At 37.9% G+C, this 86973-nt stretch carries 82 protein-coding genes, 9 tRNA genes, 1 pseudogene and 1 other annotated feature; of the genes and pseudogenes, 18 read left to right on the plus strand and 74 right to left on the minus strand.

Going from position 1 to position 86973, the window contains the following annotated elements:
- The 23 genes and pseudogenes from BM137_RS09690 to BM137_RS09800 form a co-directional block, all read right to left on the minus strand.
- Positions 1-280, minus strand: a pseudogene (locus tag BM137_RS09690) (hypothetical protein); the annotation flags it as partial.
- 95 nt (positions 281-375) lie between these two features.
- A complete protein-coding gene (clpX, locus tag BM137_RS09695; protein ID WP_092480976.1) occupies positions 376-1623 on the minus strand; it encodes an ATP-dependent protease ATP-binding subunit ClpX in 1248 nt (415 codons plus the stop codon).
- A gap of 263 nt (positions 1624-1886) precedes the next feature.
- The gene (tig, locus tag BM137_RS09700) at positions 1887-3167 is read right to left on the minus strand and encodes a trigger factor (protein ID WP_092480977.1); all 1281 of its coding nucleotides are present in this window, start codon (positions 3165-3167) and stop codon (positions 1887-1889) included.
- A gap of 156 nt (positions 3168-3323) precedes the next feature.
- Complete coding sequence (locus BM137_RS09705) at positions 3324-4286, minus strand: tetratricopeptide repeat protein (protein ID WP_092480978.1); 963 nt, start codon at positions 4284-4286, stop codon at positions 3324-3326.
- Positions 4287-4472: 186 nt separating this feature from the next.
- Positions 4473-5255: an acetyl-CoA carboxylase carboxyltransferase subunit alpha gene (locus BM137_RS09710; protein ID WP_092480979.1), complete on the minus strand. Its 783-nt coding sequence runs from the start codon at positions 5253-5255 to the stop codon at positions 4473-4475.
- A 40-nt stretch (positions 5256-5295) separates the two neighbouring features.
- Entirely contained in the window at positions 5296-6150 is an 855-nt protein-coding gene (gene accD / locus BM137_RS09715) for an acetyl-CoA carboxylase, carboxyltransferase subunit beta (protein ID WP_092480980.1), read from the minus strand.
- 43 nt (positions 6151-6193) lie between these two features.
- Positions 6194-7561 carry an acetyl-CoA carboxylase biotin carboxylase subunit gene (locus BM137_RS09720; RefSeq protein WP_092480981.1) on the minus strand — a complete coding sequence of 456 codons (1368 nt, stop codon included), beginning with the start codon at positions 7559-7561 and terminating at the stop codon, positions 6194-6196.
- A gap of 4 nt (positions 7562-7565) precedes the next feature.
- Positions 7566-7988, minus strand: coding sequence for a 3-hydroxyacyl-ACP dehydratase FabZ (gene fabZ, locus BM137_RS09725; protein WP_177192556.1), 423 nt, complete (start codon positions 7986-7988; stop codon positions 7566-7568).
- A gap of 50 nt (positions 7989-8038) precedes the next feature.
- Entirely contained in the window at positions 8039-8527 is a 489-nt protein-coding gene (accB, locus tag BM137_RS09730) for an acetyl-CoA carboxylase biotin carboxyl carrier protein (protein ID WP_092480983.1), read from the minus strand.
- Positions 8528-9766, minus strand: a complete 1239-nt coding sequence (gene fabF, locus BM137_RS09735) for a beta-ketoacyl-ACP synthase II (protein WP_092480984.1) — start codon at positions 9764-9766, stop codon at positions 8528-8530.
- A gap of 21 nt (positions 9767-9787) precedes the next feature.
- Entirely contained in the window at positions 9788-10525 is a 738-nt protein-coding gene (gene fabG / locus BM137_RS09740) for a 3-oxoacyl-[acyl-carrier-protein] reductase (protein ID WP_092480985.1), read from the minus strand.
- A gap of 29 nt (positions 10526-10554) precedes the next feature.
- Positions 10555-11484: an ACP S-malonyltransferase gene (gene fabD / locus BM137_RS09745; RefSeq protein WP_092480986.1), complete on the minus strand. Its 930-nt coding sequence runs from the start codon at positions 11482-11484 to the stop codon at positions 10555-10557.
- A 104-nt stretch (positions 11485-11588) separates the two neighbouring features.
- Entirely contained in the window at positions 11589-12548 is a 960-nt protein-coding gene (fabK, locus tag BM137_RS09750) for an enoyl-[acyl-carrier-protein] reductase FabK (RefSeq protein ID WP_092480987.1), read from the minus strand.
- A 31-nt stretch (positions 12549-12579) separates the two neighbouring features.
- Positions 12580-12810 (minus strand): acyl carrier protein, encoded by a 231-nt coding sequence (locus BM137_RS09755; protein WP_092480988.1) that lies wholly within the window; start codon positions 12808-12810, stop codon positions 12580-12582.
- 38 nt (positions 12811-12848) lie between these two features.
- Entirely contained in the window at positions 12849-13826 is a 978-nt protein-coding gene (locus BM137_RS09760) for a beta-ketoacyl-ACP synthase III (protein WP_092481050.1), read from the minus strand.
- A 17-nt stretch (positions 13827-13843) separates the two neighbouring features.
- Positions 13844-14293, minus strand: coding sequence for a fatty acid biosynthesis transcriptional regulator FabT (fabT, locus tag BM137_RS09765; protein WP_092480989.1), 450 nt, complete (start codon positions 14291-14293; stop codon positions 13844-13846).
- A gap of 252 nt (positions 14294-14545) precedes the next feature.
- Positions 14546-14878 (minus strand): DUF2187 family protein, encoded by a 333-nt coding sequence (locus BM137_RS09770; protein WP_092480990.1) that lies wholly within the window; start codon positions 14876-14878, stop codon positions 14546-14548.
- 260 nt (positions 14879-15138) lie between these two features.
- Positions 15139-15744, minus strand: a complete 606-nt coding sequence (locus BM137_RS09775; protein WP_092480991.1) for an alpha/beta hydrolase — start codon at positions 15742-15744, stop codon at positions 15139-15141.
- 20 nt (positions 15745-15764) lie between these two features.
- Positions 15765-16709 (minus strand): ring-cleaving dioxygenase, encoded by a 945-nt coding sequence (locus BM137_RS09780; protein WP_092480992.1) that lies wholly within the window; start codon positions 16707-16709, stop codon positions 15765-15767.
- 34 nt (positions 16710-16743) lie between these two features.
- Positions 16744-17193, minus strand: coding sequence for a MarR family winged helix-turn-helix transcriptional regulator (locus BM137_RS09785; RefSeq protein ID WP_092480993.1), 450 nt, complete (start codon positions 17191-17193; stop codon positions 16744-16746).
- 180 nt (positions 17194-17373) lie between these two features.
- Positions 17374-17934, minus strand: coding sequence for an NADPH-dependent FMN reductase (locus BM137_RS09790; protein WP_092480994.1), 561 nt, complete (start codon positions 17932-17934; stop codon positions 17374-17376).
- Positions 17935-18064: 130 nt separating this feature from the next.
- Positions 18065-18742 (minus strand): CBS domain-containing protein, encoded by a 678-nt coding sequence (locus BM137_RS09795; protein ID WP_092480995.1) that lies wholly within the window; start codon positions 18740-18742, stop codon positions 18065-18067.
- A gap of 27 nt (positions 18743-18769) precedes the next feature.
- Positions 18770-19366 carry a TVP38/TMEM64 family protein gene (locus BM137_RS09800; RefSeq protein ID WP_092480996.1) on the minus strand — a complete coding sequence of 199 codons (597 nt, stop codon included), beginning with the start codon at positions 19364-19366 and terminating at the stop codon, positions 18770-18772.
- A gap of 219 nt (positions 19367-19585) precedes the next feature.
- Here BM137_RS09800 and BM137_RS09805 point away from each other — a divergent pair, with 219 nt between their 5' ends.
- Positions 19586-20221, plus strand: coding sequence for a PepSY domain-containing protein (locus BM137_RS09805; protein WP_177192550.1), 636 nt, complete (start codon positions 19586-19588; stop codon positions 20219-20221).
- A gap of 77 nt (positions 20222-20298) precedes the next feature.
- Here BM137_RS09805 and BM137_RS09810 read toward each other — a convergent pair whose 3' ends face one another.
- Positions 20299-20865 carry a CDP-alcohol phosphatidyltransferase family protein gene (locus BM137_RS09810; RefSeq protein ID WP_092480998.1) on the minus strand — a complete coding sequence of 189 codons (567 nt, stop codon included), beginning with the start codon at positions 20863-20865 and terminating at the stop codon, positions 20299-20301.
- A 171-nt stretch (positions 20866-21036) separates the two neighbouring features.
- On the minus strand, positions 21037-21705 hold the full coding sequence (locus tag BM137_RS09815) for a hypothetical protein (protein WP_092480999.1): 669 nt from the start codon (positions 21703-21705) through the stop codon (positions 21037-21039).
- Between the two features lie 184 nt (positions 21706-21889).
- On the opposite strand from BM137_RS09815, the gene BM137_RS09820 reads away from it, so the two are divergent.
- Positions 21890-21979: transfer RNA gene (locus BM137_RS09820), tRNA-Ser, on the plus strand.
- Between the two features lie 90 nt (positions 21980-22069).
- Here BM137_RS09820 and BM137_RS09825 read toward each other — a convergent pair.
- From BM137_RS09825 to BM137_RS09835, 3 genes are all read right to left on the minus strand, one after another.
- Complete coding sequence (locus BM137_RS09825; protein ID WP_092481000.1) at positions 22070-23008, minus strand: DUF975 family protein; 939 nt, start codon at positions 23006-23008, stop codon at positions 22070-22072.
- Positions 23009-23276: 268 nt separating this feature from the next.
- Positions 23277-24068 (minus strand): general stress protein, encoded by a 792-nt coding sequence (locus BM137_RS09830; protein ID WP_092481001.1) that lies wholly within the window; start codon positions 24066-24068, stop codon positions 23277-23279.
- A gap of 250 nt (positions 24069-24318) precedes the next feature.
- A tRNA-Arg gene (locus BM137_RS09835) sits at positions 24319-24392 on the minus strand.
- 232 nt (positions 24393-24624) lie between these two features.
- On the opposite strand from BM137_RS09835, the gene BM137_RS09840 reads away from it, so the two are divergent.
- The 3 genes from BM137_RS09840 (at position 24625) to BM137_RS09850 (ending at position 26119) form a co-directional block, all read left to right on the plus strand.
- Entirely contained in the window at positions 24625-24936 is a 312-nt protein-coding gene (locus BM137_RS09840; RefSeq protein WP_092481002.1) for a single stranded DNA-binding domain-containing protein, read from the plus strand.
- Positions 24937-25003: 67 nt separating this feature from the next.
- On the plus strand, positions 25004-25231 hold the full coding sequence (locus tag BM137_RS09845) for a glycine zipper domain-containing protein (protein ID WP_092481003.1): 228 nt from the start codon (positions 25004-25006) through the stop codon (positions 25229-25231).
- Positions 25232-25735: 504 nt separating this feature from the next.
- On the plus strand, positions 25736-26119 hold the full coding sequence (locus BM137_RS09850; RefSeq protein WP_092481004.1) for a PH domain-containing protein: 384 nt from the start codon (positions 25736-25738) through the stop codon (positions 26117-26119).
- A gap of 51 nt (positions 26120-26170) precedes the next feature.
- On the opposite strand, the gene glnA (BM137_RS09855) is transcribed toward BM137_RS09850, so the two are convergent.
- From glnA (BM137_RS09855) to miaA, 6 genes are all read right to left on the minus strand, one after another.
- Positions 26171-27511, minus strand: coding sequence for a type I glutamate--ammonia ligase (gene glnA / locus BM137_RS09855; protein WP_092481005.1), 1341 nt, complete (start codon positions 27509-27511; stop codon positions 26171-26173).
- A 30-nt stretch (positions 27512-27541) separates the two neighbouring features.
- On the minus strand, positions 27542-27940 hold the full coding sequence (locus tag BM137_RS09860) for a MerR family transcriptional regulator (RefSeq protein WP_092481006.1): 399 nt from the start codon (positions 27938-27940) through the stop codon (positions 27542-27544).
- 316 nt (positions 27941-28256) lie between these two features.
- Positions 28257-29588, minus strand: coding sequence for a type I glutamate--ammonia ligase (gene glnA, locus BM137_RS09865; RefSeq protein ID WP_092481007.1), 1332 nt, complete (start codon positions 29586-29588; stop codon positions 28257-28259).
- 158 nt (positions 29589-29746) lie between these two features.
- Positions 29747-31003: a methionine gamma-lyase family protein gene (locus tag BM137_RS09870; protein ID WP_092481008.1), complete on the minus strand. Its 1257-nt coding sequence runs from the start codon at positions 31001-31003 to the stop codon at positions 29747-29749.
- 8 nt (positions 31004-31011) lie between these two features.
- On the minus strand, positions 31012-32247 hold the full coding sequence (hflX, locus tag BM137_RS09875; RefSeq protein WP_092481009.1) for a GTPase HflX: 1236 nt from the start codon (positions 32245-32247) through the stop codon (positions 31012-31014).
- Between the two features lie 34 nt (positions 32248-32281).
- A complete protein-coding gene (miaA, locus tag BM137_RS09880) occupies positions 32282-33220 on the minus strand; it encodes a tRNA (adenosine(37)-N6)-dimethylallyltransferase MiaA (protein WP_092481051.1) in 939 nt (312 codons plus the stop codon).
- Between the two features lie 408 nt (positions 33221-33628).
- Between miaA and BM137_RS09885 the strand changes: the two genes are divergently transcribed.
- A complete protein-coding gene (locus tag BM137_RS09885; protein ID WP_092481010.1) occupies positions 33629-34912 on the plus strand; it encodes a Y-family DNA polymerase in 1284 nt (427 codons plus the stop codon).
- A 63-nt stretch (positions 34913-34975) separates the two neighbouring features.
- Here BM137_RS09885 and BM137_RS09890 read toward each other — a convergent pair whose 3' ends face one another.
- From BM137_RS09890 to BM137_RS09925, 8 genes are all read right to left on the minus strand, one after another.
- Entirely contained in the window at positions 34976-35374 is a 399-nt protein-coding gene (locus BM137_RS09890; RefSeq protein ID WP_092481011.1) for a rhodanese-like domain-containing protein, read from the minus strand.
- Positions 35375-35479: 105 nt separating this feature from the next.
- On the minus strand, positions 35480-36580 hold the full coding sequence (locus BM137_RS09895; protein WP_092481012.1) for a YqgU-like beta propeller domain-containing protein: 1101 nt from the start codon (positions 36578-36580) through the stop codon (positions 35480-35482).
- Between the two features lie 231 nt (positions 36581-36811).
- Positions 36812-37780 (minus strand): ROK family glucokinase, encoded by a 969-nt coding sequence (locus tag BM137_RS09900; RefSeq protein WP_092481013.1) that lies wholly within the window; start codon positions 37778-37780, stop codon positions 36812-36814.
- Between the two features lie 14 nt (positions 37781-37794).
- A complete protein-coding gene (locus BM137_RS09905; protein WP_092481014.1) occupies positions 37795-38019 on the minus strand; it encodes a YqgQ family protein in 225 nt (74 codons plus the stop codon).
- A gap of 1 nt (position 38020) precedes the next feature.
- A complete protein-coding gene (locus BM137_RS09910) occupies positions 38021-38722 on the minus strand; it encodes a rhomboid family intramembrane serine protease (protein WP_092481015.1) in 702 nt (233 codons plus the stop codon).
- A gap of 96 nt (positions 38723-38818) precedes the next feature.
- Complete coding sequence (locus BM137_RS09915; protein ID WP_244887688.1) at positions 38819-39400, minus strand: 5-formyltetrahydrofolate cyclo-ligase; 582 nt, start codon at positions 39398-39400, stop codon at positions 38819-38821.
- 133 nt (positions 39401-39533) lie between these two features.
- A complete protein-coding gene (rpmG, locus tag BM137_RS09920) occupies positions 39534-39683 on the minus strand; it encodes a 50S ribosomal protein L33 (RefSeq protein ID WP_092481016.1) in 150 nt (49 codons plus the stop codon).
- A gap of 127 nt (positions 39684-39810) precedes the next feature.
- Positions 39811-41451 (minus strand): glycoside hydrolase family 13 protein, encoded by a 1641-nt coding sequence (locus BM137_RS09925; protein ID WP_092481017.1) that lies wholly within the window; start codon positions 41449-41451, stop codon positions 39811-39813.
- Positions 41452-41651: 200 nt separating this feature from the next.
- Here BM137_RS09925 and BM137_RS09930 point away from each other — a divergent pair, with 200 nt between their 5' ends.
- Positions 41652-42002: a hypothetical protein gene (locus BM137_RS09930; RefSeq protein WP_092481018.1), complete on the plus strand. Its 351-nt coding sequence runs from the start codon at positions 41652-41654 to the stop codon at positions 42000-42002.
- An 18-nt stretch (positions 42003-42020) separates the two neighbouring features.
- Positions 42021-42551, plus strand: coding sequence for a hypothetical protein (locus BM137_RS09935; RefSeq protein ID WP_092481019.1), 531 nt, complete (start codon positions 42021-42023; stop codon positions 42549-42551).
- 64 nt (positions 42552-42615) lie between these two features.
- On the opposite strand, the gene BM137_RS09940 is transcribed toward BM137_RS09935, so the two are convergent.
- The gene (locus BM137_RS09940) at positions 42616-44721 is read right to left on the minus strand and encodes a peptidoglycan D,D-transpeptidase FtsI family protein (RefSeq protein ID WP_177192551.1); all 2106 of its coding nucleotides are present in this window, start codon (positions 44719-44721) and stop codon (positions 42616-42618) included.
- Positions 44722-44916: 195 nt separating this feature from the next.
- On the opposite strand from BM137_RS09940, the gene BM137_RS09945 reads away from it, so the two are divergent.
- A complete protein-coding gene (locus BM137_RS09945; RefSeq protein WP_092481020.1) occupies positions 44917-47679 on the plus strand; it encodes a YfhO family protein in 2763 nt (920 codons plus the stop codon).
- 58 nt (positions 47680-47737) lie between these two features.
- On the opposite strand, the gene BM137_RS09950 is transcribed toward BM137_RS09945, so the two are convergent.
- Positions 47738-48346 (minus strand): superoxide dismutase, encoded by a 609-nt coding sequence (locus tag BM137_RS09950; protein ID WP_092481021.1) that lies wholly within the window; start codon positions 48344-48346, stop codon positions 47738-47740.
- A gap of 256 nt (positions 48347-48602) precedes the next feature.
- On the opposite strand from BM137_RS09950, the gene BM137_RS09955 reads away from it, so the two are divergent.
- On the plus strand, positions 48603-49367 hold the full coding sequence (locus tag BM137_RS09955) for a DUF1189 domain-containing protein (RefSeq protein WP_280521801.1): 765 nt from the start codon (positions 48603-48605) through the stop codon (positions 49365-49367).
- A gap of 807 nt (positions 49368-50174) precedes the next feature.
- Positions 50175-52817, plus strand: a complete 2643-nt coding sequence (locus tag BM137_RS09960; protein ID WP_092481023.1) for a cation-translocating P-type ATPase — start codon at positions 50175-50177, stop codon at positions 52815-52817.
- Between the two features lie 130 nt (positions 52818-52947).
- On the opposite strand, the gene BM137_RS09965 is transcribed toward BM137_RS09960, so the two are convergent.
- Together BM137_RS09965 and BM137_RS09970 are read right to left on the minus strand one after the other, a co-directional pair.
- Positions 52948-54282, minus strand: coding sequence for a DEAD/DEAH box helicase (locus tag BM137_RS09965; RefSeq protein WP_092481024.1), 1335 nt, complete (start codon positions 54280-54282; stop codon positions 52948-52950).
- 226 nt (positions 54283-54508) lie between these two features.
- Positions 54509-54811 (minus strand): hypothetical protein, encoded by a 303-nt coding sequence (locus BM137_RS09970; protein ID WP_092481025.1) that lies wholly within the window; start codon positions 54809-54811, stop codon positions 54509-54511.
- Positions 54812-55173: 362 nt separating this feature from the next.
- Between BM137_RS09970 and zwf the strand changes: the two genes are divergently transcribed.
- Positions 55174-56682, plus strand: coding sequence for a glucose-6-phosphate dehydrogenase (zwf, locus tag BM137_RS09975; RefSeq protein WP_092481026.1), 1509 nt, complete (start codon positions 55174-55176; stop codon positions 56680-56682).
- 422 nt (positions 56683-57104) lie between these two features.
- On the opposite strand, the gene proS is transcribed toward zwf, so the two are convergent.
- From proS to argR, 4 genes are all read right to left on the minus strand, one after another.
- Complete coding sequence (proS, locus tag BM137_RS09980) at positions 57105-58544, minus strand: proline--tRNA ligase (protein WP_092481027.1); 1440 nt, start codon at positions 58542-58544, stop codon at positions 57105-57107.
- Positions 58545-58972: 428 nt separating this feature from the next.
- Positions 58973-59836 (minus strand): aldo/keto reductase, encoded by an 864-nt coding sequence (locus BM137_RS09985; protein WP_092481028.1) that lies wholly within the window; start codon positions 59834-59836, stop codon positions 58973-58975.
- Positions 59837-59868: 32 nt separating this feature from the next.
- On the minus strand, positions 59869-61404 hold the full coding sequence (locus tag BM137_RS09990) for a phosphohexomutase domain-containing protein (protein ID WP_092481029.1): 1536 nt from the start codon (positions 61402-61404) through the stop codon (positions 59869-59871).
- A gap of 44 nt (positions 61405-61448) precedes the next feature.
- Entirely contained in the window at positions 61449-61907 is a 459-nt protein-coding gene (gene argR / locus BM137_RS09995) for an arginine repressor (RefSeq protein ID WP_092481030.1), read from the minus strand.
- 173 nt (positions 61908-62080) lie between these two features.
- Positions 62081-62308: a binding site (T-box leader), on the plus strand.
- Between the two features lie 213 nt (positions 62309-62521).
- On the opposite strand from argR, the gene argS reads away from it, so the two are divergent.
- A complete protein-coding gene (gene argS, locus BM137_RS10005) occupies positions 62522-64216 on the plus strand; it encodes an arginine--tRNA ligase (RefSeq protein ID WP_092481032.1) in 1695 nt (564 codons plus the stop codon).
- 88 nt (positions 64217-64304) lie between these two features.
- On the opposite strand, the gene yidD is transcribed toward argS, so the two are convergent.
- The 7 genes from yidD to BM137_RS10040 form a co-directional block, all read right to left on the minus strand.
- Complete coding sequence (gene yidD, locus BM137_RS10010; protein WP_092481033.1) at positions 64305-64562, minus strand: membrane protein insertion efficiency factor YidD; 258 nt, start codon at positions 64560-64562, stop codon at positions 64305-64307.
- A 109-nt stretch (positions 64563-64671) separates the two neighbouring features.
- The gene (locus BM137_RS10015; RefSeq protein WP_092481034.1) at positions 64672-66417 is read right to left on the minus strand and encodes an ABC transporter ATP-binding protein; all 1746 of its coding nucleotides are present in this window, start codon (positions 66415-66417) and stop codon (positions 64672-64674) included.
- Positions 66401-68080 carry an ABC transporter ATP-binding protein gene (locus BM137_RS10020; RefSeq protein WP_244887689.1) on the minus strand — a complete coding sequence of 560 codons (1680 nt, stop codon included), beginning with the start codon at positions 68078-68080 and terminating at the stop codon, positions 66401-66403. The genes BM137_RS10015 and BM137_RS10020 overlap by 17 nt, the downstream gene beginning before the upstream one ends.
- A gap of 408 nt (positions 68081-68488) precedes the next feature.
- Complete coding sequence (trmL, locus tag BM137_RS10025) at positions 68489-68998, minus strand: tRNA (uridine(34)/cytosine(34)/5-carboxymethylaminomethyluridine(34)-2'-O)-methyltransferase TrmL (protein WP_092481036.1); 510 nt, start codon at positions 68996-68998, stop codon at positions 68489-68491.
- Between the two features lie 33 nt (positions 68999-69031).
- Complete coding sequence (queG, locus tag BM137_RS10030; protein WP_244887690.1) at positions 69032-70222, minus strand: tRNA epoxyqueuosine(34) reductase QueG; 1191 nt, start codon at positions 70220-70222, stop codon at positions 69032-69034.
- 273 nt (positions 70223-70495) lie between these two features.
- A complete protein-coding gene (locus tag BM137_RS10035; protein ID WP_092481038.1) occupies positions 70496-71350 on the minus strand; it encodes a methyltransferase domain-containing protein in 855 nt (284 codons plus the stop codon).
- Between the two features lie 32 nt (positions 71351-71382).
- Positions 71383-72279, minus strand: a complete 897-nt coding sequence (locus BM137_RS10040) for an NAD-dependent epimerase/dehydratase family protein (RefSeq protein WP_092481039.1) — start codon at positions 72277-72279, stop codon at positions 71383-71385.
- A gap of 202 nt (positions 72280-72481) precedes the next feature.
- Here BM137_RS10040 and BM137_RS10045 point away from each other — a divergent pair, with 202 nt between their 5' ends.
- Positions 72482-72919, plus strand: a complete 438-nt coding sequence (locus BM137_RS10045) for a DUF2188 domain-containing protein (protein WP_092481040.1) — start codon at positions 72482-72484, stop codon at positions 72917-72919.
- Between the two features lie 50 nt (positions 72920-72969).
- On the opposite strand, the gene BM137_RS10050 is transcribed toward BM137_RS10045, so the two are convergent.
- Both BM137_RS10050 and BM137_RS10055 read right to left on the minus strand, forming a co-directional pair.
- On the minus strand, positions 72970-73542 hold the full coding sequence (locus BM137_RS10050) for a YtxH domain-containing protein (protein WP_143084255.1): 573 nt from the start codon (positions 73540-73542) through the stop codon (positions 72970-72972).
- A gap of 82 nt (positions 73543-73624) precedes the next feature.
- Entirely contained in the window at positions 73625-74899 is a 1275-nt protein-coding gene (locus BM137_RS10055; RefSeq protein WP_092481041.1) for an aspartate aminotransferase type Ic, read from the minus strand.
- 351 nt (positions 74900-75250) lie between these two features.
- Here BM137_RS10055 and BM137_RS10060 point away from each other — a divergent pair, with 351 nt between their 5' ends.
- From BM137_RS10060 to BM137_RS10075, 4 genes are all read left to right on the plus strand, one after another.
- A complete protein-coding gene (locus BM137_RS10060; RefSeq protein ID WP_177192552.1) occupies positions 75251-76585 on the plus strand; it encodes an ABC transporter substrate-binding protein in 1335 nt (444 codons plus the stop codon).
- Positions 76586-76782: 197 nt separating this feature from the next.
- A complete protein-coding gene (locus BM137_RS10065) occupies positions 76783-77607 on the plus strand; it encodes a carbohydrate ABC transporter permease (RefSeq protein ID WP_177192557.1) in 825 nt (274 codons plus the stop codon).
- Between the two features lie 149 nt (positions 77608-77756).
- A complete protein-coding gene (locus BM137_RS10070; RefSeq protein ID WP_425248183.1) occupies positions 77757-78503 on the plus strand; it encodes a carbohydrate ABC transporter permease in 747 nt (248 codons plus the stop codon).
- 30 nt (positions 78504-78533) lie between these two features.
- Positions 78534-79172, plus strand: coding sequence for a YesL family protein (locus BM137_RS10075; protein WP_092481044.1), 639 nt, complete (start codon positions 78534-78536; stop codon positions 79170-79172).
- Between the two features lie 53 nt (positions 79173-79225).
- Here the strand turns inward: BM137_RS10075 and BM137_RS11295 are convergent, their stop codons facing one another.
- From BM137_RS11295 to BM137_RS10145, 15 genes are all read right to left on the minus strand, one after another.
- Positions 79226-79378, minus strand: coding sequence for an OadG-related small transporter subunit (locus BM137_RS11295; RefSeq protein WP_177192553.1), 153 nt, complete (start codon positions 79376-79378; stop codon positions 79226-79228).
- Between the two features lie 27 nt (positions 79379-79405).
- Complete coding sequence (locus BM137_RS10080) at positions 79406-80482, minus strand: sodium ion-translocating decarboxylase subunit beta (RefSeq protein ID WP_425248184.1); 1077 nt, start codon at positions 80480-80482, stop codon at positions 79406-79408.
- Positions 80483-80555: 73 nt separating this feature from the next.
- Entirely contained in the window at positions 80556-81689 is a 1134-nt protein-coding gene (locus BM137_RS10085; protein WP_218147517.1) for a sodium ion-translocating decarboxylase subunit beta, read from the minus strand.
- A gap of 18 nt (positions 81690-81707) precedes the next feature.
- Positions 81708-82067, minus strand: a complete 360-nt coding sequence (locus tag BM137_RS10090) for a biotin/lipoyl-containing protein (RefSeq protein WP_092481046.1) — start codon at positions 82065-82067, stop codon at positions 81708-81710.
- A gap of 15 nt (positions 82068-82082) precedes the next feature.
- Positions 82083-82382, minus strand: coding sequence for an OadG family transporter subunit (locus BM137_RS10095; RefSeq protein WP_177192554.1), 300 nt, complete (start codon positions 82380-82382; stop codon positions 82083-82085).
- Positions 82383-82414: 32 nt separating this feature from the next.
- On the minus strand, positions 82415-83824 hold the full coding sequence (locus BM137_RS10100; protein ID WP_244887691.1) for an oxaloacetate decarboxylase subunit alpha: 1410 nt from the start codon (positions 83822-83824) through the stop codon (positions 82415-82417).
- 132 nt (positions 83825-83956) lie between these two features.
- Positions 83957-85603, minus strand: a complete 1647-nt coding sequence (locus tag BM137_RS10105; RefSeq protein WP_425248182.1) for a phosphoenolpyruvate carboxykinase (ATP) — start codon at positions 85601-85603, stop codon at positions 83957-83959.
- A 446-nt stretch (positions 85604-86049) separates the two neighbouring features.
- Positions 86050-86235, minus strand: a complete 186-nt coding sequence (locus tag BM137_RS10110) for a hypothetical protein (RefSeq protein ID WP_092481049.1) — start codon at positions 86233-86235, stop codon at positions 86050-86052.
- A gap of 125 nt (positions 86236-86360) precedes the next feature.
- Positions 86361-86445, minus strand: a tRNA-Leu gene (locus BM137_RS10115).
- Between the two features lie 33 nt (positions 86446-86478).
- A tRNA-Cys gene (locus BM137_RS10120) sits at positions 86479-86549 on the minus strand.
- Positions 86550-86563: 14 nt separating this feature from the next.
- Positions 86564-86635: transfer RNA gene (locus tag BM137_RS10125), tRNA-Gln, on the minus strand.
- 8 nt (positions 86636-86643) lie between these two features.
- A tRNA-His gene (locus tag BM137_RS10130) sits at positions 86644-86716 on the minus strand.
- A gap of 19 nt (positions 86717-86735) precedes the next feature.
- Positions 86736-86806: transfer RNA gene (locus BM137_RS10135), tRNA-Trp, on the minus strand.
- 4 nt (positions 86807-86810) lie between these two features.
- Positions 86811-86894 (minus strand) — tRNA-Tyr (locus BM137_RS10140).
- 5 nt (positions 86895-86899) lie between these two features.
- A tRNA-Phe gene (locus tag BM137_RS10145) sits at positions 86900-86972 on the minus strand.
- Position 86973: the final 1 nt, after the last annotated feature.

An 86973-nucleotide genomic window follows, 5' to 3' on the forward strand; every position in this document is an offset into this window, starting at 1 on the left:
TGTTATACTTGCGAGCTAATTGTTTGATAGGCGTGCCTGCATTGAAGTATTCTCGAACAATTGTCTCTTTAATTTCTTTACTGTACTGATTGTTTCGAGCTGTGGTTTGTATTCCCGAAAGGCCATGCTCTTGATATCTAAGGACTTTTTGACCGAAGGCCGAATCCGTTAACGATAATCCATGCTCTTTACTTAACTCTTTAAAACTTACACCTTCTTCAAGATATAACAGAATATATCTCTCAAGCTCATCAATAGTATGTTTGCGGTTAGAACGCATAAAAAATCCCCCTAGAGTAGTTTACTTTTTTAAGTGTCTACTTTAGGGGGAGCATATCATTCGGCCGAGTCTCTTTTCATGCACTTAGTTCATTTTTAAACGACTTTTTTTCCTTCGACATCATAAAAAACAGCGTTTGAAGTGTCTTCAACTGCGCCCTTAGTGATGACACATTTAGATACTTCTGGACGACTTGGTAAGTCAAACATGATCTCTAACATAAGTGTTTCGATAATTGAACGTAAACCACGAGCACCTGTGTTGCGTTCAATAGCTAATTTAGCGATCTCACGTAAAGCTTCAGGCTCGAATTCAAGCTCAACATCATCCAACTCTAGTAATTTCTTGTATTGTTTTACCAAAGCGTTTTTAGGTTCTGTTAGAATGTGGATCAAATCATCTTCTGTCAACTTCTCAAGTGCTGCCATGATAGGCAAACGACCAATAAATTCAGGAATCAACCCAAATTTCAATAAGTCTTCAGGAATGATTTGCTGCATCACAGATTTAGATTCATCAAATTTTTTCTTAGAAGAACCAAAACCGATTACTTTTTCGCCTAAACGATTTTTAACGATTGATTCAATTCCATCAAACGCTCCACCAACGATGAATAAAATGTTTGTAGTATCTAATTGGATGAATTCTTGTTGAGGGTGTTTTCTTCCACCTTGAGGAGGAATACTTGCTACCGTACCTTCCAAGATTTTCAGCAAGGCTTGTTGTACACCTTCACCTGACACATCACGCGTAATAGACACGTTTTCACTCTTACGAGCTATTTTATCGATTTCATCGATATAAATGATTCCTTTTTCAGCACGTTCTACATCAAAGTCTGCAGACTGTAAAAGTTTCAGTAGAATATTTTCCACATCTTCTCCAACATATCCTGCTTCAGTTAGACTAGTTGCGTCCGCGATAGCAAATGGAACATTTAAAATACGAGCCAGTGTTTGAGCAAGGAATGTTTTCCCTGATCCAGTAGGACCAATCAAGCTGATATTGCTCTTTTGAAGCTCAACTCCGCCTTCTTCGCTTTCGCCCATATGATTGACACGTTTATAGTGATTGTATACTGCAACAGACAACGATTTTTTCGCTTGTTCCTGTCCAATCACATATTCGTTTAAAATTTGTTGAATTTCTTGAGGTTTTGGAACTTCTAAAAATTCCCCATAACCTGTTTCACTAAATTCTTCGTCTATGATTTCTTTACATAAGTCAATACATTCATTACAGATGTATACTCCAGGTCCTGCAACGATTTTCTTCACTTGATCTTGAGTTTTCCCACAGAATGAACAACTAACTACACCACTTGTTTCTTCATCATTAAACATGTTACCATACACCTCTATTCTGTTTCCTGTTACTATTTTCTTCATAATATAACATTCAAACTTGTTAAATGATAGCATATATATCAAAATATTGCTACCTAATGGACTCTTTTAAGTAAGAAAGGGACCAGACCACAATACTTATGGTCTAGCCCCTTAACCTACCAAGTTTACTTTACTTAGATCGTTGCTAAAGTCGGACTTGTTCAACAAAATGTTATTTTTTACAATTCATTTTTGTTGAGCCTGGCTGAATAAAGCAATTATTTTTCTACTGCTGTAGAAGTGATCAAGTCGATCGCTTTTTTCAATGAAATGTCGTGTTTTAACATGTCAGGAGTCAAAGCATTTCTTACAGCATCTGCTTCCATACCATATTCTTCAGCTAAGTTCTTGATTTCTTCTTCAACTTCTTCTTCTGAAGGATCAAAGTTTTCTTTTTCAACGATAGCTTCTAAAACTAAGTTTGTTTTAGTTCTGAATTCTGCATCAACTTCCATTTGTTTGTGTAGATCTTGTTCTGTAGTACCAGTAATTTGGTAGTACATTTCAGGAGATACACCTTGTTGTTGCATGTTGTTCAAGAATGATTCCATTTGACGGTGAACTTCGTCATGAACCATTGCATGAGGGATTTCTTCGATAGTTGCGTTTTCTACAGCTTTACGGATAGCTGCATCTTCTACAGCTTCGTCTGCTGAAGCACTTTTAGCTTCTGTTAATTGTTTTTTCACTTTTTCTTTTAATTCATCAAGTGATTCAACTTCGTCGTCGATATCTTTAGCAAATTCATCATCTAATTCTGGAAGTTCTTTTGCTTTAACTTCGTGAACTTTAACTTTGAATACAGCGTCTTGACCTTTTAAGTCTTCAGCTTGGTAATCTTCTGGGAAAGTTACGTTAACTTCAACTTCGTCTCCAGCTTTTGTTCCTACTAATTGCTCTTCGAATCCTGGAATAAATGAGTTTGATCCTAATTCAAGTGAGAAGTTGTCGCCTTTTCCACCTTCAAAAGCTTCGCCGTCTTTGAATCCTTCAAAATCGATAACAACAGTATCGCCATTTTCAGCAGCTTCTTCTTTTAAAACTAATTCTGCTTGAGCGCTGCGTTTGCTTTCTAAGTTTTCTACAACGTCTTCGTCAGTTACTTCACGGTCTTGTTTTGGTACTTCAAGGCCAGTGTAGTCGCCTAATGTTACTTCAGGTCTAACAGTAACTTTAGCTTCGATTTCCCAAGGTTTTCCAGTTTCCATGCTCTTAACATCGATTTCTGGTTGGTCTACTGGTTCAATTCCTGCTTCTTCAAGTGCTGCAGCGTAAGCTTCTGGTAAGATTGCATTCAATGCATCTTCGTATAAAGCTTCTTCTCCGTACATTTTGTTGAAAACTTTGCGAGGAACTTTCCCTTTACGGAATCCAGGTACGGACAAAGTGCCTTTCACTTTGTTGAAAGCTGTTTCGATACCTTGTTTTACTTGTTCTTCTGAAATTTCAAATGACAATACGCCATCATTGATTCCTTTTTTTTCCCATTTTGCAGTCATGTAAATTACCCTCCGAAATATTCTATTTTCACAGTCTTTTGAAGACTTGCATACTTTTCCATATTACACCACTTAAGCGGTTTTGTAAATAAAAACTGCTATACATTACGTTTTCTAAATTTCATTCTTTCTTTCGACACCTTTTTATCAACCTTGTTATTCCATCATCATTGCAGCGATTTCTTCATTTAATCGTTGAATCCACGTTTTCATGATTTGGTTATCTGGGTCATTTTCGACCAAATTCAAGAAATAAGCATCATACTGATTAAAACATGTCCCTAACCATTTGCTGGCGTCTGTTACCACCTCTTCAATGTAAGGATACAACATCAGAAAATGCAGATTTACTTCTTGCAGCAATGCTTGATACATAGTCGGATTATCATCTTCAAACTTTTCTTTCAGTAAACGAACGACTTCTTTAAATCGCTTATTTTCCTCTAAAGACGATTGATCTGCTGGAACAACAAATCGACGTTGATCAAACCAATAGATTTCAAATTCTTCAGCGACACCTTCTCTTACTAAGTGCTCTAAAACTGTCGTTTTTACGATTTCATTTACAAAAGGGTTGCGCAAAACACTTCTGGCACCTAGCGTATACCACTCACTGCTCATTTCCTGCATTTGTTTGATCAAAGCAGCCTGATGTTCAAAAGATTTGTCTCCCATCGCTAAAATTTCTTTCAACAACTCTTGGTTTCTCTTTTTCTCATTTTGCTTGTGCCTATTTTGTTCGTGTTCTAAAACGTACTTAGCAGTATGCCACACTTCTTTGTTAGCAGTTTGATTCAGTTGCGATAATTTCCGCTGAATAATGAGTTCAGCTTCTTTAAAAGAATGATTTTTGATTAAAATAGTCGTATATAAGCTGTATAAACTATCATCACTCTCATATAACTCGAGTTTATCTTCTGCAATTTCTTGTGCTTCTTTATATCGTTCTAGTTGAAAAAGTGCAGAGACATACATGGCATTGATACTTGACTCTTGCTTTATTGCATAAGCTTCTTCAAAATACGTGCAAGCTTCCACCATATTTCCTTCTTGGAATTTGTGGACAGCTTTTCTCAGATACAATTCATAATTTTTTGGAAAGTCTATTCGTTCTCCCATATTTCACCTACTTTTCAATACTATATGGTCTATCTGAATCATAGTATAAATGACTGAAAGAAACTTTCAATTCAATAATCTCAGTTTAACACACAAAAATCTTTCCGTTAATCCATATGTAAGGATTTTAAATCAAAAGATAAGGCCAAGACGACTGTCTTGACCTCGATAGGATAAGCTATGCAATTAAAAAGCTCTGAATTTTTCATATCTTTCTTGAATCAATTCTTCAGAAGTCTTTGGAGCCATTTTCTTTAAAAAGTCTGTGATCTCTTTTTTCATCGTCAACAAAATTTCTTCATTAGATAAGTCGATTTCATTTTCAGATTCTGGAAGGATCTTATCAATAACTGACAACTCCATTAAATTTTCTGGCGTCAATTTCATGACTTCTGCAGCTTCTTTAGCTCTTGATGCGTCTTTCCATAATATAGAAGAAAAACCTTCAGGAGACAATACTGAATACATAGAATTTTCCATCATCCATACTTCGTTTCCCATAGCTAATGCAAGGGCTCCGCCACTGCCGCCTTCTCCCAATATAATAGAAAGAATAGGTACTTTTAACTGGCTCATTTCAAGCAGATTTCGAGCGATAGCTTCGCCTTGTCCCCTGTCTTCTGCCTCCACTCCGCAATATGCGCCTGCAGTATTGACGAAGTTGATCACTGGACGATTGAACTTCTCTGCTTGTTTCATCAAACGCAAAGATTTACGGTAACCTTCAGGATGAGCAGAACCAAAATTTCTTCGAATATTTTCCTTCAAATCCTGTTCTTTTTGATTTCCGATCACCGTCACAGCTTGACCGTTCAGTGTGGCGATTCCACCAACAATAGCTTTGTCATCACGAAATAACCGATCTCCATGAAACTCTATAAAATCTTCGAAAACCTCAGCAACGATCTCTAATGTGTTTAGTCGAGAGGTTCTTCGTGAGCGTTCTACGATATCAATAGCTTTTTTCATTTTCTAAGTGCACCTTCTTTGTCAACGCTGTCTAAAAGCTTTATTTTTCGTGTAATTTTAGCAATTTACCTAACGTGTTTTTCAATTCGTTACGTGGAACGATTTTATCAATAAACCCGTTTTCCATAACCGATTCAGCCAATTGGAATTCATCTGGTAGAGTTTCTTTGATCGTTTGCTCGATCACTCGTTTTCCGGCGAATCCAACCAATGCTCTAGGTTCAGACAAAATAATGTCTCCTTGCATTGCAAAACTAGCTGTAACTCCTCCGGTAGTCGGATCAGTCAAGACGGTAATATACAACAGACCAGCTTTACTGTGTTGAGCGATTGCTCCACTGATTTTAGCCATTTGCATCAAAGAAATAATTCCTTCTTGCATTCTGGCACCACCGGAAGCTGTGAAAATCACTACCGACAGTTCTTCTGCGGTTGCGCGTTCTACAGCTCGAGTGATTTTTTCACCAACGATCTGTCCCATACTTCCCATGATGAAAGTTGAATCCATTACACAAATAACGGTCTGATGTCCGTTTATAGTAGCTTTACCTGTAACCACGGCTTCATTTGTGTTCGCCTTTACTTGTGCTTGTTTCCATTTTTCTTCATAGCCTGGAAAATCTAGCGGGTTTGATAACGCCATTTCTTTGTCCCACTCTTCAAAACTTCCCTCGTCAGCAATCAATTCAATCCGTTCTGTTGCGCATATTCTAAAAGAATATCCGCATTCAGGACAAATTTTATCATGACCTAAATCTTTTGTATAAATAGATTTTTGACATTGAGGACACTTAGTGAACATTCCATTTGGTACAACAGGAACTGTTGTATCTTCTTGTTGTGTTCGATCCACATGAATGGGGATATACACTCGTTTCTTTTTAAACAGTTTCACATTATCACCTCTGGAAAAATTCTTGCACTCTTCGGTTCATTTTTTATTCTATACGCGGAACCCAATGCGTCAGAAAATCAGTTTCTAAATAACTAGTATCGTATTCTCCGCTGACAAACTTCTCATCGTTTAACAAATCTTCTTGGAAAAATTGATTCGTGATGATTCCTTCTATGACTAATTCGCCTAATGCTCGTTTCATTTTTGCGATCGCTTCTTCTCGATTTGCACCTTTAGTAATGATTTTTGCGATCATAGCATCATAGTAAGGAGGAATCTCGGCTCCTTGGTACATTGCACTTTCAACTCGCAATCCCAGTCCGCCTGATGGAACAAGTAAATAATCCAATCTGCCGGGAGAAGGTGCAAAATTAAAAGCTGGGTTTTCAGCATTGATTCGACATTCAATCGTATGCCCTGTTAATCTAACATCTTTTTGTTGAAGAGACAAGACTTCTCCTGAGGCAATCAAAATTTGTTGTTTAACAATATCGACTTCAGTTGCCATTTCAGTAACGGGATGCTCTACTTGGATACGCGTATTCATTTCCATGAAATAATAGTTGCCATCTACATCTAATAGGAACTCTATCGTTCCTGCGTTCTGATAACCTACGTATTTCGCAGCTCTAACAGCCGTTTCACCCAGCAACTGTCTTTGTTCTTCATTGATTGCCACTGAAGGAGACTCTTCGATTACTTTTTGGTTTTTACGTTGCAAAGAGCAATCACGTTCCCCTAAATGAATCACATTCCCATGGTTGTCGGCTAGAATCTGTACTTCTATATGACGCGCATGTTCAATGATTTTTTCCATATACATATCATCATTTCCGAATGCAGCTTTAGCTTCGGATTTGGCATTGACATAAGCAGCCTCTAATTCAGTTGAATCAGCAACTCGTCGCATCCCTTTACCTCCACCGCCCGCACTGGCTTTCAACATAACTGGATAACCCAATTTTTCGGCTGCGGATTTTGCTTCTTCTATCGTACGAATAAATCCATCGCTTCCAGGGATGACAGGAACTCCTGCCTCAATCATTAACTCACGAGCATTTGCTTTGTCTCCCATTTGATGGATGGTAACGGGTTTTGGTCCAATAAAAATAATATTCATTTCTTCACACATCGTAGCAAAGGTGCTGTTTTCAGATAAGAAGCCAAATCCAGGATGAATGGCTTGTGCTTTTGTGACAACAGAGGCACTCAATATCGATTGCATGTCCAGATAAGAATCGGTCGCTTTAGCAGGTCCAATACAAATCGCTTCATCAGCTAATTGCATATGTAAAGCATCGCGATCCGCCTCTGAGTAGACAGCAACAGTTTTGATTCCCATTTCCTGACACGCACGAATGACACGTACAGCAATCTCGCCTCTATTTGCAATTAGAATTTTATTCAACATAGGCTTAACGTCCTATGATGAAAGTTAATTCAGCTTCACAAACTTTTTTGCCGTCTACGTAAGCTACACCTTTACCGATTCCTGCGTAATCTTTTAATTTTACGATGTTGACTTCCAACATTAATTGGTCACCTGGCTGAACTTTTTTACGGAATTTAACTTTATTCATTCCGCCTAAGTAAGCTGTTTGCCCTTTAAATTTGTCCAATGTCAATAGAGGAATCGAACCAGCTTGAGCTAACGCTTCTAAAATATAAACTCCTGGCAATACAGGCTCTCCTGGGAAATGCCCTTGGAAAACTTCTTCGTTGATAGTCACGTTTTTCAATGCCAAAACATGTTCCCCTGGAGTCATTTCGTCAACTCTGTCGATGAAGTAAATTGGGTAACGGTTTGGAATCAATTCTTGAATTTCTGCAATGTTCAATTTAGTCATGTTTTTTTCCTCCTAAGAATACAGCTTTATGGTTGTCTGTCTTATCCGATTTTGAATAATGGCTGGTTGTATTCTACAACTTGGCTGTCTTCCACCATTATTTCAGTAATCGTACCTTCTACTTCGCTCTTGATTTCGTTCATTACTTTCATTGCTTCTACAATACAAAGCGTTTCACCAATTTGAACCGTGTCTCCAACTTTTTTAAAGTTGGGTTTGCCTGGTTCAGGTGATAAATATACAACTCCTACGATAGGAGACAATACTGCTTCTCCTGCAGTAACTTCTGGTTGTGCATTTGAAGAAGATGAAAGCGCAGAAGTCTCGCTGCTCTCGATGGAAGAGCTGATGTTTACAGATGGAGCTGATTGTGTCCATTCTGATTTCGGCTCAGCAACTGCTGGTTGTGCTGCAGGCGCATGCGAGTTTTTACTCATTTGTACGTTTACGTTATCCATTTGCAAATGGAATTCTTTTAAAGATGATTGATCAATCAAATGTATTAATTCTTTTACTTGGTTAAAATCCATTTACTTGCCCTCCCACTTTTTGAAGAGTGTGACTGCATTGTGCCCGCCAAACCCTAGTGAATTATTCAAGGCATATTGGATTTCTTTTTCTTTTCCAACATTTGGAATGTAGTCCAGATCGCAATCTTCGTCTGGCACTTGTAATCCGATCGTTGGAGGTAGGAAATTTTCTTGAAGAGCTTTCACACAAGCTACTGCTTCAATTCCGCCGGCTGCACCCAATAAGTGGCCTGTCATACTCTTCGTGCTTGAAATAGCCACGTCTTTAGCAGCGTCACCAAAAGCATATTTGATGGCTTGAGTTTCTGATGAATCGTTAGCTGGTGTACTGGTTCCGTGAGCGTTGATATAGCCGATATCTGCTGGCGTGATGCCTGCTTCTTCCATAGCCAATTTCATTGCTCGACCTGCACCGCTTCCGTCTGGAGAGGGGGCTGTCATATGGTAGCCATCACCAGTCGCTCCGTAACCTACGATCTCACCGTAAATGGTTGCTCCGCGTTCTAATGCGTGGTCCAGACTTTCCAACATCAATACTCCGGCACCTTCACCCATAACAAATCCATGACGTTCTTTGTCAAATGGAATAGAAGCACGATCTGGATCTGAACTTGTTGATAATGCATTTAAAGCAGCGAATCCTGCGATTCCGATTTCATTGATCGTACCTTCTGCTCCACCTGCAATAATAACATCTGAATATCCATGTTTGATGTTACGGAATGCTTCACCGATAGAGTTGTTTCCAGATGCACAAGCCGTTACGATTGAAGTATTGATTCCTCTAGCACCTATAGCGATAGAGATATTTCCAGCAACCATATTACCGATAGCCATTGGTACAAACAAAGGAGCTACGCGTTGAGGTCCTTTATCATGCATTTTAATGATTTGTTGTTCCATCGCGTTCAAACCACCGATACCAGAACCTACGATAACACCAAAACGGTCCATGTTCGTTTTTTCTGTGTCGATTCCACTCATTTCAACGGCTTGTACAGCTGCGGCTACACCAAATTGAGAATACTCGTCCATTCGTTTTGCTACTTTGCGGTCCATAAATTCTTTCGGATCAAAATCTTTCAATTCACCGGCTACTGAAATTCCAGTTTCACTAGCGTCAAACTTTGTGATGGCTTTAATTCCATTTTTCCCTGCTTTTAGACCTTCCCAAAAAGCATCTGCAGAGTTTCCTAATGGAGTAACTGCACCCATTCCTGTAATCACTACACGATTCATAAGTATTTGTCCTCCTTTTTATTAACCGTTCATTACCATTCCACCATCAACATTGATGACTTGACCAGTAATGTAACGATTTTCGCTTAAAAAGACTGCTACTCTAGCAACTTCTTCTACGCTTCCAAAATGTTTTAATGGAATTTGATTGATAGCTTGTTCTTTCATTTTTTCAGAAAGGACTTCCGTCATTTCTGTTTCGATAAAGCCAGGAGCGATTGCATTAACTGAGATTCCTCTAGCTGCTAATTCGCGTGCCGCTGATTTTGTCAGCCCTACAACCCCTGCTTTACTTGCTGCATAATTTGCTTGTCCAACATTTCCAACTAACCCGACAACACTGGACATGTTAATAATGGTGCCACTTTTTTGCTTCAGCATAACTTTTGAAGCGTGACGTATTGTATTAAAAGTACCTTTTAAATTAATGTCGATAGTTTGATCGAAATCTTCTTCCGTCATTCGCATCAATAACATATCTTTTGTGATTCCAGCATTATTGACCAGTACATCCACACTGCCGAAAACTTCTTTCGTTTCTTGAATCAGTTGTTGAGCAAATTCAAAATCACTCACATCCCCTAAAATAGAGTGAACCTTTACTCCAAAACTTTTTAATTCTTCTATTAAAGTTTCTTCAATAGGCTTACGACCGTTTAATACGATGTTAGCGCCTTTTTTTGCAAATTCTAAAGCAATGGCTTTCCCGATTCCTCTAGAACTCCCCGTAACAATGACTGTTTTGTCTTTTAATTCCATATTCTCATCCTTTTTCTGCAATCATTGATTTAGGTCAATTTTTGCAGTGTTTTTTCAAATGATTTGATGTTTTCAACGTTCATTGTATTCACTGATCGATCGATTTTTTTGATGAAACTGCTTAGTGTCTTGCCAGGACCAACTTCAATAAATGTATCGACCCCTAGTTCGATCATTTTTTGAACGCTGTCCTCCCAATAAACTGGAGACATCACTTGTTTGACCATCAAACCTTTTATGTGAGCAGCATCTTCAAACGGCCTAGCTGTAGTGTTGCTGATGACGGGCATCGAAGGATCATTGATTTGATAAGTTTGAATCTCTTTTTCCAATTGCTTAGCCGCTGGTTCCAATAAACTTGTATGAAAAGGTCCACTGACGGTCAAAGGAACGACTCTTTTAGCGCCCGCTTCACTCAATCGTTGGCTAGCTATCTCTACAGGAACTTTTAAGCCAGCTATAGCTATTTGACCAGGCATATTGTAATTAGCCGGAGAAACCACTCCATGCTCTAAAGCCACTTCCTGACAAATATCTTCAATAATTTTGCGATCCAATCCCATAACAGCTGCCATAGCTCCTTCACCTAAAGGGACAGCTTCTGTCATGTATTGGCCTCGTTTTTTAACCAGTTTCAACGCTTCAGGAAAAGACAATACACCTGCTTTAACAAATGCACTGTATTCTCCTAGACTTAATCCCGCAACGATATCCGGTTTGACTCCATTTTCAGCCAACAACGCATCAATCGCCATGCTGACAGTCAAAATGGATGGTTGAGTATACATGGTTTGATTCAATAAATTATTTTCTTCAAAACAAAGAGCCGCCATATCCAACTGTAAAGTATCACTAGCTTGTGCAAACACTTCTTTGACGCTGTCATACTGTTCATACAAGTCTTTTCCCATGCCAGCATACTGAGCTCCTTGTCCACTATACACGATTGCTGTTTTCATTCGTTTCGCTCCCTAAAAAAAGAACTAGAAAACTAAGGGAAGCAAAAAGAACTCCTTTTAGCTTTCTAGCTAATATGATCATGATTCTATAGGTAAAACCATTTTTAATTAGATAACATACTTACTTGACTCATAATGATTTGTTTGTAATCGTTCATCAATTCTTGAATGATGTCATGACAACTTTGTTCTCTTTTCACTAATCCGGCACTTTGACCAGACATGAATGAACCAGTGTCTTTGTCGCCATCGATAACAGCTCTTTTCAGAGCCCCTTTACCCATCGCTTCCAAACGATCAAAATCAGGCTTTTCATCACTTGTTATTTCTTTTTCTACTTTTAGATATTGACGCGTCAATTTATTACGCAAAACACGTACAGGGTGCCCTGTTATCTGTCCCGTAATTACGGTGTCGATATCTTTTGCTTTTAGAATAGCATCTTTGAAATTTTGGTGAACTGTACTTTCATGTGCTACTACAAAACGTGTCCCTAATTGAACCGCTGATGCGCCTAACATAAAAGCAGCCGCAACGCCTCGTCCATCTGCAATTCCTCCAGCAGCAATGACTGGAATACTCACAGCATCTACTACTTGAGGAACCAAGTTCATGGTCGTCGTTTTACCGATGTGACCACCAGCTTCCATACCTTCACAAATGATGGCATCTGCTCCTTCGTTTTCCATACGTCTCGCTAATGCTACTGAAGCGACGACAGGAATAACAACGGTACCAGCTGCTTTGAATTGTGCCATATATCTGCCTGGCGAACCTGCACCAGTAGTAACCACTTTTATACCTTCTTCACACACGATTTTTACAACGTCTTCTACATATGGCGAAAGGAGTAATACGTTTATCCCGAATGGTTTATCAGTCAAGGCTTTCGTTTCATGAATCAATTCACGAACAGTCTCTCCTGTAGCATGACCACATGCAAGAATTCCTAAACCTCCAGCATTTGAAACAGCACTTACCAAACTAGGATTAGCTACCCAAGACATTGCGCCTTGAATGATTGGGTATTTGATACCCAGTTTTTCAATTAATTCTGTCTGCATACAGATACTTCCTTCTTTCTATATGTAGAGTTTATTTTTTAGCTGTTTCTGCTTCTACGAAGTTTACGATATCTTGAACAGTGTTCAATCCTTCTTCTGATTCGATTTTGATGTCAAATTCATCTTCGATGTCGTTGATGATTTGGAATAAATCTAAACTATCTGCTTCTAAATCTTCACGGAAGTTAGTAGTTAATTGTACTTCTTCCTCGTCTTTGTCTAATTGGTCCATAATAATTTCTTGAATTTTTGAAAATGTCATTTTTGTTTCCTCCATTAATGTATGTTTTTTTTATTTTTTTATAGCTGAATCAACATAGAGCCCCATGTCAATCCGCCTCCAAAACCAGTTAAAATTACTTTCTTCTTGCTTCCAAGAACTAATTCGCCTCCAGCGACCAATTCGTCTAACAAAATCGGAATACTTGCTGCTGAGGTGTTCCCATATTTGTGGATATTTGATGCAAATAATTCCACTGGAACTTTTAGTTTTTTAGCTATTGCTTTTAAGATACGGTAATTAGCTTGATGAGCGATAATGCATTCTACCTCTTCAAACTGAGTACCTGTTTTTTCAGTTAAATCCATAATACTTTTAGGAACACTGCGAATAGCAAAGTCGAATATGCTTCTGCCGTCCATTTGCAACAAATCAAGCGGCGTTGCAGGCTGTGGCCCCCACTTTTCTGAAAATGCAACTTTTCCAGCAGTGAGTGCTTCTCCACGACTTCCATCTGCATGAATGTCTTCTCCTAATACAAAGGATTCTTCTGAAGTATGTTCAAGCAATACCCCGCCTGCTCCATCTCCGAACAAGACAGCTGTACTACGATCATTCCAATCTACAATTTTAGACATCACTTCTCCGCCTAAAACTAAACCATAACGAAAACTACCAGATTGCATCAGTTTTTCCGCTATAGACAAAGCATAAATAAATCCAGAACAAGCCGCATTGACATCAAATGACATCACACTATGAGCACCTATCTTGTCTTGTACTAAGCTTGCTGTAGAAGGACTAAGATAATCCGGCGACATCGTTGCAACGATAACAAAGCCAACCTCTTTTGCATCAACTCCAGCATTCGTCAAAATTTGTTTAGCTGCTTTAGCACACAAATCTGAAGTGTCTTCTGTATCGCTGATCCGGCGTTCTTTAATGCCTGTTCGACTTTGGATCCATTCATCAGAAGTTTCTAAAAACAATTCTAATTGTTCGTTGGAAATGACTCTTTCGGGTACATAACTTCCAGTACCGACTATTTTTGTTCCCATTCCACTCAACTCTGTTCTCATAAGGATTCTTTTATCCGGTTCAAGAATAAATGTAAATTTCTCAAACCTTTCACTAATACTTGAGCCTCTTCATCGCTCAAGTCAGTAAGCGTTTCTCTGACCATGTCACGATGGAACTTATCATGCAGGCGATAAAGTAGACGCCCTTTTTTTGTCAATCCAAGTCGTACGACTCTTCTGTCTTCTTCACTTCTTAAACGTTCAACATAGCCTTTTTTCACTAGGTTATTTATAGAGACTGTTAATGTACCGACGGTTACGTAAGTTTTCTTAGCTACTTCTGAAGTAGTATGTTCTCCATACATTCCTATGGCTTCGATTGTGTGCATTTCTTTAATGGATAAATCATTGAACCGGCTGCCTCTTAAAGCATTCTCTTCGATAATCAATATTTCGTTGAAGATACTGACCAAGTACGGATTTATCTCGTTGACTATTTTGTCCACATCGCTCCCCCCATCTAATGTTATTCAGTTTTAAATTTTAGTTTGAACATCAAACTGTTTGACAATCAAAATATTAATCTATTTTAGATAGCCTGTCAACAATAAACCGAAACTTTTTGTTCACAAACTACTTTTTCAGATGTTTTCTTTTTAGCAAAAGTCTGATGTAAAGCAGTTAGCAAAGCCTTTTTTCACATTTTTTAGAATACAAAAAAAGAAGTTGAATGTGATCCATTCAACTTCTTGCATATTTTATAAAACAGTTTGTTCGATATCTTTAAAGTTTACGATGGTTCTGTCTTCCATTAAGTCTTTCATCTTTTCAGAAGAAAGATCCCACGAAATGTCGACCACTGCACTATTTTTTAATAACTTGATGATGACGCCTGCCATTTTTTCATCTCGGAAAGTAAAAATAATTTTATCTCCAACATCCGGCTTGAAAGACAACTTGATTTCTTCAATCATCTCAACGGCTTCGTTATAAGGCACGCCTAGAAGCGTTGCAATCCTAGAATTGCTGGCTCCTTTTCTAAGTTCCACTTCGACTAACGATTGAATTTCTTTGGTAATTTTATTACCCATTTAATCCCCTCATTTCTTCAACTCTAAGAACGTAACTCAAAAAAATAAATTACTTTTATTGATTTCCTCTTTTATTATAACACAATTTTAATTTTTTACAAAATAACGTTCGTTTCTCTAATATTAAACCCTCATTTACCGCTTAAATTATTCCATCCTTTGTTTCAAAATATAGAAAAAACACTGCTAGTGTAGAGTCATTTCTACAGCTGCAGTGTTTTTTGTTCGTTGTTGCATTTTTTCAGTTTTTATATTTACGATTAAAATTTCTTCATGTACCAATGACGAGCAGCTTCTATTTCTGACTGAGTCAGTGAATGACCGTTTTGTCCCCAATCAATTTCAACCTCAGCTCCTGCTGATTCTAATAGTTCTTTTAGTTCTTTACTTTCTTCAGCAGGACAGATAGGGTCATTTTCTCCCGCCCCGATGAAAACAGGCACTTGTTTCAAATCTGGTAAAGACAATCCTCGAACAGGCACCATAGGGTGATGCAGAATAGCTCCTTTTAATACATTTTGATAACGGAACAGTAAACTTCCAGCAATATTAGCTCCATTTGAATATCCAATGGCTATCACATTTGAACGATCAAATCCATATTGTGCAGCAGCTTCATCGATAAAATCTGCTAGATGTTTTGTTTCTTCTTCCAGATTTTGCTCATCAAAAACTCCTTCAGCCAGTCGTCTAAAGAATCGAGGCATGCCATTTTCAAGAATGTTTCCTCGCACACTCAAAACTGCAGCTTCAGGATCGATCATTTGTGCTAGAGGCAATAGATCCTGCTCATTTCCACCAGTTCCATGCAACAACAAAAACGTTGGTTTAGAAGGACTAACTCCTTCTTTAAATAGATGTTTCATGTCCTCTTCCTTTCTTTACTCTATTTAGGATTGATCTCACGTAATTGAATCGGAGTGAGATGGGTTTCTAACTGGTCGCGGTGATTTTCGTATTGTGCAGGAAGCATCAATCCTTGACCCATCGTTTCGTATGACTCATCATGAGCAAACCCGGGCCCATCAGTCGCGATTTCAAATAAGATCCCGCCGCTTTCTCTATAATAAATAGCATTAAAATAATTGCGGTCTTTTACTTCGGTAGGATAAAAACCATTTTCACTTACCCACTTTCGCCACTCTAACAATTCATCATCATCTTTGGCTCTCCAGGCAATATGGTGCACCATTCCAACTCCTGTTTCGCCTTTTCCGACAGAAACATTCTTCAAATCAATCACATTTCCGATCTCTCCAGGAGCTGTAAATCGAACCAGCCCATTTTCTTCTCCTGCTTTATCAAGCCCCATAACCGTTTTTAATATAGCAGCTGTTTCAGATGGTGTCGAAGAATAAAGTGTAGCTCCTGCGAAACCTTTGATGGCTACATCTTTTGTAATGCCGTTAAAGACATAAGGATTCTCAACTCCGCCTTTTCTCGCCACTAGTTCTAATTCTAAGCCGTGAGGATCTTGGAAGGTTAAATATTCTTCCCCAAAACGTGTCGTCTTTTTAACCTCAATTTCAAAGTCTGTCAATCTATTTTCCCAAAATTCCAGCGAACCTTCTGGTACAAGATAAGCTGTTACGCCTACTTGTCCGTCGCCTATTTTTCCTTGACGCGAATTTTCCCACGGAAAGAAAGTAATGATCGTCCCAGGTTCTCCGCCTTCATTTCCAAAATACAAGTGATAAGTCCCTGGGTCGTCAAAATTGACAGTTTTTTTGATCAGCCTTAATCCTAAAACTGATCCATAAAAATCAAGGTTATCTTGCGGATGTCCTACAATAGCTGTGATGTGATGAATGCCCATTGTTTGTTTGGCCAATATAACCTCTCCTATCTATGTTATAGTATCAAGTTTACTTATTTTTTGTGCTTTGTCCCGCTGCTGCTATCCCTACTTTTTTGACTAAAGGAATAACCGTCTCCAATTCTTCTTCCGTAAGGACAGAAAACAATTCGGTGATCATTTTTTCGTGTAGTGGAAAAGCTTCTTCCATAAAGTTTTTTCCTTTTTCAGTAATGTGTGCAAAAATTACTCTTCGATCTGTCGCACACGGCTTGCGTTCGATATGCCCTTTTTGTTCTAGTTTATCAATGACATAGGTCATACTGCTGCTAGACAGTAAGATTCTTTTTCCGATGTGCTGGATTTGTTGTTCTCCTTTTGAATAAAGCAATTCCAATACTGCAAACTCTGTAGGATTCAATCCATACTTTGTCATATCTTGTTTAATGACATCTTGTGTGCTTTGGAAAGCTTTCAGCATTACCGTAAGAGCTTTTAAGGATAATTCTTCTCTGGTCATTTCACTCTCTCCTTTTAGTCAAATCACCTTTAACTAAATAGTTAAAAATTATTTATCTTTAATTCGAGATAAATATATCACATCTCTCTTCTCTATTCAAATAATACTTATTTCTATTTTCTTTCTATATAAAAAAAGTATAAAAAAGCAGACGAATCTGCTTTTTTATACTTTTTAACTTTATCCTCTAAGTGTTTTTAAAGCTCCGGACCAGGCATTAACTTGTCCCAACATCGTATTTACAGTCTCAACATGTAATTCTTGAGGTTTAAACACTGACATATTCTCGAAATCCGTAAATAAAGATAACGCTGGATGTGTACGAACAGTTGCTACTTGAAGTTCTGCCAAAACGATTCGTAAAGCCTCAGCTGCACGAACCCCGCCAGATGAGCCATAGCTGACAATTCCTGCAGCTTTGTTATTGTATTCAGTATACAAATAGTCGATTGCGTTTTTTAATGCTGACGTGATGCCATGATTGTATTCTGGAGTGATAAAAACAAACCCATCTAGACTAGCAATTTTTTCGGACCAAGGTTTTGCCTCGGGCGTTTGATAATCTGTACTATAGGCAGCTGATATCGGTTCATTATATAGAGGTAAATTAAAATCCTTGATATCAACAATCTCATATTCCGCATCACCGCGCTGATCTCCGATTTGTTTTACCCATTCTGCAACTTGCGGACTCACTCGATTTTGACGTGTACTGCCGGTGATGATACCAATTTTATTCATTCTCCATTCCTCCTCGAATCAATACATTATTTTATGTAAGAAAAACACTTGCTTAATTCTCTTACATAAAGCAACTGTATCTCACTAAAAGGAAAAGCACAAATAAAACCCTTTACGACCTGGAATAATTTTACAAATCGGACGGTGTAATGATCCCTATCGGATGTTCAGAAACTTTTCCATTTTCAGTGATCAACAAGGCGTCTAGTTTGCGATCATTTTTTAACAGATCAGCAGCAACGTCTACACTCATATCTTTTCTAACAAACAAGTAATTATTACTTTTTGAATCTTCTATCAAAATTTCTTCTGTGGTGCTCTGCCGCAGATCCGTCGTCAACAGCTCCGAATGATTGGCTAACCAATAAGCTATTCCATTTTCAGTCAATAATCCTAATAGTTTCCCTTTTTTATAGACAGGAAAGTGGGTGATTCTTTGGTTTTTGATCGTTTCCAACACTGTAGTAAACAAATCGTCTGCTTGGAAATAAACAACTTCTCTTTTGAAAGCAGGATACACTTTAGGCGGACTTTTGATTTCTGCTTCAATCATCTCGATTCGCTCAACGACTTTATCTGTCGGTACTGCTAAATATTCATTGACAGTCAGCTTCTTATGTACCAAAACATTTCTCAAGTCGGCAAATATCTGCAAATCATTCTTATACGTTTTTACTCCGCTGTTTCGGTGCTCATTTTCATCCAATAAATGATAGAAAGGCTTTTTGTATTCTTTTTCTTTGCTCAAAAAGCTTAGATGATTGTGAATACGATTGAAACTTGCTAGAAAACGTTCTGCATTTTCCATTTGTACCCTCCTTCTTTTAAACTTGCTTTAGAAAAAATCAAGCCAGTTCACGATGGTAGACCATCCTAAACTATACAATGCTATCGGAATGGGTTTACCAAATAAAATAATCAACCCAAATTTCTTTAAGGACATCTGAGTCAGTCCAGCTAAATAGCATAAAGCATCATCTGGTGCTAACGGACCAAAAATCCCGATCGCAAAAACTCTGTCAAAAACTTTACTGTCATTCAACCATTTGGAATATTTTTTGAAAATCTTTTCGTTCAGCATTTTTTCTACTAGCGGCTGTCCGTATCGTTTAGAAATCAAAAAAGCTCCGAAAGACCCTATGCAGATCCCTACATAATTATAAAATATTCCCCATACGGGACCAAACAGAATCACTCCTGCTACACAGGTTACTGCTGCAGGCAATATCGGGAGAATCACTTGCAAAAATTGAATGAAGATAAAAACGATGATGGCTTGCGCCCCAAAACTTTCTACATATTCAATTAAACTTTCACGAGAATCAAATATCCCATTGTGATACCCTAAATAAATGAATAAACCTGTTACTACCAATCCCGCCACCGTTAATAAATCAAACCAATTTAAGCGGAAGTTTTTTACGTAATTCATACATCAAACCTCTTTTTCTAAATGCCTTATCTATTATCTTACAATGATTGTACGATAAAAACACGCAGTATGCACTCCTACTTTTGTCTGATTTCACTTTTGCTGCTTATCTAATGGCTCAAAAATGTTTGAAGCAGATAAATGTTCAGAGATAGGTGTTCTTGTTATACTCTGTATAAAGAAGCGTATATTTCTATGATAAACGAAAGGATGAGGACATTGACAAACAAAACAAAGCTTACATTTTTAGCGTTGGTCAGCACAGGAATTCTAGGCGCATGTGGTTCCCAAACAGCTGATGAGGAACAAAGCAGTTCTTCACAAGTTTCTAGTGAGACCACTGAAACAGATGAGTCAAGCTCTGAATCTGCAGCTTCTTCTGAAGAAACATCTTCTAATTCAGCAACTGGGCAAGGAATCAATGAACAAGAATTTGACGTTTCTTTAGATGATGCTGTAGCTATTTACAATGAAAATCACCCTAATACTTCAATTGAATCCATTACTTTTGACGAAGATTCCGGCAAATATGAGTACGATTTTGACGGTTTCGATGACACCAGTGAATATGGACTAACAGTAGATGCTGCTACAGGAGAAGTTTCTGACAGTGAATCAGATACCGAAGACGATGATGATGATGATTCTAACGAAGCCTTAACACTAGACAACATTTTAACTCCTCAAGAAGCCATGACCGCAGCTTTAGAAGAAGTGAATTCGGGATACGTAGACGAATGGCAACTGGAAACAGACAATGGGATGACCGTTTATGAAATCAGTATAGAGGATTCTCAAGAAGACGATGATAATATCGTGTTAAATGCTGAAACCGGTGAAATCGTAGAGAGATAAAAAAACGACTGGAACGTTAACTCAACTGCCCCCTCTCAAGTAGACAGGGGGCAGTTCAAACGTCTCAGTCGTTTTTCTTATTCATTTATGTTTGTACGATGCATGTGCAGAAATATTTTTGTATAGAGCACAAAAGAAAGCAGTAAGAAAAATCCAGTAATCAGCATTAAACTGTTCGCGAAAGCTGCGCTTAAATCTGGAAATGCCACTAAAATCGTCATGCATGCATAAAAAACAGCTGTAGATACCTTCCCGTACCATAATGCCCCATCCAATTTTTTATGCTGCTTAATCAACACGATATTCCATGCCAACATAGACAATTCTTTTATCACAAATAACAATACAATAATCCACATGTATTCATATCGAACCATCAAACAAAATACAATGGCTGCTTGAGTTACTTTGTCTGCTACTGGATCAATCAATTTCCCTAGATCTGTTATCTGATTAAACTTTCTCGCAATAATACCGTCTATTAAATCTGTTACACCAGAGAAAAGGATGATCAGTCCAGCAATTCTGTAATCATTTATAGTTTCAGCGTTTAAATAATAAGAAATAAATACTGGAACTAATATCAAACGAATAATGGACAATAGGTTCGGAATGGTCCATATTTCTTTCCACTTAAAAGTCATTTATTTTCCCCCAAACAATGTGTTTATAAATCATATACTTCAATAGTACACTATTACTCGCCTTTTTACACAAAACTTCTCACTTACCTGTCTCATTTACCCGTATGTATAGCTTTTTACACAAAAAAAGTCTGGAAAATTATCTTCCAGACTTTTACTTTTCTTGAACGATTATCTTTCATCAAAATCGAACGAATCGATTGAGTAAGTAACTTTTGATAAATCGCTGACACTAAAGAAAGCTTCTTGATTTTCCATCGGAACTGTGAAGTAAGCGGGCATCACTGTGTCTGGTTCTAAAATTCCGAAAGACTTTTCAGTTAGTTCAAACGGTCTCTTATCTAAGATTACCTCTCCATCGGTTGTACTCATACTGACAGTCAAATCAATATTTGTCATAGCCATATCTGTACGGTTTACAACAATAAATACAGCTTGGACGTTATCTTGTCCTTGTTCTCCTAAAAACAATCCTGTAAAGTGAATGGCTACGTCATTTTCAATACCCAATTCAGGTGTTTGACTCATTCTCAATTGAATTTCTTGCAATAGTTTATCATTTTCTAGTGTGAACCCTTTGTCGATTTCAGATTTTTGCGGAACTAGCGGAAACTGTGTAGTAACCTCTTCTCCTGACGCACTTGCACTTTCTGATGAACTGGATTCTGATGACGCTTCAGACGAAGATGCTTGCGAACTTTCTTCTGTACTAGCCGATTCAGAAGTTTCTGCACTTGACTCTGAAGATTCGCTTGGCTGTGATTCTTCAGTCGCGCCACCCATCATGTCGCATCCTGCAAGGAATGCCGACGCCCCCAATAATAATACCCACTTTTTCATTCTAATCTCCTCCTAAAGTATGCTGCCCCTCTCCAGATAAAAGCTTATCAATCAAGAAACAATGGTTCTCTTTTTACTTCAAACTGATTATACCTTAGATTATTTGATCTTCAAAACAAAATACCCTCTAGCTTATTGTCAACTTTTTTTCTTCACGTTATAATCGATTTGTAAAAAAAATTTCGGAAGATTACCCAAGTCCGGCTGAAGGGGACGGTCTCGAAAACCGTTAGGCGATTTATGTCGTGCAAGGGTTCAAATCCCTTATCTTCCATCCGTTTCTAAGTATGAACTAAGACACAACCAACTAGCTAAAAAGTCAGCTCAAAGTTTCTAAACTCCCCTTTGAGCTGACTTTTTTAGTTTAAAATCGATCTAACCGATCATCTGATGAAGAAGATTTTTCTGTTTCTTCATAAGGGTCAATTTGTTCTGTTGCATATGTCTTTTGTTCCTCGTAGATCCCTTCGTCTGCATCCAACTCTGGGTACCCTACTAAATCCCGATAGAAAATTTGGGCAGCTGTTCTACGGTAAGGTTCAACGTACAGTGATATAAGAAACATGGCTAAACCAAAAGCCAGTACGACTAAAAGCATACCTAATAAAAAGCCAACGAATTCATCATTCGCATATATACTGACTTCTTGAAATTGATACCTGATCGTATTGACACTGCCTAAAATAAAGGCTAAAAATAATGCTACAGGAATAAGGTACCACACGATAAACGAAAATTGTAAAATGAAAAATTTCCATTTCTTGCCCTTCATCAATTCTTTGCTTCGATTGATAGCCCCAACAACATCTACTTCAGGGTCATCCTTATAAATATTGTAAGCTTGGCTGTAACTATAAGCTTTAACAATTCCGGGAATCACAAGTAATAAACTCCAAAAGAACACGAATAATCCTGTAACAATAGAAATTCCAATAACTTTAAAAAAACGTTTCGAATTGGCTGTTTGGAATATTCCTTCTACCGTCAGCTTTTCCCCATCGACCATATCCAATAATGCCCAATCATATCCCACTGCAAATACAGCGGAAATAAAACTTACTGCTATTGAACCAAAAGACGCAAAGATACTTGCTGCAGGCGATATAGTTTCAGTTCCGATAGCGTATGGATCAGATATACTTGACATGATATCAGCAAAACCTCCTCCGATACCTGTTACACCAAGTAATACCTCGTTAATAATCGTTGTTAAAATTCCTACTACAAATAAATTCAATATGGCTATTTTCCAATTGCCTGATAATCGTGCTTTTGCTTCTCGCTTAATTTCTTTATTTGTCATAACTACTCCTCCAATAATTACCTTCTTGTTTTTTATTTATGTATTGGTTTTATTATACCAAAAAAGGAATTCTTGAAGTGATGATTCAAAAGAATTCCTTTTCAGTACACTATTTTCCTTAACGATGTCGTTGTTTCTTTTTTTTAGTTCTTTTTTTCGGTCTTAAAAAGTAAATTAAAGATAACAGCAGAGAAAAATAAACGCCGATATAGCTGAAAGCAAATACCATGATCATCCTGATCATCTTCCTCACCTGCTTTCCTTTCTTTTATTTATCTTTATACTCTGATGCAGTTGTCTGATCATTTTGAAGAGGATTACTGTCTATATCCATCGGTTCTAAGCTTTGAGGCGGAATTTTAGGGTCGATGCTGGCACCCGGCGTATTGGAGTCAACAGAATTATCAGTCAATCCCTCGCGATTCAACTTCTCGTTAGCTTGCGTAACTTCGTGATTTTCGATATCACGTACTTCCTCGTCAGCATCTCGGTTTCTTTCATCAGATGTATGATTGAACTTATCTTGAACATCTGATGTTCCTTTACTTGAAGCATGGATGTCGTTTGAGCTTCTAGTAATGGCGTTATCCGCATCCATTCCTGTACCTGGAATAAGCGGATTGACGCCTCCGGGATTCTCATTGAAGTCTCCTGTTTCCCCACTGGTCATACTAGTATTTTCAGAAGGTTGAGTTGTCTGAGTTTCTCTTCCCATTGTAAAACTTGTCTTATCTTCTACAAGAAGGACGAATCCGTTATCATAAATAACCTCGTTATACTCTATGCGAGAAGGTTCATCCAAATCGTATGCCCCTAATGGATCTTTCTCATCACTGCTGCTACTTCCAAAAGTCTCTTTTATTTTATCCAACATACCTTTGTCTTCATTCTTCGTAACTGTATCTATCTTTGCTGATGTTCTTCTTTCTAATTGTTCTTTATTTTCTTCTTTGGTCAAAACGGTAATATCTTTTTCATCGTACCCCAAATCTACTAAATCTTTTATTTTATCTACTGCTTCTTCTGCCGATAAAAAACCATCTATTGCCTTATATCCCATAAAACCATCCCCCTAGTTTCTTCAACGGATTTTCTTTTAATTCACTTTTATCGTATCAAAAGAAGGGTGTATTTCCAATTAATTCGGCTTATAAACGTTTAACTCATTACTAAAGCACCGGCTGCTTAGAACATGAGATGACATATAAATAAAAAAAAAGAACCTCATAAGTGAGGTTCTTAAACGCATGGTTGTTTTACGGTTATTTCGGGCTGAATTTTGTTTAACATTATGTATCGACCCATTAGTACGTCTCAGGAGGGATTCGAACCCCCGACCGTTCGCTTAGAAGGCGAATGCTCTATCCTGCTGAGCTACTGAGACAAGTTGTTTAACCAGCGACAAGATTTATTATAGGCAATAATGAATAAAAAGTCAACAAAAAACTTATAAATATGTAAAAAATGTTTTTTATTTTATTCTTCGCCTCAATGAGTGAATTAAGAATAGTTATAAAATGTGAACAGACTATCTATTTTAATAGCTTTTTTAACATCATCTCCTTTACAAACAGAACAAACGTTCGTATAATAAAATCGAAAAGGAGGCGTCTCATTTGAACACTTCTATTATTACAGGAAAAGTCGTATCTGACATTAAAATCATCAACACTAAAAACGGCCATCCCTTCTGCAGATTTACTTTGCTGTCCAATCAACAAAAGTTCAATTGTTTGATTGCCGGAAAGAAATCTTTTAATTTTCTTTATGAAGTATCTTTGCACACAGATATCGCCATTCAGTTCACTAACAATGATCGTAATCAATTAGTCGTACAAAAATTTAAGGTTTTAAAGACCCCGACTCCCTTCAACTCGCTTTTTGAGTATAAAGGTAGAAAGATGCCTCATAAGAAAGTTATGCTGTAAGTGTATTAATAGACTACACTCGCCAACATGGTAAAATAAGACTATACACTATAAGGAGTGGTTGTCTATGAAAGATCCTAAAAATGATGAGTCAAAAAATCACGATACTGGAAAAGATGAGAGCTCTTTTCTTGCCATAGGTCTGTCGCTGGGTATTTCTATCGGAGCTGCTTTAGGTTTATTATTCGACAATTTGGCTATCGGGATCGCTCTAGGCATAGCACTTGGTATAGCACTTGGTATAGCTGTAGGCTCGAGCATAGATGCTGCAAAATCTAAACATAAGACAAAATAAAAATAGACCCTAGTTTTTATTAAGCTAGGGTCTCCTTTATTGACTTATAGTGATCAGAAAAGCACTCTCAGTTGAAAAAGAATTTTTTTCTTCATTTACTTGATTATCCTTGTAATCATACGTACATGATTACTTAACAAATACTTAAAATAATTGGGACACATTTATGTGTATAATAAGAAAATAATCATAAAGTAAGGAGCTTCTACATGGAATTGACGATATACAGCATGAAACTCAACGGATATAAATTAGAGTTGACTTATAATAGTTTAGGCTTTTGCGTGAGTTTACACTTTGGTGATGAAATACATATCTATCAATACGATGACATAATAACCGCCTTAAATAGAATGGACCATTTGATCATCTCTTTCTACAACTAACTCGATATACCAAAATAAGCTTCTGTCGATATAGAAGCTTATTTTTATTCTCCTTTTCTTTGACGTCTTTTGTTATAATACACTTTAAGAGAGTCTATTATTGAAGGAGTGTGTTGAAATGGGATTAATTGGCGGAATAATGGGCAACGCAAGCAACGTCAGCGCGGAGGATGCGCGTAAGAAATTAGACAGTGTAATTTTAGATTCCGAAGATATTGATTTAGCGTTTAAATTAGTGCGTGATTTAATTGTCTTTACCGACAAACGATTGATTATTGTCGATAAACAAGGAATGACCGGTAAAAAAACAACTTATAATTCACTGCCTTATCAATCCATTAGTCGTTTTTCGGTAGAAACTTCAGGACATTTTGATCTAGACGCTGAATTGAATATTTTCATTTCTAGCGCAGCTGAACCTGCTGTCAGTTTGCAGTTCACAAAGGATAAACACATCGAAACGATCCAACAAGCGCTGGCTTTGGCAGTTTTAGGAAAATAATCATTTCCATCTAAAAAGCGTACGAATGATAATCATTCGTACGCTTTTTGTTTAATACAATTTTAAGTATTGTTCTCTTTCCCATTGTGAAACTTGAATACGAAATGCATCCCACTCTACTCTTTTCGCATCTACGAAATTGTTGTAGATGTGTTCTCCTAAACCATCTTTGATAATCTCATCTTTCGATAGTTCTTTAACAGCTTCCATCAAGGTAGATGGCAAGTCATAAATACCATTATCGTGACGATCTTCTTCATCCATAGCATAAATATTTCTGTCAATCGGTGCTGGCAACTCTAAATCATTTTTGATTCCATCTAATCCAGCTTTCAATAAAGCAGCCATAGCTAAGTAAGGATTAGCACTTGGATCAACACTGCGCACTTCGATTCGTGTAGACATTCCTCGAGAACCCGGTATACGGATCAATGGTGAGCGATTGCGTCCGCTCCACGCAATGTAAACTGGAGCTTCATAACCCGGGACCAAACGTTTGTATGAGTTGACTGTTGGGTTGCAGACAGCCGTAAATGCCCGAGCATGTTTTAAGACGCCGGCAATGAATCCACGAGCTGTGTCGCTCAGTTCCATATCACCATCTTTATCGTAAAAGGCGTTTCCTTCTTCTGTAAAAAGAGATAAGTTGAAATGCATCCCTGAACCATTAACTCCAAATAAAGGTTTTGGCATAAAGGTTGCATGCAGACCATGTTTACGAGCGACTGTTTTTACAATCAACTTAAAGGTTTGAATGTTGTCACAAGCTTCAACAGCATTAGCGAATTTCCAATCGATTTCATGTTGTCCTGGGGCCACTTCATGATGGCTGGCTTCAATTTCAAATCCTAATTCTTCCAATTGCAATACGATATCACGACGGCAATTTTCTCCTAAGTCTACTGGCGCTAAATCGAAATAGCCGCCATGATCATTTAACTCCAGCGTTGGTTCATTATTTTCATCTAATTTAAACAAGAAAAATTCTGGTTCTGGCCCAAGATTGAATTCAGTAAATCCTAACTCTTCCATCTCTTTTAATACGCGTTTCAAGTTCGCACGCGGGTCCCCTAGAAAAGGTTCGCCATCTGGATTGTAAATATCACAAATCAAACGAGCAACTTTTCCTTTTCCTTCTCCAGCTCCCCAAGGGAAAATCAACCAAGTATCTAAGTCTGGACGTAAATACATATCACTTTCTTCGATACGTACAAATCCTTCAATAGAAGAACCATCAAACATCATTTTATTGTCTAAGACTTTTTCTAATTGACTGATGGGAACTTCTACGTTTTTGATCGTTCCTAAAATGTCTGTAAACATCAAACGTAAAAATCGTACATCCTCTTCTTTTGCAGTTTGTTCAATGTGTTCTTTCGTTATTTTTACCATAATAGCTTCTCTCCTTATAAAGGTTATTTTTTAGTGTTGATTCCGGAATGGGTTGTTCATCAATTTATTTTTATCTTTAGGAGACAAGCCGCTAATGGATAAAAATTCAGAGTATAAAATTTTTCTTACATCATCATCTGTTAATGTTTTTTCACTTTGTCTCGATTTCTCTTCTTTTTCTTTCTCTTGTAGTTCATAAATGCGCTTGATACCTGCCATATTAATTCCTTCAGCCAAATAATCCTTGATCTCGAGGAGTACATCAATGTCATTCAAAGAATACATCCGTCTGTTCCCCTCGCTCCTTTGAGGATGAATCAAATCTTGCTCTTCATAATACCGTATCTGCCTGGCAGACAAATCAGTCAGTTTTATAACTGTACCAATTGGAAAAACAGACATCGACCTGCGTAATTCTTTTTCTTTCATTTTTGTCCTCCTCTCAATTACTTTAACAGATTAACAGTTCGAAAAGCTCATGTCAACAACTTTTTTTATTTTATGTAAGGTTTTCTGACATGGAATAACGAACTTAAATAATGATAAAGGATTTTTAGTTCCGAATCTAGCTTCCTTTTTATTAGCTATACCACTTTAAGTGTTACAGCGTTGTTGTGAGTTACCAAATAAGATTAGGCGTCAAATATCCCAAACCTCAATTTTCTAACTAAAAACTAGGGAAAAACGGCAAAAAAATAAGCTTCACTAAAACAACTTGTTTTAGTAAAGTTTATTTAATCAACATTTATCGTTTAAAGTATTTCTTTTGTTCCCATGGAGAGACTTGCTCATTGTACTCTATCCATTCTTGCGTTCTAATGGTAATGAAGTTGTTGTACATATGCTCTCCCATCGCTTCTCTCATCAATGAATCTTTTTTCAAATGACTGACAGCTTCATATAAAGTCGCCGGTAGTCGTTCAATGTCTTGTTCTCCAAGTTCTGTCGAGCTCATTTGGTAAATGTTTTTCCCGATTGGATCTGCCACGACTTTATTTTCTTGGATACCGCTTAGACCTGCTTTTAACAAAACAGCCAGCGCAAGATAAGGATTGGCACTTGGATCAACGCTGCGCAATTCTACTCGTGTAGACATTCCTCTTGAAGTTGGGACACGTACCAATGGTGTGCGGTTGCTCGCACTCCAAGCAATATGAACCGGAGCTTCAAACCCTGGTGTCAATCGTTTATACGAATTCACTGTAGGATTGCAAATAGCTGTATAGGCTTTAGCATGCTTTAAAAGACCTGCAATAAATTCATGAGCTGTTTTGCTGAGTCCCATTTCATCTGCTTCATCATAGAAAGCATTCCCGTCTTTATTGAATAAAGACATATTGAAGTGCATCCCCGATCCATGCACACCATTAATCGGTTTTGGCATAAAGGATGCATGAAGTCCATGCTTACGCGCAATAGTTTTTACTACTAATTTGAAAGTCTGGATGTTGTCGCACGCTTCTACAGCATCTGCATATTTCCAGTCGATCTCATGTTGTCCAGGAGCTGCTTCATGGTGACTAGCTTCAATCTCAAAGCCTAACTCTTCCAACTGCAACACGATGTCTCGACGACAATTTTCGCCTAAATCAGTAGGTGCTAAGTCAAAATAGCCTCCATGGTCATTCAATCGATGAGACGGCTCTCCATTTTCATCCAACTTGAATAAGAAAAATTCAGGCTCTGGTCCTAAATTGAATTCTGTGAACCCTTCGTTCTCCATCTCTTTTAACACACGCTTTAAATTAGAACGCGGGTCTCCAGAAAACGGTGTGCCATCTGGGTTGTATACATCACAAATCAACCGAGCAATTTTTCCATATTCTGTATCCCACGGAAAAATAAGCCAAGTCGATAAATCTGGTCGTAATTGCATATCACTCTCTTCAACCGCCACAAATCCATCGATTGAAGAACCATCGAACATCATCTTATTGTCCAACGCTTTTTCCAATTGACTGATAGGCACTTCCACGTTTTTGATAACTCCATCAATATCCGTGAACATTAGACGTAAAAAGCGGACGTTTTCTTCTTTTGCAATTTCCATGATTTCTTGTTTTGTATGATTTTTCATTGGTTTGTAAACAAACTCCTTATTATTTTTTGTGTTTTTTGTTGCTGTTTCCTGTTTTTTCTCTATTATTAACCTAACATAGATAAGACGGATCTGTCATGGAATAAGCACTGACGACAAAAAAAGACTGGTCAAAAGCGACCAGTCTTTTACTTGACTTATTTTTCAAAGTACAATTCAGAAACAGCTGCTGTTACAGCCAATTTGACGTGCTCATAAGTCAGCCCGCCTTGGACATACAATGTGTATGGCGCACGAATCGGACCGTCCGCAGTCAATTCAATGCTTGAACCTTGAACAAAAGTACCAGCCGCCATGATCACGTCGTCTTCATAGCCAGGCATGTAAGCTCCAATCGGTGTTACATGAGCATTGATTGGGGAGTACTTTTGAATCGTTTGAGCAAATTGAACCATCTTTTCTTTTTCACCTAGTGAAATCATTTGAATCAGATCCGTACGTTTTTCATCCCATCTAGGAGTGGATGAAACGTTGCAGGTCTCTAATAAAGCCGCTGTATAAACAGCACCTTTCAACGATTCACCTACCGTATGCGGGGCCATGAAAAACCCTTGGTACATTTCAGGCAAGCTGTATAAAGAAGCACCCGCTTCACGACCGATACCCGGAGAAGTCAATCGATAGCCGCATGCTTCTACCAAGTCTAAACGTCCCACTATATACCCGCCGATTTTAGCCAATCCGCCTCCCGGATTTTTAATCAACGAACCGGCCATTAAATCTGCGCCCACTTCTATGGGTTCTTTTTCTTCTACGAATTCTCCATAACAATTGTCCACAAAAATGATCGCATCTGGAGCAATACCCCGAACAAATTGAATCATTTCTTCAATTTGAGCGACAGTAAATGAAGGTCGACTGGCATACCCGCGTGAACGTTGGATCGCAATAACTTTTGTAGCAGGCGTAATTTTTTCTTTCACCATTTCAAAATCAACACTGCCATCTTCTAAAAGATCCACGGCATCGTAACCCATGTTGTATTCTTTAAAAGACCCGATACCGTTCCCTGTTATACCAACAACTTCTAACAAAGTATCGTACGGCTGGCCAGTGATATACAGTAAGTCATCCCCTGGTCGCATAATTCCAAATAAAGCCGTGCTGATCGCATGTGTCCCTGAAATAAGCTGCGGTCGAACGATACCTGCTTCAGCTTTGAATACATCAGCGTACACTTCCTCGAGCGTGTCACGACCAAAATCATCGTAACCATATCCTGTTGAAGGAGTGAAATGGTGATCGGATACTTGTTTTTTACGGAAACTGTCTAAGACTTTCTTTTGATTGCTTAAAGCTGTTTCGTGTATTTGAGCTAAGATAGGTTGAATTTTTTCTTCCACTTCTTTGACTCGTTCTTGCAATTCTGGCGCAAATTGATTCTTCCAACTCATTCTCTTTTCTATTCTCCTATCCATTTAGACTTCGCTTTAGCGTAGCCTTTTACCACATATACATTTTTCTCTTCATCATAAACTTGCGTAGCTATTTGAGTTTCTTGTTTCAGCTGGATCAACGTATCTCCCTCATCTGCCGGGACTTCTACACGATACGGCTCCATGATTTCTTCAATTTTCTCCATCAATTGATCCAACAACAAATGAATATCGGCTTCATTTTTAGCTGACATCACAATGTTAGGGAAATAATCTGGATAAAATGGCTCAGTAATCAAATCGCTTTTGTTGTAGATTGTTAACAGCGGCAAATGATCCATTTCCAGATCAATCAGTAAGTTCATGACTGTTCGTTCATGTTCCACCATATTTTCAGCTGATGCATCTACCACATGCAGCAATAAATCGACTCCCCTGGTTTCTTCAAGCGTTGAATGGAAAGCTTCGATCAATTGCGTTGGCAGATCTTGGATGAATCCAACGGTATCCGTTATCGTCACGTTCAAACCGCTAGGCAATTTCAGTTGTCTTGTCAACGGGTCCAAAGTAGCAAATAATTTATTTTCTTCATATGTCCCGGCATCTGTCAGCTTATTTAATAAAGTTGACTTCCCTGCATTGGTATAACCAATCAATCCGATTTGGAATACATTGCTTTCTTGTCGCTGTTTTCTTGTACGAGCACGATGCTTTTCCGTTTCAGAAAGCTCTCGACGAATATCTGTGATTTGGTTGCGGATGTAACGTCTGTCCGTTTCTAATTTCGTTTCCCCTGGACCTCTCGTTCCGATCCCCCCACCTAATCTGGACAAATTGACCCCTTGACCAGCCAATCTTGGCAAGAGATACTGCAATTGAGCCAGCTCTACTTGTAATTTACCTTCTTTACTCTGGGCGTGCATCGCAAAAATATCTAGAATCAGCTGCACGCGATCGATAACTTTTGTATCTACCGCATCTTGGATATTTCTTGTTTGAGCTGGAGTCAATTCATGGTTGAAAATGACTGTATCTGCTTCTAACTCTTCCACCAGCTGCATCAGTTCTTCTATTTTTCCTTTCCCCAAATAAGTACGTGAATCAGCACGGCTTCTTTTTTGAGTGATTTGTCCGACAACTATCCCTTGAGCAGTCTCTGTTAATTGTTCTAATTCTTTTAGCGAATAATTAAAACTGTAATCTGCTTCAGTAGTCTGGACACCAACTAATATGACTCGCTCAGCTTTCTCTTGCGTCTCCATATAAACACTCCTTTTATAATTTCAACTGATCTGACTAGGTAGTTCGTAAAAAAGTTTCAGCTTCTGCAAGAACTTTTTCCAAATCTGTTGGTTGTTTTACCAAATCCCACCAACTGACCTTTTCCATTCGATTTCTAAACCAGGTTAACTGTCTTTTTGCATAACGTCTAGAATTCTGCTTGATTTGCTTAACGACTTCTTGTTCTGTCTGTTGACTCTCAAAGAAGGAGAACCACTCTTTGTAGCCGATTCCTTTAGCAGCTTGTGTATCTTGTAAGTTGGCATCATATAAAAAACGTGCTTCTTTTTCTAATCCAGCATCAATCATTTGGTCTACTCTCAAATTAATGCGTTCATAAAGAACAGATCTGTCAGTATCTAAGCCGATGATTTTCGCGTCATAAACAGCTTCTTTTATTTCCCGTTCATTTTGGTAAGCAGAAAAAGGCTGTCCCGTAACATGATACACTTCTAAAGCTCGGATCACTCTGCGTTGATTATTAAAGTGAATTTTTTTAGCCGCTTCAGGATCTATTTCATTTAACGTTTCCCACAGATAAAGATTCCCTTTCTGCTGCGCTAGAGCTTCTTGTTCTTTCCTGAAAGATGCGTCGGTCTTTCCTTCTCCTCCATAACTCACGTCATAAAGCAGGGATTCAATGTACAGCCCCGTACCTCCTGCAATGATCGGGATCTTCCCTCGAGATGTGATATCTGCAATCAAACCTTTAGCTCTTTTTTGAAAATCTGTGACCGTATAACTCTCGCTGGGATCTACTTCATCAATGAGATAATGAGGGATTCCTTCCATCTCGTCTGGCATAACTTTAGCTGTTCCAATATCCAATCCTTTATAGATCTGCATGGAATCCCCACTGATGATTTCTCCGTCTAAAGCCTTGGCCATTTCAATACTCAGACTCGTTTTCCCTACTGCTGTCGGTCCCGCAATAACAAGTATCTTAGTCTTTATAAGTAACACTCCTTTGTACTTCAATACTCAATTTTCTTCCAGAAAAACAATGTAACGGTCAAATGAGGAAACTCAATAACCTTTCTCTTATCTGCTTTATGTTTATCTTTGATGTTGAATATTGTTTCATTTCTATTTTCTACACAATTATACCATATATCCACTATGATTTACCCTCGAATAACCTGTCACCAGCTTGTCTATCAACGAAAAAACTGATTTGATTCGTTCAGTTTAAAAAAATAATCTTTTCGAATGCTTATCCGTAAAAGAATAAATTCCCAACTGTTCTTTCTAAGCGAATTTCTTCTCTTTACAAAACGAACACATGTTCGTATAATGAAATAAACGTTCTTTGGAAATTTGAGTTTACCCTTTCTCTCTAAAATACATAAAGAGGTGTGTTTAATGATTACCATCGATTATTCAAAAGAGCCGCGGCGAGACATCTTATGTATTGACGTCAAATCCTTTTTTGCTTCCGTAGAGGCCGTTAAACGAGGAATGCACCCCTTAACAGCTTATATTGTCGTCATGAGTAAACCTGAAGAGAACGGCGGATTAGTTTTAGCTGCTTCACCTCGTGTAAAACAAGAATACCGCATTAAGACAGGATCTCGTCGGTTTGAGATTCCTAAACATTCTCCTATCCAAATCGTGGAACCTAGAATGGGTTTGTATTTAAAAGTGAATGGATTGATCAATGAAGTCTACAAAGAATTTGTGACGGAATCAGACTTACATATTTACAGTATAGATGAATCCTTTTTAGACGTTAGTTTCTCTCATGCTTTGCATGGAACTACCATGGAGATCGCTGAAAAAATCCAACGTGCGATTTGGGATCGTTTTCGACTTGTGGTAGCTATAGGTATCGGAGACAACCCCCTTTTAGCTAAATTGGCTTTAGACACTAAAGCTAAAGACTTTTCACCGTACATAACAGAATGGCGGTACGAGGATGTCCCTCATACCGTATGGAAGATCAATCCTATTACAGATATGTGGGGTATCGGAAATCGCACAGCTAAAAATTTGTACCGGTTAGGGATCGAATCGGTTTACGGATTATCTCAATATAACGTAAAGTCTCTTAAACGAATCCACGGAGTTATTGGCGAACAGCTTTTTTACCATGCTCATGGTGTGGACCACAGTGTTTTATCTGAAAAATATATCCCTCTTTCTAATTCATACGGAAAAAGCCAGATTCTGGATCGAGATTATACTTCAGCTTATGAAATTGAAGTTGTCATTCGCGAAATGGCTGACCAAGTGGCTGCTCGGCTTAGAAAATACCACTCTGAAACCGGGATGGTGCATTTGACAGTAGGATTCTCTCGAGACATTTTAGAAAAAGGCTTCAGTCACCGAACTACCATCTACCCTACAGCAGTAAGTAAAAAAATCATCGATACCTGCTTGTATTTATTTCGAACGCATTATCGAAATCAGCCCGTTCGTACTCTTGCTATTCAATGCGGGAAAATCCAATTCAAATCTCATTTACAGTTAAGCTTATTTGAGAACCCGGAGAAGACTCTTCAGCAAGAACAGTTGGAACTGACCATCGATCGGATACGAAACAAATACGGCTATACTTCTCTGATTCATGCCAGCAGCTTGACTCCCGGGGGAACAGCTATCAGAAGAAGCCATTTGATTTCAGGACATCAAGGCTGGTATGAATAAAAAGGAGTCAGGACAAGATGCCCTAACTCCATAACACTATCAAGATTCATTTTTAAGTCTATTTTATCTAGCTTTGCGTTTGATTTTTCCAGTCCATTTTTTGTATCCGCCTTTTAAGGTGTAAATGTCTGTGTAACCAGCTTTGCGCAATTTCAAAGCAGCACGCTTGCTGACTACTTGATTTTCATCGTAAAGGTAGATCGGTTGATCGCGACGGAAATCATTGATTCGTTGCTTGAACGTTGAGTAAGGAATATTCCGTGCTCCAAGAATATGTCCTGCATCAAATTCATCTTTCTCCCGAACATCGACCAATTGGACTTTTCTCAATCGTTTGCTGAAATCTTCTTGATCCAGCTCTACAGAGGCTTTTTTGCGTCTCCAGTATTGAACCAATTCGTAAATTGCCCAAACGATGACAAATCCCCATAAAATATAATTAATCACTGTACTTGTATCCAAAATCTAATGAACCCCTTTCTTTACACATCCTTGTTCACTTATGATTTTACACAAGAATGAATGAATTTACTAGAGGTTTTTTGATTCCAAAAGAGAACCTTTCCATTAAAGAGACAGCATTTCATACAATTGTTGATTTTCGATATCAATCAGCATTTCATAGCTCCATCCAAATAAACAATATTTGCCATTTTCAGAAATCAATATTGGTGCATTTTCCGGTACTTCAACGATTTCATTCAATTTCCCATTCTCAAAATCGATTTCTGAAAACATAAACTTCCCTGCTTCTTCTTCCAATGAAACAGCCTCTTGTGCAAAAATACCGTAGATAGCTGAATCCCTCACAGCTTGTGTCAAATAAGGGAATATAATCCTCTCATTCATCGTTACTTTAGGAACAACCATGAACCCGGCATCTACCAAAAACGGATACTGGTAGGTCAACATAATTTCCTGCTCATTGAAGTCTGAGGGGGTAAATTTGATAAAAGAATCCTCATGCAAATAAAAATCAGAGGCATAGGAATCCAACAATAAAATTTCATCGCTTCGGATGTCTCCCATATACAGTTCTCCGTTTTCTAAAGAGAAATCTTCTCCGTTATCAATAAACAGATACAGATTTTCCGAGTACCATTGAGGCTCTAAAGAAGCTGACTCGACTTCTGTATATTCATTAGTGGTCATATTCCAATTATAGACCGCTGTATTGTTTTCACCCTCATAGTAAGAGATAAAAGCTAAAGAAGGATTTTGGGCATTGACGTTGATATCAACAAATCCGCTGGATTGAATTTCCAATTCTTGTAAAACGTCTCCTTTGAAGTTCACGACGATCAAGGAGGAGTTGGCGTCTTTTACCAATTGGATGATGACTTTTTCTTCCTCCATCACGATTCTGGAGGCTAGGATAAAAGAATCTACTTCGTAAAACAAATCAAAATCGCCGGTCAGAATGTTAAAAGAATACAATGAGTCTCCTTCTACACCGCCTGCTTGAACGATTACTTCTTCAGTTGATTTCCATCCAATTATTTTTCGAAATTCCTCTTTGTCTAGAGGAATTTGTTCAAAAATAAAGTTGCTCCCTGTTTCGCCATCTTCGCTTGGTGCCGCCGCATCCTCTTGAGAGTGGCACGCACTTAAAAAGAAGACAATGATCAAAAGCAACCCGGCTAGTCTGCTTATAGTTGGTTGTTTCATATTATCACCCTGTAGTTATGACTCAATTCTATTTCAATACGTTTACTTTTTTTGCACGTTTATAACAATCTTATGGTCATTATAGCATATACCTTTTTTTACCTCTTCTAAAAAGCCTTTTGCTCTTAAGGGATCTCATAAAAATAACCCCCAAAAAGTTAGCTTATACTCTAACTTTTTGGGGGTCTTTGCCTGTCTATATTGTTTTACGGGTTTTAAGGATAGTGAGTTTTATCCTTCTAAAGAAGATTTCACTAATGAACTAGCTCCAATTACTCCAGCGTCATTTCCTAATAAAGCTAAACGAATCTTAGTAGATTTACGGATAGTCGGGAAAGTGTATTGTTCAAAATAAGGCTGAATAGATTTTGTTAAAATATCTCCAGCACGTGAAACGCCTCCGCCCAATACGATGGTAGAAGGATTTAAGATGTTGGCTAAATGAGAGCTTGCCAATCCCAAATAGTAAGCTACTTTATCGACAACGATAAGTGCTAAAGGATCTTCTTCCTTGGCTAAATCGAATACATCTTTCGCTGTGATCAATTGTCCGTCATCAATACTGTATTTCAACTTTGAATCTCCTGCATAACTGTCCGATAGGTCGCGGGCTAAATGAACCACTCCTGTAGCACTTGCTACCGTTTCTAAACAACCTGTTTTTCCGCAAGTACATTGGAATCCATTTGGTTCGACCGTAATGTGTCCCACTTCTCCAGCTGCTCCTGTAGCTCCATGAACCAATTTTTTGTCTACGATGATCCCGCCGCCTACACCAGTTCCTAAAGTTAAGAAAACGACATCAGGTTCACTTTCTCCTGCACCTCTCCAAGCTTCCCCTAGAGCAGCAACGTTAGCATCGTTGTCGATGAAGAATGGAATTCCTGTGCCTTCCTCGATTTGTTGGCGTACCATTTGCAAGGTTTTCCAATTCAAGTTATATGCTCCAATAACCGTTCCATTTTCAGCATCGACTGTTCCAGGAGATCCCATACCGATACCTAGGAAATCTCCAGTTGACATATCGTACATTTCGATGTGTTTTTTGATGGAAGCAATGATTGAAGGAACAATTTTAGTTCCCTCTTCAGAGATATCTGTTTCAATACTCCATTTTTGCTGAATATCTCCTTCAGAAGATAAAATAGCAAATTTTACAGTCGTTCCGCCTAAATCAATTCCAATAATTTTCTTTGACATATGTATTCCTCCAACTAGTCTTTTTTATTTGATCTCTCTTTTTCCCATTGATGTTCTTTCTTCAGTACTGCCATGGCCGATAAATAAGTTTGTTGATCAATCAGTTGATGTTGATAGATTTTCTTTATCTCATCCATCATCAACTCAATGTCCCACAGCCTTTCGCCCACATAAACAAAAATACCAAACCTCTTCAATAACTGTTGCACGTCATACACGCTTCTAAAAGATTGCCTCATGTTAAAACGCTCCTAAAGTACGAAAGTAGCCGATACTCAACAATAAGATCAGCAAAACCGCAAATCCTGCTCCATAAAGCACTCTTTTTTTCTTCCATCGAGGCAATGGATCAGGGATACTGATAGCTGTAGACATCAAATATCCACCTGCCAGACCGCCTATATGTCCTGCTAAATCGACAGAAGTATTAAAGAACCCGAATACCAAATTAATTAAAATCAAGGTTCCAAAATTTCGTGCCATATGCTGAATCGCCGGATTACCGGTATATGTTTTTCCTAAAAACAATGTTGCTCCGAACAAACCGAATAAACTGGTGCTGGCGCCTGCTGATACTGAAAATGCATTGAACGCAAAACTAGCTGCATTTCCCAATATTCCGCTCAAAAGATAAATCGCCGCAAATCGCCAATGTCCCAGCGTATCTTCTAATTGGATGCCTAAATAATACAGAATAACGGAATTCATGATCAAATGGACCCACCCAATATGAAGAAAAATTGGCGTGACCAATCTCCACCATTCTCCTGCAACAAGCAGCGGATTAAACTTAGCCCCGTAGCCGATAAGAGTAAAGGTATTCGTACTTCCTCCATCAATAGTCATTAACAGAAAAAGGATCAATTGAAGTCCTAAAAAAGTGTACGTTACTACTGGCATTCTAAAAAAACGCTTTAATTTCATTTGATTTTGATAATTCATAGAACGGACTCCATTCTTAGTCATTCATTTTATTTGTCTTTTCAAGAAGTTATTATACCATAAAGTAGTCGTTGCAAAACTAAAAAATGTATTTTCCTATTCGTTATTTTGCTCTCTTAATTCTTGACTGATAATTATCCTATCCTTTGTTATCAAAGCATCTAAGGGGATATCAAAGTTTTCAGGAGTCCATTCATCTATTTGTTGTATTTTTAAGACTAGAGATATTTTCAAACCATTATAGTCCGCTAAGAAACGATCATAATACCCTCCGCCAAAACCAATACGGTAGCCATCTTGAGAATAAGCTAGTCCCGGAACGATGATCAAATCAATGTTTTCTTTTTCAACAGCTGGTAGATGAGCAGATGGTTCAAGAATCCCAAAAGAAGACCTCTCTAAAACAGTCTCTGGAGTGTAAAGAACAAAATCCATCACTCTGCCTTTTTTCGCTCTAGGTAATAGTACTTTTTTATGATTCTTCCATGCTTCTTCCATTATAGGCTGAGTATTGATTTCAAAATCTTGAGACATCGTCATGGCGATAGAATCGGCTTTTTTCCAATACTCCGATTCAAATAGCCGTGTATACAACTGGTGCTCTTCTGCTTCTTTTTCTATTGTATTCAATTCTTTCATCAATGCAATTTTTGTTTTGCGTATCTCTTTTTTCGTCAATTTCCATCCCTCTATCCTCTTTTACATCTAGTATAACAAAAAAAGAGCTGAAGTTTCCCAGCTCTTTTTTTAATCTCTTATAATTGCTCTCAAACGCGTTTTAAAAGAAATAATACTATCAAATCAGATAGAATTATTTAGTTTCGCGGTGTAGAGTTACAGTACGTTCTCTTGGGCAGTATTTTTTAAATTCAACACGGTCCGGATTGTTACGTTTGTTTTTCTTTGAGATGTAATTACGTTCTTTACATTCAGTACATTCCAATGTGATGTTTACACGCATGATTTTCCCTCCAAGCATTAAACAATATTTGAAGATAGTTATTTATCTAATCTTCCGACTTGATAATGATACCATCTTTTTATATTAGATTCCAGTATTTTTTTCTTCTTTGTAAAGTTTTTTTACTTTACATAACCAAATCGTCAACTTTCACCACAAAAGCCTCATAAGGGCTTAAGATAAGTTCTTTCAAATTATACGATTCTACTTTTCTATTACTGATGATCGGTTTTAAATCCGTCGGTTCTTGACTTAAACTGATTTGATTCTCAGTTTCGCTGAAATTTGCAACGATCAACCACTTTTCTTCTCCATAGCTTCTAGTGTATGCAAAGAGCGTAGGATGATCTGGAAGAAGCAGTTCATATTTTCCGTAAACAATCAAAGAGTGTTCTTTTCGTAGTTGTATCAGCTTTTGATAACAATAAAAAATCGATTCTTTATCTTTCAGCGCCTGCTCCACATTAATAGCAGAATAGTTTGGATTGACAGCTAACCACGGTTTACCACTTGTGAAGCCGCCTTCTGCTGTATGGTCCCATTGCATAGGCGTTCTGGCATTATCTCTTCCCTTGGCATTGATCGATTCAAAAATCTCTTTTTCAGAATAGCCTTCTTCGATGCGTTCTCGATACATATTCAGTGTTTCTACGTCATCGGCTTGTGAAATGTCTGTTATCACACTATTCGTCATTCCGATTTCTTCCCCTTGATAAATATAAGGCGTTCCTTTCATCATGTGCAGTAAAATTGCAAACATCTTCGCACTTTCTACTCTAAACTCTTGATCATTTCCCCATCTGGAAACGATTCTTGGCTGGTCATGATTGTTCCAAAACAAACTATTCCAACCTTCTTCTTGAAGTTCATATTGCCATCTTGATAGAACTTCTTTCAATTCAATAAGAGATAAAGGCTTCAGATCCCATTTAGATTTGTTTGGCTGCTGGTCTAAATTGACATGCTCAAATTGAAAAACCATAGACAGCTCTTGACGATCTTCACCTGAGAACAATTTGGCGTCCTCTATAGTAGCGGAATTGGTCTCTCCCACTGTCATTACATCGTAATTCCCAAAGGTTTTTCGATTCATTTCCTGCAGGTAATCGTGGACAAGAGGACCGTTAGCTGTGATTCCTTCATCTGGTACTTTGCCGATCAATTCAATCACATCCATTCGGAATCCGCCGATACCTTTTTCCAGCCAAAAATTCATCATATCATATATTTCATAACGCATTTCTTTGTTATCCCAGTTTAAGTCTGGTTGACGTTTACTAAATAAATGCAGGAAATATTGTTCAGTCTCATCATCGTACTCCCAAGCTGACCCTCCAAAAACCGACCCTAGATCATTCGGCGCTTTTCCATCTACTGGATCTCTCCATACGTAATAATCTCGGTACTCGTTATCCGTTGCCTTTTTAGCTTCAACAAACCACTTGTGTTCATCAGAAGTGTGATTGACTACCAAATCCATCACTAATGAGATATTTCTCTTTTTAGCTTCAGCAATCAATTCATCCATATCCTCCATAGTTCCAAATTCTGCCATAATATTATAATAATCACTGATATCATAGCCATTGTCATCATTTGGCGATTGATACACTGGACTAAGCCATATGACGTTGATACCTAGCTTTTGTAAATAATCTAAGCGTTGGATGATGCCTTTGATATCACCAATTCCGTCTCCATTACTATCTTGAAAACTTCTAGGATAAACTTGATAAACTACTGCATTTTGCCACCATTTTTTATTCATAATAATCTCCTCACAAATCTTTGATAAGGCTTTCAATACTAGTTTAGCATACCTATCCTTCCTTCTGTTAGTACTATTTTTCTTTTGTACGCTACCGTTAAAGACTGGAGTTAAATATTAAGTTTTATTTACATCATAGGTTTTATGTCGAGATTGTGGTAAACTTTTTTGTGGAACTAAACTATAAAGAGGTGAAATAAATGGATTTATGGATTATCGTTATTGCTTTACTGATTATTGCGATTGGATTAATGGTTTGGTCATTCTACAAACAAGACAATGGTGAAAAAGTACAAGAAGAATTCGAAGAGCTCTCTTTACAGTGGTTGCAAGAAATCAATCATTTGAAAAAAAGAGTACTCATGCTTGAATCAGAATTAAATATCCAATCAGAAGAATTGCCTTTATCGGACAAAGTTCATGACGTTTTGAGAAAACACGTTGTGACTTTATACACTCAAGGTATTGCTGTAGAGGAAATTTCTAGTCAAACCCGCTTGTCGGAAAAAACAATTAAATCAGTCATTGATGACTATGTCTTAGAAGCCTAATAAAAGGAGGTACATAACTTGAGTAAACCAGCATTACGTTACTTAGCTTTAGGGTTCTTGGTCTCTGCGATCATTTTGGCCGGTTATCGTTCGTTTTTATACCAACCGCAAGTTGTAGATTCAAGTGAATCTGATACTGCCCCTTTGACACAAGATGAATTGACTTATAAAGAAAAGTACGAAACATTACTGGCAGAAACAGAGTTGGCTCAATTAGAAAGCGGCTATGTTGATGAAAGTGAGAATACAGAAAACACAGAATCTGCTGCATCAGATGAAGCTGCTCAAGAAAGCGGCGAGAGTGATACTGAGGAGAGCCAAGAAGACAGCGAAGACGTTGTAACTGCAACCGTGGTCATTAATCAAGGAGACCCTAGTAGTACTGCGGCTCGTCAGTTACAAGAACAAGGTATTATTGAAGATTCTGCAGAATTTGATCAGTTTTTAGAATCAAACAACTTATCTAATCTAGTACGTCCGGGTAGCTTCACAGTCAATAGCGACATGTCTTTCCAAGAAATTGCTGACATTCTGTTAAGCGAAAGCTGATTTGTTTCAATTTATCCAAAAAAGCGTCCAGCTCATATAAAGAGCTGGACGCTTTGTTTTACTGTTATTCACTGTCAGCAGAAGAACTTTCTGATTCGATTTCAACATCTTCTGGTGCAGTGTTTTTAAATTCGCCTACTTTGAAATAAGCATCTAGTGCTTTTCTTGCTACGATAGTATTTTCATAGTTTGTATTGTTCAATGGTAAATAAGGAACAACCACCGTTATCGCAATTTCTGGATCGTCATAAGGCGCATAAGCAACAAATGTTTTATTGATAACATCTTCTCCATTATACCTTGTTTCTGCGGTTCCGGTTTTTCCAGCAGCTTCATACTCTGCGCCTACAAACCGAGAACGAGCTGATCCATTAGCTCCATGAATTACTTGATAGAACCCTTGTTGTACTCTTTCCAATGCTTTTTCTTCAACATTGATGGTATTTAAGACTTTAGGTTCTAATTGAGTACTGATTGCACCTAAATTGCCATCTTCTCCTGTAGACCAAATTTCATCTACCAATCTAAGAGCGATACGATTCCCTCCGTTAGCGATGGTTGAAACGTATTGCAATAATTGAATAGGTGTATACGTATCGTATTGCCCGAAACCATAAAACATCGGTGACCCACCGTTAGGATTAGGTCCTACATATCCTGTAGCTTCACCTGGTAAATCAATCCCCGTTTCCACACCTAAGCCGAATTGATGGAAATAACCTCTTAACTTATCAAGAGTTTGATCTATATTAATAGACACTGAGCCATTTTGAGTGACATTGTCTTGTCCACCCATTCGTAAAACTAACTTAGCCATGTAAACGTTGGAAGACACTTCTAAAGCTTTGATATCATTTACTGCTACACTTCCGCTTCGGTTAAATACTGAACTGATTGACGGTGTACTTTTCAATTTAAGAGGGGCATCGACAATGACATTATCCTCATATGTCAGTGCTCCATCCATATAACCAGCTAAAATCGTAGCACCTTTAACGGCAGATCCCATTTCAAAAGATTGATTGATATTATGAAGAGCAGCATCCTGAATCTTACCCGTTTTAGGATTATACTCTTTTCCTGCAAGAGCCAACACTTCACCAGTTTGAGGATCAGCAGCTGTTATATAAATGCTATTGTTTTGCCCTTGACGATTTCCTAAGGCTTCTATAGCAATTTTTTCCAAAATTTCTTGGTAGTCCATGTCTATAGATAAGACCAAGTTATCGCCTTTTTCACCAGCATATTGTTCAATTGTTTCAATAATGTCTCCGCTATTGTTGGTTTGCGTTTCAGATTTTGATTTTGAACCGCTTAGAACGGGTTCGTATTCTTTTTCTAATTGACTGTTTCCAACACGGTCATTTCTTGCGTATCCTTTAGCCAAATAAGTAGACAATTGACTTTCTGGAACACCTTTTTCTTCTGTAGTAACTTCTCCTAGAATACTCTTCAGCATACCTTCTTGCGGGTAGTTTCTGATCCAATCTGTCCCAGTATCAACACCAGGCAGCATATGAAGATTTTCGCTGACTAAAGCTATTTCCTTATCCGTTACGCCGTCGTTTTTAATGTTGATCGTTGTTAACGCATAAGCTCCATTCATTTTCTTGAATATAGCTGCAGCCTCTTTTTCAACATTAGACAGCCCTGCGATATCTTCATCAGTCACTTTAGAAATTTGCGTTTGATAAAATTTAGGTCCGCTTTGTTCTTTTTCTTTATCTGTTAATCGTTCATTTAATTTTTCTTCATTCAATACCAACCAAAAATCTTGCAGATCTCGGGGTGTAATATCAAATTCTTTTTCGTCTCCTACTCTCACTTTATGAGGCATATCGATAAAAGACGCCAGATCAACAGCTATTTTAGCCATATCTTCTGAAGCGACACCTTGACCACGAGTGTAAGTAATCGTTTGAACAGCTGTATTCCCTACTAATTTGCGATGATTAACATCATAGATTTCTCCACGAGGTACGTTCCCCGTCGCTAAAGTTGTTTCAGTACGAGCTACTTCTGCTTCAAATTCTTCACCACTAACGATTTGCAAATAACCAAGTCTCAATATAAGCATCGCGAAACAAGCAAATACACCAGCAAATAAGATATTCAGCCTTAAAGGAATGTGCGACTTACTCTTTGATTGTTTCTTTTGATTCGATTTCAAATAAACACCTTCCTATCACATAGAACTCCGTATATTGTAACAGATTATTCCAGCTATAACCATAAACTGAAGAAAGTTTTAAACTTTTAACACAATTTCCAGCACGTTCTTTTAAAAAGTTTTAGCATAATGGATTATTTCTCTTACTAGAGTATGCTATTCTATGAGTAAGCAATTTTTATGAGGTGATCACTAATGAAAAACCGACTCGGCTTGCTTATTCAAAAGCAATGGCCATTATTTCTAGCATTTTTAGTTCCTTTTATGATCATGTCTATTCTTCATGCTATTAAAGGCGTGTATCCATTTGGAAATGAAACAGTATTAACCATTGATCTAGGACAACAATATGTTGATTTTTTTGCTTATTATCGTAGGACACTGCTTGAAGATCCAAGCGGGTTGTTTTATTCTTTTTCCAAAGCTATTGGTGGAGACATGTTAGGCTTGTGGGCGTACTATCTAGCCAGCCCGTTGAACTTGATTTTCCTTTTATTTCCTCATCATCAAGTTTCTTTAGCCGTTACTGTCTTGACAATGATCAAATATGGTTTAGCAGGCTGGAGCTTTGCTTATTTGCTTAAGAAACAGTTTGACGGAGACAATTTCACTATCGTCGCCTTTTCTACCAGTTATGCCTTGATGGGCTATACTATCGTCAACCAGTTCAACATTATGTGGCTTGACGGAATGATTTTCCTGCCTCTCATTATTCTTGGGCTGGAACGCTTGATAAAAGAACAAAAAGGGGTGTTTTACTCTATATGCTTGGCTCTTGCATTATTTGCTAACTATTACATAGGATATATGATTTGTTTCTTCTTAGTTTGCTACTTTGTTTTCCGATTGATCAGCTATGACGATTCTGCTATCACAGAAAAAAAAGACAAAGTAATTGCTAGAATCAAAACCAGTCTTCTGTTTATCTGGGATTCTTTATTAGCTGGAGGATTATCTGCTGTTTTGCTGTTACCTACCTTACATTCTCTAATGGTTGGTAAAGCCAGCTACACCAAATTAGATCTAAAATGGGAAACAGATTATCCTGTTACTGAAATAGTGTCCAAATTTTTCGTAGGTGCCTTTAATTTTGATCAAATGCCATCAGGCTACCCTAATTTATTTATTGGCAGCCTAGCTTTATTGTGTTTCTGTTTTTATTTTTTCAACCGTTTAATCCCCTTGAAAGAACGGCTTGCAGCACTTTTCATAACCAGCTTTTTTGTTTTTTCAATGAATATCAGTGCGATGAATAAAATATGGCATGCTATGCAGTATCCTAACTGGTATCCTTACCGATTTTCATTCGTCGTTTCATTTTTCTTATTGTTATTAGGCTATCGAAGCTTTACTAAATTAAAAGGTGTCAGCCCTCTGGCAACTTTTTTGACCATGATTGTTGCAACAGGTACTGGAATTTATGTGTACTCTAAAGAGTTCGATTTCCTTACTCCTATTCAAATCATTATTACGTTGCTGTTTATATATTTGGTCCTTTTATTATTAATCCTAAAGCCGCAACAATACAAATGGATGGGATTGGTGCTGTTCCTAGTAACGAGTATCGAAATGACAGTAAACGCAGGTATTTCTTTGTCTCGCCTAAGCTACGTCGATCAAGACTCTTTTACGGTGTATCAGCAAGGTCAACAGCAAATGTCTGATTGGTTCAAGCAGTATGACGATGATTTCTATCGACTGGAAAAAACGTTTGTAAGAACTAAAAACGACAGCTTTCAAGCTGATTTCAATGGTATCACTCATTTCAGTTCAACATTTGAGAGTACGGTACCAGAATTGTTTGGCCGACTAGGGAATCCAGTTGGAGGAGGTTTTTTGACGTACTCGAATGGTACCCTCTTAACAGACGCACTATTTGGCATCAAATACTACGCAAGTGAACAAAATGACTTGTACTGGTCTGATCAAGAAGACATTCCTGCTTTAATTGAAAAAACTTCTTTACCTTTAAAACTAGATCATTTTAGATACGATACTATTGAATCAGACTTTCCGCTTCTTTCTAAAACTTCAACCAATACAGACAAATATCAATTTACGTTGAAGCAGACGAAACCCGATTTAAATGATTATCAAAAAATTGCAGCAACCAACCAGATTCTATTGTATAAGAACCCTTATGCTTTGCCGATTGCTTTCGGCAGTTCAGACAACGTTTCTTCGCTTTATCTGCAAAGAAAACGTCCTATCGAAATGCAAGAAAATCTGTTGAATGCTTTAGTCGGGAAAGGAAAAACAACGACTTACTTCTTCCCAGAAGATTTCACGAGTACCATTTACCAAAATCTATTGTTGTCAGAATCTAGTTTTGAACCTACCGTCTCTATCGATGATCACACTAAAAAGGCTTCTGTTAAATTCCAATTCATACCAGAGACCAATGATGCATATTATTTAACTATGGGATCAGTGATAGGTGAAGATGAGGTGAAATTAACCTTGAATGGTGAACCGTATGCTTTTTATGACAGCTCAGACGAAACGTTGGTCTACAATATCGCTAATAACGATTATGGAAAAACGATGACTTTTGAATTGGAGTTGGTAGAAGATTCTATTTCTTTAGAAGATATACAGTTGTACCGGCTAGACAGCTCAGCTTTTATGGAATCGATCACTACTCTTCAGTCTGGAGGAATGAACGTTGAAGAATACGGCAATACACATATGGAAGGTGTGGTCACAATTCAAGACAACCAAAACTTTTTAATGACCACGATCCCTTACAGTACAGGATGGTCTGTTTCTATAGACGGTAATCCCGCCCCAACGGAAAAAGTAGTAGATAGTTTATTAGGCGTCCCGATACAATCTGGAACTCATCGAGTAGAATTCACCTACCGCACGCCTTACCTTTTTGAAGGGTTTGTCCTCACATTGATTTCGATTGTATTGTTGGGAATGACGTTCTATGTGCAAAGAAAAAACTCTATTTAACTCAATAAAATAAAAAAGACAAGAAACTGAAAAATCAGTTTCTTGTCTTTTTGTTTTCTCATTTAGCAGCGTCGTAACGTTTGCCTGCTTCTTCCCAGTTTACAACATTCCAGAATGCTTCAAGGTATGCTGGACGTCTATTTTGGTAATTTAGGTAGTATGCATGTTCCCATACATCCACTCCAATAATCGGTGTTTTACCTTCTGTTAATGGAGAATCTTGGTTTGCAGTTGAAGTAACTTCAAGTTTGCCGTTGTTTAATACTAACCAACCCCAACCAGATCCAAATTGACCAGCTGCTGCTGCAGACAGTTCTTCTTTGAATTTGTCAAAGCTTCCAAAAGTTTCTTCGATAGCTTCTTTTAGAGCACCTGTAGGCTCTCCGCCACCATTTGGAGATAAGATTTCCCAGAAGAAAGTATGATTAGCGTGACCACCGCCGTTATTGCGAATCACTGTACGAACATCTTCAGGAACAGATTGTAAATCAGCAACCAATTCCTCGATTGTTTTTTCAGCTAACTCAGGGTGTTTTTCAAGTGCCCCGTTTGTTTTTTCTACATAAGTCGCATGATGCTTGTCATGATGTAATTTCATTGTTGCTTCATCAATATGTGGTTCCAAAGCATCGTATGCATAAGGTAATTCTGGTAATTCAAAAGCCATTGTGTCATTCCTCCATATAATAAAATATTTTGCTTACTAATAATAATTTACCATTTTTTATAACCGATTACAATTTAAAGTGACGATTATGTGAATATACAATCACATTCAGCTAAAAATTCTCTTATCGATATTTTATAGCAGGACCTATTCCAGCATATTCAAAATAGATTTTCTCTTTTTATCTAGTTGAGTTTATTTTTAGAACAGTTTACAATTAGCTAGTATGGTACGAATTATCTAAGGAGGAATCGTTATCTCATTATTTCAATTATTTAAAGCATCTTTATCTCGCCCAGAGCAACTGGTCGAAGCAAGAAATGTCAAAACCAGAAAGACGATTTTCTACATTTTATTTCTATCTTTTGTCATTACGTTGCCGGTTTGGATCGAAACGACTCGCACGTTAAATGAATTTCTTCAAGATGGTCAGGAAATCGCAGAGAATATTCCAGCTTTTAAAATAGAAAACGACGAACTCGTTCCTGAAGAACAAGATGGAAGTTTTATTTATCAAACAGATTCGATTATTTTTGCATTTGATCCAAATGGAAAAATCAGCCCTTCTGATATGGACAGACGTGTTTTTAATGATACGATAGGATTTTCTTTGTTAGAAAAAAACCTTTATCTGTCTATCCCTTTTTATCCAATGGAAATACCTTATAGTCAGTTGAACGGTCTTAACGATGTCACGATGAAAGAAATCATCTTAAACATGCAAGACACTAATCCTTTGATTCTATTGTTAACTTTTGTCTTATTGTGGATCAGTTCAGTCATTTTAATTGTCATTTACAATTTTTTGTATACCGTGTTTGGAAATCTGGTGGCTGCTATTACGAGAAAGCCCATCCGCTTTAAAGAGACTTGGAAAGTAGTTTTATTCGCTTCTACTCTGCCGACAGTTCTTTTTGCATTGTTGAATGCATTTAATATCCAACCCTTATTTCAAATTGAGATCCAATCAATCATTACCGTTTTCTTCTATTATAAAGCGATAAAGAAACTTTCAAGATAGGTTTATCTATCCTAAAAAGCGCAGAACCCATCAAACGGGTATCTGCGCTTTTTTTGCCTACCATTATGAGTTTCATCAATAGAATCAACGTTTAGACTTCTTTTTTTTTAGTTTTTTCAGTCATAATCCTTGAAAAACACTTATATATTTGTTACAATTAAAAAGTAAGCAAGTGAGTGCTTGCTTCTTGACAAACCTCGTTAAATATTCTGCACGCCTTTGAAAGACTATTTTAAATTACATGATCTTTTCCGCAACTTCGCTTCTACTCTAAGACTTATACTTCATTCACCCCTTAGATAACGAAGTTCAATAGATGATTTATTTTATATAGGAACTAACAAAGTAAAGCTGAATTGGCTGCTATTACCTTAAAACGGATGTTTTCCATCCATTACCCTTGAATGTTTACTACTTTTTAACAATCCTTTCTTAATTTTACACTAGTTAATGTCTTAGAACTAGTTGAACACTTCTGATAGACACCCAACATATGTCTTAATGAGATAAAAACACTTTATGTGTTGCAGATAATCTAGTGCTGGTCAATTCCACACAGATTCAATCATTTCGTTTTACCCATTCTATGGCTATATAATTATTATATTCATAAAACCGATCGAAGTTTTCTGCTTAACAAAAAAAACAGGTTCTTCAGTCACAGGATTGCAAAAAGAATTGTCCACATTTTGGTAGTTGCCTTCTCTTTGCTGCTTGCTCTAGTTATTCTTATAGCGGACAAATCAGTAGCCTAATTTCTTAGTCTTTTAACGTTGTACAAACACTATACAAAAAAGGAGAAATGTTATGGATTTTAGAACCGAAAAGTTAGATACTATCCTAGATCAGTTTGACAGCAACACAGAAAATGGCTTGACTCTTGACCAAGTAGACCAGCACAAAGAAAAGTATGGTCTCAATCAATTCGATGAAGAAGAAAGCGAATCCTTATTTTCCAAGATTCTTCATCAGTTAAAAGACGTTACGGTTATTATCTTAATTTTAGCCGGTATTATCTCGACTTATATTGCGATTACGGAACACCCCGATGATTTCTCTGAACCAATCGTTATTTTCTCTATTGTTATCTTGAATGTGGTCTTGGCTATTCGACAAGAAGGGAAAGCTGAAAAAGCTTTGGCCTCCTTGCAAGGTTTGTCAGCTCCACAAGCCAGAGTACTGAGAAACGGTCAAGAAGAAGTTGTTCCTGCAGCTGATTTAGTACCTGGAGATATTTTATTGATCGAATCAGGCGACTTAGTTCCAGCTGATGCTCGTATTCTTAATAGCAGCGATCTGCAAGTAGAAGAATCTGCTTTGACTGGTGAAAGTGTTCCTGTAGATAAAGACGAAAATGCTGATATCGAACCGGACAGTCCTATAGGTGACGTATTCAATACAGTCTTCTCAGGTACATTAGTCACAAACGGTCGTGCTAAAGCCGTAGTTGTCACTACTGGTATGGATACAGAAATGGGAGCTGTTGCCGGTTTACTGAACCGTACAACTTCTGGAAAAACTCCATTGCAAAAACGAATGGATCAATTAGGCAAACAAATTAGTTTGTTGGCTCTGATTGCTGGTGCGATTATTTTCACCTTAAGCTTTTTCCAAGGAGAAGAATTCATCAATAGTTTGATGACTGCTGTGTCTCTGGCTGTTGCTGCAGTTCCCGAAACGTTACCTGTCATTGTTACGATTTCATTGGCATATGGTGTTCAGAACATGGTGGATCGAAATGCTATCATCCGAACCATTCCTTCGGTAGAAACCTTAGGTAGTGCTTCTGTGATCGCTTCTGATAAAACAGGGACATTAACACAAAACAAAATGACGATTCAAAAATTGTGGGCTTACCCTAATAAACCAATTGATGCAGAAAGTGATTTTGGCGAAGATGAAAAATGGGTGCTCAAAATGATGAGTTTAGCTTCTAACGCTGCGATTGAAGACAGAGATGGCGAAGAAATCATCAGCGGTGACCCTACTGAAACGGCGATTATCCGCTTGTTGCAAGAAAAAGGTTTACCTAAACCTGAATTAGATCAAAACTATCCTCGTATTCACGAAATTCCTTTTGATTCAGGACGGAAATTAATGACGACTGTTCATAAGCTAGATGATGGATATATTTCTATTACTAAAGGTGCTTTTGACCGTTTGCCTATCAACTCTTCTTCTACTACAGAGGATGTAGGACAGGAAGCTAGAGCGATTCACGATTCTTTTGCTAACGATGCTTTACGCGTTTTGGCTGTAGGGTATAAGAAATATGATGAACTTCCTGAAGATTTAACACCTGATGAGCTGGAAAGTGACATTGTCTTTGCTGGAATCGTAGGGATGATCGATCCTCCGCGAGAAGAAAGTATTCAAGCTGTTAAAGAAGCTAAATCAGCCGGTATCAAAACGATTATGATTACTGGTGACCATGCAGCTACTGCTTCGGCTATTGCTGAACAAATCGGTATCTTTGAAGAAGGCGACAAAGCCATCACGGGTGCTGAATTAAGCAAACTTTCAGATGACGAATTGAAGAAAAACGTTCGTGACTATTCGGTTTATGCTCGTGTGTCTCCAGAAGATAAAATCCGTATCGTTGAAGCTTGGCAATCACATGGTGAAGTCGTCGCTATGACCGGAGATGGTGTTAATGATGCTCCTGCTTTGAAAGCCGCTGATGTGGGTACAGCAATGGGAATTGCAGGTACTGAAGTAGCAAAAAGCGCATCTGATATGATTTTGACGGATGATAAATTCGATACGATCGTACATGCTGTTGAAGAAGGACGTCGTGTTTACGAGAATATCAAAAAAACTGTTTACTTCTTATTATCTTGTAACATCTCTGAAATTTTGATTATGCTGATTGCTGTTATTATGGGCTGGGGTCTACCAGTTATTGCGATTCAATTGTTGTTCATCAACGTTGTAGCTGATGGTATTCCTGGATTTGCTCTTAGTAGAGAAACATCCGATCCAACGATCATGGAAAATGATCCGATTGGTAAAGGCGAAAGTATTTTTGCAAAGGGCGGATATAGAAACATCGCTGTTGCTGCTTTGACTTTCACAATTACTACCTTGATTGGTTTCTATATTGGTTCGTTTGTTGATATTGACTCTGCTATCACAGCAAGTCACGAAGTCGGTCAAACAATGGCCTTTATGATTTTAGGCTGGTCATCTGTATTACACATTTTTAATACTCGAACAAAAGAATCTATTTTCAAAGCTGGTGTAACATCCAATAAAAGCTTGTTCTGGTTGGCAATCTTGTCGTTAGTGTTATTGACAGTTGTTGGTCTAGTCCCTGCTTTAGCTGGTATCTTCAGCTTAGTAGAACTCAGCTTGACTCATTGGATCATTGCTTTTGGGCTTTCAGTAACAATCCTCGTAGTCGTTGAAATCCAAAAATTCATTTTACGTAAAATGAATAGATCGTTTTAAAGAACGCGATTAAATACACCAAAAAGGTCTTGAGAAATTCTCAAGACCTTTTTTAATGTCAAAACAGCTGATCAAAAGAGTCTTCTTTTGATCAGCTGTTTTTGTTTTTTCGAGAGTAGTCAAAACTTGCTTAACTTTTCTTTGATTTCTCTCCACGGTTTTTCTCAATCCGACGTTTTCTTTGGTTGTTCTTTTTGATTTCACGACTGATTTTTTTCTTGTATCCTGGTTTAACATTTTTCTTTTTCTTTTTCACGTAACCGCGTAAAGAAGGACTCAACGTGTCTTTTGCTGTATCTGTTCTCTTCTCACGACGTTGACGGTCATAAGTTTCTTTAATCTCGCCTTTCGAGATAGTTTTTGGTTCAAATGTAACTCCGATTTTCTCAATATCATTTACAAAGTTCTCTTCACTTGGAGCATACAACGTGATGGCGATTCCCTTCATGTTGTTTCTTCCTGTTCTCCCTACTCGGTGAACAAAGAATTCTACGTCATTTGGAATCTCAGCATTGATGACATGAGATACTCCCTCAATGTCTATTCCTCGAGAAGCTAAATCTGTCGCTACAACATATTGGAACTCAAGATTTTGGATTTGTCTCATTACCCGTTTACGCTCACGCGGTGGAATATCCCCATGAATAGTAGCTACTTTCAATCCTCTTGATTTCAAGCCATCAGCAATTTCTTCTACTTTTGCTTTTGTGTTTGCAAAAACAATTGCCAAGTAAGGCTGACCAATCGTTAACAGTTGGTAGACGATATCAATACGTTCTCTACCTTTAGTCGAAATCAACCAGTTCTCAATGGATGGTGAAATAACATCTTTTGGTGCGATTTGTTCAAATAAAGGATTTTCCATATACTTTTTCAAGAATGGTTTCAATGATTCTGGTATTGTTGCAGAGAAAACCAGCATTTGCAATTTGTCCGGCATTTTTCCAGCTATCTTATCAACGTCTTCTAAGAATCCCATATCTAATGTCATATCAGCTTCATCCACTACAAAGTACTGCGCTGTATGAACCAATAGTCCGTTAGCATTTACCAAGTCTAAGATTCGTCCTGGAGTCCCTATAGCAATATGCGGTTGAGTATTGGTTAATTTGCTTAATTGACGTTTTTTATCTGTTCCGCCGACAAAGTTCTGTACAATCACTGCTGGATCAGATTTTTCAGCTAACTGCACAGCAGCTTGATACAACTGTTCCGCTAACTCACGACTAGGTGCAGTAACAACAACTTGCACTTCATTATGAGTTGCATCAATTTTATTTATTAATGGCAGCAAGAAAGTATGTGTTTTTCCAGATCCTGTCTGTGATTGTCCAATAACACTTCTGCCTTTTTGAATAGCCGGTATCAATCTCTCTTGAACCTCAGTTGGTTCCTTGAATCCCAATTCTTCGATTGCTTCTATCAAAAATGGTTGTAAATTAAATTTTTCAAATGGATGTCCCATTGTATCGCCTCTTTCTTTCCTCACTATCTTTCAGTTCACATAGTAAAGTTGATGCTTTATTTTAGTGTTCATTAGACTTGCCTACTTCACAAATTTACCACATTCATTCGTTTATATAGAATAACGTATATTCACAGTTCTATGACTTTGCATCTTGAATAGTATAACACAAAATACTTGTTTTTCTAAATAAGAATTCTATCTGGTAGTGTTTTTATTTCCTCCATTAATAGTATCTCCTCAAAGTCTTAGCTAAGAAGACTCCTGGGATAATAAGTAACACGACGTATATGAGTATAAAGACTTCTACGCTCACTTGTTCTGACAACAGATAGCCAACTGCTGACCATATAAGTCCGACCGCTCCTGTAGTGACTAAAAGAGTACTGACAAGCGACACGATTCCTGCTGCACCCTGTTTTTTGATCCATTGAGCTATCAGTTTTTGGAATTTTTCTGTCTTAAGGAGCATACCATCTGTCATGAAAACTATACTGACTAACGCAAAAACCAAATAAAGTACATCCATTTTCCCACCTCGTTGTTTATTGATCTCTCCTAAAGTATACGCGAAAATCACTTCCAGTTAAAAGGAATACCCTACATCCTTTTGAGATAAGTCCTCTCTTCAGCTGATAGACAAGCAAATAAACAAGGCAAAAAGTTGTTTCTCTCTTAGGATTAATCGTCAGCCTATGGTAAAATAAAGTTGTTATGATTTTTTAAAGAGTATGTATATCATCTATTTGGAGAGAACAAATAAACAGTTCGGTTTCGAATAGAATGATTGATTCTGCTCACAGAAAAAAGTACAATAAATGGAAACAAAGTAAAGACAAAAAGTAAGTATTTCATTTTTTAAGGATTACTTGAAAGAGAGGTTTTATTGGAGTGACTAAAGAAAAAAAAGCTCTATTTATCATCTTTGGCGGAACAGGAGACTTGGCGAACCGCAAGCTGTACCCTTCCCTTTACCGCTTATATAAAAACGGCTATTTGAATGAGCACTTTGCGGTTATTGGAACTGCCAGAAGAGAATGGTCCGACGAATATTATCGAGAAGTTGTTGTAAGTAAAGTTGAGGATCTGGCTGATACTAAAGAACAAGCTGAAGAATTTGCCAGCCATTTTTACTATCAATCTCATAATGTAAAAGATCTTGAGCATTATACAACATTAAAAAATCTAGCTGACCGTTTAGATGATAAATATCAATTAGAAGGCAATCGTATGTTTTATTTAGCTATGTCCCCTAACTTTTTTGGGATCATCGCTGAAAACATTAAAGAGCAACAATTGATCACTTCAACTGGTTTCAATCGTTTGATCATTGAAAAACCATTTGGCCATGATTACCAAAGTGCTTTAGAGTTGAATACTCATATCCGCTCTTCTTTTGAAGAAGATCAGATTTACCGTATTGATCATTATTTAGGAAAAGAAATGGTACAGAACATTTCAACTGTCCGTTTTGGAAACCAATTGATCGAATCAATGTGGAACAACCAATACATTAATAACATCCAAGTAACCCTTAGCGAATCCTTAGGTGTTGAAGAACGTGGTGGTTATTACGACACAAGTGGTGCTTTAAGAGATATGGTCCAAAACCATGTTTTACAAATCGTTGCTTTGTTGGCTATGGAGCCTCCTTCTATTATGCATGATAATGAAATCAGACAAGAAAAAATCAAAGCATTACGTGCATTGCGTTTGTATTCTAAAGATGAAGTCCGTTTGAATTTTGTGCGCGGCCAATATGGACATAGTACCGTTAATGGAGAAACGTTGCTCGGTTATTGTGAAGAACAAAATGTGGCTGAAGATTCTCAAACAGAAACTTTTGTAGCTGGAAAATTATTTATCGATAACGTGAGATGGTCTGGTGTCCCGATATACATTCGTACGGGTAAACGATTAGCTGAAAAAGGCACTCAAATCGATATTGAATTTAAAAATATCCCTCATCAATTATTCCAAACAGAAAATGATGAACCTCTTCCACCAAACGTTTTATCTATTTTTATTTCTCCAACTGAAGGGTTCTCTTTACAGTTAAATGCTAAGAAAATTGGTCCTGGAGTGAAAGCTGAACCGATCAAATTAACGAGCATTCGTTCTGCCGAAGAAACTGCCAATAATCCAGAAGCTTATGAAAAACTTATTTTGGATTGTCTGAATGGTGATGCGACAAACTTTACACATTGGGATGAAGTAGCTAGTTCATGGGAATTTGTCGATCGCATTAGAGAAGCGTGGGACGAAACCACTATGGAATTCCCTAATTACCCAAGCGGCTCTATGGGTCCGATAGAAAGCATGTATTTATTGAAAAAAGACGGCTTCCAATGGCATTGGTCGCCAGTAAAAACGATTGCTGATGAAATGACTGATAAATAATCAAAAAAAGCAGCACTCAAAAGTTCAAACGAACTTTTTGGGTGCTGCTTTATTAGACGCGTTGTGAAAACCAGTCTTTCTACATTTTCTGCACTCTTTTTTGTCAGGAAAAACGCCTGACTAAAAAGAGTGCATGAAAATCACGGAAGTCTGAACGGTTTTCTCACGCTCTTTCTTAGACGCGTTGCGTAAGGCAGTTCGCCTATCACTTTCAAAAAATGGAACTTAGGGAAAAACACCCTAATTCCATTTTTATGAAGTGTACGTCGAACTAAGCGCCTTACTCCACGCTTTGGTTTTAGACGCGTTGCGTAAGGCAGCCTATGCGTCTATAAGCCTAAACCAACTGTCAGGTAAAAAGCACCTGTCTGTTGGTTTTTTCTTATAATCGATAGGCTGAACGCTTTACTCCACGCTCTTTCTTAATAAGCTCTTGCTAGCCATACTGTGTGTTTGGCTGGTTTTCCTGTTACGATACAGGTTTGTTTTTCTACTGGTGGGTTGAATGGGATATTACGTGTTGTAAATCCTGTTTCTTCTTTGATTTTAGCTTCTGATTCTAATTCGCCGTCCCAGCCAGCTAATACAAATCCTGGAGTTTCTCCAGCAGCTTTTTTCTCTTCGATATGAGCTTTTAACTCATCTAAAGTATCGATTGTTGTATACTCGTTTTCTTTGCGGAATTCACGAGCCGTTTCCAACAAACGTTGTTGCATGATTTCTAGAGCTTCCGGCACGTAATTTAAGATATCATCTAAAGAAACAGCTTCTTTATCTGCTAAGTCACGCATTTTAACCATTACTTGATTGTTTTCCATATCTCTAGGACCAAATTCAATACGCATTGGAACACCTTTCAGTTCCCATTCGTTGAATTTGAAACCTGGCGAGTTGTCGCTATCATCTAAGACTACGCGGAATCCTTTAGCTTTTAATTGCTCTTCTAAAACAGCTAATCTCTCTACGATTTCTGGTTTCTTTTTCCATGGTCCTACAGGTAAAAGAACGATTTGTTTTGCGGCTACTTTTGGCGGCAATACTAATCCTTGTTCGTCACCGTGTGTCATGATTAAAGCGCCAATCAAACGTGTAGAAACTCCCCATGAAGTTGTGTGTGCTAATACGTGTTTGTTGTCGCGGTTCAAATATTTGATGTCAAAAGCTTCAGCAAACTTAGTTCCCATATAATGAGAAGTTCCAGCTTGAACAGCTTTTCCATCTTTCATCATAGCTTCCACAGAGAATGTATCCACTGCACCAGCAAAACGCTCAGAAGGTGTTTTTTGTCCTTCGTATACAGGAACAGCTAACAATCCTTCGATAACTTCTTTATAAACTTGAAGCATGCGCATTGTACGGATACGAGCATCTTCTTCTGTTTCGTGTGCTGTATGTCCTTCTTGCCATAAGAATTCAGACGTACGCAAGAATGGCAAAGTTTTCTTTTCCCAACGGAATACGTTTGCCCATTGGTTGATTTGCATTGGCAAATCGCGGTAAGAATTTACCCAATCACTAAATGCAGTCCCGATCATTGTTTCAGAAGTTGGACGTAAAGCTAAACGCTCTTCCAAAGGCTCTCCAGCGGCTTCAGTTACCCACGGCAACTCTGGACTGAATCCTTCAATGTGATCTTTTTCTTTCGTAAAGAAAGATTCTGGAATCAACATAGGGAAATAAGCGTTACGAATTCCTTCTTCTTTAAAACGCTTGTTGAACTCTTCTTGAATGTGTTCCCACATTTCATAACTGTCTGGTTTAAACACGATACACCCGCGAACTGGGGAATAATCCATCAAATCAGCTTGTTTGATCGTTTGGATATACCATGCTGAAAAATCTTCTTTTTGTAAATTACTCATTTATTCATTCCTCCTACTATCATTTGTGCAAAAAAAATAAGCATACTCCATCCCTAGAAAAGGACGAAACATACTATCATGTATCCGCGGTGCCACCTTAATTGGTCATTGACCCAACTCAACTTCCGATAACGGCGGACGCCGGTTATATTTCTATAACGTATTGTTAGGAAGGTTCAATCAATAAGCGGGGGTCCTTCTTTCAGCAAATAAAAGACTCTCTTTTACCCATTATTCATTTACTAGCCCTAACGCACCTACATGGATATTGTAAGCTAAGTCAAACAAAAACACAAGCTGTTTTCTGTTGCACCATTATTCTGCTGATTCTCGTGATTTGACTGTTTTTTCTATTGTTACCTAAGTTTTTCAAATAAAAACTCTTCTAAGATTCAAAAGTATTCAATCTCAGAAGAGTTTAATGATTGTTAGTTTTCAGGACGGATAGAAGTTTGTTTCAACCGTTCTTGGTCATCCGGATCGCTTCCATAGCGAGTGCCCGTGTTTAAAGTTTCCATCAATTCCATCTCATTGCTGGTCAAGCTGAAATCAAACACTTCGCTGTTTTCTTGAATGCGAGAAGCGCGAACTGATTTAGGAATAATGACTTCTCCTCTTTCTAAGTGCCAACGTAAAATGATTTGAGCAGGTGTTTTTCCATATTTGTCTGCCAGTCCAAGAATGACCGGTTGTTGGAACAAGTCTGTTTTCCCTTGTCCTAATGGACCCCAAGCTTCATGGACAATACCGTTTTCTTTCATGTATTCATGCAGCTCGTTTTGCGGGAATTCTGGATGAGTTTCGATTTGATTGATCATCGGCTGCATCAACTCTTGATTTTTCAAATCTTCTAAATGATGGATTTGGAAATTTGAAACTCCAATAGCTCTTACTCGTCCTTCTTCATACAATTCAATTAGTGCTTTCCACGATTCTGCATATTTTGGTGCTGCCCAGTGGATCAAGTATAAATCTAGGTAATCTGTATCTAAGCGGTCCAATGTTTCTTGGAAAGCTATTTTTGTTTGCTCATACCCCAAATCATAGTTCCAAACTTTAGACGTCAAAAAAATTTCTTCTCTTGAAATACCTGACTCTTTTAATCCTCTAGCTAAGTACTCTTCATTCCCATAAATTTTAGCCGTATCAAAGTGGCGATAGCCTACTTCTACAGCAGCTTTTACTGCTTCCACAAGCTCTTCTTCATCTTTCATTAAAAAGACGCCCAGACCTAATTTTGGAATCTCTACTCCATTATATAATGTAATACTTTCTGTCAAAGGTTTAACCATTTCAGCACTTCCTTCTCTTGATTGTTTTCTTTCTACAAACTTGACGTATCGATGCCTTCTTGCTTCATAAAAAACGACCTTATATCGTTTTTCAATTGAGCTATAGCATCTTTTTGATCACTTTCAAAATATAGCACAAGTAACGGCTCATGCAAACTCATGCGCATTTGCAGCCAGCCTGATCCATATCTTCCCAATGTGTTAGCACGAACACCTTCTAAATTATCAGGCTCCACTTCCAGATCAGGTGCCTCTTGAATAAACTTACTGAATGCCTCAATAACCGTTTCTCCCGTTTGTTGAACAGTATCTGTGGTGATTTTAAAGCGAACTTCATCCGTTTCAACAGGTTGTTTTAAGTTTTCCAACAACGAAGAGAAGTTTTTTCCATCAACAGCCATTTCTGCATCAGCGATCAAGATTTTCGCAATCAAATAAGCCCCATCATCCAAAAAGTAATTTTCTTTCAAAGCAGCGTGACCGCTGGTTTCGATAGCTACTGATGTATGAGTACCCTCTTGGTTTAATTTGATGGCTTGATTGATCACATTTCTATAACCAGTGATGTAGCGGTTTTGGTGACCTCCAAGTTGTTCAATAAAGTCTTTTAGGTGCTCTGATGTGGCTGAACTTGTCACGATTGTTGTTCCAGGATTTTCTTGGATAGCGATCGCAGAGATTACAGCAATCAAATTATTTCGGTTTACTGCTTGGCCATTACGGTCTACCAGCGCTGAACGGTCAACGTCTGTATCAAAAATAACCCCCATATCAGCTTTATTTTCTAATACAGCAGTTTTGATGCTTTCCATAGCTTCTTTATTGTCCGGATTAGGAACATGATTTGGGAAATGACCATCAGGTTCTAGAAATTGGCTTCCAGAAATATCGGCTCCCAATTTTTCAAGCACCTCAGTAGCGAAAAATCCACCAGCGCCGTTCCCTGCATCTACTACAATATGTTTCCCCTTTAACGGCATATCCGGATTAGATGCTGTTTTGATACCTGAGATAATTTTTTTTCGCAAATCTGCCGAATATTCTTCCAATAAGTTTTTTTTCATTGTCACACCTTGATTGTTCTCCCAAGTTACGGCATCCCAATCGGCATGTTCTAATATATAAGCGATATCCTCATGTTCAGCTCCGCCACTGGCAGTGAAGAATTTTAATCCATTGTATTCAAATGGTAGATGGCTGGCTGTGATCATAATTGAAGCTTCACAGTCATATTGTTCATACTGAGTAGCCATGAACAGTGCAGGAGTAGTCGCTAAACCTACATCAACCACATCGATTCCAGCGTTTGTTAAAGCCTCTATCAAAGCAGTCTTGATCCGTTCTCCAGACAATCTGCTGTCATGTCCTACTGCTACCTTTACGGGTTTATCTAAACTGTCCACAGCCAAGTGTTTTTTCTCTTTCAACCATACAGCAAATCCGTATCCGATCTTTTCAATCACTTGATTAGGCAGCGTGACTTCCTTATTCACTGTCTGCATAGCAATTCCTCGAATATCCGATCCATTTTGCAAAGCTGATAAATCATTTTTTTGTGTATTAGACAATTCCGCACCTCATTTATTTATTTTTTAACATTGAGTTGTTTTTGTTAATGAATATTCACGAATTGTTTCAAATAATCATACATCTTTTGGGCATTCTCTTCATCTTTAGAAATCAACAAGCAAGTATCGTTTCCTCCAACAGATGCCACGACTTCAGGGAATTCGATCGTGTCGATCAAAGCTGCTGCTACATGAGCATTACCAGGTATAGTCACCAGAATGGTCATAAATTGAACCCGTTCTAATTTCACTACCACATCTCCCAATGTTGACTGCAGACGCTCTTCAACGGAAAGGTTATTTGTTTGGTACAACGTATACTTCATGCCGCCTTGCGGAGTAGACGTCTTAATCAAGTTCATTTCTTTGATGTCTCTAGAGATCGTTGCTTGAGTTGCGTCCACACCTTCTTCTTTTAAATAATGGAGCAATTCATCTTGCGTAGAAATATCTCGATTAGTAATAATTTGTTTAATTGCTAATTGACGATTTGTTTTCTTCATGCCAAAACCTCCATATGTAATTCGTATCTTTGTCTAACAGTATATCAAAAAACATTAGAAAGCGGTTAATATTTCGACTAATTTTACAAAAAAAATGAATAAAGATTCTTTTTCAGGAAAAAGATAGCAACTTACTCCCTATTTTGTTATAATTAGCTGTACAAAATTGAATGAAACGATCGTAGATAAAGAGAGTACTGCTTAAGGACATTAAAAAGCGAGCTGGGATGGTGTAAGCCAGTAATAGAGTTTTGCAGGAAGCGCACTTTTGAGAGATATGAACGAATGGGTTAACCCAATGAGTTCTGTCCGGCTAATTCAAGCCGTTACCCTGAATCAAGTGGTTGTGTCTTTAGGGCATTACAATGAGAGTGGTACCGCGGGAATTTCTCGTCTCTTTTTTAGTTTATTCATGGAAATAACTAAAGAAGGGCTATTTTTTTGCCTAAAAATCAACTTTTAGCTGTGCACGATTTATTCGTCCTTATTGATGAATGAACGACGAACCGGATTTACTGATCGTAAAATAAAGTTCAATATCGTTCACCTTATTTACTATTCATTCAGAATGAAAAATAAAAACCAAATTATTATTAATCGGAGGAGATTTTAAAATGGATTACAAATTACAAATTGCTCAGTCTTTACACGAACACGTTTTTGAATCGTTATCTTTAGAAGATATTCTTGGCTTACTTGAAAAACCAAAATCAGTAGAACATGGGGATGTGGCTTTCCCTACATTCTCATTAGCTAAAATTTTTCGTAAAGCCCCTCAGCAAATCGCTGCTGATCTAGGAGAAAAAATCAGCTCTCCAATCGTTGAAAAAGTAGAAGTTGTAGGTCCTTACTTAAACTTCTTCTTAGATAAAAAATTCGTCAGCTCAACTGTATTGAAAGAAATCCTTACTCAACAAGACAATTTTGGTGCCAACAACGTCGGAGAAGGAAAAAACATTCCTATTGATATGTCTTCACCGAACATTGCTAAACCTATATCTTTGGGTCATTTACGTTCAACTGTTATCGGAAATGCATTAGCAAATATCGTTGAGAAAATGGGTTACAACCCTATCAAGATCAATCATTTAGGCGACTGGGGAACTCAATTCGGTAAATTGATGACTGCTTATAAACTTTGGGGATCCGAAGAAGCTGTTAGAGAAAACCCTATTCAAGAACTCCTAAAATTATATGTAAAATTTCATGATGAAGCAGAAGAAAATCCTGCTTTAGAAGATGATGGCCGTGAATGGTTCAAAAAACTAGAAGATGGCGATGAAGAAGCTGTTGAATTATGGAAATGGTTCAAGGCTGAATCGATGAAAGAATTCAACCGCATTTACGATAAACTAGAAATCACGTTTGACTCTTTCAATGGAGAAGCTTTCTATAACGATAAAATGCAAGAAGTTGTCGACTTATTAGAAGAAAAAAATCTGTTAACTGTCGACAATGGAGCTAGCATCGTAGATCTAGAAAAATACGACTTAAACCCTGCTTTGATCAAAAAATCAGACGGCGCTACATTATACATTACACGTGATTTGGCAGCTGCTATTTATCGTAAACGTACTTACGATTTTGCCTTATCTCTTTATGCAGTTGGTAATGAACAAAGCAACCACTTCAAACAATTAAAGGCTGTACTAAAAGAAATGGGTTACGATTGGGCTGAAGATATGCACCACGTACCATTCGGCTTGATTACTAAAGATGGTAAAAAGTTATCTACTCGTAAAGGGAAAATCGTTCTTTTAGAAGAAGTATTGGATGATGCTGTTTCAGTAGCCTTAAAACAAATCGAAGCTAAAAACCCTGATTTAGAAAACAAAGAAACGGTTGCTAACCAAGTAGGTATCGGAGCGGTTGTCTTCCACGATCTTAAAAATGATCGCTTGAACAACTTTGACTTCACTATCGAAGAAATCGTACAATTTGAAGGCGAAACTGGACCTTATGTACAATACTCTCGAGCTAGAGCTTTAAGTATTTTGCGTAAAGCTGATGCAGGTGAACTTTCATTAGATGCTGCTTATGCTTTAAACGACTCTTACAGCTGGGAAGTTATCAAATTGATCCAAGAATACCCAGAAACTGTTCAACGTGCTTTTGATAAACTAGAGCCATCTGTCATCGCAAAACATGCGATTCATTTGGCACAAGCTTTCAACAAATACTACGCTAACAGCCGTGTCTTAACCGAAGATGCTGAAAAACCAGCTCGCTTGGCTCTTGTTCAAGCTGTAGCTATTTTACTGAAAGAAGACTTAAGATTATTAGGAGTCCACTCACCAGACCAAATGTAGAGTGCGAAGTAAGCTGAAGTAATACTCTTACTCCTAATGTATTTACCTCACCTTTCATGAATACACAAAAAAGAAACCAGCAGTCCAATTAATGGAACTTGCTGGTTTCTTTTTTGTTTCGTCTTATAGTAAAATATTCTGGTACTGGATCATGTCCGCCTCTAACGAAAGGATGACAACGCATAATTCTTGAGATCCCCATAATCGAACCTTTCAACGCACCATGCTTTCGAACAGCCTCAATGGAATATTGGGAACAAGTAGGGTGGTAACGACAACTAGGTGGAAACAGTGGTGAAATCCCCTTTTGGTAACCGCGTATCATTAAAATAATTATTTTTTTCATTTAGTCACCTACTATTTAATATGCTTATCATTATAAAGTGTTCTCTTACTAATGTAAAGTAAGAGAACACTTCTTTCCGTTAAAGAACATGTTCTATAAGTTCCATCCATTATTGACTTTTCTCTTTTTGCGAACGGTACATTTCAGCATAAATGCCATTTTTTTGGATCAACTGCTGATGATTGCCTCGTTCAACAATTTCTCCTTGATTCAATACTAGTATTTGATCCGCATGCTGAATGGTAGATAATCTATGGGCTATAATGAAAGTTGTTCGTCCTTTTTTGACTACATCCATCGCATGTTGAATCATCTCTTCTGTCTCAGTATCAATACTCGAAGTCGCTTCATCTAAAATCAATATTTCAGGATCAAAAGCCAATGCACGCGCAAATGAAATCAACTGACGCTGACCAGATGAAAGAGTGCTCCCTTTATCGACTACTGGTTCGTCGATTCCCTTTGGCATATTGTGCAGTAAGGTTTCTCCTCCCACTTCTTCGATGGCTTTGATTACTGCTTCTCGACTGATGGTAGTTTCTCCTAAACTAATATTTGACTCGATTGTTCCTTTGAAAAGATAAGGATCTTGCAAAACGATCCCCATATGTTTCCGTAAGCTTTTACGAGAAACGGCTGTAGTTGGAGTACCATCTATCCTGATGGTACCTTTAGTTGGATCATAAAAGCGGAACAGCAAATTCATGATCGAACTTTTCCCAGAACCTGTATGTCCAACTAAAGCTACTGTTTCGCCTTTTTTTGCTGTAAAGTGAATATCTTTCAAGACATACTCTTTCTCTTTATAAGCAAAATAAACGTGTTCAAAGGATACTTCTCCTTCTTTAAAAGTTAACTCTTCTGTCTGCTCTTCTTCTGTTTTGACCAGTTTCATTTCGAATACTCGTTTAGCTGATGCCATTGCTGTTTGCAAGTATGCGTACTGTGTAACGATTCCTTGGATAGGATTAAACAATCGCGTCGTATAGTCAACATACACATACAACACACCTACTGTAATACCTAAAGCCCCTGTTAAATACCCGTTTCCAAAATACAAAACCAATAATAGCAGAGTTATATTTTTGACTACTTCTACAAAACTAAAAGATCCTAAAGAATCCAGCATCGTGAATTTTAAACTATACGAATACCACTCATCATTGACGTCTGAAAACTCTTTTTCCATTTTTTCTTCTTGTTGATAAGCTTGTATAATAGACATCCCTTGAATCGATTCATTCAATGTTCCATTGATCTCACTGACTAAAGAACGGATCTTCGTCGTAAACGGAACAGCGAATTTCTGGTAGACCATAGCCCATAAAATAAAGAATGGAATCAGCAGCATCGTCGTCAATCCAAAGGAAACATTGATCTGTATTAAAGCAATATAGATCCCCACCAAATAAATCAAGTTGGTCAATACTTGCCCAACTACAACGACATAAAAAATTCTCAGTTGTTCTGTATCATTGGTGATTCTCGAAACAACTTTTCCTGCTGGCAAATTATCGAAATAACGAATCGGTAATTTTTGAACATGAGAAAACAAATCATTCCTCATATTTTTGACTACTTCATTTGCTCCGATCGTCAGCAATAAAAAACTAAAATAACGCGAGATTGCTGTTATGACAGCCAGCCCAAAGAAAATGGACAAATAGCGCAGCAAAGAATCTACAGCTAGCACGGATTGATTTGACGGAGCGATTACTCCATCAATAATTTGTCGAATAATCAAAGGTCCAGCTAAATCAGATGCAACGGCTGCAACCATCAATAGAATACCAAAGAAAAAATGCACTTTTTTCTGAAACGAATAACGAACCAACTCTTTAGCTGTATTTTTCATCCATGGAGCCCTCCTTTAACTGTTGTCTTTGGTATTGGGTCCCATACCAGCCATTTTGAGAAATCAACTCCAAATGAGTTCCTTCTTCAATGATTTCTCCATCTTCCAACACAATGATCCAATCCGCATGATGAATCGCCGATAAACGGTGTGTAGTAATGATTGTTGTCTTTCCTTTTCTGACTTTTTGAATATTCTCAATAATTTTTTGTTCCGTTTTTGCATCGACAGCTGACAGAGAATCGTCTAAAATCAAAAACTCAGGATTCTTGATCAGTGCTCTAGCAATAGATACCCGTTGTTTTTGTCCTCCAGAGATGGCTACACCTCGTTCACCGATCAATGTATCCAGTCCTTCAGGCATTCGAGCAAGGTCTTCTTCAAAGTTCGCTAGTCGAACGGCTTCCATGATTTCCTCATCCGTAGCGTCTGCCTTACCGAATTTGATGTTTTCTCTGATGGACCGAGAAAACAGTGTGTAGTCTTGAGGAACATACCCGATCATTGGACGCAGCACATCGCTTTTCAATTCATGGATCGCTTCTGAACCCACTTTGATAGCTCCGTCTCCAACAGGATATTGACGTAACAATTGGCGAATAAAAGTTGTTTTTCCGCTCCCAGTTTTTCCAACGATCCCAAGCGTTTTTCCTCGTGTGATCTTTGCTACCACACTCGTCAAGTTAGCTGACTCAGAAGATGGATATTTAAATGTTACTTCTGAATATTCTATATCATGACCTTCTAAGTCCGTTTTGCTGCCTTCTTCATCCATATCATCAGAGGCTTCCAACACTTCTGCTACCCGTTTCATGGATGCACTACCTTGTTGGACAAGGTTTATCAATTCTCCAACTGCTTGGACCGGCCAAACCAGCATCCCTAAATACACTTGAAAAGAAATCAACTTTCCTAAAGACAATTCTCCGTTGGAAACTAACACAGCACCATATCCAAAAGCAATGACATAGCTGATTCCCAACAAGATTTTTGTTATAGGCGAAAATAAGGCATTAATTTGAGCCACAGCAATATTTTTCTGCAAGACATCCTCTGTTTTATCAGCAAACCTTTTAGCCATAGCATCTTCTTGGACGTATGCTCGAACGACACGCACGCCTTCTACTCCTTCTAAGACATCGTCATTGATATCTGCAAAAGCCGTTTGTGAGGCTAAGTAACGTTTGTTGACCTTATCACCCAGTACTTTTAATAGATACCCCATGATCGGCATCGTCAACATAGACCATAACGTCAATTTCCACGATACAGATACAAACATCATGGTCAAAATAAAGCCTAAGAATACCGTAGAGTCCATGGTAACCATGATACCGTAACCAGCCATTTCAGAAATAGCATCTAGGTCATTGGTTGAACGTGCCATTAAATCACCCGTACGATACTTTTCGTAAAAAGCAGCTCTCATCCGTAAATAATGTTTCATCAATCGTTCGCGCAATTCTTTTGCCAACAAATTTCTTCCCCCGAAAAACAAGTATCCCCAAAATACTTCTGTTCCGTATGTCACTACGATAGATAAAAAGAATAAACCCAGTTGCAGAAGCAACTTTTCTGTAGTTAACGTATTGGAATAAATTTGATCGATGACATTCCCAATGATATATGGAGGAATCAGCACTGCACCATTTGAAAAAAGCATGGCGAATATGCCCCAACCATATCTTTTCTTGTGGCATTTAAAAAAAGGCCACAGTTGTTTAAATAATTCTTTCATTCTCTCCCAACTTTCTAGCTCCCCTATCTAAAAAAAGTCAAAAAAATAGCACTTATCTATGAAAAAACAGATGAGTGCATGATTCTTTACCTTACTCGCCGATTTTTAAATAGAGGGATAATCTGTATTTATGAGTGCGTAAGAATGCAACATTTTTCATAATAGATCTCCTCCGTTTCTGTAATATTTCCTACAAGTCATATTGTAGCCCTTTCATTAAAATTAAACAAGAATTTTTATCATAAAATAACAATATTTTTAATACTGCTCTAAAAAAATAAAAAATACAGCAAGCGAAAGATTTCTCTTCTTTCGCTTGCTGTATTTTCTACATTAATCTATTTTATCATTTTCATAATGGTGTTGCAGTTCTAATCCATTAAAAGATTGCTGACGCATCACTTCGTAAATCATGATCGCAGCCGTATTGGATAAATTCAATGAACGTACATGTTCATCATTCATCGGCAATCGAATACATTCATCCTCGTGCGCTCTCATGAATTCCTCAGGCAATCCTGTTGTTTCTTTTCCAAATAAAAAGTAGTAGTCTTTTTCAGTATCTGTATAATCCACTTCGCTATACGTGCGATTGGCAAATTTGGACACTAAAAACAGTTCTCCTTCTTTGCTGACTTCTAAAAATGCTTCTAGATTAGCGTGATAGGTGATATTTACATCGTTCCAATAATCAAGTCCTGCACGTTTTAAATGTTTATCATCCGTTTTAAACCCTAGAGGTTCAATTAGATGCAAGTGTGTGTTTGTTGCTGCACACGTACGAGCAATATTTCCAGTGTTTGCTGGAATAAGCGGTTCAAATAATGCAATATGATTAGTCATGTCTTTCTTTTCTCTCCTGTTCGCTTCACTTGATTAAAATCCTTTTTTGTTCTCTATGGCTTCAATGGCCAAAGTGATTTCGTGATAAGCTTCTTCATCTGTTTCTTTTTCAAGAGCTTCTCTTAAAAACTCCAGCACCATTTCATCTCTTCTAGTAACAATCTTAGAAATAGACCAAGCTGCAGTGCCCCGAATCACCGGGCGAATATCTTCTTCTATACAACGCAATAAATCCGGAAGTGCTGTCCGGTCTCTCTTATTGCCTAAAGCAATGATCGCATTTCTTTGGAGCGGCTTCTTTCCTCTCCAAGAACCAGCCATTGAGCCGAATTGCTGCTTAAAATCTTTATTGCTGATCGTTAATAATGGTTTCAGTTTCGGCAGAACTTTTTCCGGATCGGGTTCCATTTCTGGATGAAAGTGAAAGTCTTTCCCTTTGTTGTAAGGACAGACGATTTGACAAATATCACAACCATAGATGACATGTCCCATTTTTCTTCTATACTTTTCCTCCATCATGCCTTTTGTCTGCGTTTGGTAAGAGAGACATTCTTTTGCATTGATTCTGCCATCGCCTAACAGTGCTCCTGTGGGACAAGCTGTCACACAACGCATACATTCTCCGCATCCAAAAGGAACAGGCTCATCTGGCTCAAAGTCTAAATTAGTGATGATTTCTCCTAAATAAACATAGCTGCCAAATTCTTTTGTTATTAAAAGTCCATTTCTTCCAATAAACCCTAATCCTGCTCTTTGAGCTACGGCTACGTCCACCAATTCACCCGTATCTACCATAGGCTTAAACTCCGCCTCTTCACCAGCTGCTTCACGAATAAAAGCTATCAAGCGGTCCATTCGATCACGCAAGACATCGTGGTAATCTTGCCCCCATGAAGCACGTGCAAATTCTCCGCGGCGCACTCCTTTTTCTCTTTCTGGAGGTTCTGCCATTTTTGTAGGATAGGCTAAAGCTATTGCAATGATCGATCGAGGCCGACGAAAAATCAATTCCGGATAAACGCGTTCTTCAATGACTTTGTGCTCGAATCCAGAGTGATAGCCTTTGCTTTGTTGAGTGCGCAACTTTTCTTCCAAACCATCAAACGGTTCCGCCGTCGTAAAACCGATTTTATCAATGCCGATTCGCTTGCTCTCTTCGATGATCCGTTCTTTTAATACCGTCCCATTGACCATATCAAATCCCAACCTTTTAGTTGTTGCCATAGTATAAGAATCCATTCTATTTTAACACATTGTTGCTTTTTTAGGATACTCGACGGTATATTTTTTTAGACAAAAAAAAACGTATCGCTTCGGTGTCCAGCACTGCGAAACGATACGTTGGTGAGCCATTTTGTACTCATTAACTTTTATCAACATCTGATGGGATTACTGATAAAAACGAATGAACTTGTTTGGCTTATAAATAATAATATACCATCACGATGGTACTAAAGCAAGTGAATAACTTGAAGTAAATTTGTACATTTTGTGACTTTAAATTTGATTCTTTCTTCCCACTAATAACCGTACATGAATCGTGATTTCTTTAAGAGGATGTGAACGAGCGTAATCAATCGATTCGGGACTAGCTCCCCAACTCAATGGCGTCATTTCAATCAAGTCGTGGTAGTTCTCAAGCGTCAGCGGAAAAGTGTATTTGATCGTATCGGTTTGAGTATCATCAAAATGTTCTCTAAACTTTGCAACCACTTTATCGTTCGAATAAGCTTGTTTATCTTCTCTATCACGATACAATAAACTTCTCAATTCAATCAGATACTCTTCCTCTGGTACAATCTTCAAACATTTTCCATTTGATTTCAACATCCTATGGAATTCTTTGTAATTAGATGGAGAAAAAATATTCAATAAGGTGTCATACTGTTCACTTGCGAACGGAGATTGAGCTAAATCAGCTACACACCAAAAAGCATTGTCAAAGTGAGCCGCCGCTAAAGAAATAGCATCTTTAGAAATATCAAACCCGATCTGTTTTCCTTTCAATCCTAATTGAGACAAATAGTTTAATTGCGACCCTTCTCCAGAGCCGATGTCAATGGTGGTTCCTGTTGTTGCATCAATATGGGGGTAAACGGCTTCTAACATTTCATTGAATAACCCAGCTTGAGCGATTCTGTAACGCGGAGATAACATATCTGCCGTATAATCATTAGACATGGTTTTCGTCAAAAAATGGACGGTTCCTTTTTTAGAAATGTTTAGAGAGTGACCCTGGCTGCACTCTAAACTATTCCCTTCAATTTTATTAAACGATTCTTTGCAGATAGGACATTGAAACAAATCCATGTGGTCTTGCAAAAAAGCTTTGGCTCTTTCAATCTTTTTCAACCTTGTAAAACTCCTTATGAATATATTCTGTTTTATTGTGTTTCTTGTTCTTGTTTGATCTGAGCAGTCAGGTCATAAATCAACGGTTTCAACCAACTGATCAATCCTGGTACAGGATAATGTTCTTTCTCCAGTCGAGTAACTTTCAAATAACTGTCTTCTTTCAGACTGAATGGAGACTGATCTTCATCGCTGGAACTGTACTCGATGTTTACTTTTTTTCCAACCGCTTTTTCAATCAGCTGCATCAGTTCTTCCAATTCGATCGTTTCATTGGAACTGGCATTATAGACACCTGTTTTATGATTTTCGATCATCCACATCATCACGTTTGCCACTTCACTGCCTTTGATAAAGCTGATGCGGGCGTCCGCTTGATACAAACGGAAGCTCTCTTCACTCATGATACGGCGAATGTAGTAATGCAGCCTCTGTGTGTAATCATCTGTATCGAGTACGATTGGAATTCTCAAAGCTGCTGTAGGAAAAGCTTCATCTTCAAACAATACTTTTTCTGCTTGTCTTTTCCCTTCTCCATACGTAACTTTTTTTGTCAAATCGATATCAAATAACCAAGGATCAAAGTCGGTTTCACTAAAGCCGTCTTTACTTCCCTTGTAGACAGCCAATGTTGAAGTGAATAAATAATACTCCACTTGTCCGCCTAATTTCTCTTGGATCAATTTGGCATCTTCTTTTGTAAAACAGATATTGTCTAAAACAACATCCCATTGAGTCTGTTTTAATTGCTCCCAACCTTCGTGTGATGAGTCAGAACGATCTAAAATAACATGGTTGACATTTTTTCCATGAGGAATTTTATTATTTCCTCTCGTAGCAAATGTTACATGATATCCATTTGATAGTAGTTTATCCGCTATTTTGCGTCCAAAAAATCTAGTCCCGCCTAAAATAAGTACTTTTTTCATTATTTCCCTCCTCACAAGAATGCCAATCTTTTTATAAAATTCAGCTTTTTATACGTTAACTGTACCATAAGTCATGTTCGTTTACATTAACGAACCCATATTTCTAGATTCCTTTTTGCACAAATGGTAAAGCCTTTTAGTTGCCGCTCAAATTGATCGGTGGTACATTAAAAAAAACATCTCTATTGAAAGGATGACTCCTATGCCATGGAATATGAACGACTATCCAAATGCCTTTAAAAATTTTGACCCTTTATTACGAAAAAAAGCTATCGACATCGCTAATGCTTTACTGGATAATGATTATCCAGAAGATAAAGCTATCCCGATTGCGATCTCGCAAGCAAAAGAATGGATGGAGGATGCTTCTGATAAAGAAAAAAATGACTATAAAAAAGAGGCAAACCCGTCAAAAAATGACCGTCACGATTCAACGCACTCAAACCCTGATTTATTAGATAAAGATGTAGAAGTTTTTTTTGAAGATGATTCGTGGGCAGTCAAAACAAAAGGAGCTAAACGTCCTAGTGAGACGTTTGACAAAAAAGCCGATGCTGTAAAACGTGCAAAAGAAATTGCTGAAAATAAAGATTCATCCGTCATTCGCTATACAAAAGAAGGCAAAAAACAAGAGGATTGAAAAATGAACTCAAAAACGCCTGCAAGGATAGTCTTGCAGGTGTTTTTTGGCTAATTTTTAAAAGAATTTTCTAGATCCAGTTCTTCTTGAAAAGCGTCTTGATACAACTCGTATTCTCTTTCGCCTTGTCTTTCAATTTTTACTTCATTCATTTCTTGTTTCGACTGTTTTGCTAGTTCCCCCGCAACGTTTTTTACGGCGCTGCCTGTCTCAGTTAAATCAGTCTTCAATTCTGTAGTCGTTTGCTTCAAGTCATGAGTAGCAGCTTTTAAATTCGCTTTAAGCAATTCTTTGCTCATCGAATTTTTCTTTGTCAAACCTTTAAGATTGTCTTTTAATATAGGTCCGTCTACTCTGGCTTGTCCTGAGATTTTTTGAGAAGCCTCTTTAAAACTAGTCGACACATCATGAGATGCGTCTTGGAGCATGGCTTTCACATCTCCGCTCTTCGTTTTTACAATATCATAGTAGTCCTTGCCGGTTTCTTTCGTGTAATCAGCCTTTTCTTTTAACTCTTCTTGTAATTCCTGACCTGATTTAGGTGCATACAACATTGCGGCCGCATAAGCAGCTGCTCCCCCAATAACGGCTCCTAACCAAAAAGTTCCTTTAGACATCTTCATCCACTCGCTTTCATCAATAGTTTTATCGACTTATTCTGATCTTGTCTCTATCAGTCTAGCATTTCAGTATAAAATACACACTTTATTTGTTTGATTGAAGTTCTTTTTCCAGAGTGACCATCTCTGCACACAAACAAATCATTTGCACAGCTTCTTCGACTTCTTCTACAGGAATGGAAGTCGGGGCCAATCGAATACTGTTATCTTTAGGATTGGTACTGTAAGGATAAGAGGAATTCGCTTCTGTTACACTTACTCCGATTGCAGCTAAAGCTTCTACTATTTGAGTAGCGCAGCCCTCTTGAGTAGTCAAATGTACAAAGTACCCTCCATTAGGAACCGTCCACTCCAAAATGTTGTCATCTTTGAAATACTCGGATAATAATGTATCTATTTTATGGAATTTCGGCTGTAAGAGTACAGCATGTTTTTCCATATGTTTCATTAAGTGAGCTTTGTTCTTCAAGAATTTTACATGTCTCTTTTGATTTACTTTATCAAATCCAATCGTTTGATCAGATAGGATCTCAGTAAACCATTCAATGTTTTCTTTAGAAGATGCGAGTGCAGCTACTCCCGCTCCAGGGAAAGTAATCTTAGACGTTGAACAAAACATCCACGCTCGTTTTTCTGTTCCATATTTTTTGCACGTATCTAATAGATTTTTGACTTCATCTTTAGTCTCTGTTAAATGATGGACCACATAAGCGTTATCCCACATGATAGTGAAATCTTCTGCTAAGGTCTTCATACTCGCCAATCGTTCGACCACTTCATCCGAATAAGTCGTGCCTGTTGGATTGCTGTACACTGGAACACACCAAATACCTTTTATAGAAGCATCACTGGCAGTCAATCTTTCCACTTCATCCATATCTGGTCCTGTATCCGTCATGGGAATCGGAATCAACTCAAATCCTAATTTTTCTGTTACATTAAAATGTCTATCGTATCCTGGGCTTGGACAAAGAAATTTTATTTGCTCTTCTTGAGACCAAGCTGATTTTCGATCAGGTTGTCCTAAAAACAACTTGCTGGCTAATACCATATACATCAATTGCAAACTAGAGTTTCCTCCAACAATAACTTCTTCCGGTGCAGTTCCTAACACTTCGGAAAAGAATTGTTTAGCTTCAGGAATTCCGGTCAGTATACCGTAGTTGCGAAAATCTGCCGTGGTTTCTTCGTATAAATCTTCAGGCGTTAGTACAGTCAACATGGGTTCAGATAATTGAAGCTGATTTTTTCCGGGAACTCCTCTTTTTAAATTTAATTGCAACGGATTTTTTTTAACAGTCTCGTATGATTCTTTCAATTCAGTTAGACGCTGTTTTTTTTCTGCAGTTGTTTTTTCCATCTCTATGCTCTCCTTAAAAGAATAATACGTTCTTCATACTGTAAATTATATCCAATATTGTATAGTAAAGAAAGAAAAAATATACACTTGCTTCCTCAACTGTTTTTGGTTTAAAGCATTTGGTTTCCCGTTCTCAATTTGATTTGTGCATCCAAAGGTTTAAGTATAAGTTTTTTTGCTTGTATGGGGACAGTAATTTTCGCTATTCTGGAGGGTAATTGTTTGAATACTTCGAAACTATAGTATATCATCATTTTAAAGAAGCTAGTTTGATGACACCGCTTTATTAGCAGGTGTCATCTCTCAGGCTGCTCATATTACATACACAGAAAGGTCAAGGTGATCATATTGGTGAAAAGAAGAAAAAAATGGCTTTCTTTTACCCTTACAGCAGGTGCTGCTCTTTTGTTAACTGCTTGCGGTGGTGGTAATGAAGAAGCTTCAGATAACAATGCTGGAACGGATGGTGAAAAAGTCTCCATCGAATTTTGGTCTTTCTGGGGATCAGGATTAAGAAGAGATGCCATTGAAGAAATCATTGAGGATTTCAATACCTCTCAAGATGAAATAGAAGTAGAATACGTTTATCAACCTTGGGGCGATATTTGGACAAAATCTTTAGCTTCTATTGCAGCAGGAGATCCGCCAGATGTCATCGTTCAAGACATCAACTCTGTTCAGCAACGTGCTGAAGCAGAACAATCAACTAATATTCAAGAATACATCGAACAAGATGGCAACGAAATGGAATCCACTTTTTACCCTCACTTATGGGAGACCGTATTTTACGAAGACAATGCGTATGCGTTGCCGTTCAATACCGATACCCAAGTCTTGTTCTACAACAAAGATGCTTTTGAAGAGGCTGGTTTAGATCCAGAAACACCGCCTGCTACATGGGAAGAATTAGAAGAATATGCTCGTGCGTTAGATGTCAAAGACGGAAACTCATGGGAAAGAATCGGTTTTTATCCGTTATGGAACCTTGGAGCAGATGTTTGGGCTTTGAATGCCGATAACGGTGTCAGCTGGTTCGATAAAGAAGGCAATGTAAAAATCAATACCCCTAAAAAAGTTGAAGCATTGGAATGGGTTCTTGAATGGCAAGATTATTACGGTCCAGAAACCATCAATTCTTACGAAGCTGAATTTGGAAATGGTGTGGCTGATCCATTCATTTCTGGCCTAGTCGGTATTCGTGCTCAAAACATCAACTACTACACAAACTTGCTTGAAAATGCTCCTGAAGACTTTAATTTCGGAGTAGCTCCTTTACCTGAATACGAAGAAGGAAGTGGAAACTGGTCATGGGGCGGTGGTTTTGTCTTAGAGATACCAAAAGGGGCTGAAAATCCTGAAGCTTCTTATGAATTTATGAAATACCTGACTTCTACTGAAGTTCAAGAAAAATTTGGATTGAATAGTTTTGATATCATGGCCAACCAAGAAGCCAATACTAATCTTATCGAACACCCTGATTTAGATGAAGAAGGACAAATGATCTATGAGATGGCTGACCGCAACTTAGAGAGCACTGTCATTACTCCAGTACCTTTAACAGCTCCTGACTTCAGTCCTTTAGTCAATGAGCAAATCGATGGGGCAATGTTGGGCAATCAATCTGCACAAGAAGCATTAGATGCTGCACAAGCTTCTGTCGAAAATCTTGTTGAACAAAATCAATAATTTCAAATAAAGAAATGGTTCGATAAACACGGTGACAGAGGACATTCTTTGTCGCCGTGTTTATCCTTATCATGGAAGAGGTGAATCAATTGGCTGCTGCTGTAAAGCAAAAAAAATCATCATCAAAACGTAAAAAACAAGAAGCTCTTTGGGGGCTGCTGTTCGTCTCCCCTTTTATTATTGGATTCCTTATTTTTATGTTGGGACCTATGCTATTTTCTTTTTACGGTAGTTTAACAAATTACAATTTAACATCTAAAATGGACTTTATTGGATTTGATAACTTCACGAGGATGTTTACTCAAGATGAATTATTTTGGAAGTCACTTTATAATACCGGGTATTATGTATTATTTAATGTTCCCTTAACGGCTGTAGGGAGTGTGCTCCTTGCTGTATTATTAAACCAGCGTGTTCGAGGCATGTCAGTCTTTCGGACGATTTTTTACTTGCCAGCTATTTTATCCGGAGTTGCAGTATATGTTTTATGGATGCAAATGCTGTCCCCAACATCTGGATTGATCAACACGGTTCTGGCTTGGGTCGGAGTGGAAGGTCCAGCATGGTTATTTAATCCCGAATGGACTAAGCCGGCTTTGATTTTAATGAAACTATGGAGTGTCGGCGGTGCTATGCTGCTATACTTGGCTACTTTGCAGAATGTACCTAACCAACTATATGAATCAGCTGAAATAGACGGCGCGAGTGCTTTTAAAAGATTCCGCCATATTACATTACCGTTAATCACACCTATCATTTTTTATGACGTAGTTACTTCAACGATTGGAGCTTTTCAAATTTTCCAAGAAGCTTATGTTATGACAGAAAGCGGCACAAATGGTCCGGCAAACTCTCTCCTCTTCTACAACTTACACATGTGGAATAAAGCTTTTGTGGCTTTTGATATGGGATATGCTATGGCTATGTCAATGGTTTTATTTGTTATCGTATTAGGTTTAACCTTTGTAAACTTAAAACTGGCTCCTCGTTGGGTACATTATGGAGGAGGTCGAAATGGATGATTGAGAACACTGCATCAAAACAAATGGATCAAGTTATCCCAAAACAACAACACTTTAAAAGTAGAAAAAGACAACAAAAGTTAAATCGCTTGATTACTTATCTTTTATTGATTGGAGTCAGTATCGTCCTGTTAGCTCCACTCTTTTGGATGGTCTTTACTTCTTTAAAACCTATGGAAGAAGTTGTAAAGCTGCCACCATCCTTTTTCCCTGAAACTCTTCAGTGGTCAAATTATACTGAAACGATTGAGTCTTTTCCGTTCTTTAAATATGCCGGTAATACTCTATTCATTACTTTCTTTGTCGTTTTAGGAAATGTTGTTTCTAATTCCTTTATTGCTTATGGTTTTGCTAAAATTGAGTTTCCTGGTAAGAATCTGTTGTTTTCTCTTGTATTAGCCACAATGATGATTCCCAGTTTTGTTACCATGATTCCTCAATATGTTTTATTTACCAAGATTGGGTGGGTAGGAACGTATTTACCGTTGATCGTTCCCTCTTTCTTCGGGAGTGCGTTTAATATTTTCTTGATGCGACAATTTTATTTATCCATCAATGACGAATTAATAGAAGCTGCTCAAATCGATGGAGCCAATCATTTGTTTGTTTGGAGCCGTTTGATGGTTCCTTTGACTAAACCCGCTTTAATCACTATTGGAATCACTTCATTCAACGGAGCTTGGAACGACTTCCTTGGACCATTACTTTATATTCATGATGAAGATATGTATACCTTGCAGATTGGACTGCAAACGTTCCAAAGTCAATCTTCTACTCAATGGAATTATTTGATGGCTGGAGCCACTTTGGTCATGATTCCTACTGTTTTATTATTCTTCTTTGCTCAAAAATACTTTATTCAAGGAATGGATTTAACAGGAGGCACAAAAGGGTAACTAGCCATATCTACAGAAAGGGTATCAAGTATGAAAAAATTTGATTTTTCAAATGGAATCGTTATTGCCACGGAATGGATTTCTCGTTTGGCTATAGCGAATCTAATGTGGTTGCTGTGTTCTCTACCTATAGTTACACTCATCCCCTCTACTAATGCTTTGTTTCGTCTTTTTTATTTATGGTCAAAAGGAGAAGACACACCTTCGACCGCAAAATTTTTTTGGCATTCTTTCAAGAAGGATTTCTGGAATAGCTATAAAGGTGGCGGACTTGTATGGGGAGTTTTAGTCGTCTTATTGTTGGACAGCTGGATTTTAACTCTTCTAGCTCAAACGCAATCTTGGCTGCACATCTACAAATATGTCTTATACATGACGACTATTTTGTTCAGCTTAACTGCATTGTATTACTTCCCTTTAAGCAAAAAATTAAGCGGATCTGGGCCTAAACAATTATTGGCCGCTTTTTGGTTGATGATTGGCCATCCAGTACTGAGTCTGCTATTAGCAGTATCCTGTATGTTGCTGGTCATTATTCTTTTAAGATTTCCAGCTCTGCTGTTCTTTTTTTCCGGCAGCGGCATAGTAGGCTTAGCGACGATGTATACTAATAAAGCGATCTATCACAGCTCTATGCGGAGAAAGAAAAAAATTTCCGAAGAATATTAAAAGTAAAAGCCGAACCCTCTTTTTGAGTGCTCGGCTTTTACTTTATTTTTAACCTATACAATATCTTTACGTTCTTTTCCTGGAAATAATTTAATCAATACTATACTGATCAGATACAAGATAAATAAAACCGTAAAAATCCCCAGCATACCGACACCCATCAACTCTAATCCTTTTTCTAAAGCTGCATAATCAACATTAAACATTTCCTTGCACCCTTTCTTGTGGGTATCTTAAGTAAAGAAATTCAATACTAATCCCCCGGCTACTACTGAAGCGATTTGTCCAGAAACATTCGCCCCTACGGCATACATCAATACAAAGTTTTGATTATCTTCCTCATGTGCCATTTTTTGAATCACTCTTGCCGACATCGGAAAAGCTGAAATACCCGCAGCACCAACCATAGGATTGATTTTATCTTTTCGAAAAAGATTCAGCAACTTGGCAAATAAAACTCCCCCCACTGTATCCATGACAAAGGCTACTAATCCAAATGCAATAATCAGTAAAGTATCCAACCGCAAAAATTGATCAGCTGTCATTTTTACTGAGATCGTCAGTCCTAATAAAATACTGACTAAATTGACCAGTTCATTTTGCGCTGAAGAACTCAATCGATCCAACACTCCACATTCCCGGATGAAATTGCCGAACATCAAAAAACCTACTAAAGGCAATGATGCTGGAGCAACGAAACCAGCAATCAAAATCACCGCAATGGGGAAAACGATTTTAGTCGTCTTTGATACGGCTTCTGCTTTGTAATTCATTTTGATTTTGCGCTCTTTTTCTGTCGTCACTGCTCTGATAGCAATTGGTTGAATGATTGGGACTAAAGCCATATAAGAGTACGCTGCTACAGTGATAGGGCCTAATAAATGTGGAGCTAATTGATTGCTCACAAAAATGGAAGTAGGTCCATCTGCAGCGCCAATAATGCCTATAGTCGCAGATTCTTGTAAATCGAACCCAAAAATGATGGCGACCAAAATAGTAAAAAAGATTCCGAATTGCGCTGCCGCACCAAATAAAAACATAAATGGATTCTTCAATAAAGGACCAAAATCGATCATAGCTCCAATGCCAATAAAGATCAACAAAGGAAACAATTCGTTGGAGATTCCGAAATCAAAAAGAACATCTAAGATTCCTTCTTGTTCAACTCCATTTATTTCCTGACTGATCAATCCGGAATGAGGGATATTCACTAAAATTGCTCCAATTCCCATTGGTATAAGAAGCGTCGGTTCATATTGCTTTTTTATCCCTAAATAGATTAACAACGCTCCAATAGCCATCATACCCATTTGACCTATATTAACAGCTGATATTCCATCCACAAATGATTCCAAATAAACCCCTCCTGCCCCTTGGAGTCAACTAGTTGCCAAAGAAAGACATCAATACTCCTGCTGCAACCGCTGAACCTATCACACCCGCTACGTTTGGTCCCATAGCATGCATCAATAAATAATTAGATGGATCGGTTTTAACCCCTTCTTTCTGCACTATCCGAGCAGCCATCGGAACCGCTGAAACTCCTGCTGCTCCAATCATAGGATTGATCTTGCCATTCGATAATTTACACATCACCTTTCCGGCCAAGACTCCTCCTGCTGTTCCTCCAGCAAACGCAATTAAACCGAGTACCACTACTTTCAGAGTCTCTGCCGTTAAAAGAATATCTCCGTTAGCCTTAGCTCCGACCGTTATGCCTAGTAATATTGTTACAATAAACATAAACGATGATTGCAAAGTTTCTGTTATTTTAGGAACAACATTGCTTTCTTTCACTAAGTTTCCTAACATCAACATCCCTATTAACGGTGCTGAAGACGGTACTAATAAAACAACAAATATCGTAGTAACAATTGGAAATAAGATTTTTTCAAGTTTTGATACTGGTCTTAATTGTTCCATTTTTATTTTCCGTTCAGATTCAGTGGTCAATGCCCTTATGATCGGTGGCTGAATAATTGGGACTAGCGCCATATATGAATAGGCTGCTAGCGCAACAATAGGTAGTAAATGTTCTGCTAATTGACTGGTTAAATAAATAGCTGTCGGTCCGTCAGCACCTCCAATGATACCAATGGATGAAGCTTCTTCTGGAGTCATTCCAAAAGCTAAAGCCCCGAAGAAAGCAATAAAAATCCCCACTTGAGCTGCGCCTCCAAGTAACAATGTAATAGGATTTGCAATCAATGGTCCGAAGTCGATTGTTGATCCCAGACATAAAAAAATCAGTGGAGGATAAATCCCCAATTCTGTTCCTTGATAAAGATAGTACAGCAGCCCACCCGACGCATCCTGAGTTGCTGAGACCATCAGATTTGTCAAAGGCAGATTCACTAATAGCATACCAAAAGCTATTGGAAGCAATAAATAAGGTTCATACTGTTTTTTGATTGCCAAATAAAGAAAGAGACAGGCAATTAGGATCATGATAATGTCCTTATAACTCAAGTTGGTCAATCCCGCAGAGGTTATGAGTTTATTTAACGGTTCTAACACATATTTCTCCTCCTTACCTTATGATATTACAACCAATAAATCACCCGAATCTACTTTTTGATTAGCGGCTATTTTTAAACTTGCAATCACTCCATCAGTTGGTGCTACAATTTCATTTTCCATTTTCATAGCTTCTAATATACAAAGTACTGCTCCCGCTTTTATGGTTTGTCCTTCATTTACCAGTACACGTAAAATCGTTCCTGGCATTGGGGCAACGACAGTAGCTTTTTCTGAAACAGTTGACTGCTGCAGAGGTGGTTTTTGTTGTGTTTTTTCAGGAGTTTGTTGGTGACTTGAGGTGGAAGCTGCGGCATCGACTTCTTCCACAGCCACTTGATACACTTGTCCATTAACAGTGATTTCATAATGTTTCATGAATTTCCCTCCAAACTAACGTATTCTTTTGATTGAAATAATACGATACTGCTTATCTTGGCGATCGTTATTCGCAAGTATTAACGCCGTTAAAGCCGCAACTGTTTTCAGTTCTTCATTTACTGGTAAATCTATAAAGGGTGTTTGATCAGGCTGGTTATTCCTTTCTTCTTTAATATCTTCCTTACTCATTTTCATCTGTAAATCATGATTTTTTCCAGAAAAAAATTTAAACAAGTTAATAACGAGTTGGAGACCGATCAGGACCAAAAAAACTACTAAAACACTTACCACAGCAACAACTACACCATCCATGATAGTAAAATCCCCCATACTATCCCTCTTTCCTACATAGTCGCTGAAATACGAATGACTTCATTCTCTTTCTTATCTTCTTTATTGATTGGATCATTTTTTTCCTGCAGATGATATTTCTTTTCTAGAAACTCTTTTCCCACCTGCGGAAAAAGTGCGTAAGTCAGTACATCTTCATCAGTTCGTGCAAGAGACCCCAATTCTTCTTTTAAACGCTGAAATTCAGAAGGTATGTGATTTGCAGGACGATCCGTAATAACCGTATCATCATGGATAATCGACTTTCTAAATTCTTCAGTGACTGGAACTGGTGTCTTCCCATAAGAACCACGTAAATATTCTTTGATTTCATTAGGCACCATTTTATATCGCTCACCGGCCAACACATTGAAGACTGCTTGTGTACCAACCATTTGACTCATTGGGGTAACTAAAGGCGGAAAACCTAAATCAGAACGGACACGCGGAACTTCTTTCAACACCTCATCATACTTGTCTGTTGCATTAGCTTGTTTTAATTGAGACAGCAAATTAGACAACATCCCCCCAGGAACTTGATAAATTAACGCTTTTGGGTCAGAGCCCATTACTTTAGGATTCAACAGTTCATTAGCAAGATATTTGTCGCGAATTGGTTTGAAGTAATCGGCAATTTCTTCCAATAAAGGAACAGCTAATGTTGTTTTCCGTTCGCCTTCATTTAAACAAATGGCCATTGTTTCTGTTGGAGGTTGGCTTGTCCCTTCTGCAAAAGGTGAGATTGCTGTATCAATGATGTCTGCTCCAGCTTCTACTGCTGCTAAATAAGTCATATGTGAAGTACCACTCGTTGCATGTGTGTGTATACTCAAAGGTACACTGATCTCATTTTTGATTGCATGAACCAGTTCTTTTGCTACATGAGGAGTCAAGATTCCTGCCATATCTTTGATACAAATAGAGTTTGCTCCCATTTCTTCCATTTCTGCAGCCAATTCTACAAAATAAGGAGTGGTATGCACATCACTGATGGTATAACAAATGGTCAATTGAGCATGTCCACCGTACTTTTTCACCGCTTTTAAAGAAGCTTCTAAATTCCGAACATCATTCAAAGCATCAAAAATCCTAAAAATATCGATCCCATTTTCAACTGACTTTTCAACAAACTTATCTACCACATCGTCAGCATAATGACGATACCCTAATAAATTTTGCCCTCTTAACAGCATTTGCAGCTTCGTGTTTGGAGCACGCTTTCGGATTTCTCTCAGTCTATCCCATGGATCTTCATTTAAAAAACGGATAGCTGCATCGAATGTTGCCCCACCCCAACATTCCAGTGAAAAATATCCTACTTTATCCATCTTCTCAATTATAGGCAGCATATCATTGGTAGACATTCGAGTAGCCATCAAGCTCTGGTGTGCATCTCGAAGGACAGTTTCCGTTATTCCGATCATCTTATCTGTCACTGGTATCCCTCCCATTCCAAACGACAGTATACAATTATGCAAAATAGAAGTTATTTTTGTGATGAACTAATAACGAGTTGAATGATCGCTACATCATACAACTCGTTTTCATGTCATTATTTAGGATTCGTTTATTAAGCTCAAGATCGCTTTTAGAGCTTCATTAGGCAGCACATTTAATGCATTCTTTTGGGCTTGTTCTCGAATAAATTCTCCACGCATTTTCATTCTTTCATCTACTAATGAAACATAAGAAGAATCTGTAAAATCTGGTTTAAAATCTTCAGTGACCATATACTGGATGTCTGTTAAATGTCCAAACTCTTGAAACTCAGCTGTATCATCAATAATCGATTCGATAGCACCTAGTGTAACCTCTTTAGGTATCTTTTGGTCTAAAAAGAAGCCCGTATTTAAGATGTAACAATCCGTTCCTAATTCTTCAAACAAATATTTAAAGTTATTGTAATCATCTATCAACGGATAAACTCTAAATGGATTAGCATAAGGCTCTATGACAAGTTTGTTGATGTCTACTCCTTTTTTCAATCGTTCAGCAGTCGTTCTCTTGGTAGCCAAGGTTGCTCCAAAAGTTGTGGCCAGAATCGGGTCATTGATTTTCAATACAGGCGGCAAAGAGTCATCTTTCATGATCCAAAACACCGCGTTGATCGGTTCTTCGAATTTGTCTACTCGGTTTGGTGTTGAATACCGTGATTTGATTGTTCGACCATTTCCATTGCGCAAATCTTCCGTCAGCAGTACTTTATTCCCATTTTCGTCCTGAGTCACACCAACGTTTTGAACCGTCACAAAATAATCCACTTCAGGATGATCCGCTGGGTAGTCTTGAGTTTTATCAAAATAAGCTGGTTCCAACGCAATAGAAGAACCATTTTTTAATGAAATGATAAAGGCATCGTCATGTAATACTTCTACTTCATATTTATTATTGTGTTTAGCATGTGTCAAGGTTGATTTCCCAGATCCAGATAATCCAAAAAAGGCAGCCACATAACTTTCATTTTCTTTCAATACAAACTTTTTCTGGCCACCATGACAAGAAACATAACCTATATTATGAGCAATATTCCAGGCCAATGTTAAAGTCGCTTTCTTTAATTCTCCAAAGTAATTCATTCCAAGAATAATCGCGCAATTATGTGCAGAATCGAAGTAAGCTAATCCTAGTGGGTAATCAGGATGATGCCAATTTGCATCTTGGTAAATCAAAATATCCCCTTCATTGATTTCTTGGGAATTCTTATATAGATCATTATAGAATTCATTAGTGACTTGAAAATTGAGCAGCCAGGAATACAGATTGTTTTCTTGCCCTTTTGGTACAGTCAAATGAGCTTTTACCATGAATTCAGGATCTAATCCAACATAGGCTGTAGTCTTGTATCGGTTTGTTTTTGTTCCATCATAAATAGCATCCAGAACTAAAGTTTTTAATTTAGCATCTTCTTCAGGATTTTCTCCGTATATTCTTTTAGCTGCAGCGGTTCTTCCCACTACAGAATTCCCATTTTCTACGAGTATTTTAGCATTAGAAGGTAACCCTAATTTATCAGGAAATTTAACTGGCAAATCAGTGACTATTGTATTGATAGCATCATGAGCTGTATGATAGGCTTGGTCTAACGAAGTTATTGGTTGGACGTTGTTGCTGTACATAGAAGTTTCAACAATAGAACGTAAGGGAGAAAATAGATGATTGGATCGGCGAATTTCGTTTTTTAAAAATCTATCTTTTGTTGACAATGGCTGCACCCCTAACTTTTTACAGTATTATGGAATCATTTCACCAAACAACATGTTGATTTACTGCTCTTATTTCTTACGTCAACTTTATTCACCTGCCTTTTTTTAGAATCAATCAATGAAAATTCTTTGTCGAACTCTCACTGACACTTATATAACTTTAAATACATCGATTATATTTATACGTCTAATACACCATCATAGTAACAGAAAACACACATTATTAAAAGCGCTTACTTTTAAATTTAACAATTTTTGTGTTACCTCTATTATTAATTACAAGGTCTAATTTTCATACTATAATGCTATCTCTTATGAACTTTATAGAACCTGATTAAAATGACTAACATCTACTATAAAATACCAGATAAAAAAACCTTTAGTAGTCACATAGACTTTTAAAGGTTTTTAAAGTTTTAAATACAATGTTTTGATTCTTTTTTATTTTACTCTTTTTTATCTTTATTTAAGGGATGATCTCCACTTTTTATTCTGTATCCGACAAAAAGAATGTAAGCTCCATATAAAATTACAAAAACTGCCACAAAGGGTTGTATGATCATAGCCACTGCCCCCAAAATTATAATCAGGCTGCCAACAATCATCTGCCATTTGCCAAGACGCTTATTCATCACCATAGTCTCCTCTTCTTTTTCTTACACCTAGTATAACAGAGCTTTACTATGGGGTGGAAAATTTTTTATACTATTATGAAAATAAAAAAAACTGAACTCAGCGAGTTCAGTTTTTGCTTTGATACCGGCGGCCGGAATCGAACCGGCACGCCCTCAACGGGCACTGGATTTTGAGTCCAGCGCGTCTACCAATTCCGCCACGCCGGCATAACATAATGCAATTTTTAATCTTTATAGATAAGGCGGTAACCGGATTTGAACCGGTGATGAAGGTTTTGCAGACCTCTGCCTTACCACTTGGCTATACCGCCATATTTTTAAGTAACTGGGCTAGCTGGATTCGAACCAGCGCATGAGGGAGTCAAAGTCCCTTGCCTTACCGCTTGGCTATAGCCCAAAAAAAAGGGCGACTGATGGGAATCGAACCCACGAGTGCCGGCGCCACAAGCCGGTGCGTTAACCACTTCGCCACAATCGCCATGATTTAATTTAAACAACAGGGGTAGTAGGAATTGAACCCACATCGATGGTTTTGGAGACCATAGTTTTACCATTAAACTATACCCCTAAAATGGTGGAGGGGGGCAGATTCGAACTGCCGAACCCGAAGGAGCGGATTTACAGTCCGCCGCGTTTAGCCACTTCGCTACCCCTCCAACAATGGCTCGGGACGGAATCGAACCGCCGACACCTTGAGCTTCAATCAAGTGCTCTACCAACTGAGCTACCGAGCCA

It is taken from the genome of Desemzia incerta (assembly GCF_900115825.1).
Taxonomy (GTDB): domain Bacteria; phylum Bacillota; class Bacilli; order Lactobacillales; family Carnobacteriaceae; genus Desemzia; species Desemzia incerta.

Coding starts and splice junctions, on each gene's coding strand:
- clpX (WP_092480976.1), bottom strand. CDS start 1,623: ATGTTTAATGATGAAGAAACAAGTGGTGTAGTTAGTTGTTCATTCTGT.
- tig (WP_092480977.1), bottom strand. CDS start 3,167: ATGACTGCAAAATGGGAAAAAAAAGGAATCAATGATGGCGTATTGTCA.
- BM137_RS09705 (WP_092480978.1), bottom strand. CDS start 4,286: ATGGGAGAACGAATAGACTTTCCAAAAAATTATGAATTGTATCTGAGA.
- BM137_RS09710 (WP_092480979.1), bottom strand. CDS start 5,255: ATGAAAAAAGCTATTGATATCGTAGAACGCTCACGAAGAACCTCTCGA.
- BM137_RS09720 (WP_092480981.1), bottom strand. CDS start 7,561: ATGTTGAATAAAATTCTAATTGCAAATAGAGGCGAGATTGCTGTACGT.
- accB (WP_092480983.1), bottom strand. CDS start 8,527: ATGGATTTTAACCAAGTAAAAGAATTAATACATTTGATTGATCAATCA.
- fabF (WP_092480984.1), bottom strand. CDS start 9,766: ATGAATCGTGTAGTGATTACAGGAATGGGTGCAGTTACTCCATTAGGA.
- fabG (WP_092480985.1), bottom strand. CDS start 10,525: ATGGAATTAAAAGACAAAACAGTCATTGTTACGGGGAGTTCTAGAGGA.
- fabD (WP_092480986.1), bottom strand. CDS start 11,484: ATGAAAACAGCAATCGTGTATAGTGGACAAGGAGCTCAGTATGCTGGC.
- fabK (WP_092480987.1), bottom strand. CDS start 12,548: ATGCAGACAGAATTAATTGAAAAACTGGGTATCAAATACCCAATCATT.
- BM137_RS09755 (WP_092480988.1), bottom strand. CDS start 12,810: ATGACATTTTCAAAAATTCAAGAAATTATTATGGACCAATTAGACAAA.
- BM137_RS09760 (WP_092481050.1), bottom strand. CDS start 13,826: ATGGGAACAAAAATAGTCGGTACTGGAAGTTATGTACCCGAAAGAGTC.
- BM137_RS09770 (WP_092480990.1), bottom strand. CDS start 14,878: ATGGGTAATAAAATTACCAAAGAAATTCAATCGTTAGTCGAAGTGGAA.
- BM137_RS09775 (WP_092480991.1), bottom strand. CDS start 15,744: ATGAAACATCTATTTAAAGAAGGAGTTAGTCCTTCTAAACCAACGTTT.
- BM137_RS09785 (WP_092480993.1), bottom strand. CDS start 17,193: ATGACCAGAGAAGAATTATCCTTAAAAGCTCTTACGGTAATGCTGAAA.
- BM137_RS09790 (WP_092480994.1), bottom strand. CDS start 17,934: ATGAATAAAATTGGTATCATCACCGGCAGTACACGTCAAAATCGAGTG.
- BM137_RS09795 (WP_092480995.1), bottom strand. CDS start 18,742: ATGGAAAATGCAGAACGTTTTCTAGCAAGTTTCAATCGTATTCACAAT.
- BM137_RS09800 (WP_092480996.1), bottom strand. CDS start 19,366: ATGAATTACGTAAAAAACTTCCGCTTAAATTGGTTTGATTTATTAACG.
- BM137_RS09810 (WP_092480998.1), bottom strand. CDS start 20,865: ATGACTTTTAAGTGGAAAGAAATATGGACCATTCCGAACCTATTGTCC.
- BM137_RS09815 (WP_092480999.1), bottom strand. CDS start 21,705: ATGAAAAAGTGGGTATTATTATTGGGGGCGTCGGCATTCCTTGCAGGA.
- BM137_RS09825 (WP_092481000.1), bottom strand. CDS start 23,008: ATGACAAATAAAGAAATTAAGCGAGAAGCAAAAGCACGATTATCAGGC.
- BM137_RS09830 (WP_092481001.1), bottom strand. CDS start 24,068: ATGGGATATAAGGCAATAGATGGTTTTTTATCGGCAGAAGAAGCAGTA.
- BM137_RS09845 (WP_092481003.1), top strand. CDS start 25,004: ATGAAAGATCCTAAAAATGATGAGTCAAAAAATCACGATACTGGAAAA.
- BM137_RS09850 (WP_092481004.1), top strand. CDS start 25,736: ATGGGATTAATTGGCGGAATAATGGGCAACGCAAGCAACGTCAGCGCG.
- glnA (WP_092481005.1), bottom strand. CDS start 27,511: ATGGTAAAAATAACGAAAGAACACATTGAACAAACTGCAAAAGAAGAG.
- BM137_RS09860 (WP_092481006.1), bottom strand. CDS start 27,940: ATGAAAGAAAAAGAATTACGCAGGTCGATGTCTGTTTTTCCAATTGGT.
- glnA (WP_092481007.1), bottom strand. CDS start 29,588: ATGAAAAATCATACAAAACAAGAAATCATGGAAATTGCAAAAGAAGAA.
- BM137_RS09870 (WP_092481008.1), bottom strand. CDS start 31,003: ATGAGTTGGAAGAATCAATTTGCGCCAGAATTGCAAGAACGAGTCAAA.
- hflX (WP_092481009.1), bottom strand. CDS start 32,247: ATGGAGACGCAAGAGAAAGCTGAGCGAGTCATATTAGTTGGTGTCCAG.
- BM137_RS09885 (WP_092481010.1), top strand. CDS start 33,629: ATGATTACCATCGATTATTCAAAAGAGCCGCGGCGAGACATCTTATGT.
- BM137_RS09895 (WP_092481012.1), bottom strand. CDS start 36,580: ATGAAACAACCAACTATAAGCAGACTAGCCGGGTTGCTTTTGATCATT.
- BM137_RS09900 (WP_092481013.1), bottom strand. CDS start 37,780: ATGTCAAAGAAAATTATTGGAATTGATTTAGGCGGAACGACTGTAAAA.
- BM137_RS09905 (WP_092481014.1), bottom strand. CDS start 38,019: ATGAGGCAATCTTTTAGAAGCGTGTATGACGTGCAACAGTTATTGAAG.
- BM137_RS09910 (WP_092481015.1), bottom strand. CDS start 38,722: ATGAATTATCAAAATCAAATGAAATTAAAGCGTTTTTTTAGAATGCCA.
- rpmG (WP_092481016.1), bottom strand. CDS start 39,683: ATGCGTGTAAACATCACATTGGAATGTACTGAATGTAAAGAACGTAAT.
- BM137_RS09925 (WP_092481017.1), bottom strand. CDS start 41,451: ATGAATAAAAAATGGTGGCAAAATGCAGTAGTTTATCAAGTTTATCCT.
- BM137_RS09930 (WP_092481018.1), top strand. CDS start 41,652: ATGGATTTATGGATTATCGTTATTGCTTTACTGATTATTGCGATTGGA.
- BM137_RS09945 (WP_092481020.1), top strand. CDS start 44,917: ATGAAAAACCGACTCGGCTTGCTTATTCAAAAGCAATGGCCATTATTT.
- BM137_RS09950 (WP_092481021.1), bottom strand. CDS start 48,346: ATGGCTTTTGAATTACCAGAATTACCTTATGCATACGATGCTTTGGAA.
- BM137_RS09960 (WP_092481023.1), top strand. CDS start 50,175: ATGGATTTTAGAACCGAAAAGTTAGATACTATCCTAGATCAGTTTGAC.
- BM137_RS09965 (WP_092481024.1), bottom strand. CDS start 54,282: ATGGGACATCCATTTGAAAAATTTAATTTACAACCATTTTTGATAGAA.
- BM137_RS09970 (WP_092481025.1), bottom strand. CDS start 54,811: ATGGATGTACTTTATTTGGTTTTTGCGTTAGTCAGTATAGTTTTCATG.
- proS (WP_092481027.1), bottom strand. CDS start 58,544: ATGAGTAATTTACAAAAAGAAGATTTTTCAGCATGGTATATCCAAACG.
- BM137_RS09985 (WP_092481028.1), bottom strand. CDS start 59,836: ATGGTTAAACCTTTGACAGAAAGTATTACATTATATAATGGAGTAGAG.
- argR (WP_092481030.1), bottom strand. CDS start 61,907: ATGAAGAAAACAAATCGTCAATTAGCAATTAAACAAATTATTACTAAT.
- argS (WP_092481032.1), top strand. CDS start 62,522: ATGGATTACAAATTACAAATTGCTCAGTCTTTACACGAACACGTTTTT.
- yidD (WP_092481033.1), bottom strand. CDS start 64,562: ATGAAAAAAATAATTATTTTAATGATACGCGGTTACCAAAAGGGGATT.
- BM137_RS10015 (WP_092481034.1), bottom strand. CDS start 66,417: ATGAAAAATACAGCTAAAGAGTTGGTTCGTTATTCGTTTCAGAAAAAA.
- BM137_RS10020 (WP_244887689.1), bottom strand. CDS start 68,080: ATGCTTTTTTCAAATGGTGCAGTGCTGATTCCTCCATATATCATTGGG.
- trmL (WP_092481036.1), bottom strand. CDS start 68,998: ATGACTAATCATATTGCATTATTTGAACCGCTTATTCCAGCAAACACT.
- queG (WP_244887690.1), bottom strand. CDS start 70,222: ATGGCAACAACTAAAAGGTTGGGATTTGATATGGTCAATGGGACGGTA.
- BM137_RS10040 (WP_092481039.1), bottom strand. CDS start 72,279: ATGAAAAAAGTACTTATTTTAGGCGGGACTAGATTTTTTGGACGCAAA.
- BM137_RS10045 (WP_092481040.1), top strand. CDS start 72,482: ATGCCATGGAATATGAACGACTATCCAAATGCCTTTAAAAATTTTGAC.
- BM137_RS10050 (WP_143084255.1), bottom strand. CDS start 73,542: ATGAAGATGTCTAAAGGAACTTTTTGGTTAGGAGCCGTTATTGGGGGA.
- BM137_RS10055 (WP_092481041.1), bottom strand. CDS start 74,899: ATGGAAAAAACAACTGCAGAAAAAAAACAGCGTCTAACTGAATTGAAA.
- BM137_RS10065 (WP_177192557.1), top strand. CDS start 76,783: ATGTTGGGACCTATGCTATTTTCTTTTTACGGTAGTTTAACAAATTAC.
- BM137_RS10070 (WP_425248183.1), top strand. CDS start 77,757: ATGGTCTTTACTTCTTTAAAACCTATGGAAGAAGTTGTAAAGCTGCCA.
- BM137_RS10075 (WP_092481044.1), top strand. CDS start 78,534: ATGAAAAAATTTGATTTTTCAAATGGAATCGTTATTGCCACGGAATGG.
- BM137_RS11295 (WP_177192553.1), bottom strand. CDS start 79,378: ATGTTTAATGTTGATTATGCAGCTTTAGAAAAAGGATTAGAGTTGATG.
- BM137_RS10080 (WP_425248184.1), bottom strand. CDS start 80,482: ATGGGTATGATGGCTATTGGAGCGTTGTTAATCTATTTAGGGATAAAA.
- BM137_RS10090 (WP_092481046.1), bottom strand. CDS start 82,067: ATGAAACATTATGAAATCACTGTTAATGGACAAGTGTATCAAGTGGCT.
- BM137_RS10095 (WP_177192554.1), bottom strand. CDS start 82,382: ATGGATGGTGTAGTTGTTGCTGTGGTAAGTGTTTTAGTAGTTTTTTTG.
- BM137_RS10100 (WP_244887691.1), bottom strand. CDS start 83,824: ATGATCGGAATAACGGAAACTGTCCTTCGAGATGCACACCAGAGCTTG.
- BM137_RS10110 (WP_092481049.1), bottom strand. CDS start 86,235: ATGAATAAGCGTCTTGGCAAATGGCAGATGATTGTTGGCAGCCTGATT.